Annotated in this window: 85 protein-coding genes and 6 pseudogenes (1 of these 91 running past the window's edge); 57 read left to right on the top strand and 34 right to left on the bottom strand. The window is 62.6% G+C overall.

The window, feature by feature from the left end; translation table 11 throughout:
* The 5 genes in view from WS87_RS00460 to WS87_RS00440 are tightly spaced (at most 55 nt apart) and all read left to right on the top strand, a layout consistent with a single transcriptional unit that may run on beyond the window.
* Positions 1-181 carry the end of an oligogalacturonate lyase family protein gene (locus WS87_RS00460; RefSeq protein WP_107938017.1) on the top strand. Its footprint begins 974 nt before the window's first position, so only the last 181 of its 1,155 coding nucleotides appear in the window; its start codon lies off the left edge, out of view; the stop codon is at positions 179-181.
* Between the two features lie 36 nt (positions 182-217).
* Positions 218-1,051 (top strand): NAD-dependent epimerase/dehydratase family protein, encoded by an 834-nt coding sequence (locus WS87_RS00455; RefSeq protein ID WP_107938016.1) that lies wholly within the window; start codon positions 218-220, stop codon positions 1,049-1,051.
* A complete protein-coding gene (locus WS87_RS00450; RefSeq protein ID WP_107938015.1) occupies positions 1,048-1,989 on the top strand; it encodes an SMP-30/gluconolactonase/LRE family protein in 942 nt (313 codons plus the stop codon). Before WS87_RS00455 ends, WS87_RS00450 begins: the two co-directional genes overlap by 4 nt.
* 40 nt (positions 1,990-2,029) lie before the next feature.
* Positions 2,030-2,923: a 2-hydroxy-3-oxopropionate reductase gene (locus WS87_RS00445; RefSeq protein WP_107938014.1), complete on the top strand. Its 894-nt coding sequence runs from the start codon at positions 2,030-2,032 to the stop codon at positions 2,921-2,923.
* Positions 2,924-2,978: 55 nt separating this feature from the next.
* Positions 2,979-3,779 carry an HpcH/HpaI aldolase family protein gene (locus WS87_RS00440; protein WP_107938013.1) on the top strand — a complete coding sequence of 267 codons (801 nt, stop codon included), beginning with the start codon at positions 2,979-2,981 and terminating at the stop codon, positions 3,777-3,779.
* Positions 3,780-3,903: 124 nt separating this feature from the next.
* Here the strand turns inward: WS87_RS00440 and WS87_RS00435 are convergent.
* From WS87_RS00435 to WS87_RS00415, 4 genes and pseudogenes are all read right to left on the bottom strand, one after another.
* A protein-coding gene (locus tag WS87_RS00435) for an IS3-like element ISBvi7 family transposase (protein WP_107938004.1) occupies positions 3,904-5,027 on the bottom strand; the annotation gives its coding sequence in 2 pieces (ribosomal slippage) (positions 3,904-4,766 and positions 4,766-5,027; 1,125 coding nt in all).
* Positions 5,028-5,209: 182 nt separating this feature from the next.
* Positions 5,210-5,696 (bottom strand): annotated as a pseudogene (locus WS87_RS34175) (transposase); the annotation flags it as partial.
* Positions 5,697-5,858: 162 nt separating this feature from the next.
* Complete coding sequence (locus WS87_RS00420; protein WP_107938010.1) at positions 5,859-7,214, bottom strand: MFS transporter; 1,356 nt, start codon at positions 7,212-7,214, stop codon at positions 5,859-5,861.
* Between the two features lie 82 nt (positions 7,215-7,296).
* On the bottom strand, positions 7,297-9,645 hold the full coding sequence (locus tag WS87_RS00415; RefSeq protein ID WP_107938009.1) for a cytochrome P450/oxidoreductase: 2,349 nt from the start codon (positions 9,643-9,645) through the stop codon (positions 7,297-7,299).
* 113 nt (positions 9,646-9,758) lie between these two features.
* On the opposite strand from WS87_RS00415, the gene WS87_RS00410 reads away from it, so the two are divergent.
* The 4 genes from WS87_RS00410 (at position 9,759) to tnpC (WS87_RS00395) (ending at position 13,163) form a co-directional block, all read left to right on the top strand.
* Positions 9,759-10,604 carry an IclR family transcriptional regulator gene (locus tag WS87_RS00410; RefSeq protein WP_107938008.1) on the top strand — a complete coding sequence of 282 codons (846 nt, stop codon included), beginning with the start codon at positions 9,759-9,761 and terminating at the stop codon, positions 10,602-10,604.
* Positions 10,605-10,697: 93 nt separating this feature from the next.
* Entirely contained in the window at positions 10,698-11,240 is a 543-nt protein-coding gene (locus WS87_RS00405) for a transposase (RefSeq protein ID WP_059531437.1), read from the top strand.
* Entirely contained in the window at positions 11,216-11,566 is a 351-nt protein-coding gene (gene tnpB, locus WS87_RS00400; RefSeq protein ID WP_059531434.1) for an IS66 family insertion sequence element accessory protein TnpB, read from the top strand. Before WS87_RS00405 ends, tnpB (WS87_RS00400) begins: the two co-directional genes overlap by 25 nt.
* Positions 11,567-11,597: 31 nt before the next feature.
* A complete protein-coding gene (gene tnpC / locus WS87_RS00395) occupies positions 11,598-13,163 on the top strand; it encodes an IS66 family transposase (RefSeq protein ID WP_059820731.1) in 1,566 nt (521 codons plus the stop codon).
* 118 nt (positions 13,164-13,281) lie between these two features.
* On the opposite strand, the pseudogene WS87_RS00390 reads toward tnpC (WS87_RS00395), so the two are convergent.
* Positions 13,282-14,212: pseudogene (locus WS87_RS00390) on the bottom strand (IS701 family transposase); the annotation flags it as partial.
* 264 nt (positions 14,213-14,476) lie between these two features.
* On the opposite strand from WS87_RS00390, the gene WS87_RS00385 reads away from it, so the two are divergent.
* From WS87_RS00385 to WS87_RS00360, 6 genes are all read left to right on the top strand, one after another.
* Positions 14,477-15,562 (top strand): porin, encoded by a 1,086-nt coding sequence (locus WS87_RS00385; RefSeq protein ID WP_107938007.1) that lies wholly within the window; start codon positions 14,477-14,479, stop codon positions 15,560-15,562.
* Between the two features lie 14 nt (positions 15,563-15,576).
* A complete protein-coding gene (locus WS87_RS00380) occupies positions 15,577-16,773 on the top strand; it encodes an amidohydrolase (RefSeq protein WP_107938006.1) in 1,197 nt (398 codons plus the stop codon).
* Positions 16,763-18,091, top strand: coding sequence for an MFS transporter (locus WS87_RS00375; RefSeq protein WP_236873165.1), 1,329 nt, complete (start codon positions 16,763-16,765; stop codon positions 18,089-18,091). The genes WS87_RS00380 and WS87_RS00375 overlap by 11 nt, the downstream gene beginning before the upstream one ends.
* 44 nt (positions 18,092-18,135) lie before the next feature.
* Positions 18,136-18,654, top strand: coding sequence for a MarR family winged helix-turn-helix transcriptional regulator (locus WS87_RS00370; RefSeq protein WP_107938005.1), 519 nt, complete (start codon positions 18,136-18,138; stop codon positions 18,652-18,654).
* A gap of 508 nt (positions 18,655-19,162) precedes the next feature.
* Positions 19,163-20,286, top strand: a protein-coding gene (locus WS87_RS00365) for an IS3-like element ISBvi7 family transposase (protein ID WP_107938004.1) whose coding sequence is annotated in 2 segments (ribosomal slippage) — positions 19,163-19,424 and positions 19,424-20,286 — 1,125 coding nt in all. Because the reading frame shifts where the segments join, the coding sequence is not laid out codon by codon here.
* 1 nt (position 20,287) lies between these two features.
* A complete protein-coding gene (locus WS87_RS00360) occupies positions 20,288-20,812 on the top strand; it encodes an IS110 family transposase (protein WP_107938003.1) in 525 nt (174 codons plus the stop codon).
* A gap of 334 nt (positions 20,813-21,146) precedes the next feature.
* Here WS87_RS00360 and WS87_RS00355 read toward each other — a convergent pair whose 3' ends face one another.
* On the bottom strand, positions 21,147-22,190 hold the full coding sequence (locus WS87_RS00355) for a PDDEXK nuclease domain-containing protein (RefSeq protein ID WP_107938002.1): 1,044 nt from the start codon (positions 22,188-22,190) through the stop codon (positions 21,147-21,149).
* Positions 22,191-22,319: 129 nt separating this feature from the next.
* On the opposite strand from WS87_RS00355, the pseudogene WS87_RS34550 reads away from it, so the two are divergent.
* A pseudogene (locus WS87_RS34550) lies at positions 22,320-22,436 on the top strand (helicase); the annotation flags it as partial.
* Positions 22,437-23,334: 898 nt separating this feature from the next.
* On the opposite strand, the gene WS87_RS00330 reads toward WS87_RS34550, so the two are convergent.
* A complete protein-coding gene (locus tag WS87_RS00330; protein ID WP_107937998.1) occupies positions 23,335-23,631 on the bottom strand; it encodes an H-NS histone family protein in 297 nt (98 codons plus the stop codon).
* A gap of 74 nt (positions 23,632-23,705) precedes the next feature.
* Here WS87_RS00330 and WS87_RS00325 point away from each other — a divergent pair.
* A protein-coding gene (locus WS87_RS00325; RefSeq protein WP_107937997.1) for an IS3 family transposase occupies positions 23,706-24,868 on the top strand; the annotation gives its coding sequence in 2 pieces (ribosomal slippage) (positions 23,706-23,961 and positions 23,961-24,868; 1,164 coding nt in all).
* 340 nt (positions 24,869-25,208) lie between these two features.
* Here WS87_RS00325 and WS87_RS00315 read toward each other — a convergent pair.
* Positions 25,209-25,382, bottom strand: coding sequence for a hypothetical protein (locus WS87_RS00315; protein ID WP_159085610.1), 174 nt, complete (start codon positions 25,380-25,382; stop codon positions 25,209-25,211).
* Positions 25,383-25,426: 44 nt separating this feature from the next.
* A complete protein-coding gene (locus WS87_RS00310) occupies positions 25,427-26,965 on the bottom strand; it encodes an IS3-like element ISBmu11 family transposase (RefSeq protein WP_107937958.1) in 1,539 nt (512 codons plus the stop codon).
* Positions 26,966-27,269: 304 nt separating this feature from the next.
* On the opposite strand from WS87_RS00310, the pseudogene WS87_RS34165 reads away from it, so the two are divergent.
* Positions 27,270-27,407: pseudogene (locus WS87_RS34165) on the top strand (NUDIX hydrolase); the annotation flags it as partial.
* Between the two features lie 75 nt (positions 27,408-27,482).
* Here WS87_RS34165 and WS87_RS00300 read toward each other — a convergent pair.
* On the bottom strand, positions 27,483-27,695 hold the full coding sequence (locus WS87_RS00300; protein ID WP_107938084.1) for a hypothetical protein: 213 nt from the start codon (positions 27,693-27,695) through the stop codon (positions 27,483-27,485).
* A 622-nt stretch (positions 27,696-28,317) separates the two neighbouring features.
* Here WS87_RS00300 and WS87_RS00295 point away from each other — a divergent pair.
* The 5 genes from WS87_RS00295 to WS87_RS00275 are packed head-to-tail and all read left to right on the top strand — an operon-like array spanning position 28,318 to position 37,844.
* The gene (locus WS87_RS00295; RefSeq protein ID WP_159085609.1) at positions 28,318-30,603 is read left to right on the top strand and encodes a hypothetical protein; all 2,286 of its coding nucleotides are present in this window, start codon (positions 28,318-28,320) and stop codon (positions 30,601-30,603) included.
* A 31-nt stretch (positions 30,604-30,634) separates the two neighbouring features.
* Positions 30,635-32,290 (top strand): hypothetical protein, encoded by a 1,656-nt coding sequence (locus tag WS87_RS00290; protein ID WP_107937994.1) that lies wholly within the window; start codon positions 30,635-30,637, stop codon positions 32,288-32,290.
* Positions 32,291-32,318: 28 nt separating this feature from the next.
* Positions 32,319-33,314, top strand: a complete 996-nt coding sequence (locus tag WS87_RS00285) for a hypothetical protein (protein WP_159085608.1) — start codon at positions 32,319-32,321, stop codon at positions 33,312-33,314.
* Positions 33,311-34,189: a hypothetical protein gene (locus WS87_RS00280; RefSeq protein WP_107937992.1), complete on the top strand. Its 879-nt coding sequence runs from the start codon at positions 33,311-33,313 to the stop codon at positions 34,187-34,189. Before WS87_RS00285 ends, WS87_RS00280 begins: the two co-directional genes overlap by 4 nt.
* A gap of 34 nt (positions 34,190-34,223) precedes the next feature.
* Positions 34,224-37,844 carry a hypothetical protein gene (locus WS87_RS00275; RefSeq protein ID WP_107937991.1) on the top strand — a complete coding sequence of 1,207 codons (3,621 nt, stop codon included), beginning with the start codon at positions 34,224-34,226 and terminating at the stop codon, positions 37,842-37,844.
* Positions 37,845-37,985: 141 nt separating this feature from the next.
* Here WS87_RS00275 and WS87_RS00270 read toward each other — a convergent pair whose 3' ends face one another.
* The 5 genes from WS87_RS00270 to WS87_RS00250 all read right to left on the bottom strand — a co-directional run bounded on the left by WS87_RS00270 (position 37,986) and on the right by WS87_RS00250 (position 46,110).
* Entirely contained in the window at positions 37,986-40,223 is a 2,238-nt protein-coding gene (locus WS87_RS00270; RefSeq protein ID WP_107937990.1) for a TOMM precursor leader peptide-binding protein, read from the bottom strand.
* A 79-nt stretch (positions 40,224-40,302) separates the two neighbouring features.
* Positions 40,303-40,665 carry a BMA_0021/BMA_0022 family TOMM bacteriocin gene (locus tag WS87_RS00265; RefSeq protein WP_107937989.1) on the bottom strand — a complete coding sequence of 121 codons (363 nt, stop codon included), beginning with the start codon at positions 40,663-40,665 and terminating at the stop codon, positions 40,303-40,305.
* A 16-nt stretch (positions 40,666-40,681) separates the two neighbouring features.
* The gene (locus tag WS87_RS00260) at positions 40,682-41,026 is read right to left on the bottom strand and encodes a BMA_0021/BMA_0022 family TOMM bacteriocin (protein WP_107937988.1); all 345 of its coding nucleotides are present in this window, start codon (positions 41,024-41,026) and stop codon (positions 40,682-40,684) included.
* A gap of 33 nt (positions 41,027-41,059) precedes the next feature.
* Positions 41,060-45,112 carry a TOMM system kinase/cyclase fusion protein gene (locus WS87_RS00255; RefSeq protein ID WP_442861395.1) on the bottom strand — a complete coding sequence of 1,351 codons (4,053 nt, stop codon included), beginning with the start codon at positions 45,110-45,112 and terminating at the stop codon, positions 41,060-41,062.
* Entirely contained in the window at positions 45,109-46,110 is a 1,002-nt protein-coding gene (locus WS87_RS00250) for an FHA domain-containing protein (RefSeq protein ID WP_107937986.1), read from the bottom strand. Before WS87_RS00250 ends, WS87_RS00255 begins: the two co-directional genes overlap by 4 nt.
* Before the next feature lie 212 nt (positions 46,111-46,322).
* On the opposite strand from WS87_RS00250, the gene WS87_RS33415 reads away from it, so the two are divergent.
* On the top strand, positions 46,323-46,526 hold the full coding sequence (locus WS87_RS33415; RefSeq protein ID WP_159085607.1) for a hypothetical protein: 204 nt from the start codon (positions 46,323-46,325) through the stop codon (positions 46,524-46,526).
* Positions 46,527-46,556: 30 nt separating this feature from the next.
* On the opposite strand, the gene WS87_RS00245 is transcribed toward WS87_RS33415, so the two are convergent.
* Complete coding sequence (locus WS87_RS00245) at positions 46,557-47,549, bottom strand: IS5 family transposase (RefSeq protein ID WP_059816369.1); 993 nt, start codon at positions 47,547-47,549, stop codon at positions 46,557-46,559.
* Positions 47,550-47,694: 145 nt separating this feature from the next.
* Between WS87_RS00245 and WS87_RS34160 the strand changes: the two are divergent.
* A pseudogene (locus tag WS87_RS34160) lies at positions 47,695-48,133 on the top strand (ISNCY family transposase); the annotation flags it as partial.
* A gap of 36 nt (positions 48,134-48,169) precedes the next feature.
* Here WS87_RS34160 and WS87_RS33410 read toward each other — a convergent pair.
* Genes WS87_RS33410 through WS87_RS00225 form a run of 4 tightly spaced genes read right to left on the bottom strand, consistent with a single transcriptional unit; the run spans position 48,170 to position 51,749 of the window.
* Positions 48,170-49,072: a DUF6817 domain-containing protein gene (locus WS87_RS33410; RefSeq protein WP_159085606.1), complete on the bottom strand. Its 903-nt coding sequence runs from the start codon at positions 49,070-49,072 to the stop codon at positions 48,170-48,172.
* 14 nt (positions 49,073-49,086) lie between these two features.
* A complete protein-coding gene (locus WS87_RS00235; RefSeq protein ID WP_159085605.1) occupies positions 49,087-49,974 on the bottom strand; it encodes a JmjC domain-containing protein in 888 nt (295 codons plus the stop codon).
* The gene (locus WS87_RS00230; protein ID WP_107937984.1) at positions 49,971-50,879 is read right to left on the bottom strand and encodes a transketolase; all 909 of its coding nucleotides are present in this window, start codon (positions 50,877-50,879) and stop codon (positions 49,971-49,973) included. The genes WS87_RS00235 and WS87_RS00230 overlap by 4 nt, the downstream gene beginning before the upstream one ends.
* A 12-nt stretch (positions 50,880-50,891) precedes the next feature.
* On the bottom strand, positions 50,892-51,749 hold the full coding sequence (locus WS87_RS00225) for a 1-deoxy-D-xylulose-5-phosphate synthase N-terminal domain-containing protein (RefSeq protein WP_107937983.1): 858 nt from the start codon (positions 51,747-51,749) through the stop codon (positions 50,892-50,894).
* Positions 51,750-51,821: 72 nt separating this feature from the next.
* On the opposite strand from WS87_RS00225, the gene WS87_RS00220 reads away from it, so the two are divergent.
* A complete protein-coding gene (locus WS87_RS00220; protein ID WP_107937982.1) occupies positions 51,822-52,664 on the top strand; it encodes a galactosyltransferase-related protein in 843 nt (280 codons plus the stop codon).
* Here the strand turns inward: WS87_RS00220 and WS87_RS00215 are convergent.
* Genes WS87_RS00215 through WS87_RS00205 form a run of 3 tightly spaced genes read right to left on the bottom strand, consistent with a single transcriptional unit; the run spans position 52,653 to position 55,747 of the window.
* Entirely contained in the window at positions 52,653-53,741 is a 1,089-nt protein-coding gene (locus tag WS87_RS00215) for a hypothetical protein (RefSeq protein WP_107937981.1), read from the bottom strand. The two genes, WS87_RS00220 and WS87_RS00215, sit on opposite strands and share 12 nt — an antisense overlap.
* 15 nt (positions 53,742-53,756) lie before the next feature.
* The gene (locus tag WS87_RS00210) at positions 53,757-55,412 is read right to left on the bottom strand and encodes a DUF7411 family protein (protein ID WP_107937980.1); all 1,656 of its coding nucleotides are present in this window, start codon (positions 55,410-55,412) and stop codon (positions 53,757-53,759) included.
* 29 nt (positions 55,413-55,441) lie between these two features.
* A complete protein-coding gene (locus WS87_RS00205) occupies positions 55,442-55,747 on the bottom strand; it encodes a hypothetical protein (protein ID WP_107937979.1) in 306 nt (101 codons plus the stop codon).
* A 146-nt stretch (positions 55,748-55,893) separates the two neighbouring features.
* On the opposite strand from WS87_RS00205, the gene WS87_RS00200 reads away from it, so the two are divergent.
* The 9 genes from WS87_RS00200 to tnpC (WS87_RS00165) all read left to right on the top strand — a co-directional run bounded on the left by WS87_RS00200 (position 55,894) and on the right by tnpC (WS87_RS00165) (position 80,459).
* The gene (locus tag WS87_RS00200) at positions 55,894-56,859 is read left to right on the top strand and encodes a glycosyltransferase (protein ID WP_159085604.1); all 966 of its coding nucleotides are present in this window, start codon (positions 55,894-55,896) and stop codon (positions 56,857-56,859) included.
* Between the two features lie 341 nt (positions 56,860-57,200).
* The gene (locus WS87_RS33405; RefSeq protein ID WP_159085603.1) at positions 57,201-57,419 is read left to right on the top strand and encodes a hypothetical protein; all 219 of its coding nucleotides are present in this window, start codon (positions 57,201-57,203) and stop codon (positions 57,417-57,419) included.
* A gap of 210 nt (positions 57,420-57,629) precedes the next feature.
* A complete protein-coding gene (locus WS87_RS00195; RefSeq protein ID WP_107937977.1) occupies positions 57,630-65,591 on the top strand; it encodes a SpvB/TcaC N-terminal domain-containing protein in 7,962 nt (2,653 codons plus the stop codon).
* A 108-nt stretch (positions 65,592-65,699) separates the two neighbouring features.
* On the top strand, positions 65,700-76,127 hold the full coding sequence (locus tag WS87_RS00190) for a neuraminidase-like domain-containing protein (RefSeq protein ID WP_107937976.1): 10,428 nt from the start codon (positions 65,700-65,702) through the stop codon (positions 76,125-76,127).
* On the top strand, positions 76,114-76,353 hold the full coding sequence (locus WS87_RS00185) for a hypothetical protein (protein ID WP_159085602.1): 240 nt from the start codon (positions 76,114-76,116) through the stop codon (positions 76,351-76,353). Before WS87_RS00190 ends, WS87_RS00185 begins: the two co-directional genes overlap by 14 nt.
* A 396-nt stretch (positions 76,354-76,749) precedes the next feature.
* Positions 76,750-77,960, top strand: a protein-coding gene (locus WS87_RS00180; RefSeq protein WP_179952332.1) for an IS3 family transposase whose coding sequence is annotated in 2 segments (ribosomal slippage) — positions 76,750-77,065 and positions 77,065-77,960 — 1,212 coding nt in all. Because the reading frame shifts where the segments join, the coding sequence is not laid out codon by codon here.
* A gap of 33 nt (positions 77,961-77,993) precedes the next feature.
* Positions 77,994-78,536, top strand: a complete 543-nt coding sequence (locus WS87_RS00175; RefSeq protein ID WP_059531437.1) for a transposase — start codon at positions 77,994-77,996, stop codon at positions 78,534-78,536.
* Complete coding sequence (tnpB, locus tag WS87_RS00170; RefSeq protein ID WP_059531434.1) at positions 78,512-78,862, top strand: IS66 family insertion sequence element accessory protein TnpB; 351 nt, start codon at positions 78,512-78,514, stop codon at positions 78,860-78,862. The genes WS87_RS00175 and tnpB (WS87_RS00170) overlap by 25 nt, the downstream gene beginning before the upstream one ends.
* 31 nt (positions 78,863-78,893) lie before the next feature.
* Positions 78,894-80,459, top strand: a complete 1,566-nt coding sequence (gene tnpC / locus WS87_RS00165) for an IS66 family transposase (RefSeq protein WP_059820731.1) — start codon at positions 78,894-78,896, stop codon at positions 80,457-80,459.
* A 540-nt stretch (positions 80,460-80,999) separates the two neighbouring features.
* Here the strand turns inward: tnpC (WS87_RS00165) and WS87_RS00155 are convergent.
* The 4 genes from WS87_RS00155 to WS87_RS00145 all read right to left on the bottom strand — a co-directional run bounded on the left by WS87_RS00155 (position 81,000) and on the right by WS87_RS00145 (position 84,050).
* Positions 81,000-81,314 (bottom strand): hypothetical protein, encoded by a 315-nt coding sequence (locus WS87_RS00155; RefSeq protein WP_107937972.1) that lies wholly within the window; start codon positions 81,312-81,314, stop codon positions 81,000-81,002.
* Positions 81,311-81,760: a helix-turn-helix domain-containing protein gene (locus WS87_RS00150; protein ID WP_236873164.1), complete on the bottom strand. Its 450-nt coding sequence runs from the start codon at positions 81,758-81,760 to the stop codon at positions 81,311-81,313. The genes WS87_RS00155 and WS87_RS00150 overlap by 4 nt, the downstream gene beginning before the upstream one ends.
* 14 nt (positions 81,761-81,774) lie before the next feature.
* The gene (locus tag WS87_RS33400; protein WP_159085601.1) at positions 81,775-82,098 is read right to left on the bottom strand and encodes a hypothetical protein; all 324 of its coding nucleotides are present in this window, start codon (positions 82,096-82,098) and stop codon (positions 81,775-81,777) included.
* Positions 82,099-82,814: 716 nt separating this feature from the next.
* A complete protein-coding gene (locus WS87_RS00145) occupies positions 82,815-84,050 on the bottom strand; it encodes a hypothetical protein (protein WP_107937971.1) in 1,236 nt (411 codons plus the stop codon).
* Between the two features lie 614 nt (positions 84,051-84,664).
* On the opposite strand from WS87_RS00145, the gene WS87_RS00140 reads away from it, so the two are divergent.
* The 3 genes from WS87_RS00140 (at position 84,665) to WS87_RS00130 (ending at position 89,676) form a co-directional block, all read left to right on the top strand.
* Positions 84,665-86,800 carry a phage integrase family protein gene (locus tag WS87_RS00140; RefSeq protein ID WP_107937970.1) on the top strand — a complete coding sequence of 712 codons (2,136 nt, stop codon included), beginning with the start codon at positions 84,665-84,667 and terminating at the stop codon, positions 86,798-86,800.
* A 1,188-nt stretch (positions 86,801-87,988) separates the two neighbouring features.
* Positions 87,989-88,648, top strand: coding sequence for an AAA family ATPase (locus WS87_RS00135; protein ID WP_107937969.1), 660 nt, complete (start codon positions 87,989-87,991; stop codon positions 88,646-88,648).
* Entirely contained in the window at positions 88,645-89,676 is a 1,032-nt protein-coding gene (locus tag WS87_RS00130) for a ParB/RepB/Spo0J family partition protein (RefSeq protein WP_060320187.1), read from the top strand. The genes WS87_RS00135 and WS87_RS00130 overlap by 4 nt, the downstream gene beginning before the upstream one ends.
* A gap of 116 nt (positions 89,677-89,792) precedes the next feature.
* Here WS87_RS00130 and WS87_RS00125 read toward each other — a convergent pair whose 3' ends face one another.
* A complete protein-coding gene (locus WS87_RS00125; protein WP_096506413.1) occupies positions 89,793-90,674 on the bottom strand; it encodes a replication initiation protein in 882 nt (293 codons plus the stop codon).
* 2,061 nt (positions 90,675-92,735) lie between these two features.
* On the opposite strand from WS87_RS00125, the gene WS87_RS00115 reads away from it, so the two are divergent.
* The 14 genes from WS87_RS00115 to WS87_RS00050 are packed head-to-tail and all read left to right on the top strand — an operon-like array spanning position 92,736 to position 106,809.
* Positions 92,736-93,452, top strand: a complete 717-nt coding sequence (locus WS87_RS00115; RefSeq protein WP_096506415.1) for a type IV secretion system protein — start codon at positions 92,736-92,738, stop codon at positions 93,450-93,452.
* Positions 93,449-94,324 (top strand): TrbG/VirB9 family P-type conjugative transfer protein, encoded by an 876-nt coding sequence (locus WS87_RS00110; RefSeq protein ID WP_107937967.1) that lies wholly within the window; start codon positions 93,449-93,451, stop codon positions 94,322-94,324. Before WS87_RS00115 ends, WS87_RS00110 begins: the two co-directional genes overlap by 4 nt.
* 7 nt (positions 94,325-94,331) lie before the next feature.
* Positions 94,332-95,609 (top strand): TrbI/VirB10 family protein, encoded by a 1,278-nt coding sequence (locus WS87_RS00105; RefSeq protein ID WP_107937966.1) that lies wholly within the window; start codon positions 94,332-94,334, stop codon positions 95,607-95,609.
* The gene (locus tag WS87_RS00100; protein WP_107937965.1) at positions 95,606-96,412 is read left to right on the top strand and encodes a transglycosylase SLT domain-containing protein; all 807 of its coding nucleotides are present in this window, start codon (positions 95,606-95,608) and stop codon (positions 96,410-96,412) included. The genes WS87_RS00105 and WS87_RS00100 overlap by 4 nt, the downstream gene beginning before the upstream one ends.
* Complete coding sequence (locus WS87_RS00095; protein WP_107937964.1) at positions 96,409-97,674, top strand: TrbG/VirB9 family P-type conjugative transfer protein; 1,266 nt, start codon at positions 96,409-96,411, stop codon at positions 97,672-97,674. Before WS87_RS00100 ends, WS87_RS00095 begins: the two co-directional genes overlap by 4 nt.
* 29 nt (positions 97,675-97,703) lie before the next feature.
* The gene (locus tag WS87_RS00090) at positions 97,704-98,096 is read left to right on the top strand and encodes a lytic transglycosylase domain-containing protein (protein ID WP_107938082.1); all 393 of its coding nucleotides are present in this window, start codon (positions 97,704-97,706) and stop codon (positions 98,094-98,096) included.
* Between the two features lie 2 nt (positions 98,097-98,098).
* Positions 98,099-98,641, top strand: a complete 543-nt coding sequence (locus tag WS87_RS00085; protein WP_107937963.1) for a toxin co-regulated pilus biosynthesis Q family protein — start codon at positions 98,099-98,101, stop codon at positions 98,639-98,641.
* A gap of 5 nt (positions 98,642-98,646) precedes the next feature.
* Positions 98,647-100,251 carry a type II secretory pathway protein gene (locus WS87_RS00080; RefSeq protein ID WP_107937962.1) on the top strand — a complete coding sequence of 535 codons (1,605 nt, stop codon included), beginning with the start codon at positions 98,647-98,649 and terminating at the stop codon, positions 100,249-100,251.
* 5 nt (positions 100,252-100,256) lie between these two features.
* Complete coding sequence (locus WS87_RS00075) at positions 100,257-101,579, top strand: type 4b pilus protein PilO2 (RefSeq protein WP_107938081.1); 1,323 nt, start codon at positions 100,257-100,259, stop codon at positions 101,577-101,579.
* Positions 101,566-102,150, top strand: coding sequence for a hypothetical protein (locus WS87_RS00070; protein WP_107937961.1), 585 nt, complete (start codon positions 101,566-101,568; stop codon positions 102,148-102,150). Before WS87_RS00075 ends, WS87_RS00070 begins: the two co-directional genes overlap by 14 nt.
* Entirely contained in the window at positions 102,147-104,438 is a 2,292-nt protein-coding gene (locus tag WS87_RS00065; RefSeq protein ID WP_107937960.1) for an ATPase, T2SS/T4P/T4SS family, read from the top strand. Before WS87_RS00070 ends, WS87_RS00065 begins: the two co-directional genes overlap by 4 nt.
* Before the next feature lie 26 nt (positions 104,439-104,464).
* Positions 104,465-105,568 carry a type II secretion system protein gene (locus tag WS87_RS00060; protein WP_442861396.1) on the top strand — a complete coding sequence of 368 codons (1,104 nt, stop codon included), beginning with the start codon at positions 104,465-104,467 and terminating at the stop codon, positions 105,566-105,568.
* A gap of 11 nt (positions 105,569-105,579) precedes the next feature.
* Entirely contained in the window at positions 105,580-106,173 is a 594-nt protein-coding gene (locus tag WS87_RS00055) for a type 4 pilus major pilin (RefSeq protein ID WP_096506425.1), read from the top strand.
* Between the two features lie 9 nt (positions 106,174-106,182).
* On the top strand, positions 106,183-106,809 hold the full coding sequence (locus tag WS87_RS00050; RefSeq protein ID WP_236873163.1) for a hypothetical protein: 627 nt from the start codon (positions 106,183-106,185) through the stop codon (positions 106,807-106,809).
* A gap of 51 nt (positions 106,810-106,860) precedes the next feature.
* Here the strand turns inward: WS87_RS00050 and WS87_RS00045 are convergent, their stop codons facing one another.
* Complete coding sequence (locus tag WS87_RS00045) at positions 106,861-108,399, bottom strand: IS3-like element ISBmu11 family transposase (RefSeq protein ID WP_107937958.1); 1,539 nt, start codon at positions 108,397-108,399, stop codon at positions 106,861-106,863.
* Positions 108,400-108,469: 70 nt separating this feature from the next.
* Between WS87_RS00045 and WS87_RS00040 the strand changes: the two are divergent.
* The 5 genes and pseudogenes from WS87_RS00040 to WS87_RS00025 form a co-directional block, all read left to right on the top strand.
* Positions 108,470-108,883 (top strand): annotated as a pseudogene (locus WS87_RS00040) (SMC family ATPase); the annotation flags it as partial.
* A 79-nt stretch (positions 108,884-108,962) separates the two neighbouring features.
* A complete protein-coding gene (locus tag WS87_RS33915; protein ID WP_179952331.1) occupies positions 108,963-109,139 on the top strand; it encodes a hypothetical protein in 177 nt (58 codons plus the stop codon).
* Between the two features lie 22 nt (positions 109,140-109,161).
* Positions 109,162-109,356, top strand: coding sequence for a hypothetical protein (locus tag WS87_RS00035; protein WP_107937957.1), 195 nt, complete (start codon positions 109,162-109,164; stop codon positions 109,354-109,356).
* Between the two features lie 57 nt (positions 109,357-109,413).
* A complete protein-coding gene (locus tag WS87_RS34155; RefSeq protein ID WP_236873162.1) occupies positions 109,414-110,469 on the top strand; it encodes a phospholipase D family nuclease in 1,056 nt (351 codons plus the stop codon).
* Positions 110,470-110,540: 71 nt separating this feature from the next.
* Positions 110,541-112,343 carry a phosphoadenosine phosphosulfate reductase family protein gene (locus tag WS87_RS00025; RefSeq protein ID WP_107938080.1) on the top strand — a complete coding sequence of 601 codons (1,803 nt, stop codon included), beginning with the start codon at positions 110,541-110,543 and terminating at the stop codon, positions 112,341-112,343.
* Positions 112,344-112,489: 146 nt separating this feature from the next.
* Here WS87_RS00025 and WS87_RS33395 read toward each other — a convergent pair whose 3' ends face one another.
* The 5 genes from WS87_RS33395 to WS87_RS00005 form a co-directional block, all read right to left on the bottom strand.
* A complete protein-coding gene (locus tag WS87_RS33395; protein WP_159085600.1) occupies positions 112,490-112,681 on the bottom strand; it encodes a hypothetical protein in 192 nt (63 codons plus the stop codon).
* Between the two features lie 251 nt (positions 112,682-112,932).
* Entirely contained in the window at positions 112,933-113,211 is a 279-nt protein-coding gene (locus tag WS87_RS00020; RefSeq protein WP_107937955.1) for a hypothetical protein, read from the bottom strand.
* Positions 113,195-113,653: a GNAT family N-acetyltransferase gene (locus tag WS87_RS00015; protein WP_159085599.1), complete on the bottom strand. Its 459-nt coding sequence runs from the start codon at positions 113,651-113,653 to the stop codon at positions 113,195-113,197. Before WS87_RS00015 ends, WS87_RS00020 begins: the two co-directional genes overlap by 17 nt.
* Before the next feature lie 210 nt (positions 113,654-113,863).
* Complete coding sequence (locus WS87_RS00010) at positions 113,864-114,343, bottom strand: hypothetical protein (RefSeq protein WP_107937953.1); 480 nt, start codon at positions 114,341-114,343, stop codon at positions 113,864-113,866.
* Positions 114,344-114,413: 70 nt separating this feature from the next.
* Positions 114,414-115,343: a tyrosine-type recombinase/integrase gene (locus WS87_RS00005; RefSeq protein ID WP_107937952.1), complete on the bottom strand. Its 930-nt coding sequence runs from the start codon at positions 115,341-115,343 to the stop codon at positions 114,414-114,416.

Genomic DNA, 115,343 nt, shown 5'->3' with positions numbered 1-115,343 from the left:
CGAGCCAACGACCGGAACGACGAAGCGCATTGCCGCGCACCACACGTCGTGGGCCGTGCTGGACGGCAACCGGCAGGTCACGCACCCACATCCGTCCTTTACCCCGGACAGCCGCCGCGTGCTGTTCACATCTGATCGCGACGGCAAGCCGGCGCTCTATCTCGCCGACGTTCCGCGCTGAGCGCGACGTTTCTTCCAATATCAATCAGGAAACCGAATGAACCAGTCGACCGACACTGCCTCCCCGCCCTTTCACCGAATCCTGTTGACCGGCGCGAGCGGCAACCTGGGCCGCCAGATCCGCACGCAATTGCGCCGATGGGCCCGGATCGTACGCGTGACCGACATCGTCGACCCCGGCGAGCCGGCTGCCAGCGAGGAAGTCGTCGTCGACGATCTCGCCGACCGCGCCGCCGTCGACGCGCTGCTCGACGACGTCGATGCGGTCGTCCATCTCGGCGGCATCTCGGTCGAAGCGCCGTTCGCTGACCTGCTCGAAGCGAACATCCGCGGCACTTATCACCTGTACGCCGCCGCGCAGAAGGCCGGCGTACGGCGCATCGTCTATGCAAGCTCGAACCACGTCACGGGCTACTACCCCGTCACGCAGGTCGTCGATACCGAGATGCCTGTACGCCCGGACTGCCTGTACGGCGTGACGAAGTGCTTCGGCGAAGCGCTATCGCGCTATTACTTCGACCGATTCGGGCTCGAAACCGTATGCCTGCGGATCGGCTCGAGCTTCGATGCGCCGCGCAACGCGCGCATGCTGAATACGTTCCTCAGCTACCGCGATTTCCTCGAGCTCGTGCGCTGCGCGCTCTTCACGCCGCGCGTCGGCCATTCGATCATCTACGGCGTGTCGGACAACCGCGTCACGTGGTGGGACAACCGCAAGGCTGCCCATCTCGGCTTCCGTCCGGCCGACAGCTCGATTCCGTTCGAACGCGATTTTCCGGCGAGTGCACCCGACATCGACCCGGCCGACCCCACGCGGGTGTGCCAAGGCGGCCCGTTCGTGCTGAGCGGTCCGATGGAGGATCCGCGATGACGCCACCGATCGAGCGACTGTCCGTCGAATTCGCCGACGGTGGCGACACCTGCGTCACCACCGTCGGCGAAAGCCCGGTATGGCACGCGGAGGAAGCCGCGCTCTATTGGGTCGACATTCCGGCGCGGACGATCCTGCGCATCGATCCGGTAACCGGCGTCCGACACCGGTGGACCGTTCCGGAGCAGATTGGCTGCATCGCCCCGGCCGGCCCGGGACGCCTGATCGCCGGCCTCGAAAGCGGGATCTTCGAAATCGAGTTCGATATCTCGGCCCCGGTTCCGGTCGTCGGCCGCACGATCGCCCGGCGTCTCGCAGCGCCTGACTTCGCACGCCCAGGCATGCGCTTCAACGATGGACGTTGCGACCGGCAAGGGCGCTTCTGGGCCGGCACGATGGTGCAGGACGTGACTGCCGCGAACCCGGCCGGTGGCCTGCATCGATACACCTCGGCGGACGGGTTGCGCGGCCCATTCGTCGCCGGCCTCATCGTACAAAACGGGCTCGCCTGGTCGCCGGACGGTCGGACGATGTACCTGTCCGATTCGCATGCGTCGCGCAGGGTGATCTGGGCATTTGACTACGACGTCGACGATGGTCAGCCAAGCTGCCAGCGTGTATTCGCCAACCTGCACGACCATGCGGGTCGACCTGACGGGGCGGCCGTCGACGAGTCGGGCTGCTACTGGACCTGCGCGAACGATGCGGGCTTGCTATTGAGATTCTCGCCCGATGGCCGGCTCGACCGGGCGATCGCGCTGCCGTTCGCGAAGCCCGCGATGTGCGCGTTCGGCGGTGTCGGCCTCGACACGCTTTTCGTCACGTCGATCCGACTTCCCGGCTGCGCGCCCGATGCACCGGACGGCCGCCTCGTCGCGTTGCGCCCCGGCGTGCGCGGCTGCCGAAGCCACGGTTCGACGACACGCGCGATGTGTTGAACGCTTTCCCCCTCCCCGCTTTCTCCAGATAGGAACAATCATGAGCAAAATCGGCTTCATCGGCCTCGGCATCATGGGCACCCCCATGGCCGCCAACCTCATCCGCGGCGGTCATACGCTGTTTCTGCACACACACGGGACGGTCCCTGTCGAGCTCGTCGAGACCGGCGGCATCGTGTGTGCGAATGGCAAGGACGTGGCGCGCCAGGCAGACGTCATCATCGTGATGGTGCCCGACACGCCGCACGTCGAAGCGGCGCTGTTCGGTAACGACGGCATTGCGCAGGGCCTCGAGGCAGGCAAGCTCGTAATCGACATGAGTTCGATCTCGCCGCTTGCAACGAAGGAGTTCGCCACACGCATCCGCGCGCTCGGCTGCGAGTACATCGATGCTCCGGTCTCCGGCGGCGAAGTCGGCGCACGCGACGCGACGCTGTCAATCATGGCCGGCGGCAACACAGACGCGTTCGCACGCGCGAAACCGCTGTTCGAACTGATGGGCAAGAACATTACGCTCGTCGGTGGCAACGGCGACGGCCAAACCGCGAAGGTCGCGAACCAGATCATCGTCGCACTGAACATCGAGGCAGTTGCCGAAGCATTGCTATTCGCCGCGAAGGCCGGCGCGGATCCGGCTAGAGTGCGCGATGCGCTGATGGGCGGTTTCGCGTCGTCGCGCGTGCTCGAGGTACACGGCGAACGCATGGTCAAGCGCACCTTCGCGCCCGGATTCAGGATCGCACTGCATCAAAAGGACCTCGGCCTCGCGCTGTCGAATGCGCGGCAGCTCGGCATGAGCTTGCCGAACACCGCGACGACGCAGGAGCTTTTCAATGTCTGCGTTGCGCAAGGCGGCGGCGCATGGGATCACTCGGCACTCGTCCGGGCACTCGAAGTGATGGCCGGCGGGAATCCGATCTCCGCAACCGACTGACTTGCATCAAACGCCGGCAAAGTGGTCGGCAGCACCTTTATCGGAGCAACGAACCATGCGTGAGAACCGAATTCGCCAGATCTGGCATCAAGGCGGTGCAGTCGTTAACGGCTGGCTAACCATTCCGAGCGCATTTTCTGCGGAGGCAATGGCGCATCAGGGCTGGGATGCACTGACCGTCGATCTGCAGCACGGCGTTATCGATTACCAGACCGCGATCGCCATGTTCGCGGCCATTTCCACAACGGATACCGTGCCGATGGCCCGCGTACCATGGAATGACCCCGGCATTCTAATGAAGGTGCTCGATGCCGGTGCGTACGGTGTCATCTGCCCGATGGTCAACACGGCCGACGAAGCACGGAGACTGGTCGCGGCAACGCGCTATCCGCCGCTCGGTCAGCGCAGCCTCGGACCGATCCGAGCCCAGCTCTATGCCGGCGCGGACTATCCAACGCATGCGAACGACACCGTCGTCGTGCTCGCGCAAATAGAAACTGCCGAAGCACTCGGCAATCTCGATGCGATCCTCGCTGTCGACGGACTCGACGGTGTGTACGTCGGCCCGGCCGACCTGTCACTGTCGCTCGGCTGCCGGCCGACATTCGATGATGTCGACCCGTCGGTTGTCGAGGCCATCGCACAGATTCGCACGGCCGCGCACGCTGCCGGCAAAGTCGTCTGCATCCATAACGGCAGCGCCGAGTTCGCGACGCAGCGGATCAGTCAGGGTTTCGACCTCGTTACGGTTAGCTCGGACGTTCGGCTGATCATAGCTGGCGCGAAAGCAATTATGCACGAGATTTTTCGTCGGGATCGCCTTATGGCAGATCACAGTACCGCGCAAACATACTAGTGTTATGAGTTACAAATTCATCGAATAATGTACTGCCTGTGACCTGCCCCCTGCAAACACGGCCAGCCGGAGTCTAGTAAAGTTCGTTTTTGAACGGTCCCGGTTTTCAGTGCCAAAGGCAATGTTAGTCTTCGGCGTTCTGTTGGTCCGTCAGTTGGGCCTGCAGGCCCAACTGACGGACGTATTCGGCAGGCGGCACTTCACCGAGAGCCCTGTGAGGCCGACTCTCGTTGTATTCGACCCGCCATCGCTCAATCTGCTCCCTGGCGTCGGCCAGCGATGTGAACCAGTGCACGTTCAGGCATTCATCGCGAAGCGTGCCGTTGAACGACTCCACGAATGCGTTATCCGTTGGCTTGCCGGGCCGGCTGAAGGCAATCTCGACCTTGTGATGGTAAGCCCACAGGTCCATCACCTGACTCGTAAATTCCGAGCCGTTGTCACAAAACAGCGTGCGGGGCGCTCCGCGTTTGCTCCTCAATTCATCCAGTGCACGCACGACATCTGAAGCGCTCAGTCGCTGGCCAACATCGATGGCTAGTGCTTCGCGCGTAAAGACGTCGATGATGGTTAGCGCGCGGAACCTCTGGCCGTTCGAAAGCTGGTCGGCGACGAAGTCCAAACTCCACGCCTGATTTGCCGCCGTCGACTTTGCACGTGCCGGGCGGCTCATCTGTGCACGTCGCTTGCGATTTGGTCTGTAGCGCAGCGACAGCCCTTCCTCACGATACAAACGGTACAGCCGATTCTTGCTGACCTGATAGCCCTCCCGTAGCAGCAGCACGCGTATCTTGCGGTAACCATAGCGCACCCGCGTCGCCGCGATTTCACACATGCGCTGCCGCAATGCAGTCTGCGGGTCGCGGTGGCTGCGATACTGGTACACCGAGCGCGATATGGCCACCAGGCGGCAGGCACGCCGCTCTGCTACTCCATAGGCGGACTTTAGATAATCCACGACATGGCGCCTCGGCGATGAATTCACCACTTTTTTTTCAATACGTCGGTCAGCATCGCCTTGTCCAACGTCAGCTCCGCGACCACCTTCTTCAGTTGGACGTTCTCGTCTTGAAGCTGCTTGAGCTGCCGCACCTGGTCCGTCTGCAAACCGGCATATACCTTCTTCCAGCGATAGAAGGTTTGCTCCGAAATGCCCACGTGACGAATCAGTTCCGCTACCGGCATGCCTGCTTCGGCCTGTTTCAACACCGCCACAATCTGCTCCACACTGAAGCGCTTGCGTTTCATCGTACGGCTCCTTTCATACTGAAAAAGTCCGCCGAAAACTCGCTTACATCATGGCACTGTTTGCTGGGGGCCGCTCATTATCGATGCCCACCGCTCAGGCTGAGCAAAACACTACGCTAGCAGTATTAGTGAACATTGCTAGCACTCCTTTGGGCACGGCTAGCATTGATTGCGAACTCCTACAGCAGGCGGGCCAGCATCCGCGCGCCGGCGAACGGAAACTCCATGTGCAATTCGTCGATCCGTCGCATCAGCAGTTGATCCGCTTCGCTCACCGGCTGCTGCCGGTAATACACGCTCGATCTCGCCACGCCGACGAGACGTGCCTGCTGCGCAATCGGCAAAGCATGCTTACGGTCGATCATTTCTTTGTGCTCCGCAATCCCGCTTTAGTGAGCGCGCTTTCTAAAAATTGTTATCCAGCGTCAACTGGCCGATCTTCGCGTGCAGCGTCTTCAGGTCCACCGGCGGTTCGCTCGGTGCCGCGCCCGCCGTGCCAAACACGTCGGCCGCACGCTCCTGCAACTGCCGCTTCCATTCCGTGATCTGGTTCGGATGCACATCGTATTGCTGTGCCAGTTCCGCCAGCGTGCGCTCGCCCTTGACTGCCGCCAGCGCCACTTTCGCTTTGAACGCCGCTGAGTGCATCCGTCTGGTTCTCTTCGTCATTTCCTCGGTTCCTATCCAGCATTATCGCTGGCTCAGGCCCCGGGCGCTCCACTTAGCCGACTGTCCGAATTCGCGCAGCCACCTCTAGACGGCGTGGCCGATATCACGCTCGCAAATGAATTATTCGCCCTGTTTCCAACTAGGTGGCCAGAGCCTGCCGATTTAATGTAACGCGCCTGCTGCCTCTCTCGTTCCCGCGCGGCCACGAATCGAAAGCTGGATCGCGAATACGCCCGCCAGCGAAACGCATGCGGGCACGGCCGCTGCCACAAAAAGCGATGCCGACGACCATTGCAGTTGCATCAGCGCGCCGCCGAGCACAGGACCGACAACCGATCCGATTCGCCCGATCCCTAGGCTCCAGCCGATGCCGGTCGATCGCAAAGCCGTTGGGTAGTAGGTGGCGGCAAGCGCATTGAGTGCGGGCTGCCCGCCGATGATAAAGAAGCCGGTGAGGAAAATCGACAGGAACAACGCACTGACCGAGGCAAGCACCGTCGCATTTCCAATAGCGGCGATCGTCACGATGGCAAGCATGAAGGTCGTGATAAGGACGCGCGTGAAGCCGACGCGATCGATGATGCGGCCCAGCGCGAGCGTGCCAACCACGCCGCCCCCCCAAAGCGCAGTACCCGCATAGACTGCAGTCGAAGTTGTATAGCCCGCTTCGCGCACCACGGTCGGCAGCCAGTTCGACAGAAAATACATGACAAGCAGATTGGCAAAATTAACGACCCACAAAAGTAACGTCACGCGCGCTCTTCCGTCCTTGAACAATTCTACGAACGGCATGCCGCGCGGTTTCTCTTCCGTGACTTCGAACACGTGACCTGCAGGAATGTCCATGCCCGGTGCGATCCGCGCAAGGCTCCGACGAATACGTTCAGCGTCGCTCTTGCGGAAAACCAGGAACTGAATCGATTCCGGCAGCGTCAGCCACATCAGCATGCCCAGCACAAACGGAATCGCACCGCCGACGAAAAACACCGCGCGCCAGCCGAAATGCGGGATCAACGACGCCGTGATGAGGCCGCCTATGACACCGCCGATCGTGAAGCCACATGACACGATCATCATAAGTGTCACGCGCATCCGCCGCGGACTGTATTCGCCAGCGAGTGCCATCGCGTTTGGCATGATGCAGCCAAGCCCCAGCCCAGCAATAAAGCGCCAGCCGATCAGTTCAGCAATCGAATGCGAAAAACCCGTCGCGAACATGCAGATAGAGAAGAAGAACGTGGCCGTAATCAGCACAGGGCGGCGTCCGACGCGATCCGCAAGCGTGCTGAAAGCGAGCGAACCGACCAGCATACCGAACAGCCCGGCGCCAAACACTGGCGACAATGTCTCCTTGGCAATGCCCCACTCGCGGATCACGACTGGCGCGACGTAGCCCATCGCCTGCACGTCGAAGCCGTCCATAACAAGGCATAACGCGCAGAGCGACACCATCATCAACTGGTAGATGCCGAATCGACCGTCGTTGATTAACTCGCTGACATTAAGTTTATTGCTCATGGATGTCTCCTGGTAATCCGGCCGCTCTTGTTCACGAACTGTTCGTTCTGGCGGCTCGGCGGTAGATGCAAAAGAAATATGTTCAAAGCTCCAGCACAAGCTTGCTCCCGGCTGCGCGGGAGCAGCAGGTCATCACGCGGGTATTGGATTGCCGTTCGCCTTTGGTCAGCACCACGTCCCGATGATCGACTTCGCCGGCGAGTACGCGAACTTCGCACGACCCGCACAATCCTTCTTCGCAATCGCTCTGCACATCGACGTTCGCCTTGCGCAGGGCCTGGAGCAGTGTCTGATCGGCCGCCACCATGACGACGAGTCCAGAATCCTTCAACTCGACTTCGAACGCGTGTTCATTAGCGGGATTGAGCGCGCCAAGTTTCGATTCAAAATGCTCGGCTTTTAGCGCGTCGTCGGGCCACGCGGCACTCGCTTCCTGCAGTGCGTCGAGCATGCGAACTGGTCCGCATGCATAGACCTGCGTGCCTTCTTCCACGTTCAGTGCAGTGAAATTGTTACGCGTTCCTTCGTCCGAAACGTACACGCGAACCCTTTCACCATGAAGCTCGGCAAGCTCTGGCAGCAAAGCCATCGAGGCTCGCGTGCGCCCGCTAAAATGAACTTCATAGTCGAGGCCAAGCGCTCTTGCGCGACGTGCCATCGCGCTGATCGGCGTGATGCCGATTCCGCCAGCGATCAAAATCAGTTTCTTCGCCGATTCGTCGAGACGGAAATGATTGCGTGGTCCGCGAATCCGCAACTGCGCGCCGACCTTAACGTTTTCGTGCATCCACGCCGAACCGCCGCGGCTTTGCGCCTCCCTGAGCACGGCGATTTCAAATGAGGTGGTGTCGTCGGGATCGCCGCACAGCGAGTACTGGCGAGAGATACCCGTCGTACCGCATTCAACGTCGACGTGCGAGCCCGCGGTCCAACGCGGTAGCGGCCGCCCATCGGGCGACGCCAACCTGACGCGAACGATATCGTGCGTATCGCGCAATACCGACGTGACCACAACCGGACGGCTGATCGCGTGCGCCGACGGTTCGCCGATCCGTACCGTGCCGCGCGATTCGAGCACGGCGGGATTGCTGCGCTCCGGATTTATCGCCGGATCCCATTCGACTAGCAGGTGCTCAGGGCCACGGAACGAAGTGTTCGGCACATAGGTAAAACGCTGGGCGGCAAGCCGCATGTGCGGCAGGCGCCGCGCAAACTCCTCGAGGAATATCTGCATCTCCATGCGCGCGAGGTTCTTTCCCATGCACTGATGCGAACCGTAGCCGAACGTCAGCTGGTCGCTGGCGTTCTCGCGGCGAATGTCGAACTGATCGGCATCGGCAAACTGGTGTTCGTCGTGATTCGCCGACGAGGTGACGATCAGCAGCTTGGAACCCGCCGCGATATCGACACCACCGACAACCGTGTCGCGCGTGGCAACGCGCCGCCACGCCGCGACAGAGCCGTTATGCCGCAGACATTCCTCCACGGCATTCGGAATGAGGCTTGGGTCTTCGCAGATGTCGCGCCATGCCCGTGGATGCTCGAGCAGCAGCTTCACCGCGTTCGCCGTGGCGTTCGCGGTGGTTTCGTGCGCGGCGACGATACCGGCCATCATCATCGAATGCAGGTACGAGTCGGTCACGACCTCCGGCACTTCCTTCTGCTTGCGAATGCCGTATTGCATCCAGCCCGCAGCGTCCGGGTTCTGTCGCATCTTGTCGAGCACCTTGCCCGCGAACTGCCAGAACTTGCCAACCGCATGCGCGACTTCGACCTGCTCTTCGGGTTTAGGCCGCCCCCAGATATTGACCGTGTGCGCGATCGAGTATTCGCGCAATGTGTCCATGTCTTCTTCCGGCACACCGAGAAAATGCAGCGCGACGGTCAACGGGACTTCCCAAAGCATCTGGTCGACGAGGTCCGCCTTGCCGTCATCGATGAAGCGGTCGACGTATTCCCGCGCCAGACGCCGCACCATCGGCTCGTGATGCTTAAGTGCCGCGGGCGTAAACGGATCCATCAGCGCGCGCCGGCGAGGCATGTGCGCCGGTTCGTCCTCATTCACCAGCGTGCGGTTCATCGCGTAGCCATACGAGGCCAGCACACCATTCGCTTCAGGGCCGGTCGGCGTGATCTTTTCGAGCGCGATCGAAGGACTAAACGTAATGTTGTCGCGGAAGATCGCCTTGATGTCGTCGTAACGGGTAACGACCCAATAGCCGAGTTTCGGGCTATAGAACACCGGTTCTTGCTCGCGTGCCCAGCGCACGTATTCCGGCGGATCCTGCTGGTAGCCGTCTTCGAATGGATCGAATTCTGTGGCCCGTTGGCTGACAGGGCAACCGGACCCCGCGCGTACCACGTTGGTTGATGCGCCACCGTTGCTAAAAGGACAGGCGGAGGCACGCTCCGTTGAAATCGTCTTGCTCATCCGGTTCTCCCGAGATAAACGTATTTTGCGTAACTATAATACGCTTTGCGTAAATTGATGTCGGGGTTTACGAGATAACTTGGTGAGAACACGCGCCCCGCTAAAATGCAGCCATGAAAAAGAACTCAGCTATCACTTCAGCCGTTGCGACCACTGCGGACGCGCCGAAACGCGAACGCCGTCAGCGCGTTCAATCCGCGGAGACCGCTGTGGTCTTGTTGAAAGGCTTGGCCACTCTAGGAGGCCGGGCGTCGCTGACAGCGCTTGCAGCCTCCGTGGAGGAAAGTCCGGCGAAGGTGCATCGCTATCTAGTCAGCCTGATGGAGGAATCTCTGGTCGCACAGGAGCCGCTCACGCAGCTGTACGTATTGGGAACGGAATGCCTCACGATCGGACTCGCCGCAATGCGGCTGGTCGACCCAATACGGGTGGCCGAGCCGTCCCTGGTGAGGCTTAGGGAAAGTCTTGAGGTCACCTCTTTCGTCGCGGTGATGGGCAACCGGGGGCCGACGATCGTGCGTTTCGAAGAGCCTGGTCTGCCGGTAACTGTCAACGTCCGAGTGGGGTCGGTCATGTCGATGCTGTGGTCCGCAACTGGTCGGGTCTTTCTGGGGCTGCTGGATGAGTCCCACGTCCGTGCAATAGCGGAAGCCGAACTGGCGCAGGCTCCAGACGACCTACGGGGCCAGCTCGACGCCAACGACCCTATCGGGCGACTCAGAGCGGAGGTTCAGGCCTCGCAGTGCGCAACGGTGAAAGACACCAACCTTAAAGGAATCAGCGCGGTCGCTGCGCCCCTGTTTGACTTCAATGGCCGGCTGTGCGGAACGCTGACGGCGCTGGGCGCAACAGGAGGATTCGATTCGGCGATCGACGGGCCGGTCGCCGCGGCCGTGTGCCGCGAGGCACAAGCCATCAGCACCAGACTGGGCTATGTCGCGGGAACACCGGCTGCGTAGAGGACATATATATCCCAACCATTAGTCTTACTGTGTCAATAAATCGTAAGCCGTCAATAAACGACGCCCTACCAATGGTAGGCAGAAGGTCAGATGCTAAGTGTCCGCGTGGACACATGCACTCAGACCGTGATGACAGAGAAACAGGACCTTCGAAGCAGACTGGTGGTTGGCCGCAGACGGGATGGCCGGCGGGAATTTGATGAAGATGCCGTGCGGGAGCTGGTCGAGTTTTGCCTGAGGCCGGGGGTATCGATCGCCCGGGCGGCCATGGACCATGACGTTAATCCGAACCAGTTGCGTCGCTGGATCTCGCGCCATCAGCAGCATACGCTGCAAACCCCGACGAGGCCGGACCCGCTGGTGATCGACGGCGTATCGATCGACATTCCGGGCACTGCACATCGGGTTCCAATGAGTGAAGCGCGAGCATTCGTTCCTGTCGTCACGACTGCGTCGACTGTGCCTGCCGCTTCCCCAGTATTGCCACCAGCCCCGTCGTTGATGGCGCTCTCGTTACATGTGCGCTTGTCCAATGGTGTCGAATTCGATCTCGGCGAGGCGAGTGTCGATGAGCTGGCCACGGTGATCCAGATGCTCGGGAGGCTGCCGTGTTCCGGTTCGACGAAGGGCTGAAGGTCTACCTGCATCGCGATCCCGTCGACTTCCGCATGGGCATCAACGGGCTGTCGATCCTGGTCGAACAGGCGATGCGCCTGAACTCAATGACCTCGGCGCTGTTCGTCTTCGGCAACCGCCGTCGTGATCGAGTCAAGATCCTCGGCTGGGGCGGCAACGGCTTCTGGTTGCTGCTCAAGCGACTCGAAGCCGACCGCTTCGTCTGGCCGAACGGCGGCGACACGATCACGCTCAGCACTGAGCAGTTGCACTGGCTGCTCGACGGCATCGACCTGGCCGTGATCCAGAAGCATCCCCAGCGATATTACGCGCGGATGAGCTGAACACTACGCAGATGGCATGGTCTAATCGGCCATGCCGAATAGCCCCGTCATGTTGAGCGCGGAGGAATACGAAGCGCTGATTGCCGCGAGCGCCGAACGCGACGCGCTGCGCGGTGAGCTTCGACTCGTGACGGCCCAGCGCGATCTGGCCGAAGAGAAGCTGCGGGCCTACAAGCACGAACTGTTCGGTGCCTCTAGCGAGGCGCGCCATGCCGACCAACTCGGCCTGTTCAACGAAGCTGAAGCATTGGCCACCACTACCGATGCGCCCGCGCGCGAGGACGCGCCCGGCACGTCTGTCGCCGCCCACACGCGAGGCAAGCGCGGACGCAAACCACTCGATCCGAACTTGCCGCGCGAGGTCGTGCGGCACGAACTACCCGAGTCTGAACGATTCTGCGCGCATGATGGCCAGGCTCTCGTCGAGATCGGCGTCGAGACGAGCGAACAGCTTGACGTGATTCCCGAGCAGGTCCGCGTCGTTCAGCACCAGCGCGTCAAGTACGCGTGCCCGTGCTGTGATCTCGGCATCAAGGTCACGCCGGCGCCAGCGCGTATCATCCCGCGCGGGTTGCTCACGGAATCCGCGCTGGCGTGGATCATCACTGGCAAGTACCAGTACGGTATGCCACTGTATCGCCAAGCCACGCTGCTGCGTCGCTTCGGCGGCGACATCTCGTCCAACACGCTGGCCGCCAGCGTGGTGCGGGTGGGACTGGCCACGCAGCCGGTGATCAACCTGATGCGCGACGCGCTGCTCGAGTCGGACCTGATCTACGGCGACGAGACAACGTTCCAGGTGCTGAAGGAACCGGGACGAAGGCCGCAGGCGAAGAGTTACCTGTGGGCGCAGGTCAACGGCTCGGGGCCACCAGTACGGATGTTCTCGTACTCGCCGGGGCGCGGCGCCCAGCATGCGCAGAAGCTCTATGCTGGCGTGCAGCCTGGCACCGTGCTGATGACTGACGGGTACGAGCTCTACAACGGAATCGCCCACGATCACCAGCTCGTGCATCTCGGATGCTGGGCACACGTGCGCCGCAGCTTCATCAAGGCCGAGGAGTCGGTGCCGAAGGCGGCACGCTCGCCGGATCTGCTGGCCACGCGCTTCGTCGTGCTGATCGGCAAGCTGTTCGCGGCCGAGGTGCGCAGCGCGAAGTGGAAGTCTGAACGTCGGCAACGACTGCGCGCTCGGTACAGCGCCCGCGTGCTCGCCATCATCGAGCGCATGCTGGTTGAGCATCTGCCGGGCGTCGTGCCGTCGAGTCTGCTCGGCAAGGCATTGCAGTACATGAGCGGACAGTGGCCCAAGCTGGTCCGATACGTCGGTAACGGCAACTGGCCGATCTCGAACAACCTGTGCGAGAACGCGATCCGGCCGTTCGTCGTCGGCCGCAAGGGCTGGCTGTTCTCCGATACTGTCGCTGGCGCGCAGGCCAGCGCCAACCTGTACTCCCTCGTCGAGACGTGCAAGGCGAACGGCGTCGAGCCGTATCGCTATCTGGTCTGGCTGTTCACCAGGTTGCCGCTCGCCGCAACCGCCGACGACTATGCCGCCCTCATGCCATGGAGCATGCCTGCCACTCCCAACCTCTGATGGGCGTCGTTAAAAGACCGCATACAATAAATCAGCATTGGAAGCTGAACAAAACGGACATCGCTGGAGCCGGCGCGCGATGTAGGCAGCGATACGTCAGCGCAGCGTGGTGATGGAATCAGCCACGTGGCGCTGCGCGTGCTGGGGACCCGCGTGGCACGTAATCCGAGGGTAAGGCAAATGGATTGCGGATCGCGGAGTTTTTTTCTGCCGCCTTGTATAAGGCGTTGAGCAACAAGAAACCCATAGGCAGCAATGCACAATGATGCATGGTGGTGGAATCCACGCCAGCCACGTCCTTCGAAGTGTCCCAGGCCGAATTCCTGCTTGAGATCCTGATAGTCCCGCTCGATACGCCAGCGCATCTTGGCGACGTGAACCAGACGTTCGAGTGTCGTGTCTAGGGGCAGTGTCGAAAGCCAATATTTGAGCGGCTCCGGATCACCTTCGGGCCATTCGATCAGCAGCCATTCCTCATCGCGCAGTGTGGAACGCCAGTAATCGCGGTGTGAAGCACGCACACGCACGGCGACAAAGCGCGAACTGAGTGCGGTACACGTACCTTCACGCCATATCACCGTGCGATAGTGCGAGGCATCGAGCATCAAGGCCAGATCTTTGACGCCGATCGGCTCATGCCCAGGCGCGCGCCATAATAAGCTGCGTGGCCGGCCCGACTTCCCCGCGGAGGGCATGGGCGGCAGAGGAGCCGTACCCGGCGCCCATACGCGTGTGTTCGAGCGAATGCCTACTGCATACTGCAATCCGAGCTCGCTGACGGCCTCGCGAAACGAGGTGTCGTCTCCATACCTAGCATCGGTCAGAACGACACCGTCGGGCGCGCCGCTTTGCCGAGCTTCGCGCAACTGTCCGGCCGCAATCTCCGGTTTGGTTGCAAACTCAATTTGCTCGGGCACGCCGGCTTTCTGTCGTCGCTCGGGATCGTCGCTCCATTCATGCGGCAGATACAGCCGATACGACACCGGCAAGCTTGCCTCTGCCGTCGCCACCGACAGGCTCACCGCCATCTGGCAGTTGTCCTGCTTGCCCTTAGTGAACATTGCTAGCGCTCCTTTGGGCACGGCTAGCATTGATTGTGAACTCCTACAGAATGGCTGGAAATCGATGGGTGGCGGTCATCCCGTGCTGGCATCGTTCATACGAGACATCGACCAACTACACATGATCGCCTCCTTAGGGTAAACATATGGCGATAATTAAATAGTTTACTTTACAGCCAATATGGCCGTCTCTAAGCTTCGTGACGAGTTTGCAAGAAGACTTCGTCATTCAAACCAGGAGACCCGCATCTCATGAAACGTCTTGTTGTTGCCGGCGCCGTTGCCGCTGCGCTGGCTGTCCCGTCCGCTCACGCGCAAAGCAGCGTCACCATCTACGGGTTGCTCGATGCGGGTGTCACGATGCTCAGCAACGTCGGTGGCTCGCGCGCATGGGTCTTCGACAGCGGCATCCAGCAGTCTAACCGGTTCGGTTTTCAAGGTTTGGAAGATCTGGGCGGTGGCACCAAGGCGATCTTCACGCTTGAGAATGGCTTTTCGTTGAACAACGGCGCGGCGGCGCAGGGCGGACTGCTGTTCGGTCGCCAGGCGTATGTCGGACTGACGAATGCCAGGTACGGCACGTTGACCTTCGGCCGCCAGTACGACTTCATGGCCGAAGAACTCGCCCTGTCGGCTGCTGCTGCCTATGTCGGCGGGTTGTACGCATGGCATCTCGGCGACCAGGACCGGATCGCGGGCGAGCGTTTCAATAACGCCGTCAAATACGCGTCGCCGAAGATCGGCGGCCTGAATTTCGGCGCGCTGTACTCGTTCGGCGGCGTCGCGGGCAATTTCAAGCAGAACAGTGCGTGGAGCGCCGGGCTCAGTTATGCTTTTGGGCCGTTCAACGTCGGCGCCGCGTACACCAACGCGCAAAACACGCAACTGCCGGTCTACAGCTATCTAGGCCTGAGCCGGTTCGCGGGTGTCGCAGTGCAGCCGAAGACCGTCCTCGCGCTCGACAGGACCACCAACTTCGGCGTCGGCGCCAGCTACACGATTGGCGCCGCGGCGCTGCACGCGCTCTATACATGGACCCAGTTCGCGAGCCCTGCGGCGTCGCCGGTACTGCGAGTCTATGAAGGTGGCGCGAACTACTGGATCACGCCCGCGCTGACCGTCGGCGCGGCCTACACGTATTCGTCGATGGCGCCAAATCACTGGGGCCAACTGATCACCGGCGTCGATTACTTCCTCTCCAAACGTACCGATGTCTACCTGACGCTCAACACGATTCGCGCGTCCGGCCCCGACGTCGCCGGCATTCTCGCTGCGCAGTCACCGTCGGGCAACAACTCGCAGACGGCCGTACGGATCGGTATGCGCACCAAGTTCTAACGGAGAGCGGAAGCATGAAACTGGTTAGGGAACTGGAGTCGACGCTCCCCGGCTTGCGGTCGCTGCGTCGGGATATTCACGCGAACCCGGAGGCGTCGTTCGAAGAGACTCGCACGTCGGCACTCGTCGCCCAGCGGCTGCGCGCGGCGGGCATCGATACCTTCGAAGGCATCGGCGGAACCGGCGTGGTCGGCGTCTTGCGCGGCGCGTTGCCCGATAACGGCAAATGCATCGGTCTGCGCGCCGACATGGACGCACTGCGCATGGTAGAAGCCACCGGACTCGCGTACGCATCGCGCCGGCCGGGCGTATTTCACGGCTGTGGCCACGACGGCCACACGACGATGCTGATCGGCGCCGCCGAACATCTGGCGCGTACGCGGCATTTTTCCGGTACCGTCGTGTTCGTGTTCCAGCCGGCGGAAGAAGCGATCGCGGGCGCCAAGGCGATGATCGACGACGGCCTGTTCGAGCGCTTTCCGTGCAGCGAGATCTACGCGGTGCATAACGCACCGCATCTGCAGGCTGGCCAAATCGCGGTCAAGCCGGGCGTGATGCTGTCGGCCGGCGACCTGTTCGAGATCACGGTGACCGGCGTCGGCGGACATGGCGCGCGGCCGCACGAGGCGCGCGACACGATCGCCGCGCTGGGTCAGTTGCTGGTGTCGGCGCAAACCATCATCAGCCGGGGCGTCGATCCGACGGATGTCGCGGTGCTGAGCTTCGGCACCGTGTGGGCTGGAGAAGCGCCGAACGTGTTGCCCGACACCGCGTCGGCGTCCGGCACGTTGCGCTCGCACAGCGAGAAGACGCGGGCCTTTCTGAAGACGCGTCTCGTCGAGTTGTGCGAGGGCATTGGCCGCGCAACGGGGACGCGCATTGAGGTGACGTTCCCGATCGGCTGCCCGCCGACGATCAACCATCCGGAGCAAGCCGAGTTCGCGGCGCGCGTCGCGCGCGAGATCGTCGCGCCGGCCAATGTGCTGAGCGAATTTCCGGCCATCATGGCCTCCGAGGATTTCGCGGTGATGCTGCAGCATCGGCCAGGCGCTTATCTGCTGCTGGGACAGGATGGTGTCATGTGTCATCACCCAGAGTTCGACTTCAATGACGAGATCCTGCCGATCGGCATTGCGCTATTCGTGCGAATGGTCGAGCAACGGCTGGCTGCGACAACCCACGATACGGAGACCGTCAACGATGGCGTCTGATTCCCTGCACCACCCGCGCCCGCTCAACCAGGTGGCGCGCAATATCGCGATCGCTTCGTTCGGCAATGCGCTCGAATGGTTCGACTTCATCGTCTACGGTTTTCTCGCCACCGTGATCGCGAAGGTGTTCTTCCCGGCCGCTGACGAGTTCTCGTCGATCCTGCTCGCGACCGCCAGCTTTGGCGTGCCGTTCCTCGTGCGGCCGGTCGGCGCGGTGCTGATCGGCCGCTACGGCGATCGCAATGGCCGCAAGCCCGCGCTGACACTGACCGTCGCGATGATGCTGGTCGGTACGCTGATCATCGCGCTGACACCTTCCTATCAAACCATCGGGGTCGCGGCGCCGGTGCTGATCGTTGCCGCACGGATCATTCAGGGTTTCGCTGCGGGCGGCGAATTTGGCAGCGCGACCGCGTTTCTCGCCGAACAGGATCCCGCGCGACGCGGCTTCTACGGCAGCTGGCAGTTCGCGAGCCAAGGTGTCGCGTCGATCCTAGCAGCCGGCGTCACGTGGCTGATGTTCGCGACGTTGCCGATCGACACGATCGTCGCGTGGGCGTGGCGCATCCCGTTCATTCTCGGCCTCGCGATCGGTCCGGTAGGTTTGCTGATGCGCCGCTCGATGCACGAGACCGACGAGTTCGCCGCGACGCAGAGCGCGCCGGGCGGCGCCAATGCTTCGAGACGGCCGCGACGGACCGGGCTGTGCGCGCGCAGCGCCGCGATCCTCGCCTGCGTCGGCCTCGTGATGAGCGGCACCGTGTCCTCGTATGTACTCGTACTGTATCTGCCGACATTCGCGATCCGGCAACTGCATTTGCCGCCGGCTACCGCGTTTGCGTCGGCGGCGGCAATGGGCCTCGTGTCGTTCGTCGCGAGTCCGTTCGCGGGCGCGCTCTCGGACCGGTTTGGGCGCGCGCGCATCATGGCGTTCGGACTGATTGCGGCGGCGCTCGCGATCATGCCGGCGTTCGGCGTCCTGCTCGCGCATCCGGCCTTGGCGACTCTGATAGCTTGCCAGCTCGCGGTGGGATTGCTGCTCTCGTTCTACACCGGACCGCTGGCCGCGCTGATGGCCGAAATCTTTCCGACCCATGAGCGCACTTTCGGAATATCGGTCGGTTACAATCTTTCGGTCACGCTGTTCGGTGGCTTCGCACCCGCGATTCTCACGCTGCTGATCCACACGACAAAGTCCGATATGGCGCCGGGCTGGTACGTGCTGCTGGCCATCCTAGGTTCCCTGGGCAGTCTCGCAGCGGTGGTCGGGCGCACCGGCCGGGCGCAGCGTGAGCAGTCAATAGCAGCAAACAGATAAACGGCGCGCCTGAGCGCGACTCTCTACAACCGGTCTGTCACGCGATGGCAAAACTCAAAAAAAGTGAAGCAGTATTTCTGGATCAGATACTCGACGGTCTGTCGGAGCCGTTTCATCTTTCTTACCGTTTCATCGCGCTCGGCGAACTGGTCACGAACGCGAACGACCCGGTATTCAAGGAACAACTCGGTCTCAGCATGAAAGAACTGCGGATCCTTCGCATTGCATTTCAGTTTCCTGGCCAACCGGTATCGGTGGTGGCGCGCTGGACCTTTTCCGAAAAGGCGATGATGTCGAAGCTCGTATCGCGCCTTTGCAGGCTCGGCTATCTGGAGCGCCGCATCGACGAAGCCGATGCACGCTCCACCCAGCTTTTTGTGACCAAAGCCGGCGCGGCGTTGGTCAAAAAAGCGGATGCACTCAGCAACATGCTGTTCTGTCAGCAACTACCAACCCTTTCCCCGAAGGGGGGGGCCGCATTAATGAAAATGCTCGACGAAATTTTGCGGACTTTCATCGCTACGCAATTGAAGCCGGACCGCGCAAAAGCAGATAAAGCCTAAAAACGGTGCCGCACATCACATGTGACATCGCCAGGCACATCACGGCGGCGCCGAAGCCAGTCCGATGAGGCGGAGCCATTTTCGCATTCCGACTATCGCGTTGACAGTGCGAATCTTGCTATGCGGGTACGTTCAAAGCGACGTCCGCGGGACGTCTGAAACCTTATCGCTTCGGCAGTTGCTCTCAATCGGCCCAAGGTCGGGTATCGGCATCTGATCGGTCATTGGCTAAATCTAGGACCGAGGTCTTAAGTGGGTCGCGAAGCGCCTTTCGCTCGACTCCACAACGGCCACTCGGTGTCGCGCGTGGCTGTTTGCAGACATCGCCAAGCGGCATGATCACGAGATAACTTTTTTGTCACGACGGCACGATTGCCCATTCTGATCTGCCCCCTTCAATAGGGCCGATGGGCTTCTAGCAAAGTCCCTTTTGAGCGGCCCCCAGCAAACAGTGCCATGATGTAAGCGAGTTTTCGGCGGACTTTTTCAGTATGAAAGGAGCCGTACGATGAAACGCAAGCGCTTCAGTGTGGAGCAGATTGTGGCGGTGTTGAAACAGGCCGAAGCAGGCATGCCGGTAGCGGAACTGATTCGTCACGTGGGCATTTCGGAGCAAACCTTCTATCGCTGGAAGAAGGTATATGCCGGTTTGCAGACGGACCAGGTGCGGCAGCTCAAGCAGCTTCAAGACGAGAACGTCCAACTGAAGAAGGTGGTCGCGGAGCTGACGTTGGACAAGGCGATGCTGACCGACGTATTGAAAAAAAAGTGGTGAATTCATCGCCGAGGCGCCATGTCGTGGATTATCTAAAGTCCGCCTATGGAGTAGCAGAGCGGCGTGCCTGCCGCCTGGTGGCCATATCGCGCTCGGTGTACCAGTATCGCAGCCACCGCGACCCGCAGACTGCATTGCGGCAGCGCATGTGTGAAATCGCGGCGACGCGGGTGCGCTATGGTTACCGCAAGATACGCGTGCTGCTGCTACGGGAGGGCTATCAGGTCAGCAAGAATCGGCTGTACCGTTTGTATCGTGAGGAAGGGCTGTCGCTGCGCTACAGACCAAATCGCAAGCGACGTGCACAGATGAGCCGCCCGGCACGTGCAAAGTCGACGGCGGCAAATCAGGCGTGGAGTTTGGACTTCGTCGCCGACCAGCTTTCGAACGGCCAGAGGTTCCGCGCGCTAACCATCATCGACGTCTTTACGCGCGAAGCACTAGCCATCGATGTTGGCCAGCGACTGAGCGCTTCAGATGTCGTGCGTGCACTGGATGAATTGAGGAGCAAACGCGGAGCGCCCCGCACGCTGTTTTGTGACAACGGCTCGGAATTTACGAGTCAGGTGATGGACCTGTGGGCTTACCATCACAAGGTCGAGATTGCCTTCAGCCGGCCCGGCAAGCCAACGGATAACGCATTCGTGGAGTCGTTCAACGGCACGCTTCGCGATGAATGCCTGAACGTGCACTGGTTCACATCGCTGGCCGACGCCAGGGAGCAGATTGAGCGATGGCGGGTCGAATACAACGAGAGTCGGCCTCACAGGGCTCTCGGTGAAGTGCCGCCTGCCGAATACGTCCGTCAGTTGGGCCTGCAGGCCCAACTGACGGACCAACAGAACGCCGAAGACTAACATTGCCTTTGGCACTGAAAACCGGGACCGTTCACTGCACCGATTGCACGAACACTACCGATATCTGGATCAGCAGGTCCATGACATCGACAAGGATCTGACGTTGCAGTTACGCGAGGACGAAAATGCGGCCCGGCTACTGTCGATTCCCGGGATCGGTGTCGTCACGGCAAGTCTTCTCGCGTCCGAAATCGGGAACGTTAGTCAGTATGAAGGCGAGCGCAACTTTGCTGCGTCGATCGGCCTAGTTCCCAAGCAACACAGCACCGGAGGCCGCAACGTTTTGTATGGAATCAGCAAGCGAGGTGACAAGCATCTGCGTCACCTGTTGGTCCAATGTGCGCGAGCCGTCATCCAGCGAGTGGCGCTGCGAACCGATGGGCTTGGCGAGTGGATTCGATCGATGCTCACACGACGCCATTCGAACGTGGTGGCGTGCGCGGTCGCCAACAAGCTCGCTCGAATCGCTTGGGCTGTACTGACCAAGCACGCCGCGTACGATCCATCGCTCGGGTGTCGTGCTTGAAATTTTGTCCCACCAGGTTTTGCGACTGCTGGAACTCTGATGATCCAACGGCACAGCGACCGGACGAAGAACCTGACAAGTTGTACAGCTCCCAGCAGCTGCCGACATTTTGAGGATCGACCGGTGCGGTTTTCATCGTGGAACGAGGCGTAACCTCAGATTCCGGATAGATTTGCGCAAGCCAAAAACGTCAGAACCAGGGGTTGCAAAATTCGGGCTGGCCATAGATTTCAACTTAGCCGAGAGGCGGAAATTTGAGAATGGCTTTGACATAGTGTCGGTACCCGACACCTCGAAGATTTTGAGAGCCGTCACTACAGTAGATCAACCCGCCTCAGTCTGAACCAGACAAATCGGAGCCCAATTCTGCTTCGATCTGGTCAATGGACGGCAGTCCTGCTTCAAGCGACGCGGGGACGTCCCGGAGGAGCTGGTATTCTGCGACGCCCATCGGATTTGCCATGCCACGCAGCGCATACTCGGCAACCAAACGGTTCTTTTCCCGGCACAGAAGCAGCCCAATGGTCGGATGATCATCAGGCGACTTCAGTTCCGAGTCGACTGCGGACAGATAAAAGTTCAGTTGCCCGGCATATTCGGGCCGGAACGGTGTCGCCTTCAGCTCCACCACCACATAACTGCGAAGTTTCAGGTGGTAAAACAGCAGATCGATAAAGAATTCATCGCCGCCGACCTCGAGTCGATACTGTCTGCCGACAAACGCAAAGCCGGCGCCAAGCTCAAGAAGAAAGCGGGTAATGTGCCGCGTCAGACCCTGCTCGATATCGCGTTCCTGAGCATCTTCGGATAATCCGAGGAAGTCGAAGATGTACGGATCTTTGAGCACTTCGCGCGCCAGATCGGATTGATGCGGCGGCAAGCGTGCGTCGAAATTGGTTACGGCCGCACCCGTCCGCGCATGTGCTTGCGTGTCAATTTGCATCGCGAGAACGTTGCGGGACCAGCCGTGCTCAAGCGCCTTGCCAGCGTACCAGTCGCGGACCGCCGGGTCCTTCGCTTTGTCGAGCAAGGTACAGAGATGAAACCACGGCAATTGTGCAGCAGGCTGCTGCACAAATTCCGATGATGGCCATGCTTGCGCCAGAGCCCGCATGTATTTCAGGTTGCGCGGCGAGAATCCCCGCATGTCGGGAAATGCAGCCTTCAGATCCTGCGCCAGCCGATCGATGACTTTTGCCCCCCACCCTTGTCGCTCCTGGCGTTCGAGAATGTCGCTACCGATCTGCCAGTACAGTGTCACCAACTCCCGATTCACACTTGCCGCGGCGCGTGCACGGGCAAGCTCGACCCGCTGCTTGAGCTCCGTGAGCCAGCGGCGATAGTCTTCGTCACCCTGTGGGGTAAGGAAATTTGTCATCCGGCCTTTCGTTCGCAATTCGTAGTCAAAAAGACAGTAGGCATTATCCCGGCAGCAACCAGAATGAGGCAATGCCTTGCCGAACAAGAGCGACTGTTGGTCAAGCCCTATAGGGTCGAATCCGCAGACTTTCCGATTCCTTACGCCGACTGGATGACCCTGATCGGGTCCATCTTCGTTCTGAAACGCGAATTCAGCGAACTGGTCGTGTCACTTGTGGAAATGCCCTGGTTGAACGACGCATAACAAGCGGTCAGATCGGGTGACCGGCGGGAGCATCGTGCCTATTCTGGAGTCGGGTCCGAATATCGAGCACCTGCATTTAGATACGCGTGCCTTAAGTTGGGCGTGCGCGCGCCGGACCGAGCTGCGCCACTATTAAAACAGGGGCAACTGCCGCGGATCTCGAGTGGATACTGCGACGCGGTCGACACCCTTCCCGACACGTTGCATCCAGGCGATCACGGGAACGTGCGTCCCATCAACGATTAAGTCAAGGGCAAACGCTTCGAACCCCTCCCGTACGAGATGCGTCAGCGGTTGCCACGCCGGCGCCCAACCTCTTGCGCGTGTCCGCGCCAGCAATTGACGTTTGGTCAGGCCCGGTACGCACTCACGTACGAAACGGGTGCAAGCGTCGGGAACCAACTCTGGAGGGAACGTCGGCGGTAACGCGAAGGCCGACAGTTGCAAGGCGTCTGTCATCCACGGTTCTCTACAGCAACGACAACTGAGCCGGTTCAATTGTGTGAGTTTCTTGATCGCTTTCCGTCACCGCTAGGCGTTTTCGATTCGCAGGCTGTGACTCCCCGTCGCCCGATCCATGCTTACGCGCCCATCCGGCGCCAAGCACATCGGATGAGAACACAACGCCAGGCGCAATTTGCACAAGCTCGCTCATCTACGGATTCCCTAGCCAGGCTTGACATCAAAGTGCGCGGCGGCGTACCGCGCGCTGCAGTTCCACACTTCGACGCCGTCACGGGTGAAGGTAGCCCATCCGTCCTTGACTAGCATCTCAGCTTGTGCAAATACCTCGCCGTGTCCCATCGCCTTGGTAGCCAAGGCCGTCCGTTCGCGGCATATCGCCCGGTAATGTCCGTCATGTAGCGTTGACGGCATCGAGCTCAACCATAAACGCCGCTCACTGTTCAATCAAAAACCGGTCGCGGTTCTTGGCGTTTGCTATCCAGTGAGGTGCCTTGCCACGCCCGCTCCAGGTTGAGCCCGTTTTCGGGTCGCGATATTTCGGGGCGACCGGGGCCCGCGTGCCCGACGCAGGAGCGCGACGACGTCCGAAAAGTTGCTCAGGCGTGATGTCATATTCGGCGATCTGGTCACGGATCGTCGCGATGATGCTTTCCAGCTCGGCAATCCGCGCTTCTTCCGCTTGCTGCGCCAGTGCTTCCGCCTGAGCTTTCAGTTCGAGATAGGTAGCCATGTATGTGAAGTGTAGTGGTCTAATGAATCCGGACACTGATTTAGGCGAGAATGTTCGCCATGAAGAGGTGTCTGATGAGCAAGCAACGACGTACGTTTTCCCCGGAGTTCAAACAGCAAGCCGCCTGTCTGGTGCTCGACCAGGGTTATAGTCATATGGAAGCAAGCCGCTCGGTCGGCGTCGGCGAGACGGTGCTGCGCCGCTGGGTGAAGCAACTTCAGATGGAACGCCAGGGCGTCACGCCGCAGGGCAAGGCAATCACGCCGGATCAACAGCGTATTCAGGAACTCGAGGCGCGTATCGAACGCCTCGAGCGTGAGAAGGCCATTTTAAAAAAGGCTACCGCGCTCTTGATGTCGGAAGGCATCGAACGTACGAAGTAATTGATCAGATTGGCGCAAGCGAATCGGTCGAGCTGATCTGCGCGGTATTCGACGTGTCGCGGTCTTGCCTGTATGCCCACCGAGGGCGAGCCCGACGCGTTGATGCCGAGCGCATGGCACTGCGTAGCCGGGTACACGAGCTGTTCATCGAGAGTCGAAGCTCTGCTGGCAGTCGCAGCATCATGGGCATGATGCGCGAGGAAGGTACGGCGATTGGCCGCTTCAAGGTCAGCCGCTTGATGGAAGAACTCGGGTTGATCTGCAAGCAGCCGGGCCGCCATGCCTACAAGCAGGCCACGGTCGAGCGGATCGATATCCCGAACCATCTCAATCGCGAATTCGAGGTTGGTAGGCCGAATCAGGTGTGGTGTGGTGACATCACGTATGTCTGGGCGCAGGGACGTTGGCATTATCTGGCCGTAGTACTCGACCTGTTCACGCGTCGGGTTGTTGGCTGGGCGTTCTCGACACGCCCTGATGCCGATCTGGTCGTGCAGGCGTTGGAGATGGCCTATGAGCAACGTGGCCGACCGCAAGGCTTGCTGTTTCACTCGGATCAAGGCGGCCAATATGCAAGCCGGAAATTCCGTCAGCGCCTCTGGCGCTATCGGATACAGCAGAGCATGAGCCGTCGAGGAAATTGTTGGGATAACTCCCCGATGGAGAGGCTGTTCCGCAGCTTCAAGACCGAATGGCTACCGTCAGTGGGCTACATGTCGGCGCAGGAGGCACACCGGGACATCAGCCACTACCTGATGCACCGGTACAACTGGATACGGCCGCATCAGTTCAATGACGGACTGGCTCCGGCGGTTGCGGAAGAAAAACTTAACGCAGTGTCCGGGATTAGTTGACCACTACAAAGGGACTCCGAGTTAGAAGGTTGGCCCGTGCTCGAGACGGTTTGAAGCGTAGGGGCAAACCGTCTGTGCACGACCGACACATTATATTCCTGTGGTCGGGAAAAAGGCCGCTTCGGCGGAGTGAATTGTGATCGTGGCGAGAGCCCCGTCACAGATGCTGATTCTAGTTGCACATCGCTGCCGAAGAATTTTTAAATTCTATTCCGAATTATTATTTACATAATGGACTTTTCCTATGCAAGTGCGGACAGATCATCTTAGTTCCTCCGGCGGACGTGGCACACGCCGTTGCAAACCGGGAGGGCACGAGTCTGGCTCGTTTTGCGTCGGCTCACTGAAACGATTCGTGGAGCGGCGCTCGAGCATCGATTTCGTCGGCGGTAAGCTGTCGCACGTTCTGGCCGTTGATCCGGCACTGGGTTCCATCGGAGAGGAGCGCGGTAAGCACGCCTTCCCGCCCCAGCACCGCGAAACCACGCGTTGCCTCTACGATGTTGATGTCCACGCAGAACTGACCCACCGGGGATGCGGCTATTTTCTTGGACTGATTTACGTTGCTAACCCGAGGCTTTCACGGTACTCGATGGGGCTGAGATAGCCAAGGGAGCCCTTGATCCGTTTCTCGTTGTACCAGCGAACGTAGGCGTCCAGTACCTCAACGAACTCCGCGATGGTCGTCGAACGCCAGTCTCCTGTATAGAACATCTCAGTCTTTAGCCTGCCGAAGAATCCCTCACAGGCCGCGTTGTCCGGTGAACAGGCTTTACGCGACATGGAGGGGATCAGCTTAGCCTTCGCAACCCGCGATAGCCAGCCAGGCCAACGGTAGTGGCCACCCCGATCGGAATGCACGATCGGCGTCTCGTCGTCCTCGGTCACGGTCTCAATAGCCGCATCTAGCATGGAATTCACGAGCTCTGCGTCGGGGCTTGTGCCAATCGACCAGCTGACTACCATCCCATCGAAGCAGTCGATCATGGGCGATAGATATACCTTCCCCGCAGGAATCTGGAACTCGGAAATATCCGTCACCCACTTTTCGTTGGGGGCGTTCGCGTGGAAATCGCGATTGATGATGTTATCTGGGGCAGGGCTGATTTCCCCGATATAAGAGCGATATCGGCGCCGCTTGGGCCTTGCTGCGTGGAGGCCGCCTTGTTTCATGAGGCGACGCACGACTTTCTCCGATAGAAACACTCGTTGCCTGCTAAGCGCTGCTTGCACCCGACGATAGCCGTAGGATCGGTGATTGTCCTCGAAGATCTCTGCAACGGTACGACGGACATCTGCATATTTGTCGGCAACCCGTATGGGCGACCGATGATAAAAATAGGAGCTGCGCGCCAGGTCCAACCGCTCAAGCAGCTCAGTCAAACCGTATTCTTCTCTCAGGGCGTCAACCAGCTTCGTCTTCTCCCGATTGCTCAGGAGTGGCAGGTCGACGCCCAGGTCTTTTTTTACGAGTTCATTCGCCTTCTTCAACAGGTCGTGTTCAAGCTTCAGATTGCGAATGTCGCGCCGGAGCTCTTCGACCTGCCGCTCCAGTTCGTCCCGATCCGTCTCTGATGGTGATCCCTTGTCGCGCTTCATGGATGCGGGGGTCCCTCGGCCGAGTAACTGGTTTTTCCAGTTGTACAGCGACACCCTGTCGACGTCCAGCTTTTGCGCCACCGCCTGTGCACTTCCTTCCCGTGTGCACAGTTCGTACACCGCGAGCTGCCTGGTCGCCAATGACACGGCCGGTCGGCCTGCCTTGCCAACCACGCGTTTCCTGGTTTCCGGATAGCGCTCGCGAACCCACGCCGTCAGTATCTGCCGACAGGGATAGCCTAATGCCCTGAGGGTGAAGCTGAAGCTGCGCCCGTGATTGACGTAATGCTCAAGTGCCAGGTTCTTCTGTTCTTCTGAGTACTTTGGCTTTACGCGAACATACTCTTTCTGCAGATCGCCACTCTTCTCGAATTCCTCGCACCACGCCTTGAGAGAATTCTTCGTCGGGTAACCCAACTGGCGGATTGTCGCCTTGACGCGCTTTCCGAGTTTCAGGTACAGCTCGACCGCCCGAACGCGGTCTTCGTATGAATACATGGACTACCTCCAAAGTAGTCCAAGATTTTGTCCGCATCCCCGGTGGGTCAGTTCTGCGTGGACATCAACATCCTGTCTGAACTCAGCGCATCGACAGGCCGCGCGGTGCGCCGGGAATCGGCCCGGAAATCAGGACGTTGCCGCCGGAACCCTTGCTCCACTACGCGAATTGACAAATTTAATGCGGACGTAGGCGAATTGACGACTTTATTGACGGTCCCATCAAAATGATGTCGTCAACTCGCGGGGCCGGAGGCCTTGATCCATGAGAATTCTGGAGTGACGGAATTATTTTGCTCTACGGGACCAGACGCCGCAAGCGAGCAACGAGATCGAGAAATGCAAGTGGTTTCCGATCGACAGTGTCGACGGGTTGCGCGCGAGTATTCCGACGAAGCGAATCGTCGAACTCGTCTACAACCACGAAATCCGCAAGGCGTAGCGCATCGACGGCGAGCGCACGCGCGAGCCGTCGGCCAGCTCAAGTCGGCCTTTCGTGGACCGGCGGCACGAACGCTCAATGCATGCGCTTTCGGCGCCGTTCGTGCGTGGAATAGACGACGAGAAAGATGCCCAGCATCGCCACGCCGGACGCCATGAAGTCGTTTGCGCTTCCCGAGCTGTGCAGGGACGCCGGGAAAATGCCGAGACTCAATCCTGCACCAGCAAGAAGCAATCCTGCTGCCACGCCCCAGATCGGCCCGGCGGTCTTTTCGATTTTATTTTTCATGCAGCACCCGTCTACAGTCATTACCTGAACGGTATCGGCGAAAGGCGCAGCGTCTACCTTCAGTCTTTTCACTATAGCCGGAAAATAATTCACTGCGTCCTCGGGCATTTACCGATCAAGTTTTACCGGTCACGACCGCCCGACCGGGAAAATCGTGCCCCGTTAAGCCCCGGATTCGACGAACGATCCGCACGCCGCCCGGCCTCCCTGCCTGGCGCCCTTCCGATCCGTATCCGGTCGCGTCACGACGACCGGAACATGCATCGCTCGCGGCGCCCGGTCGCCGGCGCAAGCCAGGCGACTGCCGCCTCCGGCCCGCGTCCCGCACCCGGGCGCCGATCGATTTCACGCCACCGCGCCCGGTGTAATCACGTGTAATTGCGCCGCCCCCCCAAACTGCCTAATTTCCACCTGTACATTCGGCGCGCCGATATGGGAAGGCCGAGCGCCCCGAAGGATCCGCGAGCGTTTCACCTCAAACCGGCGCATGTCCGGCGTAGCGCAGTTCGGAAAGCCGGCACTTTGACCGGGCTACCGGTCCAGGGCGAGATTCGGGCGACACCGCGCGGAATCCCCGTCGGACTCGACATGAAACACCACACGTTCTCAACTGGAGATGGAAATGATCAATATTCAGGACTCCCGAGTCATTAAGTACGACAACGACAAGAAGAGCGTCACCGTCTATCGCGATTACTCGAATTCGAATCTCTGGTACATCGTGCCGAAACCCCAGCTGGCCACCCAGACCGTCGACGGCATCACGCTCCCGGCGTTCTCGTTGACCGAGTTCAGGACGAACAGCGGCTCGGCCGGCACGGTGACGTTCACGGCCGAGCTCGTGATCGACCAGGAGGCCTACCAGGCCGTGAAGAACGTCCTGGGCCAGGGTACCGAGTTCGGTCAGTTCGTGTGGAACGACGCCCAGGCCTTCCTGACGCTGACACTCCCGTCCGGGACACCCGATACGCAGCTCAACGTCACGCCGTCCAATTTCGGCAGCAACGCGGCGACGTTCATCATCGACCTGAAGACCGCCGCCGACGTCAAGGCGATTCGCGACATCTTCGACTCGGGCGTCGGCCTGTCGACCTGGTCGATCCAGTACGTCGCCACGACGCTGAGCCAGTTGCCGGCCGTCAAGGCCACCGTGACCTACGATTGCTCGATCGCCGCCAGTTACCAGAAGACCGTCCACATCGACCGCAACGTCTGGGGCAGCGAGACCGGCCGGCGGACCACGATCCGCGAATACATGCAGAAGTCCGATTCCGGCAACGTCGACCTCGAGTGGAAGGTCCAGCCGTCCGACGAGTTCCGGCAACGCGTCCACGACTGGGCGTTCACGACGCTCGAGGGGCTGGTCCAGGCCGCCGCCGACGATGTCGCGCGCCGCCTCGGCGCAAGTGCCGCCGACGATTTCAGCATCAACTCCATCGGCTCGTTCCAGCGCATCTATCAGGAAAACGAGGTGATCGACTGGACGATCATGCCGCAGGGCTTCCTGCCGACCTTCGACAAGACCGTCTGGAGCCGGCTGGACAAGACGGTCGACAACCGCACGCTGGATGTAGGCGTGACGATGTCGGCCGACCTGAAGACCGCGGGCATCAGGAAGGTCACCGTGACCATCGACTATCCGGGCAAGGGTCAGCCGGAATCCAACGCCTTCACCACGGGCACGGCCAATATCTGGCATTACACATCCAATGGCTTCTTCGGCCCGGACAAGCAATTCGTCTCGGAATACACGTACTGGTACCAGGTCGAGCCCGAAAACGGCGATGCCTTCACGTCGCCGAAATTCAAGAGCAGCAGCGATCAGCTCCAGATCTCCAACACCAACCTCGGCTACCAGCAAGCCGAGTTCATCTGCTCGAACATTCCATTCGCATCGGAAAAGCCGGGCAACACCGTCGACTTCGTGCTGATCGACTTCACCTACCTGCCGACCGCCGACTCCAAGCTGTTCGTCGATCAACGCAAGATCACCAAGAACGTGCAGGCCGTGGAGTTCCGCAGCCACAGCTATCAGCCGAGCGGCGCGAACTACAGCTACGCGGTCACCTACGTGCTGACGAACGGCGACGTCATCGTCAACCAGCCGCAGTCGGTGTACCCGGTGGTGAACAGCCAGACCCTGACCGTCTACAGCATGATCGGCCCGGCCGACTTCACGGTCACCGTCATGAACGACACGATCCCGGGGGGCAGTATCGCGCTGCCGGCGATCACCGGCGTCATGCTGACGACCGACTACACCGACCAGCCGGACAGCCCGGATCACCAGACGCACAAGTTCCACGAACTGAGGATTGAGGACTACTACACCGACACGTGGGAATACCAGGCCGTCAAGCGCAGCACCTCGACCGTCCAGGTCGACGGCACGGTCTATTACCGCGACGAGAACAACACGCGCAAATCCGTGGCGGTCCGCAAGGTGCGCTACGGCAACACGCCGTCGTTCGCACTGGACGTGTTCCCGGTCCAGTTGCCCTTCACGGTGACCTTCGATCCGTCGCTGGTCGACTGGAAGGCGTACGTCCAGGTCGAAGTCCAGATGTATCGTGTGTCGAAGTCGGGCAAGACCGACATCGACTCGTGCATCTTCAAGCCCACGACCCTGTCGAACGGCACCACGATCTTGCCGTCGCCCTACTACTACACGTTCGCGCGTGAAGTCGATGCGTCGACGGAATTCCACTACGCGACAACCTACTTCGAAACCGGGACCAACCGCGGCGTCGAGGGCCCGCAGGGCAATTACGAGAACAACACGCTGGTGCTGCCCCACGACGCCAAGGGCGGGAAGCAGCCGGTCCATTCGGTCAGGCTGCCGGCAAGCGACGTCGCGACCCGCGACCTCGACGAAACCGACAAGGCCGACGAGACCGACCTGGTCTGATCGCCCCTCCGACCAATCCAGGCGCGCGACCATGACAACCCTCACCTACACCGTCAAGCTGGCGACCGAATCCGGCCCCGCATCGCCTCCCGCCCCCCGGCGGGCCACGCTGCTGCTCGAGTTCAAGGATCCGGTGCACGGCGCCTACCAGCAATCGACGCTCGTCCTCGACGCCGACACGCGACAGCGCACGTGGCAGATCGACGTCGCCGCGGCCGACACGGGGCAGGCGTTCTACGCCTCGGTGCTCGATTACGAGGCCAGCGAACAGGTCGCGCGCGCCCCGGTCGCCTTCGTCGGCACCGAGGCCACGATCGGCGGCGCCGCCGAGCCCGTCTCCGTCGTGGCGCTGCTCGACGCATTCGACTGGGCCGCCGTGTCGTCGGTACTGGTCACCGCCGGCGGGCAGTCCCACACCTTCTCCCGCGAGCGGCCGTATGCGTGGTACTTCGCGCTCCCCAGCCCGGGCATCGTCGAATGGACCGCCGACTACGCGATGATGGACGGCACCAAGCGATCCGGCGCGGGTGTGGCCACGCAGGGCGTCGCCGTCATTCCCGCGCCGCCGGCCGACGTCCGCTTCTCGATCGACGCCGGCGATGTCGACGCGTTCGCGGTGGCCGCCGTCACGTTGCGCGTGACCGGCTACGACGGTGTAGTCAGGACTGCAGAACTCGGCAAAACGCACCCGAGCGTGACGCTTTCGCTGCCGTACGCGCCGCCGGGACAGGCGTGGTTCGTCTACGACTGGACGGTCACCTATACCGACGGCACGCCTGCGTGGACCGCGCCGGCCCGCGCGAGCGACGGCGCGCGGGCGATCGTGCTCGGCGATTTCGGCCGGATCCTGCTCGCCAGCGACGAAATCGACTTCGACGTGGTCGAGACGGTGACGCTGACCTGGCGTTACGACAACCAGCCCAAGACCGCCCAGCTGTCCCGCGCGCAGCGGTCGGTCCTGCTGCGCCCCGGCCAGGACTACGATCGCGCGCGGCCGCTGGTGGCCGGCCTGACCTACGTGCTGTCCAGCGGATCGACGAACCTCGAGGGCGAAGCGGTGCCCCAGGGCCGCTTCGAGGTGCCCTATCCGCTCAGCACGCGGCTCGTGCGCATCTTTGCACCGGGCATGCTGACCACGCCGCCGCTCTACAGCGCGATGCGGCTCACGTCGGTCCAGACGCTCGAACTGGGATCCGGCTGGCAGCTCCAGACCGGCCTGCCGCAGATCAACCTCACCCCGAGCGCGCCGACCTGGGAAACGCGCGTCGCCGCGGTCGACCCCGAGCGGGTCGTGCTGAGTTTCGCGGGGACGGCAACGCCCGACGGCGGCGGCAGGCCGAAGCCGATCGCGCTGACCCGATCGCCATTCGAGATGACGCCCGCGGGGCCGGAGATCGCGCTCGCGACGGTCCAGGTATCGGCCCAGTCCGTCTCCTGGGAGCGCTACGCCCGTGTGGAAGCGACCTTGTGGACCGGCAGCGATGCGGAACGGGGAAACGAGCAGACCATCTCCTTCGACCGCAACAGCGCCGATGCGTGGTGGGCCTACCTGCCGCCGTCGGGCACCTACGGCCCGTCGTTCCGGTGGTCGGCGACCTACTATCCGGCCGACGGCGCGTCGCCGCAGCACAAGGCGCCGACGTCCAGCGACAACCCGCGTCTGTCGCTGCCGCCGACCGTCTCCTGACCGCGGCCTTCACGCACGGACGCCCACCATGCCCATGGCCGAACTCCACCCGGCAGTGCAGCGCGCGCTGGCGCTGGCGTCCTCGCACGGGACGCCCGCATGCCAGCCCGCGGCGCCCGCGCCGGACACCGCGCTGCGTCACCTGCTGCGCGACCGTTCGCCGGCGGAACCCACCGCCTGGAACGACAGCAAACTGGGGCGCAGCGGTTTTCCGGTGGAAATCTCCATCGCGTTCGGCCGCCCGGAACTGCGCTACACCGTCGAGCCCGCCGGCCCCGACATTCCGCCCGCGCGCCGCTTGAGCCGCGCGGGCGCCGCCATCGCCGCGCTGTCGGACGAGTCGATCGAACCCGCGGACCTCGCGGCGCTCGCGTCGTTCCAGGACAACGCGGCGCTCGCCTACGGCGCATGGATCGGCGGCCGGCACGGCGACGGCAAGCCCCGCTTCAAGCTTTATGCGGAGGTGCCCGAGCGCGGCGCCGAGCACGCGCTGGCCTGGGGCGCCCGCCATCTCGGCGACCTGTCGGGCATCGTCCGGCGCGGCGCGTGGCCCGTCATGGCCGGCTGGCAACCCGCGGGCCGGCGGGCCGAGCTCTACCTCCGCACGCGCCGCCTGTTCCGCGCGGACGTGCCGCTGCTGATGGCGGCGGCGCGACTCGAGCACCGCGCCGACGAAGTGCTCGGCCTGCTGCAGGATGCCTGCTGCAGCGCGATCGAGGCCGCGCTGCCGGCGGCCGACTTCGGCGTCAGCATCGGCACCGGCCCGGACGGCGCGTCGACGTTCACGCTGTATGCGGTCGCCAACGACCTGTTCGGCGGCGACGGACGCATCCGCGAAACGGTACTGCGCGTCGCCGCCGCCCGCGGATGGGACACGCACTTCTATCGCGCGCTCAGCGAACCGCTTGCGGGTGCGAGCGGCTTCGTGACCCGGCACGGGATGTTCGGCATCGTCGTGGCGTCGGACCAGCCGGCGACCGTGGCCATCGGACTGACGCCGGACCATCCCGAGACATCGTCATGAGCGCCGCGCTGCCCGCCCGCGCGACCGGCGCACCGGTCGATGCGCTCGACGCGTTCGATGCGCTCCTCGCCGCCCAGGCGGCAAGCGGGGCGTTCCCGTCGCGCGTGACCGTCGGCGACCGGCGCTACACGGACGAGAACGCCTTCGTCACGGCTTTGGTCCTCGACGCGCTGTCGCGCCTGCCGGCCGGGACGGCCGATCGCGCGATCGCCCGCGGCCTCGACTTCATCGAAAGCTGCGCATCGGCCACCTGCCCGGACGCGTTCCATTTCTACCCGCCCGGCCGGATGCCGTCCTGGCTCGGCGCCGACCTGCCCGCGGACGCCGACGACACCGCGCTCGCGCTGACGCTGCTCGTCCACTTCGGGCGACGCACCGCGGCCCAGGCCGTCGACGCGCTGGACCGTGCGCTGCATCCGTGGCGGCTGCACTACCGCCCGGAGTCCGTCGATCCGTGGGTGGCGCAGGGGGCGTGCCGGACCTGGCTCGACCGCCGTGCGGTCCCCAATCCGGTGGATGCATGCGTGAACGCGAACGTCGCGACGGCGCTGACCGCGCTCGGCGGCACCGGCCACGCCGCCTGCCGGGCGGCGCGCGACACTGTGCTGGACGCCATCGCGTTCGTCGCGGCGAACCCCGCGCATCGCGCACGGCTGACCGCCTTTTACCCCGACCTGTGGGAACTGGTGCATGCGCTGCGCCGCGGCGCTCGGCACGGGGTCGCCGGCTTTGCGCACGCGGCCGCGCAGCTGGCCGGGATGCTCGCCCCGCACGCCGGCGCGCAGGCCACGGTCTTCTCGTCCACCGACCTGCGCTGGCTCTGGACAGCGCCCCTGTTGCAAACGGCGCGCACGCTCACGCGCGGCACGCCCTAGCCGTCACCGCCCACCCTTTCACTGGAGAGATCCCATGCCTGGCGTCCATACCGTCCCGCCGTCGCTGTCCGCTTCGCTCTACGGCAACGCACCCGATCCGAAATCGGGCCTGCAGGTCAGCACCCGTCTGATGGAAAGCTACGAGATCATCCGCCCGGTCACCGGCGCGAGCGACATCTCGACGTTCCTCAATTCCGCCGGGCGCCTCGATATCTATTCGTCCGGCACCGCGCAGAAGGTCTACCGGATCCGCGCGGACAACCAGTCGGACACCGGCTGGACCGAAGCCGACCTGGGCGTCACCGCGAGCCAGATCAGCCCGTACCTCGCGCGCAGCAGCGATTACGACAACCCCAACCTCCTCGGCATCGCCGCCAACGGCAAGCTGACGCTGAGTCAATGGAAGGACGGCCGCTACGCGCAGGCCGACTGCCAGCCCGCCGGCGCGAAACGCCCGCTCAAGCAGATGCTGTCGACCCGGAATTTCGGCAACGTCTACGTCAACGTCGTGCTCGACAACGACGAAGTCGGCAGCAGCTACCTGAGGCCGGACGGGACCTGGGGATCGACCGAATGGGTACCGGTCCGCAAGAGCCAGGACAGCCCGGACAACGCCACGGTCAAGCGCATCGCGATGTGCGCGAACGATCCGGTGCAGCAGTCGCTGTTCGCCATCGGCCCGGACAACGCCGTGCTGTTCGCGCAGAGCGACTTCCGCTTCTCCTACTTCACGACGCTCGGCTACAAGAAGGCGATCGACCTCGCCGTCGTGAGCGACCAGGAGAAGCGCCTGAACATCTTCATCGTCGATACCGACTTCGGCATCTGGCAAAAGCGCGAGAAGAAGTACAGCACGTCGGGCATCCAGTTCGACGACTGGGTGCTGGTCAGCAACGCGGCCCCGGTCACGGGCCTGCGGGCCGTGATCAACGCGGGCGGCCTGCTCGAGGTCTTCGCGATCGGCAAGGATCAGCGGCTCTACCATACGCGGCAGATCAGCAGCGGGCTCAACAAGGTGAGCTGGTCGAGCCTGTTCGAACTCGGCAACCCGGTGCCCAACACGAAATTCACCGTCGGCCGCAACGCCGCAGGTTACTCGGAAGCGTATTCCGTGTCGTCGGACAGCAAGCTGTATCGCTTCTGGCAGGACCCGAAGACGACCCAGTGGACCAACGAGGAAATCCGCCTGCAGGGCACGGGCGAGATGACGTCGGTGCCGACCCATGCCACCGAGATCACGGTGCTGGACGACGCCGGGCAGCTCGCCGTCAACGCCCGGGTGCAGATCGATGCCGCGTCGATGGTGCCGCTGCGCATCAACGGCCTGTACTACCAGGCCAACCCGGACTACACGATCCCGGTGCTGTCGGGCGGCGGCGGCAAGGTGGTGATCGAGCGCTTCACCAACAGCCTCGCGAGCCCCAGCTACCACGTCCGCACGCAGTTCATGCAGCCGGGCGAAGGCGTCACCGTGGAGCCGAACGGCGCGCTGCAGGAGAAGATGCACGCGGTCGACACCGATGCCGTCTGGAACGCGAAGACCGCCTCCGGCGCCTACCTGCTGGCCGGCGATCTCCGGACCCGCGAAAACGCCGAGAACGTGGCGAAGATCATGCGCCAGTCGATGTCGTTCGGCATGCCGGCGAATGCGGCGGCCCGGAGCCTGCGCTACCTCGGCGCCAACCGCTCGCTCGTCGGGCTGCGGCATACGACGCGCGGCACGGCCGATCCGTTCGCGCTCGTGCCGGAAGACGTGCCGGCCCAGCACTGGCGGGTGTCGTTCACCGATACCGGCGTGCGCTACGACGACCTGAGCGCCGACCAGGCCGGCGCCTACCTGCTGCGTTCCCGCGCGCTCGCGTCGTCCGGAGATGAAACCCTGGCGAACGCCGGCTTCCTCGGCATCGACTGGGGCGACATCTGGAACGCGATCAAGAACGGCGTCGGCCGCATCGTCGATGGCCTGAAGGAATTCGTCGTGACGACCATCGTCGATCCCGTCACGCGCCTCGTCAACGAGATCAAGGTCGTCTTCAATTTCCTCATCGATGGCGTTACGTACCTGATCGACAAGACCATCAAACTGTTCCAGCAGGCGTTCGACATCGTCGAGGGCATCTGGAACAAGCTCAAGGTGTTCTTCAAGGAACTGTACGAGTGGCTGGCGTTCTTCTTCGCATGGGGCGACATCAAGCGCTCGGCGGAGGCGACCCGCCATACGTTCGACGCGACCTTCGACTATCTGCTGCTGGCGGTCGATGCCGTGAAAGGCCAGGTGGCGGCCGGCTTCGACCACCTGCAGACGGAGATCGACAAGGCCGTCAACACGTTCCTCGCGCAACTCGACCCGAAGCTCGGGATCGGCCAGTACGCGGACGACGTCGATCGTCCCGACCCGCGCATCGGCGAGTCGACCAGCCACAACGTGCTGCTCAACGCGTTTTCGGACAACTACAAATCGACGCGCGTGCTGGCCCGGGGCGACGCGCCGGCCCTCGCCGCCGACCCGCTCCAGGGCCTGTGCGAAAAATTGAAGGAAGTCGCCGACAACTTCGAGTTCGGCCAGGGCAAGAACGCGTTCCACGACGCCGCCACGTACTTCGAGCAGATCGGCCGCACGCCCGATCGCGTGCTCGACCTGCTGTTCGCCGGCACGGTCAAGGTGATGGAAGCCGTCACCCAGTTTGCGCTGAGCGCGGCCAAGGGCCTGGTCCTGACGATTCTCGACCTGGTCGCCGACGTGATCGGCGCGGTCAAGGACCTGTTCGACACGGAGTGGGAAATCCCGTTCGTGTCGCAGCTTTACAAGCTGATCACCGGCTCGTCGCTGAGCTTCAAGGTGCGCGACCTGTTCTCGTACGTCGTCGCCATCCCCGCCACGTTGCTGTACAAGCTGGTGAAGCATGAAGCGCCGTTCCCCGACGCCGCGAGCGTCACCCGCTTCAAGTCGTCGTTCACCGCGCAGTGGCTCGCCGAACAAAGCGGGATCGCGCCGAAGTCCGACGTTTCGCTGATGGTCAGCGCCGAGCAGAAATCGGCCATCGCGATCTTCTTCGGCGTATCGGCATCGGTCTGCATCTTTGCCGCGACGATTCTCGACACCATCGAGATCGCGCTGCAGACCGAGGAGGTCGAGGTCGAGGCGATCAGCACCGGCTCGCTGTTCATGGGCTTCGGCTCCGCCTTCTTCAGCGTGCCGTGGATGATCGCGAGCGATGCGGGCGGCTTCTCGTGCAATGACGGCAAGGGGCTCAACAACCTGCTGTGGCTGTTGAACACCGTCGTCGGATATGGCCGGGCCGCGGCGCTCAAGATCGCCGGCAAGAAATACAAGATCCCCGCGGAAGTGGATCAGGTCACGGTCAACCTGTGGGGCTGCGCGCGGCTGGCCCTGACGATCGTGTGGGCCGTGAAGAGCGGCGAGGAGCTGGACGGCGTCGAGGCGGCGGAGGCGTTCGTCGACACGATCACCGGCCAGGTGTTCCGCTTCCTCGGCGTCAAGGCGGTGGTCACCGCGACCGAGGGCATCTCGCTTCTCGCGCTGCTCGTGATCGTCGGCCTGGGCGGCATGACGACGACCGCGCTGCATCTGGCCGCGTCGCTGAAGTCCGACGAGGCCGTCGCGAAGCGCCTGCCCGCCCAGGCGCTTGCGTAACGCCGGTCGGTCGTCGCGGCACGCGCCGGTATGGCGACAGCAGCGCGCGGCAGCACTCGGCCAAGCCGGCCGAGGCTGCCACGCGGCTGCGGTCGATGCGGTGCCCGGCCTCCCGGCCGTCCTGCCGCGGCGATCGACGCGTCAGAGAAACAGCAGCGCCTCGTTCAACTCCGTCTCGCGGCGCGGCTGCTCACGCCACCCTAGTCGAACGGGAACCGAATAGAGCCGTTGTGCGCCGAAGCGCGGCCAGAAATGACACAGGCCCGGCGCGATCACCTGCACGACGGACAGGCCGAGGTCGGGCCGCGTCTTGTCGACGACGAGCACGTCCATGCCGGCCGCCGCAATGCGTCCGACACCCTGCGCGATCGCAGCCGGCAGCGACGCGGCACCGACCGGTTGCCACGTCGAGCGGGTCGTGCGGGGCAGATCGGCAGCCGGATACAGGAATCCGGTGTCCGCCAGCTTGTCGCGATCCCACGGGTGCGGGGCATCCGCGGCGACATCGAGCAACTGGTTGACTTCGGTCAGCGCCCGCTGCACGGCGATGGCACCGTCCGGATGGCAGCCGAAGCCGATCGAGAAGCGCCCGTCCTGCGGATTTTCCGCCAGCGCGGCCACGGTCGGCACGCCGAGGTCGGTAGTGATGTCGAGCGCCCACAAACGCCATCCGAACGTCGCGTATTCGCGTACGAGCGCATCGAAATACGGATCGTCGAAACTCGACAGTTCGATGCCGGGGCGCGCGATCCGGTTGTACCACCAGATCGCGACCGCATCGCGCTCGATCAATTCGAGCATGCCTTGCAGGATCGCCTCGTCGACGCTCGATCCCGCCGCGCAGCCGTTGGGGTTGTGCACGCAGGCGGCAGGCGCCCGCGCGCTGTCCGGCGTTTCCGCATAGCAGTAGCTCAGCGGCACGAGGTGGCGCCGGCCGGTCACGAGCGACCAGGCCGGTGTCCAGTCGATGACGTCGCGCGCCGTGAAGCGCGGCGGCACCTGTTTTCGAACATCGCCGGTCAACGTGTTGATCGCCTCGCGCGCGTCGAATTGCCGTTCACTGAACTGCTGGAGGTCGTTCACGTGGATCGGGGCGGCGTCGCATGCGGGATCGGCGAGCAGGCTGTCGATGCTTCCCGCAAACGTCGCCTCGTCCCCCTGATACACGCTGCTGAATCGCTCGAGCGCCTCGCACAGCGCGCTCGCGCGGGCCTGATCGTCGGTGCGGCCCTTGCCGGAGCAGATCCTGTCGAAGCGGTTGCTGCCCGGTACGGCCGCCGGGCACACGAGAAAGCCCGACGCATAGACCTTGCGCAGACCCGCATGCCGCTTCGGCATCGGGTGCAGGTAAGCGATCGCTCCGCTGACCGGCGAGACGAGATGGGCATGACGCGCGAACACCTGTTGCGCATCGGCGGTGCGGTAGCCGCCGTCGGCACGCGCCAGCGGTTCGTGAGCGGCGAGACGCGGCGCGCGCGCCGCCTGTTCGCGCATCCATTCGGGATTGCCGCAGCACGGGCATTGCGGACGCTTCAGCACGCGGTGTCGCTCGGCGGCCAGCGTGTCGATGCGCTGCGCAAGGATATGGGTCTGCGCCCGTTCCGATGCCGCGGGGTTGACCGCGACCTGCTCGACCGTCGCCGCCACGAGCGCCGCGGCGGCGGCGGCGGCGGCTCGCGACGCAGCCTGTGGCAGACGCACCGCGTCGCTGCCGTGATGGCGCGCAAGCAGCGCTTCGACCGGCCGGTTGATGCGAATCCAGTAGCGCACGCATTCGATGCACGGCGCGTCGGCGAGCGCGTCGCCGCCGGCCAGCAACGGCCCGATCAGCGTCTGTACGCCACCCGTCGTCACGACGAGCAACGCCCCGCCTCGCGCCGCGACGCGGGCGGCGCACGCGGCGAGATCGTCGCGATCGTGCGTATCGGCGATCGCGACGGTCAGCCCGGCCTCCGTCGCGACGTCGATGCCGGCCGCGTCGAGCGCGCGCCTGAGCGCCGTATCGTCCGCGCCGAACCGCTCGATCGCGACACGCAATTGCGCGACGTGCGCGCAGGCCGCGTCGCCATCGAGCCCGGCACGCTCGAAGAAGCCGCGCGCCGTATCGTCGTCGTGCGGCAGATCCGCGCGCACGTACCCGCGACGCACCAGTTGATCGAGACGCGCGAGCACGTCCCATTCGCCGAACGCACCGGCAAGCGACGTCACGATCTCCGCGATCGTCATCCGCGCCCGCAGGCACGCCGCGATCTGCACGAAGATCGCGCCGGACAGCATCACGCGCTTGAATTCATCGACGACGAACAGGGTCTCGGGCCCGGCATCGAGCACGAGCAAATGCGGTTTGAAGCGCAACACGCGCGAAAGGTCATCGAGCATCGTGGGGTTCCATACGGCGGGTAAACGAACGTCGCGCGGCCCCGGGGCCGCGCGACGGTGCAGGCGCGACCGCGCCGCGTCAGCAGCAGGTGAACAGGTAACTCGGCCCGGCGTCGCAGTAGGCCGCGAGCGCAACGGCCTCCTCGTCCAGGTTCAACGGTTGCTCCGGTATGCCGACCGTCATCACGTTGCGCGGCAGGTGCCAGCTCCCGCCACCGTTACCGTGGTTCTTCCAGCCGTGATCGCCGGATGTCTTGACGACCTCGATGTCGACGATCCACGGGCACTGGTAACCGAAGTATTTCGCGAGCGTCTCCAGCGGCCTCTCCAGCAGCTCGTCCTTGAATTCCGGGTTCCGCCACGAGAGCGCGATCGCGCGCAGATAGACCTTCTGGAACTCCAGCATCGATTCGAGCGTCGGATTCGCGTTGTTGTTTGCCATGTCGGTTTCCCCGCGGTCATTCCATGATGGTGATGTGGTTCGCGTTGTAGGCGGCCAGCGCCTGCGCGAATTGCGCCTTGTCCGCCGGCGCGGGCGGCAGGTACAGCGTGAGCTTGTTTCTCCGGCCGGCCGTCCAGTCGCCATTGACGGTCGGCGTCCACTCGGACGATTTCGGCTGCACCTTCAAGTCGAGCCGGAACGGAAAGTGATAGTCGAAATGCTCGCGCAGCGCCTCGACCGGGTCGGCCTCGAGCTCGTCGAGAAACGCCGGCGAATGCCACGCCAGCGCGATTGCCCGGATGACGGTTGCGCGGTATTCGAGAAACTGCTCGTACGTCGGTAATCGAAGATCCTTGCTCATCTCTCTGTTCTCCTGATTGACGAATGGAACCACCTACGGCAACGACTGCAACAGCGCTGCAGCGAGCCTGGCGATGCGGCCCATGCCTGCCGTTGTTGCAATTTCGACTGCACGCCGGCACGCGTCCAGCGCGGCCACGCCGCCGTATCGCGGATCGGCCTGGCGCAAGTACTCGCATTTCTTCATCAGCAGTTGCGCTTCGTAATAGCGCTCCCCGGTCGACTCGCACCACGCGAGACATTCCTCGATCCGGGCAAGCGCGGCGCCGGGCTCGCCTCGCGCGGCATCCAGCTCCGCCAGCAGTGACGCGTAGTAGGTCAGCCCGAGCAGTCCGCCCGACTGCCGCTGCGCATCGAGATGCTCGACGACACCGGCGCGATCCCCGTGCGCCCATGCGCGAATGATCGCCGCGTAGTGCCCGACCGCGCGCAGCCGGTGAATCTCCGACAGGCGCAGAATCGCTTCCGACAGCGCGAGCGCCGCGTCGCGATCGCCCGCGAGCTGGTACGTGCGCGCGAGGTACATCATCGTGACGCCGAGCGTCGGCAAATGATCGAGGCAGGTTGCGCAATACACCGCGTCATGCGCCATCGCGAGCGCGGCCCGCGGATCGTCGTCCATGCACCAGCGCACGCTCGCAAGCGACGCCATCGTCCACGCACGCGTATCGAGGCCGAGGATGCGCCGATGGTGCGAATCGCGCCGCACGTCGTAGCCCGCCAGCACCGCATCGAACGCGGCGCGGGCGCGCGCATAGTGGCCGTCGACCCACAGGCTCATGCCGCGCATCGCGTCCGCCGCGACCTGAACCCCGGCATCGCCGCGCTCGGTCGCGAGCGCGTCGAGCCGCAAGCCGATCCCGCGCACGGTGGGACGGTCTCCCGCGACGTGGTAGTAGGTCGACAAGGTCCATAGCGCGCTGGTCTCGAGCTCCGGGTCGTCGAGCGTCTGCACCTGTTTCAGCAACTGCTCCGCATGCTCGCGCACCTGTGGGTCCGCCCAGCCGAACCGTGCCATCGTCGCGTGCGTCAACGTCGTGCGGATGCGCGCGCTGTCGAGTTCGCGCTGTGCGTAGTCGGCGTTGCCGAGCCATTCGAATACGGCTTGCCCGTAGCGGATCGCGTCGTCGTACCGCGCACCCTCGAGAGCGCGGCGCGCCGCATCGATGCCGTGCGCGATCGCGTCGGCCAGGGCGCCCGCGCGCGCGAAGTGTCCGGCGACACCGAACGTGTGCGCACCGGCGCCCCGATCGGCTTCCGCGATCAGCGCGCGGCCGACACGCGCATGGTTGCCGCGCCGCACGGCGGGCGGCATCGATTCATAGGCCGCGTCGCGGATCAACGCGTGGCGGAACGCATAGAACACACGATCGCGCCGGTGCTGCGCGTACACGATCCGCTCTTCGAGCAGCAGCCGCAGATGTCCGTCGAGCGTGGCCCGATCGTGCGGCGACGCGTCGGCGAGCAGTTGCGCATCCACCTCGAGCCCGATGGTCGCGGCGAGCTGCGCGGTGTCGCGCGCGTCGTCGATCCGGTCGAACGCGAGACCGAGCATGCCGCCGAGACTCAGCGGAAGCGGAAAGGGATCCGTGGCCCGCTGCCCCGCGAGCGAATCGTCCGCGCCGCTCGTCGTCAGCTCGCGCGCGACGGCCTCGATGAACAACGGGATGCCCGCCGTGCGACGGGCAAGCTGGTCGAGCCAGGCAGGATCCGCCGCGCCCGGCCCCAGGTACGCCGACATCAGGCGCTGCGCGTCGTCGCGCGGCAGGCGGCGCAGCACCAGGCGCTCGGTCGCGCCGCGCCAGCGCCCAAGCTTGTCGGGGCGTGACGTGTATACGACGGCGAGCGCGGCCGCGCGCGGCGAGCGCTGCAGGTACGCGAGAAAATCCTCGGTTGAGCGGTCGATCCACTGGACGTCCTCGACGACGAGCAGCAACGGCGCGCCGTTGCCGAGCGACACGATCAATTGCTCGAGGACGTCGAACAGCGCGTGCCGTTCACGTGCGCTCGACCACAGGAACCCCTTCGCGTCGCAGGGCAGCCCCAGCCAGGTCGCGAGCGCGGCACGGGCCGCCGCATGATCGCACTCGAGCGGCGCGATCATCGTTTCGATCGCCTCGAGCGCACCGCCGGCCGGACTGTCGGCGTCGATTTGCCAGTGCGCGCCGATGAACCGCAGGATCGGAAACAGCGCATGATTCTCGCGTTCCGGCAGGCACCCGCAATGCGCGAACGCGTGGCCCTGGCTCCGCACGGCCTCGCACAGCTCGTGCACGAGCCGCGACTTGCCGATTCCCGCTTCGCCGACGACGAGCCGCGGCACGCCGTGCGGCGCAGGCTCGCCGCGCATCGCGCGACGATATCGTGCGAGCGTCTCCTGCCACGCGCGCAACAGCGCGTCGAGTTCGCGCGCGCGGCCGACCATCGGCGCCCGCACGCCGGTGTCGAGCGAATCGAACGGCGTATCGGCGCGCCGTTCGCCGAACAATTCATGAACCGGCTGCGGCAGGAGGCCCGCGCGCGCCAGCCGCAACGCGGTCGGCCGATGGTCGGCATGCCGTTCGAGCGCGAGCCGCGCATCGTCGCTGATCAGGATCTGGCCGGGTCCGGCCAGCCTCAGCAATCGTGACGCCGCGGCGGGCGTCGATACGCCCGACATGTGCGATGCGTGCGCGAGCACCTGCCCGACGTGAATCGCGGCGGCCACTTCGACGCGCCAGCCGTCGCCGGCACCGATGCCGCCGGCCGCCGCCGGCACCGGCAACCGCGCGCGCTCGGCCGCCCGCACCATGTCGAGCGCCGCGCGCGCCGCGCGGCGGGCGGGCCGGTCGATGTCGCCCTGCAGCCCGAAATGGAACAGCAGCGTGTCGCCGAGCCGCCCGCCCGCGTGCGCGCCATAACCGACGGCGATGTCGGCGCACTTTGTCAGCCATTGCTCCTGGTAGCCGTCGAGCAGGTCACCATGATCGGTTCCCGCGTGGCGTTGCCTGCCCTCCCCGGCAATCGCCACGCAACAGCACAGCGTGGTGACCTGCCGGTACTCGCCGGCCGCCGCGATCGTATCGCCGCGCGGCGCGAGCGGGTGCGGGTGCATCTGCCGGCTTGCACGGCTTGTACGGCTGGCGTCGAACTGGCCGACGAGCGCCGCGAAGTTCAGCGCGCGGAACTGCTCCGCCAGTTCGTCGGCCGACGCGGCGCGCTGCTCCGGATTCTTGTTCAACGCGCGCCGCAGCACCGAGCCGAGCGGATGCGACGCGATCGACGGCGGGAGCGCGACATCCACCGGGCTGAGCTGCTGATAGAGAATGTCGGCCACGCTTGTGCCGTGCATGACGACATCGCCCGTCAGGCATTCGATCACGACCAGGCCCCATGCATAGAGGTCGCTTCTCGGCGTCGGCGGCTCGTTGCGCAATTGCTCGGGTGCGCAATAGGACGGCGAGCCAAGCACTTCGGTCGCCAGCGTCGCGGTCTCGCGCGTAATGTCTTCCGCGCCGGGCAGCAGTGCGCCGATGCCGAAATCGAGGAGCTTCGCGTGCGGCCCGTCATCGGCCATCGCGATCACGATGTTCTGCGGTTTCAGGTCGCGATGCACGATGCCGCGCCGATGCGCGGCCGCGAGCGCATCGAGCACTTCCGTCATCAGGCGCCCGGTGTCGACGGCCGACAGCGGCCCCTCCGCCGCGAGCCGGTCGCGCACGGTCCGGCCCTGCACCAGTTCGAATACCGCGAACAGCCGACCGTCCGGCGCTTCCCCCTGGTCCAGCAGCGCCACGATGTTCGGGTGCCGCAGCGCTTCGCACAGGCTCGTCTCGCGCCGAAAGCGCGCACGCTGGTGCGCGCGCTGCGCCACGGTCCGCGCGGCATCGTCGCGCATCAGCTTGACCGCGACCGCTTGGCCCGTCTCTGCGCAGGTCGCGCGAAACACCACGCCGTTGCCGCCTTCGCCGAGCAGCGGGCCGAGCCGGTAGTGCCGCCTGCCGGCAAGCTCGGCGAAAGGTGCGACGGGCTGTCGCGATTCGGGCATTCCCGGCACGACGGGCGTGCGGGGCACGGTCGGCAACATGGCCTGTTCTCCCGCGTTCACGACAAATGAACGACCGGGCCCGACGCGGGACGATGCGCGCCGAGCCGCAGCACGACGCCCGGCACGGACTGGCATTCGAGATGCTCGCCGCGCATGATGCGGAACGGAATATCGCCGAAGCGGACGCTGCCGCGCCGCCGCTCGACGAGCTGGCTTGCGTCGAGCCCCGGCAACGCCGCGAACTGGCTCCGCGCGCGGTGAATCTGCACGTTGACATGGGACGTATCGATACCGAGCATGTGCGCCAGCCGGCCGAGGTCGATCCAGCCTTGCGAGGCGGCGTCGTAGCCGGCCTGCATGTCGGCCGAGCGGGCGCGCGCAAGCGTGACGAGGCTGTAGTGATGCGCCCGTTCGCCGAGATCGACCACGCCGCCGCGCACGTGCAGCAGCATGCGCACGTGCTCTTCGTTGCGGCTGACGAAGAATTCGAGCAGTTGCGCCGGTACGGCAGGATCGGCCGGTGCGGCGAGCATCATCGTCGAGCCGTGGCTCACGAGCGTCACGCGCCACGTGCAATCGCCGGTCGACACTTCATCGCCGTCATGGAGCGCGCGCGCCGGCAACGTGTCGTCGCACAGCCATTCGCCGGCCGCCGACCGGACGATCGTGACCGGCTGCGCGGCACGGGCAGGCAGGATCTGGCGCGGCGCAAGCACGATCGGCGGCGCGGCGCCGCGTATCGGCCACAGCGTATCTGCCGGATCGTCGAGCGCATCGACGCGCCACGGCGCGATCCCGGCCCGGCCGAACCGGATCACGTCGCCCGGTTGCAGCACCGCGTGTTCGCCGTCGCGCAACGGCACGCCCGATACCGACGTGCCGTTGCTGCTGTGATCGTGCAGTTCCCACAGCCCGCCGCTCCAGCGAATATGGGCGTGGACCCGCGACACCGATGCGTCCCGGATGACCGTGTCGCAGCGGGCGGCATCGCGGCCGAACACGTGATACGCGCGCAGCAGGCACGCTTCCCCGGAAGAATCGTTCTTGAGTATCGCCATGACCGCCCCGTGTCGGATTCACCCGGATCGATGGAGTGATGCATCGACGCTGCCGGGCAAGCGATTGATTCACCAATTGCGAACGATGTCGCCTGTTCGCCGCCTCACCACTTTTTTTGTCATCTTTCCGTCAAACCGCTGCTCATCCGGAACGTGTCATTTACGCTAGTTGAATTATCGACCGCTTTGTTTTTTTAAGGCCGGGCAACGTGATGAAAATCCTGCCAAATAAAACCCCGCACAGCAACTGGAATAATCAGTTCGCGATTTCGGATTGTGACGCCTTACATTTTCGACAGATTTCCGGAGAAATTAAGGAATCGCTGATCAATAGGCTATGCCGCGAGGTTGTCGGCGGCGCTGGCGATGAAATTTCGGACAATGAAGCAAAGCGCCCCCAATTCGGGGGAATTTGACGCGAGGATGCGCCTCATTTTCCGCATTTTTCACACACATGACGGTCTGCTCCCATGAACCGACCGCAGCCGGTTTCGCGCGATCACGAGGTTCGCCAGAGCGAACAGACTGAACAGCTGCGCCGTGTTCTTGGACAGTCCCTTGTAGCGCACCTTGCGATAACGGAACAGGTTCTTGACGATATGAAACGGATGCTCGACCCGCGCGCGGATTTGCGCCTTGGTTCGCTCGACCGCGGTCACGAGATCCTTCAGCGGACCGTCCTGCATCGCCTTGATCTTTCCGCGCTTGGCCGCCACACGCCATTTCACCGGCTTGCCCTTCATTTCGTCGCGTTTGTCCACACCGATGTAGCCCGCATCGCCGAACGCTTCATCTTCATGCCCGTGCAGCAGGGCGTGAGCCTGCGAAACGTCGGACACGTTGGCCGCCGTGCCCACCACGCTGTGAACCAGTCCCGAATCGGCGTCGACCCCGAGATGGGCCTTCATCCCAAAGTGCCAGGCGTTTCCTTTCTTCGTCTGATGCATCTCCGGGTCGCGGCTCTTCTCGGCGTTCTTGGTCGACGACGGCGCTTCGATGATCGTCGCGTCGACCAAGGTACCTTCCTTCATCATCAGCCCGCGTTCGCACAGCGAGATACCGATCTCATCGAACAGCTTGCGCGTCAGGTCATGCTCGAGCAGCAGGCGCCGGAACTTCAGCAGCGTGGTCGCATCCGGCACATTCTCGACAGCCAGATCGATTCCCGCGAAGGCACGCATCGCGATGCTGTCGTACAGCGTGTCTTCCAGACCTTCGTCCGACAGGCCGTACCACTGCTGCAGGAAATAGATTCGAAGCATCCGCTCCAGACCTATCGGCGGACGGCCGCGCTCACCCTTCGGGTAGTACGGCTCGATCGCCGTCAGCAACCGCGACCACGGCACGAGCTTCTCCATCTCGTCCAGGAAACGCTGACGCCGGGTCACGCGCTTCTTGCCCGCGCTTTCCGCTTCCGCAAAGCTCATCTGCCGCTTCATCATCGAGGGTCCGTTCCGTGAACTGCCTTCTACAACGTTCTCGGCTACGTCAGCGATGACCGCCGAGTTGGTTAAATCAGTGTTTCCTTAGCGGGGACAATTGGTGTGTAGCGGCTAGATTGAAATGTCCGCTTTCGTGCCGCGTAAGCCGTCCGGCCCGGTGGGATTGGTGTCGGGACACCGGGCGAAGCCCGGCAACCGCCGACTGGATCCAGGAACTGCGACCGGGCGCTGACGATCATCCGCGATCGCTACGCCGATTTTGGGCCGACGCTGGCCTGCGAGAAGCTTTGGGAGTGCCACGGCATTCGGCTGGCCAAGGAAACGGTCCGGAAGCTGATGACGGAGGCTGGACTCTGGATTCCGCGTCGGCGGCGTCCGCCGAAGGTCCACCAGCCGCGAGCGCGTCGGGCGTGCCTGGTCGAACCGATCCAGATCGACGGCAGCGATCATCGATGGTTCGAGAAACGGCACCGGCCTGCACGCTGCTGGTGTATGTGGACGACGCGACAGGCCGATTGATGATGCTGCACTTCACGCAGACGGAATCGACCTTCAGCTACTTCGAGGCAACGCGGGCGTACTATCACATAGGGGCGGTGTTAAAAACATATGCGGGCTCATTGACGGATACGATGCAGGATCTGCCGATAGATGTCGGGCACATTGCGGTTGGTTGCGCGAGCAGCCATCGTGAGCTGCTCGCCCAGAAACCGCCACCCTTGAACGGGAATCCGCGCATCCCATGGGGCGCCCCAGCCATCCAGATTTGCGATTCCGGTCGAAGCCTCCATATAGCCGGCATGAAAATCACCAGCCTGCAGTCGCAAGGCGGCCAGCAGGAACCTCGGCTCCGCACATTCTGGAACGAGCTGAATGCAGACCCTGAACGCTTGCGGAGCGTGGCTGCAGGGAGCGGCGAGCGCCTGCTTATACAGCGTGGTCAACCGGCGTTCCTGTACATGGCTGATGGCAGGCGCACGGATGAATGATCGCGGCACGAATCCGATGCTTTGAAATCCTTCACACACGTGGGAAAGCCACAGCCCGTCCATTACGAACAGGCTTCTGCGCTGCTCGGCTTCGTTGGCGAGATCGAGAAGCCGCAAAGCCCGGCACTGCGGGACCGACACACGCAGTTCACCGTCGCCCGTGTGAGTCCGTATCCGTAAAGGCTTACGGATCGGCTCGAAATCAAGGCGTGCGGACGTCCGACGAAGGCTATCACGATCGAGGACGCAAAATGCATGTGCGAGTGCCTCGACGCGTTGGCCGACCACCATCGCAACTCGAACGCGTTCGCCCGGCTCCACGACGCGATGGTGAAAGTACTGGGTCGAGTAGATGCTGTGAATCAGGCCGGCGAGACGGGTGTCAGGATCGGCGCCCCACCCCGACAGCACCTCGTAGGTCCCCAGCAGGTGATCCCAGAGCGTCGAGCCGGAATGGGCGATGCGCATCGCATCCGCGACGAGGACCAGCGTGGCGTTCAGACGATCTGGGGCGATTGGAGCGTCGCGCATCGAAGGCCACTCGGTCAAGTACGTCCGGCCTGCTCCACGACGCTTGCGAGGCGCGACACGATGCGCTTGTCGTCAAGCGAAGCCAGCGTGTCTCGCAGCGCGGCGAGACAGGTCGCGACATGCGTTTCGAGCTGGGCAGCGCCGGCACGGTTCGCCCCGGTCACGAACGGTCGCATGGCGTCAGGCATGCCGGCGAGCGACGCTTTCAGCGCATCGACCAGGACGTCGCCGACAGTCGCGCCGCTGTGATTGAACGCCATGTTCAGCGCGAGCGATCCGCCAGCGCCCGCCCGTGCCTTGTGCCACACGCCGGGTGGCAGGCAAAGCAGGTCGCCCGGATAAAGCGTGACCTTTCGGATTGTCTGCCGCGCAACGGCTCGGTGCACGGCGGCCATGTCGGAACGCGCTGAATTCTCGGTCGGAAACAACGTATGAGGCGAGGTAGCGTACCACCAGGTCTTCTCCCCATCGAGTTGCAACGTGGTGGCTATTCTCGCGTCGTAATGAAAATCGAAGCCCGAGAGTGGCGGCGAAAGATACGCGCGGAAATCGACCCGCCCGGCAAAGCCGATTTCCCGCCGGACGTTGCGGGCCGCCGTCCGCAGCGAACGGTGCGCGAGCTGCATGTCCGTCACGCAGATGGTGGCACCAGCCTCATACATCTCCCGGATATCGGCGGGGTCGATGGTCGCCTGCTTCAAGCCGCCGAACACGCAGCGAATCTCGGTGACCTTATCCAATCCGAAGATCATGCGTGACGGTTTCATCAGGAAATCGAATTTTCCCGGTTGCCCGCGAATCAGGAGTGGGCACTTGCCGAACGAGTCGTGCAGGAACGCATCGATCGATATCGGATCGAGAATTTTCGCGAGGGTCCCGCGTGGGTTCGCTTGTGCTTTCACGTCATGTATTCCTTGATTCGACGCACGAGAGCATCGGTGTCCAGGCCATGCGCGCGTCTCAGGTCGGCGATCGCGCCCGATTCGCCATACCATCCCGACGGCCAGGAAAGAGCGCGGACGGTCACGCCTGGCGGTGCGATCCTGCGAACGGTGTCGGCCAGGCCGCCGGCCGGTCCATGGTCTTCGAGGACAACAATACCCTGCAGGCGCGGCTGGCTCGTGATCCACTGAGCGAGCACGGTTTCGCAGACATGCGCGATGTGCCGCCACGGAATCGGCATACCGTCGACCGCCAGCGCTTGCTCGACCTCCTGCGCCCAGTGTGATGCGTATCCGCAGGACAGCAGCACGGTCTCGCCGTCCACGCCGTTACCTCGGACGACACCCGGCGGCAGCCACAGGTCACCGACCGGTTCGCGGCTCGTTCTCACGTAGGCCGGGCGCGGCGAAGCGCCCAGTGACCCGACGATCAGTTCAACGTCGGCGGCATCGGCGGGAGCCCAGAGATCCACGCCGCCGATCGATGCGAGGACACCGAGGTCCGACAGGCTGGCATGGCTCGCGCCATTGGTGCCGCTCGCCGCGCCCGCGTGCGAGCCGATCATCACGACGGGCAGCCTCTGCGATGCGACGCATGTGCGGATTTGATCCGCGCCCCGATGGCACAGGAATGCGCTGAACGAGAATACCCAGGGCCATTGCCCGCTCGCAGCTAGTCCGGCTGCGACACCGATGAGCGCCTGTTCCGCGATGCCGGCCTGAACGAAGCGGGAGAACACGGGCCGCCCCTGCGCATCGTACAAGCCGTAGGAGTCGCCCAAGTCACCGTCGAGCACCCAGAGACGGGCGTTCTGTTCCGCCCTCCTTCGCAGCTCGTCGACAATCGAAATCGCCAGTCGTTTCATGCGGCAAGCCTCTCATCGATCCACAGCGTGGCCGGAGCCCGCGATGCGCGCCCATTCGTCCCCCGACAATTGGGTGCAGTGACGACGAAACCGATCGAGCTGGAGCGCGAGGCCGTGGCCCTTGATGGTGCGCGCCAGCAGGACGGTCGGCCCATGCCCTGGCCCTTCGGCATGGGCATGCACGAAATCGACCAATGTGTCGATGTCGTGCCCGTCAACCTCGTCGGCGCGCCAGCCGAATGCGCGCCATTTGGCGATGGCGTCGGGCAAAGGCGTGGAATCGAGCCGCGTGTCGTGCGCCCAGCCGCATTCCTGTTCCCCGTTGAGATCCACGATCACGTGCAGATTCGGTACACCGTAGCGGGCCGCCAACAGCGCCGCTTCCCACACCATGCCCTCCTGGCATTCCCCGTCGCCCAACACCACCCACACATGGCGCGCGTCGCACGCGAGCGCCATGCCCAGCCCGACCGCGACGCCCTGCCCAAGCGCACCCGACGAGAAATCAACGCTGGCTAGCCGCGTACGATCGGGATGACCCTGCAAAGGTGAGCCGGCGGTACCGAACCTGCCGAGTGGCCCCAGGTCGACGCCGGCCTGCTGCAACACCGCGTAGAGCGCCATGCTCGCATGCCCTTTCGACAGCAACAGGGCATCGCCTGTCGAATCGAGCGCGGACATCGCACGCACGGCGAACAGCGCGAGCAGAATGTCGACGCAGCTCAAGGTGCCGCCCAGGTGGCCACCGCCGTTGGGGCGCAATCCCGTCAATATCGCATCCCGCACCCGCGGTGCTACACTGGGATCGGCCAGTTCTGGCCGCACCAGTTGCCTGTCGGACGTCTCGCGCTTGCCGGTAGTGTTATTCATCTCGGATGCGATGCCCTTTGCCGGATGGGGATCGATACTGCCCTGACATAAGGATTCTCAAGGAAAGCCAACATGTCAACTCTCGAGCCGCTCAGCCTGGATATCGTCGTGACCTGGAGAGGGAGGCACGAGCTGCGACAGGCGCTTCCCTCCTTGTGCCAACTCGCCGCCCGGCATGACGGCGGCGTCACCGTGGTCAATTACGGTGGAGACGCCGACCAACTGCGCGACCTGATGGCCGGACACACGGCGAACGTCCAGGTGGTGCACGTGGACGAATCCGGCTGGTTCAACAAGGCCCGTGCCCAGAATATCGGTGCCGCGCACACACGTCGTCCACTCCTGTTCTTTTGCGATTGCGACATCGTCATTCCGGACGGGCAACTCGACGCACTGATCCGGCAACTGCAAGCCGAACCGAGCGCCTTCGGAACTGTCGCGGGCGTGACGGAGACGGTGCGCAACGCGCGCAAGGCCGGTCAGGTTGCGATGTTCGGCTATCAGTTGAAGCTGCGTCTTGCCAACGGACGGGCGCTTGAGATCATCGACAACGAAGAGGATGCAGCGGACGGCACACGGCAGGCACCGGGCTTGCTGATGGTACGTCGCGTCGGCTTCGAGTGTATCGGCGGCTACAACGGATACCTGGTGGGCTGGGGCTGGGAGGACCAGGACATGATCGCGCGGCTGACGCTGAGCGCCGGGCTCACGCGGCGCCAGAGCGGTACCGTGCTGCATGTATCCCACGACGACGACGCGCGCACTCGTCACTATCCACCCGTTCGGGATCGCTGGGAAAGCCGCGACCGCATGTTCCGGCAAGCCCTGGCCAACTACGATCGCGGGGATTGGCTCGGGACCTATGAGGAAGACGCCTTGCGCGCGACGATGCGCAGCCCGGTGTCAGCCAGCTGAGGCTTCCGTCGCATCGAGGGTCGCGCGCAAGCGCACCAGCAATGCGACTTGTTCGTCGAGTGCGTCGGCCCGCCACGCAGCAAGCGCCGCCGGCAAGCGGATATCCAGCGCGCACTCCTCATCGTCGAGCGAGCAGGTCAATACATAGCGCCCGTCCTCAACGGTCACTCCGTCGTGCAACGCATACGATGCGTTCAATTGCTCGGCCTGCTCGGGTGTCATGCCGGGCGGGAGCGCGAGGTGGAGGCCTGCGGCGTCCGCACGCACCGGATAGCCGCCGGGCCGTCCGTGCAGACCGGGCGCGTGCCCCTGCCATGCGTTGGCACGACCTGACATGGCGCGCAGCATCGGCGAGGCGAGCGCACCCGTGAGGCTGTTCAGCGTAGCGTCGGAGGGCAAGCGCACGGGTGTGGCCAATGCAGCGGCTTCATGTTCCGGCAGATGGTGACCGTCCAGCCATACCGCGGGCGCGGGCAGTCTGCCCCATGCGCCGCGGATCATCGCGCCGACGTGCGCGTGATGCGCGAGCAACGAGAGAGGCGCGTGATCAGTGTGAATGCGCAACATCGACGCGACAATGGCGATATTGCCGATCCCTCCCGCGACCGGAATGCCGCGCGCGGTTAGCACGTGATTGGTCAGGTCCGGATAGCAGCCGTTCAATAGATGGGTGCCGGGATGTGCAGCCGTCGCTGCACGCAATACGCGGTCCGCGATCGCGGCCTGCAACGGCAGCGTGCAACCGTAGCCCAGCCGCGCGACGAGTTTTTGCCACCCTCGCGTCGTCGCCCACGGCGACTGCATCGACGCAAGGTTCAACACGACGCGCGGCCGATATGCGTCGAACAAGCGCGCCAATGATGCGGGCGAATAGTCGCATGCCACGGGGGTCACGGCAATGCGGCCCGCGCTTTCGCCGCCTAGCGCATTGGCGAGCGTCGCCAGGTGATGCACGGCCGTCTCGTTGCGCGCCGCGGCGATCACGTCCATCGGCGCATCGCCGTATCCGGCGAGACCCATCAGCACCGCGTGAGCCAGCGAGCCGGAGCCCACCACGATAAGATCGACGTCGCGCATGACGGATTCGCTCCCCTACCTCAATGCCGAGTGGCGATTGATCCAGCCGCACAGAACCAGGATCACCCATAGCTGTTCGTACCACCGGCCATCGTCTCCGACATGGTCATGGGCGCGCAGCCTCGACAGTAAGCTGGTCCGGCATCGCGTGGTCAGTGGCGCGATTCTCCACAGGTCGGAGTCGGCGATCTCATCGAGGACCCGCGTGCGAAACCGTGAGTCCAACAGCCAATGCGCGATCGGCGCGAGCAGGACTTGCCGCTTGCGCATCACGATCTCCGGCGGCAGGTAACGGCCGGCAACCTGACGCAGCAGGCGCTTGGCCCACCAGGCATCCGCCTCGTACCAATAGCTCAGGCCGGGATCGATCGCTGACGCCCAGCCGTAGACATCTTGGCGCAGGAATGGGAAATCGAGGCGTGCACCATGCATAAGCGCATTGTCGGCGAGCGCCGGCAGCAGCAGTTCGCCAATCCGAAACACGTACTCGTGCGCGGACATCGCCTCCGTCGGCAGCGCCTCGGGCTTGACCGCGAGCAACTGCCGATAGAACGCGATGTCGTCCGCGAGCAGCGCGTCGACGGCCTGCGGATCCCTGCTCAGGCGCCGCATCTCGTCGAGGGAAAAGAATTCAGCGATGCCGAGGAACAGCACGTCGTCGAGACCGAGCAGGCGCGCGGCCGGCAGGTTGTACAAGCCGGGAAGGTCGACGCCGAGCCGGCGCTGATGATGCATCTGGGCCGCGAGACACGTCAGGGGCTTGTGGTAGCCGCCGAAGCATTCGTCCGCGCCCAGGCCGGAGACCGCGACGGCGTGTCCGTCTGCGACGGTCGCTTCGATCAGAGCGGCATGGGTCACGACGGCGGGCGCCGTGAGCGGAAAAGAAGCGGCAAGGACGCGGTCCAGCAGTTGTCGGGCGTGATCGACGTCGAGGCGGACGATCCGGTGTCGGATGCCGGTGATGCGCGCCACGCTGGCTGCGTAGTCGGTTTCGTTGAGACCGTAGTCGTCATCGAAGGCGATCGTATAGCCGGTGACGGCGTGGCGCTCGCGCAGGAGCGCGGCCAGCAATCCCGAGTCGATGCCGCCAGAGAGGAACAGGGCGATGTCGTGCGCCGCGTCGGCGACGTGTCCGACGGACGCCCGGAGGCGCGACAGCACCTCGTCCTGAAGGCAAGACGCATCATGCGATACCGGAGCGGTGTGAAGGGGCCATGCGAAACGCCGGACGACGGGCGGTGTACCGGGCGCGCATATCAGCGCCTCGCCGACCTGAAGCGCCTGCATGCCGTGCAGGAGCGCATGCCCCGGCCGCTGCCGGCCTCGCCACAGTAGATGCAGCAGCGAGCCGACGTCGGGTTCGCACTTGATCGCGAGCGTCCGGGCGAGCCGCATCGGATCCTGATCCCACTCGATGCTGTCGCGCTCGACGCGAAAATAGAGCGGGCGACGCGCGTGCAATCCGCGCCGGATGATTAGCGCATCCTGCTCGTCACGCGAGACGTCGAGGTCTTCGTCGTCCGGCGATGTCGGACCCCAGGCGATACGTGCGTCACGCGGGTCGAGGCGCCAGTCAGTCTGCCCGCAGCCGATCGACGAAGTATCCCGCGCGCACGCACGCGCACGCAGCGCGGCGCAGCCGGCGTCGGTTAATGCCGCAGCGCCTCGCATCTATGCGATGTGCTTGCGTGCGCGATGGGTCACACCTTGGCTTTCGCGGAGCGCTTTTTCGCGGCTGGCTTTTTCGTCGCGGGCCTTTTCGCAGCAGTCTTGATGCGTTGCTCAGCAGGCCGGATGATGATGCCGCCCTTCGTGTCGCCGTCGGCGCGCCGGATCGATCCGCCTTTCGTGTCGCCGCCATCCAGCGTAATTTCATAGCGCCGCTTGTAGAGCTCTTCAAGCGCATCGAGATCGATGGAAATGGTCAGTGCCCTTTTGCCGCGCTTGGCGGCGGGCCTGGTGGACTTAACGGCGGAAACTTTGTTGGATTTCTTTGTAGTTGCCACGTCTGCTCCTTTCCATGACGATGTGAAGGGAACCCCCGTTAACACACGACGCGCCGCAACATGACCGCAATCGGCGCATGATGACTGCGTGCGACGATTATAGGAGATATAACTTTGAAATTCCGTTATTTCACGTAACTCACGCAATGCTGACCGCCTGCCTGATCGTCCATAACGAAGCGCGCGTATTGGCGAGGTGCCTGACGTCCCTGATGCCATGGGTCGATGCATGCTGCGTCGTAGATAGCGGTTCCACCGACGAGACAGTCGATCTCGCGCGGCAATTCGGCGCCAGGGTGCAGGTGATGCCGGCGCTCGCGGACGCGCACGGAAGATTGATCGACTTTTCCGCAGCGCGCAATGCAGCGCTGGCGATGGCGCGCGACGGCTGGGTCCTGTCGATCGACGCCGACGAGGTGCTGGCGATACACGATCGCGCCGAGTGGCGTCGCTTGCTCGGCAAGCGCGATTTGCAGGCGATCGAACTGGTGATCCTGTCGGGCGGAACGCGCTGGTATGTTCCGAGAGTGTTCCAGAAGCAACCGTGGTCGACGTGGCACGGGCGGGTGCACGAATGGATCGCCTTGCGGGAGCCGACGTGCCGGACGGACTGCGCCACGCTGACCAACCAACCGGACAAGACGGGCAAGGAATCGGCCGTCGAGCGTGATCTGCGTCTTTGCACCGCGGCACTGCGCGACGATCCCGACGATTTGCGGACAGTGTTCTATCACGCGCGCGCCCTCAAGCTCGCAAAGCGCCATGCCGAGGCCATTCCCCTCTATGTGCGTTATTGGCGGCAGGCCGAGTTCCGGGGGGGACGGTACGCTGCCGCGTTGGGTGCCGCCACATGCGCGCTGTTGATACTCGAACTAGATGCGTCCCGCCGCTATGCGATGGCCGCGTATCGCCTCGATCCTGAGCTTGCCGAGGCGTGTTGCGTGCTGGGCGATGTCGCACTCGGCATGGGGCGCGCCGACCTTGCCATCGGTTGGTTCGAAAAAGCGCTGAACAAGCGGCTCCCCGGAATTGCGCAGGCGCTGTTCGTAGACGAGAGCTGTTACGGCCCCTACCCGCGCGAGCGTTTGCGCTGGATCCGCGAGCGCCTTTGAGCGCGATAGGGTGCGTCTGGACGCCAAAGCGCAGCACCCGTTTAAGGAAACGATGTCACGCGCCACATCGATCCAACGGAGCACGTGGGGATGGTGAGCCGCGGTTGTCATCGAACTGAATTCTCTGGTAACTGCTGCGGCAATCGACTATCTATATAGCATCCTGCGCCGCAAACTACATCGCCCGTGGCCGACGACGTCGGGCAGTTGACCGTTGATCTTGCCGAACACAGACAGGCACAGCATCAACCTCGCAAACTGGCCGGCGGTCTGCGAAGACCAACGCAGTAAGCGTAAGCGCGCTGCCCGCTCAGGACCAAACGACAGCATTCTCGGATTCCATGACAATCTCCTTGCAAGCGAAGGGAGATTGCGTGTACGCCTTTTCCAGCGGGCGCTATCCGACCCACAACGGTCATTGGAGTAAGCGCGAGGTCAACGGCGGTATTCAGGGGCTAAACAGTCACTCACCGCAAAGTGGCCGCCAAGCGTTCTTGGCCATACTTGCCGATCGCGTCATGAAAGAACGAAAGAAGAGCGGTGTAACCGAACAATCCTGACAATCAGGTGTGCTTTTCGTGTCATGGTTTCATCACCCGGATTGCGAGTGCTAGCTCCTTGCTAGAAGCGGCATTCCTCAACTATAAATGGACAACATTCCTCGAACACTATCCGTTGCCCATTTGCCTTTGACAGGGATATAACCCAGTCGCACGTATCGTCGATGGCCTTAGCGCCACAAAAACATAGACGACTGTAAAGGTGGGATCGTGGCCAATCTTCAGGGGCGAAGTGAAGACGACGGGCATGCGACAGCCAACGCCCCCGGTGTCGGCACGCCTACACTAACGCTTCCCAAGGGCGGTGGCGCCATCCGCGGCATTGGCGAGAAGTTCGCCGCCAATCCGGTGACCGGGACGGGATCGATGACGGTGCCGATCGCTACCAGCCCGGGCCGTTCCGGTTTCGGGCCTCAACTATCACTCTCTTACGACTCCGGCGCCGGGAATGGCCCGTTCGGCTTCGGCTGGAGTCTTTCCCTGCCGTCAGTCACGCGCAAGACCGACAAGGGATTGCCGCAGTATTGCGACGCTGTCGATTCGGACGTTTTCATCGTTTCTGGCGCGGAAGATCTGGTGCCTGTCCTTGTTCAGGATGCCAACGGTAAATGGGTGCGAGAAGTGCTTCCACCCAGAACGGTAAATGGCCAGATCTTCCGCATCCGTCGCTACCGACCGCGCATCGAGGGCCTGTTTGCGCACATCGAGCGATGGACAAACACGACCGACGCGACCGATGTGTTCTGGCGGTCCATCACTCATGACAACATCACCGCTTGGTACGGGAAGACGGCCGATAGCCGTATTGCGGATCCTGCAGACCCAAGCCGCATCTTCAGTTGGCTGATCTGCCAAAGTCACGATGAAAAGGGCAACGTCGTCGTCTACGGCTACAAGGCGGAGGACTCGGCAAAAGTTTTCGAGGATCCGGCCGGGACCAACCCGCCCAAGGCCCACGAACGTAACCGCACCCATCGGTCCCGTTCAGCGCAGCGTTATCCGAAGCGCATTCGTTACGGCAATCGCTCTCCCTACTTTCCAGAATTGAAGGCCGACGCGGCCTGGCCGGAACCTCCGGACGCCGGCGCGCCTGACGCCAGCGATGCGTGGCACTTCGAGGTTGTCTTCGACTACGGCGAACACGACGCCAAAGCGCCGGCCCCCCACGACGCAGGGCATTGGCCCTCACGACCGGATCCGTTCTCGTCCTACCGCGCAGGGTTTGAGGTTCGTACCTATCGGCTCTGCCGGCGCGTCCTGATGTTCCACCATTTTCCAGGCGAAGTCGGCGTCGAGCGGAATTGCCTCGTGCGCTCGACCGACTTCACTTACCCGGACGAAGTCAACGCCACCGATGCCCTCAATCCCGTCTACACTTTTCTGGAAGCCGTCGCGCAGACCGGCTACCGCCGCGACAATGGCAGCTACGACAGTCGCAGCCTGCCGCCGGTACAGTTCGAATACAGCAAGCCCACCGTGCAGGAGACCGTCGAGGAAGTCGATCCGTCGAGTCTCGACAATCTCCCCGTTGGCTTAAACGGCAGCATCTACCGATGGACTGATCTGCACGGCGAAGGTATCCCCGGCATCCTCACCGAGCAGGCCGATGCCTGGTTTTACAAGCGCAACCTGAGCCCGCTGACCAGCACGGCGGCGTTCGCGCCGCTCGAAAACGTCGCGCTCAAGCCCAATGTGGCCCTGAGCAGCGGGGCGGACTTCATGGACCTCGCGGGCGACGGCCAGCCCGACGTCGTTGTCATGGACGGTCCCGTCCCCGGCTTGTACGAGCATGACGACGCAGAGGGCTGGCAGCCCTTCCGCCCGTTCACCTCGCGCCCGAACCTCGACCCGCGCGACCCGAACCTCAAGTTCGTCGATCTGGACGGCGATGGCCGCGCCGACGTGCTCATCACCGAAGACGACGCCTTCGTCTGGCATGCGTCGCTCGCCGACGAGGGCTTCGGCCCCGCCCGCCGCGTTGCACAGGAACTGGACGAGGAAAGAGGCCCGCGCATCGTCTTCTCCGACGGCACCGAGTCCATCTACCTGGCCGACCTCTCCGGCGACGGCCTCACCGACATCTGCCGCATTCGCAACGGCGAAGCCTGCTACTGGCCCAACCTGGGCTATGGCCGTTTCGGCGCCAAGGTCACGATGGACAACGCGCCCCGGTTCGACAACCCGGACCAGTTCGACCACGCGCGTATCCACCTGGCCGACATCGACGGCAGCGGCACCACCGACATCATCTATCTCCACCGCGACGGCGTGCGTCTGTACTTCAACCAGTCCGGCAACGGCTGGAGCCAGCCGCACACGCTGAAGGTGTTTCCACGCATCGATGACCTCGCAAGCATCGTCCCGACCGACCTGCTCGGCAACGGCACCGCCTGCCTGGTCTGGTCCTCCCCGTTGCCGGGCGATGCGCGACGGCAGATGCGCTACGTCAACCTGATGGGTGGCCTCAAGGCCCATCTGCTGGTCAAGACCGTCAACAATCTTGGCGCGGAAACGCGCGTCGCTTACGCCCCCTCGACCAGGTTCTACCTGCAGGACAAGCGCGACGGCAAACCGTGGATCACCCGGCTGCCCTTCCCGGTGCACGTGGTCGAGCGCGTGGAAACCTACGACCACATCAGCCGTAACCACTTCGCCACGCGCTACGCCTACCACCATGGCTATTTCGACGGTGTGGAGCGCGAGTTCCGCGGCTTCGGCATGGTGGAGCAATGGGACACGGAACAGTTCGCGGCCGTCGCCGACGGCAGCGTTCTGGCAGACAACGTCGCCGCTGCATCGCATGTGCCGCCAGTGCACACCAAGACCTGGTTCCATACTGGCGTCTACCTCGGTTGGGAACGCCTCTCGCGCCACTTCGAAAGCGAGTATTTCCGTGAGCCCGGACTGACCGTCGAAGCCGCGCGGCCGCTCTTGCTCGATGACTCCACTGCCCCGGCGGACCTGACGCCGGACGAAGAGCGCGAGGCTTGCCGTGCGCTCAAAGGCTCCATGCTGCGCCAGGAGGTCTATGCCGACGACGCGGATCACCCGGGCGCGACGCCGCAACAGATCCAGCGCGCCCGCACGCCCTATACCGTCACCGAGCAGAACTTCACCGTCCGCACCCTGCAGAAACGCGGCGCGAACCTCTACGCGGTCTTTTTCAGCCATGTGAACGAGGCGCTGAGTTATCACTACGAGCGCAATCCAGCAGATCCGCGCATCCAGCACGCACTGACCCTGGAAGTCGATGACTTCGGCAACGTACTCAAGCAGGCCGCGATCGGCTACGGGCGCCGGATCTCGCCGCTGTGGACGCAATGGGATCGCGACCGCCAGACAACGGCGCTGCTCACCTACACGGAGAGCCGCGTCACCAACGCCATCGGATCGTCCGACGCCCATCGCAATCCGCTGTCCTGCGAGGCGATTACTTTCGAGCTGACGGGCTACACGGCCACCGGCCCGGCCGGTCGCTACCGGGCCGCCGATTTCGTCGAGCCCGATCCCGCCGCTCCCGGCCGCCTGCGTCACACGTTCACCACCCCGGAAGTCGGTTACGAGGCCACTGCCGCCGGGAGTCGGCGCCGTCGCCCCATCGAAGGGCGACGCACGCTTTATCGGCGCGACGACCTCAGCGGCCTCCTGCCGCTTGGTGAGCTGCAATCGCGCGCCTTGCCCGGCGAAAGCTACAAGCTTGCCTTCACTGACGGCTTGCTCGACCAGATCTTCCAGCGTCCACGCCAGGGGCAGGCCGACGAGCCTCTGCTGCCGGATCCCGAGGCGGTGCTGGGTGGCCAGGCCGGCAACCGGGGCGGTTATCTGCGAAGCCGGATTCTCAAGGCGGATGGCCGCTTCCCGGCGAGCGATGCGGATGATCGCTGGTGGGTGCCCTCGGGGCAATCCTTCTACAGCGCGAATCCCGACGACAGTGCCGCTACCGAACTGGCGCAGGCCCGGCACCACTTCTTCTTGGCGCGCCGCCACCGCGACCCGTTCGGCCAGCACGCCTTCGTCGACTTCGACGCCCACGACCTGTTGATGACGGAGACTCGCGATGCCCTTGGCAACCGCGTGACCGTCTACGCCAACGACTATCGCGTCCTGCAGCCGCGTCTGGTCAGCGATCCGAACCGGAACCGCACCGAAGTCGCGTTCGATACGCTGGGCATGGTGGTGGGCACCGCGGTCATGGGCAAACCGGCGCCCGCGCAGGTGGAAGGCGACACGCTCGCCGGCTTCGTTGCACACCTCACGCAAGCGCAGCTCGACGGCTTCTTCGATGCGGACGATCCGCATGCCGCCGCCGTGGGGCTGCTGAACGATGCGACCTCGCGCATCGTCTACGACCTGGACCGCTTCCGCCGTACTCGCCAGGCCAACCCCGACAATCCGGATAAGTGGCAGCCGGCCTGCGCCGCCACGCTCGCCCGCGAAACGCATGTCAGCGCACCGCTGCCACCGCGGGGCCTGAAGATCCAGCTCAGCTTTTCGTACTCCGACGGTTTCGGCCGTGAGATCCAGAAGAAGATCCAGGCCGAACCCGGTCCGGTGCCCCAGCGTGACGCGACCGGCAGGATCGTCGTCGGCGCGGATGGTCAGCCCGTGACGACACCGGATGACGCGAGCCCGCGCTGGGTTGGCAGTGGCTGGACGGTTTTCAACAACAAGGGCAAGCCGGTTCGCCAGTTCGAGCCCTTCTTCACCGACACCCACCGCTTCGAGTTCGCGGTCAGCATCGGCGTCAGCCCGGTGCTGTTCTACGACCCGGCCGAGCGCGTCATCGCCACGCTGCACCCGAACCACACCTATGAGAAGGTGGTGTTCGACCCGTGGCAGCAGACCACCTACGACGTCAACGACACGTGCGCGCCGCGCAACGCGCAGACCGGCGACCCGCGCACCGACGCCGACATCAGCGGCTACGTCGCCGAATACTTCACGACCCAACCGGCCACTTGGCAGACCTGGCGCGCGCAGCGAATGGGCGGTGCCATGGGCGTGAACGAACGCAACGCCGCCTTGCGCGCCGAAGCGCATGCCGACACACCTCACACCGTTCATTTCGATGTCCTGGGCCGCGCCTTCCTGACCGTGGCGCGCAACCGCGTCGTTTGCCCCGGCCACGACCTCGACGGCAGCGAAGAAAGTTTCGCCACCCGCATCGAGCTCGACATCGAAGGCAACCAGCGCGCCGTACGCGATGCCATCCAGCAGGCCGGCGACGCGCTCGGCCGCATCGTCATGTGCTGCGCCTACGACATGCTGAGTCACCGCATCCACCAGCTCAGCATGGAGGCCGGTGCACGCTGGATACTCAACGACGTGGCCGGCAAGCCCCTCCGCGCCTGGGACAGCCGCGGCCATGGCTTCACCACCCGCTACGACGCGCTGCGCCGCCCGACCGAGCAAACCGTGCGCGGCACGACCGGCGAGTCCGACCCACGCACGCTCAACCGCGAGATCCTGGTCGACAGGATCGAGTACGGCGAGACACTGCCGAACGCCGAAGTGCTCAACCTGCGCACCCGCATCTATCGGCACTCCGATTCCGCGGGCGTGGCAATCAACGCGCGGCTCGATGTCAATGGCAATCCGACCCAGGCGTTCGACTTCAAGGGCAACCTGCTGCGCAGCACGCGGCAACTGGTCAGCGATTACATCGCCATCCCCGACTGGCTGCTGAATCCCAAGCTGGACGATGAATGCTTCGAGGGCAGCACCTGCTACGACGCACTCGACCGCCCGGTCCAGTCCATCCCGCCGCACAGCAGTCTGGGACGCGGCCAGTTCAACGTCATCCAGCCGGTGTTCAACGAGGCCAACCTGCTGGAACGGGTGGACGTGTGGCTGGAGCGCGCCGCAGAACCCGGCGAGCTACTGGACACCGCCAACGAAGCCCCATCGCCGGTCGGCGTCGCCAACATCGACTACGACGCCAAAGGCCAGCGCCAGCGCATCGACTACAAGAACGGCACCAGCACCTTCCATCGCTACGACCCGCTCACCTTCCGACTCGATCAACTGCTGACCAGCCGCCAAGCGGCGGACTTCCCCGGCGACGATCCGCGGCCGCCCGTTGCCGGCTGGCCGGGCAAGCAAGTGCAGAAGCTGCACTACACCTACGACCCGATCGGCAACATCACCCACATCCAGGACGACGCGCAGCAGACGATTTACTTCAGGAACAAGCGCGTCGAGCCGAGCAACGACTACGTCTATGACGCCCTGTACCGGCTGATCCAGGCCACTGGCCGCGAACACCTGGGCCGGGGCGGCACCCCCATCGCGCATTCGCACAATGACGCCGGCCGCGTGGGCCTGGTCAGTGCCGACGCGGCGGGGCGCTTCGCCCCCAACGACGGCAACGCCATGGGTACGTACATCGAGCGCTACGTGTACGACGCCGTCGGCAACTTCCTGCAGATGCAGCACCGCGGCAGCGGTGCGGCAAATGCGGGCTGGACGCGCGCCTACGACTACCTTGATCCAAGCCTGATCGAGGACGGTAGCGGCGGCGCGCTGCTCAAGGCCGGCAACCGCCTGACCCGCACGACGCTGAACCCGGCAGGCAACACGCCGCAGCCGGAAAGCTATATGCACGATGCCCACGGCAACATGCTGCGCATGCCGCACCTGGGCGGCGGCCTGCCTGGGCCGAATCTGCACTGGGACTACAGGGACCAGTTGCGGCAGGCCGATCTGGGAGGGGGCGGCACGGCCTGCTACGTGCATGACGCCTCTGGCCGGCGCGTGCGCAAGGTGTGGGAGAAGGCGCCGGGTCTCACCGAAGAGCGCATCTACCTCGGCGGCTTCGAGATCTTCCGCAGGCACGGCGGTTCCATCGGGATCCACACAGCCACGCTGGAGCGCACGACGCTGCACGTGATGGACGACAAGCAGCGCATTGCGTTGGTGGAGACGCGCACGCTCGAAACGGCGGGCGACGACCGGGCGCCACGACAACTCATTCGCTACCAGTTCGGCAATCACCTTGGATCGAGTTGCGTGGAACTGGACGAGCAGGCGCAGATCATCTCTTACGAGGAATACGCGCCCTACGGCAGTTCGACTTATCAGGCGGTGCGCAGCCAGACCGAGACGGCGAAGCGGTATCGGTATACGGGCAAGGAGCGGGATGAGGAGAGCGGGTTGTATTACCACGGGGCGAGGTATTACGCGCCGTGGCTCGGGCGATGGACGGCCTGCGATCCGGCAGGCGAGGAGGAAGGTCCCAACCTCTACCAATACTGCTTCGATAATCCGGAGGGCTTCGTCGATCCTGACGGCCAGAGCGGCAAAAAACTCGCCATCGTCATGCACAACGAATCCAGGCCGGCGGGAAAGGAACTCCCCAAACCCAAGGAGCCCGTCAAGCCTCAAAAGGCGAAGATCAAGGCTCCCGGAAAGAATGCTTCGGATAAAGAGAAGGCGAAATACGAAAAAGACAAGAGTAAAGCCGAGAAAGATTTCTCGGAAGGAATGAAGGCGTATGAAGCAGCGAAAAAGAAATACGCCACCGATTTGAAAGAATACAAAGCAAACCAGAAGGAGTGGAGTGCTTATCATAAGTCGCAAAATGAGTTTGAAGCGTCTGAGAAGGCGCTGAAAGCCGCAGGCTATGACGTCGTGAAAGTCGATTCCGGCAAAGCGTTGCTCGAGGCACTCCAGAACGCTGGGGCGATCAAGGAACTCGTGATTCTGCACCATGGCACCCCCTGGGGACCGGGCGGCGAAGGACCTGGCACCGGCCTATTCACCGACAAGCCGCCCCCCGGTGCCACGTTCGACGCCAAGCGTGGGGCCAAACTATCGGACCTGAAAAAAATGATCGACGACAAGAAGATCGTGTTCGATGAGGCCGCAACGATTGTCCTGGCAGGGTGCAGAACCGCTGGCGGTAAAGAAGGTACGCATGTCGGTCAGTCCACCTGGACCGGACCGATCGAGGATACCTTTGCTTATCGGCTCGCGAAAATTACCGGCCTCGAAGTATTCGGCAGCAAAGGTGTCACATCATACGGCAACGACCAGCGACACTCGACGCCGTTGCGCTATAGCGCCATTAGCTGGCATCGATTTACGCAACAGGGAAACTCAATCAAGACAGAAGATTTGAAAGGAAAATATTTGAATGTCGTGACGCGAAAAACGAGCAATTCCCCCCCCTGATGCGGCGCCGGGAAAGTTAACGCATGTGAGCCGCAACTGCTGAGCAATGTCGACTTCGACGAAACAAAACTCCGGGCGACAGCTCGAGTCGTGCCGAGGAGATAGACCATGCCGCAAATACTCGTGATCCGGCTCCACCCGGACACACCCATCGGTGGCGCGCGTTTCAGCGATTTTCTGACCGGCCTGAAAATCTCGGCCTTCGATCTGAGCGTTGGCGATCCCAAAGTGGGCCAGCATATCGGTGATGCCGCCTTCGTGGCGCCGGCCGCGCCACCGATCCCCGACCCGGGCACGACCATCGTCCAGCATTACACGCCGCCGATTCCACCGCTGCCTCTCACGATTTACGCCGAATCCGAAGCAACGGCGGTGATCCCGATCACGCTGCCCGCCGGATACAAGGAATACGTGACGCCCGACGTCCGGCTCGAAATCAGCCGCGGTGGCACGAAGATCGCGAGCAGGCTCGTCTACTATGACGTCAACGTCGTGACCGTCGGCGCGTTGCCAGCGCCGGCAACGTATCCTGCCATCCCGGCCAGCGAGGTCGGGATCTATCTGCCCCTCCCTCGCCCGCTGTCGCCCGGTCTCGCCCAGATCGATTTGAGCCAGGGGCAGGCACCCGATTTCGAATCGCTCAAGGCCGCCGTGCAAACGGTGTTGGCTGCGGATCAGGGGCCCGTGCCCGCCATCACCGACATCACGCCCGCCCAGGCGACGCATATCGCCAATGAAATCATCTGGGGCCCGCAAGATTCGCTACCGGCGGCACCTGCAAGTGGTACGACCGGATTCGACGATCTCGGCGCGTTATATACCAATCCCCCGAACGACGGCACGATCGGCAACCAGCTCGAACAGAACCGGCAGCAGTTCGAAGGCAACCTGAACAGCTATTACGCGACGCATAACGCCAACGTCGATCGGCTGGCTCGCTACACGTTCGCACTCGGTTGCGCGATGGCCTGTGAAAAGATGAGCATCGACGCCGAGATGGCGTTGATGGTCTTTCCGGTCAACCCCGGTGTACCGAGTCCAACCACATCGATCAGCAGAGCCGATGTCGTGCTGGTCCAAAGCGGCGGCGGTGCCCTTGCGCCCGCATTCAAAGTACCGGCCGAGTATTTCTATGCGCTCGGCGTCATGCTGCCCTTGCAGATGTCGGCGAAGCAGCGATATCAACTCGCATGCCGCGACAACGAGGAACGTACGCTGCCTGCGCTGACGTCGGCAGTCGATGCCGGCACGATCAGCGATTCGCTTGCCGTCAATCCGGCACAGGCGGCCCGGCGGATTGCGGCACTCGTGCCCGGCGTGCAATACGACGCGACCGCGCCGCACTGCGAAGTCGATGCCACGCTCGCGCCGCTCGTCAATGACTGGCTTGCGTATCCGTCTGCAGCCAACTGGCGCGACTATCACCCCGGCGACGATACCGTCGGGTTCTGGACACCGGAACTCGCCGCGCAGCCGAATGCCTATCTCTCGCTCGACCTCGCGGCGGTGACGAACGACCACCAGCCGTTGATCGCCGCGATTCGCGCCATTCCCGTGACGAGCGTGAGCCAACTGTCGCTGATGTCGGTCACGGACTGGAACAATCTGTTCGGCGTGCCGCCCAACATCGTGCTGCTGCCGCCCTTCACTGCGCCGGGAACGGCTAAAGCGCGCGTGGCGGCATTCATTCGCCACGTCCAGAAATTCTTCGCGGTCGGTTTCGGGATCGCGACAATACCGTCCGCCGCCGCGCCCGCCGCACCGCTGCTCGATTTGCCCACGGTCGACGTCATCGCCGACTGGGTCGGCGCTTATCAGGCGCTGGTGGGCGGCACCTTTTCCTTCGGCGCGGGCGCACTCGTGGATGCGAACGTGACCGCTGCCGCGCAAACGGCGTTGCCCGGCGACCCATCAGCGCAGGCGTGGCTCGTTCAGCGCGTCACGGCGTTGAACGCGTTGTGTCAACTGGCCGGCGTTGCATCGAATGTGATGCCGCCCGTGCCGAGCCTGGCGTTTTCCATCGCCGAAGCGTTGTATGCGCGCGGCTTCACCAGCGCGATGGACATCAACCGGCTGGACCAGACGGATTTTTCCGATGCGATGCGCGGGACCGTCGCGTTCGATCAGGCCAATGCAATCTGGAACGCGGCAGGCGGCGTCAATCCTCCCGCGTCGCCGCCACCCGGCCCATTCCAGCCGGTGAATCCCGGCGGATTGGAGAACTGCGTGCCGCCGTGCTACCTGTCGCCCACGGGCACAGTCGAGTATTTGCATGAACTGCTGCGGCTTTCGGAGAATTCGACTTGCGCGACGCCCGCTGCGCCGCCCGATCCAGGCAGGCTGACGCTCGAAGAGGCAATGGCCGCCCGCCGCAGTGACCCGGGCTTGCTGGACGTGAGCGCGGCAAACGCAATGACGCCGCTGCCGCTCGTCGACATCGTCATCGAGCAACTCGAAAACCTGGTTGCGCCACCGGCTTCCGGCAGCGTCTACAACACGACCGAACATCACCTGAACGATCATAAGCTGTGCTCCGCCGACGAGTGCGCCGACGTGGTCGAGAATACGGACAAATGCCACTCGCCGGCCAGTTTGTTTCGTGCGTTGTCCGAGTTCGATTCGCCGGCCACGCCGGTTGCAAACCGGGCGGCGTATGACGCGCTGAAAACCGATTTTTCGTCACCCGCGCTACCGTATGCGCAGCCTCTCGATGTCGACCGCGCGTACCTCGATGCGCTTTCATCGTGCCGTTTTGCGGCGATGCGCGGCTTCAGAAAGGAGATCACCGAATTCGCACTCGACCCGACCGTCGTTGCGCCGTCGTTTCAAAGCCATTTATGGCGATACCCGGTAAAGATCGATATCGGCATCGAGTATCTCGGCATCAATCCCGAAGAGTATGCGCTTCTGTTCACCCACGACATCGCGCTCGTACCGACGCCAGGCCAACTGGTGCTGTATGAGTTGTACGGCTTCCCCGTGGCGAACCCGGGGGGCTTCAATTGGGTCGACGTCGTACTGCGGTTGCCTGAATTTCTGAAGCGCACGGGCCTCACTTATTGCGAACTCGTCGAGCTGCAAAAGTCGAACTGCTTCCGGTTTGCCGTTGTGCAGCAGCAAAGGCAGCGTGATACCAACGCGCCTGCCGGAACGGATGCGACGGGCGCGGGCGATAACTCAGGAATGCTACACGTTTGCGAGCCTTGTTGCCCCGAGCATTACCGGATCGTTTTCCAGGACCTCAAGAATCCTCTCGATGCGTTGAGGTTTCTCGCGGTATATCTGCGATTGTGGCGCAAGCTTGGGGCCGTATGCGGAGCGCGCTACACGTTCACCCAGCTTTGCGATATCTGCGAGGTGCTTCAGCTTTTCATCGGCGGCAGCATCAACCCCGATTTCATCCGTCAACTGGTATCGTTCCAGATTCTGCGCGACCAGTTCAGCCTGCGTCTGACCGATGGCACGGTAACGAAAGGGACACATGGCGCGGACAGGACGCATCTGCTCGCGCTATGGGCGGCCCCCCCGGCGGCGAAGTGGAACTGGGCAGTGCGCCAGCTTGTCGATCGAGTCATGCGCTATGCCCAGACACGCATCGACCATTGCCCGAAACGGCCGCCCCATTTCATCAACCTGTTGGTCGAAAACCTCGATCCACTGTCGGAACTGGCCGGATTCTCGACGACCGTCGCGAAGGACAGTTGGCATGCCGTCCCGACCCATACGCTGCGGTTTGCCGAAGTCCTCGCGAAAATCACCGCCTCGCGGTTCGGCATCGGCGAACTGCTGTACTTGTTTTCGGTGGAGCCGCATCTTGACGGCGACGATCCGTTCCCGCTGCAGGATGCCAACGAATCGCTCGACCATCCCTTCGATCTGCCCGAGGAAGCGTCGCGACAGCACCACGCGCGTAACGAGGAAGGTGCGCAGGGCCACAGCCTGGATGCGCTGCGCAAGAAGCTGCTGGCAGTCGCCGTCGACGAAAGCGAGATTCACGACTGGACGTGGCACCGGATCGAAAGCGCCATGAAGATGGAGTTCGGTTATGCCGTGCCGCCCGGCGGCACCGATTACCTGACGTCGCTCGGCAAGCACTTCTTCCCCCGCACGCTGGAGCGCGCTGGTGTGGCCGTCGGGGCGACGGATCGGCAATACCGCGCGCCGTTGACGACGGCATCGCCCGACATGTGGAATACGCCGGCGGAAGGTCCATTCAGATTCGATGCGGCGACCAACGAGCTCTACACGCAGCTTCCACTGACCGATCACGCCGTGATCGAAAAACTCGTGCACGTCCGCGACCTCACGCTGGACGAGCAACACGCGGTGCAGAACCTGTTTGCGATGCCGCGCGTCGACCTCGCGCCGTTTGCGATGTTGTTCCCTGACTTCGCAGCGGCGGAAAAACATCTGATTGCCGAGCACGATGAAGAAAGGCGCTGGCACTGGTTTCGAGAGCGGTTTGCGCTGATGGTCAAGCGCTGCCATGTGATTGCCGCGCATCTGGTTGGCCATGTTGGTGCTGTCGCGAGCGCTTCGCTCTGTGGTTGCACCGACGCGCCGTTGCCGCACGAAACGCAAACGGCATGGCTGATTCTGCGGCACCTCTTCGGCGACGAGAACCGCGGTTTGACTTCGTGGGAAAACGATTCGGGTGCGATACCCGATGTCATGTGGAAGCCGTTGCCGTCTGGCGGGGCGTTTGCGGCGCTGCTGGGACTCGTCGGCACAGGATTGATGGGCGAGTTTCACACCAGAGGCGGTGAGCTCGTCTGGCGCGAGCTCCGCGCGAACATGCGGGCATTCGATACGGAGAAAAACGAGAAGAACGCGCCATTGCCTACGATTCTGCCGGCTCTCGAGTTGAGCCTTTCTCCCGAGCAACTGAAGCTCTTCGGCGTGCGAAACGGTTTCGCGATTCAGAACCGCCGCGGCACCGAGCTCGGCGGCGCTGCCGGCTTTCATGTCAAGTGGCATGGCGTTCTGATGGTCGACGAGGAAGGCCGCTACCACTTCGAAGCTGACGTACCGTGCGGGAACGCTGGCAAGGAGAAGGGCGAAGGCGGCGAAGACGAGCGCGAATGCATTCCGGAACGCCGCTGGCGAGTCACCTTGAGCCGCGGGCAGAAGACGTGGGCGGTCCTGTCACATCATTGGAAAGACGAATCCGGCGAAAGCGATTCGACACTGAATTTGAAGTCGGGTGCATACAACCTCGAAGTCGAATTTTTCCAAAACGAACCGCAGTTTGCGGGCGAAGACGATGTGCGTCCGTTGCATACTGGCTTCGAAGTCAAGTATTCGGGCGCCGATACGCATGGGCAGCTCGTGGTGCTGCCGCTCGACAAGCTCTTTTGCGCGAGCAAGGACGAACAGCTCATCGGCAAAATGAGCTTTCCGAAAGGCAGCAGCGTTGCCGAGTACCTGTACCTGAGATACACGAGTACGCTGCGCGACATACGGCGTACTTACCAACGCGCGTTCAAGGCGCTGCTTTTCGCGCATCGTTTCGCGCTCACGGGCCATCCAACGAAGCCGTTCGAGCAGTCCGAGCTAGGCTATATGTTCGCGCATGCGGACTTGTTCGCGGGCGTCAGCTATTACCGCAATCCGGGTTTTGTCAGGCACGCCGCCAATTTCGACATGAACCTGCTGCCGCTCCTCGACTACTATCAACCACCGGTAGCGAGCCAGGATCAACGCACCCTTCCGAGCAGCCAGCGCAAGCAGGCGCTGTTCGATTGGTGGGAGCGTATGTTCGATTATTCGCGAATGCGTGGGACCTCGGACGAAAGGGAAAACGAGAGCGGAAAGAAGACGTGGGCGCACGCAAGACCCGTCTGGCTGTTGTTCGAGGAAGCGGCTGAGAAGCAGCCCGACAACCCCGCTCAACTGCTGCGCCATCTCGACGTCGACCTGGAGCACGCACCCTGTGTGCTGTCGTATTTCTCGACGCAGGCGACACCCGTGTACAAGATCGTCAGCGACGACCTCAAGGACGATCGATGGGCCGTCAGAGTCTGGCATGCCAACCACTGGATCGATGAACTTATCGATCGTTGTCCGCCGAACGACATTCGTCTCGCGCGGCCGGACTTATGGGCATCGGACGACCCTGGCGCTCTGGTGCCCGGTGAAGCGCAAACCGGCAATGTCAATTTGGTGCGGCTTTTCGAAAACGCGATGATCGAGCCCGACGAACCCGATCTGCGCCGCTACGACGATCTGCGAAAGATCAACGATTGCCTGCGCGAGCATGCCCGAGCGCATTTGCTCGCGTATTTGTGCGGAATGAATCGGGTACCGCTGCCGTGGGGGGGCCACGCGAAGTCACCTGAAGCGTTGAGCGCCCTACTCCTCATTGACGTCGAAGCCGGCTTCTGCGAAAGGGCCAGCCGTATCGAAGAAGGAATCACGGCGGTGCAGACGTTCGTGCAGCGCGCGCGGCTGGGGTTGGAGGACTGGGCGATCGGACCGTCGTTCCTGAGTCTGTGGAAGAACGAGTTTGCCAGCTACAAGGTCTGGGAGCGGTGCCGCTGCAGAACGCTCTACCGAGAGAACTGGATCGCGTGGGACGAGCTGAGAAAGGCGCGCAGAATCGAAGCATTCCAGTTCCTCGAAGATCAATTGCGCCGCTCGACGCTGCCGTTGGCTGCACCCGGCGGCCTCGAATACTGGGCGGCGTCGCTGCCGCCATCGCATCCGGCGGTCGAGTTGCTGCAACGGTGCACGCCTTCCGCGCTGCGCTTGCTGACGCCGCCGAGGGAAGGGCTCGGCGTGCTGGGGACACCCGAGCGTGATGCCCGGCCCTCGTGGCTCGCGCCTGACTCCGGTACGCCTCAAGGGACACCCCAAGGCCCGAACAATCCACCATCGCCCACCATCGCTCGCGTCGCGGACACTAGTGCTGCGAGCGTGGTCGTCGCGACGTCGGCCTCGAGCGCATCACCTGCAGCCGCGTCCGACAAGCCGCCGTTCTGGATCGAGGCGGCCATCCGTCTCGGCGTGCGCTTCATCCGCGTGGCCGCCGGTGGCGTGCCGCCTGCGGCGGCGGCGTTCGTTCCGAGCGACTTTCATGCCGAACCGGGTTGCTGCACCGAATGCGGCTGCGTGCATCCGCCACTCGTCGACGAATACTATTTCTGGCTCGTGCCCGCGCAGACATTCGAGGAGCCGTTCCAGGACGAGTATTACGACCCATCGGAACAAATCTCCCACGACTGGCACGACCCGCAGAAGATCCCGACGCTGCTCGACTGGAAGCCGGAATCGGCCGTGCGGCTTGCGTGGTGCCGAGTGCATAACGGCGAATTCAAGCAGCCGCGCCATTCCAGTGGACTGGTCAAGCTGTCTACCGGCGCGACGCCTGACCTGACCTACGTCGGGAGGCTGGACGACTCGCTGACTTTCGCTGTAACCGGCGGCATTGCGCCCACGCCCCTCGGCTACAACGGCACGGACGCTCCGGGCTTCCGCTATGACATGGCGGTGGACACGTGCGTGACGCTGCCGCTCGTGGAGGATCCGACGCCCGTCGCGAGTCCCTACCCCGCGGGGTTGCCGGCCTATCCCTATTTTGTTTTCGTCGAGCCCGGCGAGCGGCTTTTCATCGAATCGATGTTCAGTCCGTCGATCGCAATTGCCGATGTGCTGCGCTGCCATTGTCATTTCGAACCGGCGCTGAAGTGGTACGAGCTCGTGCGCAATCCTCTGCAATCCGACAACATGTGGGTGCATTGCAGCGCGGGCAGCCAGCCGGGCGGCGGCACCGTCGGAACGGTCGAGGTGGCCGGGCCGCCGGCCGACGTTGCGGTGGCGGAGCAGCCGCCGGCGACGCATTTGCCCTCGCCCGACAGCGTGGATGTGCCTGGCCGTGGACGTGCGCCACTCGACATGTGCTGCGACAGCACGAACATCTCGGCACAGACTGCGCGCGATCGGGCGATCGTGCTCGCTTATGCCGAAACGCTCGTCGAATGGGCGCGCGCGCTGATGCGGAAGAACTCGCGCGAGTCGGCGCAAGAGGCCCGGCTGATCCTCGACACAGCTTCGGCCATTCTCGGTCCCTGCCCACCGACCGTGCACAATCCGTCAAGGCCGAACAAGCGGACCGTGGCGACGTTCGTGCCATTGAACCCGCCGCTCAATCCGCGGCTGATGCAGTTGTATGGCCATGTTCGGGACGGCCTTTCGCTCGTGCATCGGTGCCTGAGCGACAAGCGGCTGCGCAACCCGGATGTGGCGGGTACGTGCGGTTCGCCGTACTGGGGGCAGGACCCATGCTGCTGCGATCCGGCATCCCACCGGCCGTGCGACGAACCCGTTTGTTGCGAGGATGGCGCCTGGTGTCACCCGCTCACGCAGTATCGCTTCGTCGTGTTGATGCAGAAAGCACGGGAATGCGTGGGTCGCCTGCGCGAAATGGGCACGGCACTGCTGGGCGCATTCGAACGCGGCGACGGCGAGTATCTGGCGCAGATGCACTCGCGGCACGAGACAGAGCTGGCCGACATGACGGTCGATATCCGGCAGCAGCAATGGCGCGAGGCGGACTGGCAGGTGCAGGCGCTGCGCAAGGGCAAGGAAGTGCAGCAGACGAACCGCCGGTACACCAAGCGACTGATCGATGTCGGCTTGATCAATGGGGAGCTCGACTATCAGGACAATATGAACAACGAGATCGGGCTGCGCAGCACGGCAACCGAGATCGAGGCCGTGGCGGAGGCAATGGAGCTGATTCCGGACCTTTTCGTCGGCTTCCCATGCGAAGAAACCTGGCTTCCGCTCGGCACCAAGCTCGCCGGCATGTTCAAGACGATCGCTCGCATTACGAACGAGATCGGCGAGATCGCCGGCCTCAATGCGCAGCTCGATCTGACGCAGGCAGGCTGGCAGCGCAGGCTTGACGAGTGGGTGCATCAGGTGGAGGTCCTTGATCTGGAAATCGAACAGATGGAGATCCAGATCCTCGCCGCAGAGAGAAAGGCCCACGAGACCTTGCTCGAATTGAATCTGCACCAGCAGTCGCTCGAGCAATCGCGCGAAAGGCTGAACCTCTTGCGCGACAAGTTTACGAGTCACGAGCTATGGCTATACCTGCAGAAGGAAGGCATGGCCATGTACTGGCAAATGTACGAGCTGGCGCAGCATGCCGTGCAGCAGGCACAGCGGGCATTCAATTTCGAGCTCGGTTTTACCGGTCGCAATTACCTGCCCTGCGAAAGCTGGAACGGCCTGCAAGAGGGCTTGCTCGCGGGAGACAAACTGCAACTCGCGCTCGACCGGATGGAAAAGGAATATCTGCAATGCCATCAGCGCGAGTACGAACTCACGAAGCACGTGTCGCTCGCGCTGCATTTCCCATTGGAGTTCCTGCAACTCAGATTGACCGGCTACTGCGAAATCGAGATACCCGAGTGGATGTTCGACATGGACTATCCGGGGCAGTATATGCGACGCCTCAAAAGCGTCAGCGTGACGATACCGTGTGTCACCGGACCCTATACGGGCGTGCATTGCAAGCTGACGCTCCTGCATAGCTGGACGCGGATCGACCCGTGTCTACCCTGCCCCGTGACGCATTGCTGCAATGACCAGCCGAAGGGCGCCTGCGGCTGCCGTCATCCGTTGCACGAGCATTACGAGGCGGGATGCTGCGATCCACGCGGCGTGAAGCTGTATGGTGCGCGCGAAGCGATTGCGACGTCGAGCGGCCGCAACGATGCGGGGTTGTTCGAATTGAATTTCCACGACGATCGGCATTTGCCATTCGAATATGCCGGCGCCGTCAGCTGCTGGCGCATCGAACTGCCGCAGGAGGGCAACTACTTCGATCTCGATACGGTGGCCGACACGGTACTGCACCTGAACTATACGTCACGCGAAGGCGGCACGGCATTGCGCGATGCGGCTCGCACGGCCATTCGGGAAAGGCTGCCCGGCAATGGATGGATCTATCTCGACGTGCATCGCGACTTTCCCGATGTGTGGGAGCAGCTGCGTCGCTCGCGCAGTGCGATGCAGGACGGCGTGCGGAGGAGCAGCGTCGACGACGAGCATCCGGGAGGCCTCATGACGCTGCCTATCTCAAGGAGGCTGTTTCCGTACTTGCCAGGTGATCCGTCGATCAAAGTCACCAAGGTGGCCGTGCTCTTCGACAGCAGTCATTGCTGCGAGCAGGAGTGTCCGCACATCGACGAGTGCCCTTGCGCGCATGAATTGAAGCGCGGCAGCCACCTCGTCGAAGTGACCGTCGACCACCCGGACAGCGAATGTTCGCCGGACGAGCTCGAAATCGAATGCAAGAGCAGCGTCGATTGGCCGGGGCTGTATCACGGCAGCGGAGAGCTTCGCATCGCTCCGCTCGACAACTGCCATCCGGGCCATACGATGACGTTAAACTTTGCCGATCGCATTTGCGGGCTGGAGCGGGTTTTCGTGCTGTGCCGTTACGAAGTCATCGAACGTTGCTGCGAGACCGTGCGGCCGAGTTCGTCTTTCGACGTGCATGAGGGAGGCTGCCATGACTGCGCGTAAGCCGACTGCGCAAACCCAAGGGGGGAAGGTGGAGCCCCACACCCAAGACTCCACTGAATCGGACCGCAAGAAGAATGGGAAATATCAGTTTGTCACAGGCGCGACGTTGGTCGCGCTTGAGGATCGGGTCAATCAGCTGATCGACGAACATCCAAATTTGACGCTGAAGCAAGTATTGTTTGCGCAGGGAACCGGGTTCGTGGCCGTGCTCGAGCGGTCGGCGTAAGGCGCGCGTACCGTTCCTGTACTCCGTAATCGGTCGAAAAACCGCGCGTCCGATCGCCCTGCGAGCTGTTGCCTTGCCCATTCGTGAGGTCAGACGGAATTCGTGGAGGCCAACGGGTTAAGCTGCGATCTGTTTTCCTATCGAACTGCGCCGTTCTCGCAGTGACCACACCGCAACGACCACGGCCATCGCACAACACGGCCGATTTTCGGGGGGATCCTCGCGCAGCGTTAGAATAGCGCCGCTTCTCATGGGAGACGATAATGTCCTGGTTTGTTTATGAGGTACCCGAATAGGGGGCCTGGAGCGGCCCCACGTATCTGAGGACACGAGGACTCTCTTAAAATAAGGGATAGTCTTGTGCCTATCAGTAAGCCTAGTCATTACGTGGAAAGTATCGAAATTCTGACCGAGCCGGAGCGCCGTCGTCGGCGCACGGCGCAGGAAAAAATCGCCATCGTGCAGGAAACACTGGAGCCGGGGGCTTCGGTGTCGGCCGTAGCACGCCGGCACGGCGTCAACGCCAACCAGGTGTTCGGCTGGCGCAAGCAATACCAGGAAGGCAGTCTGGCGGCGGTGAAGGCAGGTGAATCTGTTGTGCCCGCATCTGAGCTGGCCGCCGCCATCAAGGAAATCAAGGAACTGCAACGACTACTCGGGAAGAAGACGTTGGAGGTCGAAATCCTGAAAGAAGCCGTGGATTGGGGCCGGTCAAAAAACCTGATTGCGCGCTCGCCCTTGCTGCCAGGGGACGACCGATGAAGACGGTCTGCGAAGTTCTCGGCGTGGCGCGCTCTGCCGTGGTGGTGAAGCGGACTCGTTCGTCTGACTGGTGCGATGGCCGCCGTGTCCGCCCGACTGACGATACCGGGTTGGTCGAGGAAATTCGGGGGCATGTAGCGCACCTGCCGACCTACGGTTATCGGCGTATCTGGGCGCTGCTGCGCCGTAGTCGAGAGCAGACTGGCGCACCGTGCGTCAACGCCAAGCGCGTGTATCGGGTTATGCGTGAGCACCAGTTGCTGCTGCGCCGCCCCGGCGTGCGGCGAGACAAGCGGCGCCATGACGGTCGCGTTGCTGTGGACCGAAGCAACACCCGCTGGTGCTCCGATGGCTTTGAGTTCCGGTGCGACGACGGCACGCCGCTGCGCGTAACGTTCGCGCTGGACTGCTGCGACCGGGAGGCGATTAGTTGGGCGGCGACGACCGGCGGACATAGCGGTGATGTAGTGCGCGACGTGATGCTGGCAGCCGTCGAGCAGCGCTTCGGCGCCACGCAGGCCGCGCAGCCCATTGAATGGCTCTCGGACAACGGCTCGGCCTACATCGACCACCGCACACGCAGCTTCGCTCGAGAACTGGGCCTTGAGCCGCTGACCACGCCGGTGCGTTCGCCCCAGAGCAATGGCATGGCCGAATCGTTCGTGAAGACCATGAAGCACAATTACGTCGCCTATATGGACAAGCCTGACGCACCAACGGCGCTCTCACGTCTGGCTATTGCGTTTGAACACTACAATGAGTGTCACCCGCATAAAGCCCTGAAATACCGCTCGCCTCGCGAGTTCAGGCGTGCTGCGGTGTCATCAACCGTAAGCCGTCAATAAACGACGCCCTACCAATGGTAGGCAGAAGGTCAGATGCTAAGTGTCCGCGTGGACACATGCACTCAGACCGTGATGACAGAGAAACAGGACCTTCGAAGCAGACTGGTGGTTGGCCGCAGACGGGATGGCCGGCGGGAATTTGATGAAGATGCCGTGCGGGAGCTGGTCGAGTTTTGCCTGAGGCCGGGGGTATCGATCGCCCGGGCGGCCATGGACCATGACGTTAATCCGAACCAGTTGCGTCGCTGGATCTCGCGCCATCAGCAGCATACGCTGCAAACCCCGACGAGGCCGGACCCGCTGGTGATCGACGGCGTATCGATCGACATTCCGGGCACTGCACATCGGGTTCCAATGAGTGAAGCGCGAGCATTCGTTCCTGTCGTCACGACTGCGTCGACTGTGCCTGCCGCTTCCCCAGTATTGCCACCAGCCCCGTCGTTGATGGCGCTCTCGTTACATGTGCGCTTGTCCAATGGTGTCGAATTCGATCTCGGCGAGGCGAGTGTCGATGAGCTGGCCACGGTGATCCAGATGCTCGGGAGGCTGCCGTGTTCCGGTTCGACGAAGGGCTGAAGGTCTACCTGCATCGCGATCCCGTCGACTTCCGCATGGGCATCAACGGGCTGTCGATCCTGGTCGAACAGGCGATGCGCCTGAACTCAATGACCTCGGCGCTGTTCGTCTTCGGCAACCGCCGTCGTGATCGAGTCAAGATCCTCGGCTGGGGCGGCAACGGCTTCTGGTTGCTGCTCAAGCGACTCGAAGCCGACCGCTTCGTCTGGCCGAACGGCGGCGACACGATCACGCTCAGCACTGAGCAGTTGCACTGGCTGCTCGACGGCATCGACCTGGCCGTGATCCAGAAGCATCCCCAGCGATATTACGCGCGGATGAGCTGAACACTACGCAGATGGCATGGTCTAATCGGCCATGCCGAATAGCCCCGTCATGTTGAGCGCGGAGGAATACGAAGCGCTGATTGCCGCGAGCGCCGAACGCGACGCGCTGCGCGGTGAGCTTCGACTCGTGACGGCCCAGCGCGATCTGGCCGAAGAGAAGCTGCGGGCCTACAAGCACGAACTGTTCGGTGCCTCTAGCGAGGCGCGCCATGCCGACCAACTCGGCCTGTTCAACGAAGCTGAAGCATTGGCCACCACTACCGATGCGCCCGCGCGCGAGGACGCGCCCGGCACGTCTGTCGCCGCCCACACGCGAGGCAAGCGCGGACGCAAACCACTCGATCCGAACTTGCCGCGCGAGGTCGTGCGGCACGAACTACCCGAGTCTGAACGATTCTGCGCGCATGATGGCCAGGCTCTCGTCGAGATCGGCGTCGAGACGAGCGAACAGCTTGACGTGATTCCCGAGCAGGTCCGCGTCGTTCAGCACCAGCGCGTCAAGTACGCGTGCCCGTGCTGTGATCTCGGCATCAAGGTCACGCCGGCGCCAGCGCGTATCATCCCGCGCGGGTTGCTCACGGAATCCGCGCTGGCGTGGATCATCACTGGCAAGTACCAGTACGGTATGCCACTGTATCGCCAAGCCACGCTGCTGCGTCGCTTCGGCGGCGACATCTCGTCCAACACGCTGGCCGCCAGCGTGGTGCGGGTGGGACTGGCCACGCAGCCGGTGATCAACCTGATGCGCGACGCGCTGCTCGAGTCGGACCTGATCTACGGCGACGAGACAACGTTCCAGGTGCTGAAGGAACCGGGACGAAGGCCGCAGGCGAAGAGTTACCTGTGGGCGCAGGTCAACGGCTCGGGGCCACCAGTACGGATGTTCTCGTACTCGCCGGGGCGCGGCGCCCAGCATGCGCAGAAGCTCTATGCTGGCGTGCAGCCTGGCACCGTGCTGATGACTGACGGGTACGAGCTCTACAACGGAATCGCCCACGATCACCAGCTCGTGCATCTCGGATGCTGGGCACACGTGCGCCGCAGCTTCATCAAGGCCGAGGAGTCGGTGCCGAAGGCGGCACGCTCGCCGGATCTGCTGGCCACGCGCTTCGTCGTGCTGATCGGCAAGCTGTTCGCGGCCGAGGTGCGCAGCGCGAAGTGGAAGTCTGAACGTCGGCAACGACTGCGCGCTCGGTACAGCGCCCGCGTGCTCGCCATCATCGAGCGCATGCTGGTTGAGCATCTGCCGGGCGTCGTGCCGTCGAGTCTGCTCGGCAAGGCATTGCAGTACATGAGCGGACAGTGGCCCAAGCTGGTCCGATACGTCGGTAACGGCAACTGGCCGATCTCGAACAACCTGTGCGAGAACGCGATCCGGCCGTTCGTCGTCGGCCGCAAGGGCTGGCTGTTCTCCGATACTGTCGCTGGCGCGCAGGCCAGCGCCAACCTGTACTCCCTCGTCGAGACGTGCAAGGCGAACGGCGTCGAGCCGTATCGCTATCTGGTCTGGCTGTTCACCAGGTTGCCGCTCGCCGCAACCGCCGACGACTATGCCGCCCTCATGCCATGGAGCATGCCTGCCACTCCCAACCTCTGATGGGCGTCGTTAAAAGACCGCATACGATTTCATAGGGGCCCGCAGCGAATCAGGCTGCAACAAGGCCGAATGTAGAGCTGCAGCCCATCCTGTTTTTCGGAGACTCGAAAGTCCGACGCAAAGGGGGGCGTTCATGTAGACAAATTTAATTCGGACATATGCGAATTGACGACTTTATTTTGGCGAGACCGTCAATAATGTCGTCAACTCACACGCCACATGCCTTGAACCGCAGGGATTCTGGAGTGACAGAATTAATTTGCTCTACGCCTCAAGCAAGTAACGATTCAGGTCGACCACGACCGGGGGAAAAGGTTGTGATCTCATCAAGTGAGCAAGAAATCGCGAGGCTCATTAAGCGGGTTGACATGCTGAACTGAGTTCAACAGCCTGAGCGGACACATCCGTGCGGCCGCCCAGTATCCGCCCGAAATTCCCGGCTAAACGCTATATTGCAGCCGTCGAATTCGACCCTACATGATTAGCGGCATTGAAGGCCGTGAAAGATAAACCCGGCCACGACTGGATTCGTCCGGATGACTATGAGTGCGAAGCCGGGATCAGGTAGAAGAGCTTGAGCAGTGAAGACAATGCGCCGCAGGCAAATCCGCCGATCAACATCCGGTAGTCGGTTGCGCTAAACTCGGCCGGTACGCTTCGGGCATTGGCCTCCAACTCGCCTGCGAGCCGCGCAATGGTGGGCGAGCCGGTACGGCGCGCCAAGGCTGCAAGGTCGCGTGCGGCCAGCAGCGCACGGCTAACTTTGAAAGCCGGCCACCAGATCAACAACACGCTAAGCAGCGTGAGCACTTCAGCACCGTACTCGACGACGTGTACCCATTGGGTGTGCGTCAAAATAAGCTCCACAGGGCCTCGCCCTCATCTTGGGCCACGACACTAGCTGTCGCACGTGCCGGACGCGCCCGCTTATATCGGGCAAATCGCGGCGCGCGCTTTGGGTGCAGCGTCGCTGACGCACTTTGCTCGACTCGGGTCGAGGCCGACACGGCCGGCGGAACTTCATCCGAAAATCCCACCACCAGTTGCAGCCCAAGCGCATGCGCGACCGCGACGATCCGATCGAATGTCGGCCCTTTGACCCCTTCGCCCTTTTCCAGCCGGCTGATCTCGGACTGAGCGATTTCCAGCCGTTCGGCCAGCTGCGCCTGGGTCAAGCCTTGACTTTCCCGAGCGTCACGCATCATTCGTCCGATGCGGACCAACTGCGCCTGTTGCTCATATCCCGCCTTGAACGCGGGGATTCCCATCAATTCCTGACGGAGTTCCGTGAGTTTGCCCATGTCTTGCCTCTCCTTCATACGCGCGCTGCAGCGGCTGCCCGCGCCGCAGCTGCCGATGTGTCCACAGCCAGCAGCCGCAGCACTGGCAACTGGCCCGGTGCCGGTGCACGAACAATGGAAAACACACCAAACATCCGCGGCGCGCAACGCTCGTATAGACCGTAACCGTCGGGCACAGCAATCGGATCCGCCGGGGTCTCGCCCGATGACAATCCGTGTTCAATCACTTCGTCGATCAATGCCAGCAATTGACCCAACGCGTGGAAATGCCCCGCTTGCTGCCGCCGCGCGAAATCCTGCAGTGCGCCGGCGTGGTAGTCGTCCTGGTAGCACGGCACGGCCCCTTGCTCCTAATTATGAGTTTTTCCCGATAAACTTCAAGGCATTCTCGCGCCGTTTTCGGGGTAGTGCAACCCGTGCAGCACGGCTTCGTCGTCACTCCGGGATGGGCGCGCAGTCGGACGAAATGCCGTCCGCCAAAGTGGGCACGTAGACCAGCAACCGCTGGCGCTGATCCAGTCCAGTATCCTGCACGCGAGCAGTAGGTACCTGGTCTGGCCCTACCCTAAGTCGCGCACGATCGCCGACCAAGTGGCGCTCCTGTTTGTGCTACCCCCGTCGCTGAAGCGCTCTTGTTCCGTCACTTTCTACGGTCGGAGTTGCCGTTTCGCACAAATCGAGTCGTAACGACGATCTTTGCATGTCCACGGCTACCAACACTGGACAACCAACGCAGCAAGGTTCCGCGTCGATGTGGTTCCAGCGATCGCGCGGATTCGCTAAAACGGGATGCTGCTGCCCGCCGCGCTCCTACTTGACCGGGCGAGCGACACCTAGGTAGGCAATCGTGTGGCTCCGCGCGATCACGTACCGCGCCGGACCACGCCTGCCTTGCCGGGCCTCGCCACCGCCGGCGCTCGCCCCGCAACCTCCGCCCGGGCCCCACTCTCCGACGTACAGTAGGTCTTGCTCGGCGGTCAGCGGGCGCTTCCAGCAGATCGTCGACGCGCCGGTCAAATGCGTCGTCAGCGCGTTGCAATGACGGCGTGCCGAGCTAGCGCCTGGGAATAGAAACTGACGGAACGGGCACTCGCGTACCCATAAACTGCACGCCTTCGAAGTTGGCCCGAACCTTCAATGCATTCTTATATCCATAAAACTCGCCGTCACCATCTCCCGTCGGCACCTCCGACAAGCCGTTGACGACCATCGCGTGGTTACCAAAGCTCAAGCAGGCTGGCGCGTATGGTACGGCACGATCCGATACGTAGAGGATGGACGGACGACGGTCACGCAGTTCACGCTTGGCGTAGCGTTCGGAGAACAACGAGTGCAACGCGCCGGCGAGCACGACACTGGCTGGATCGTCGCGAGAAAACAGCGCCACGTATGGCCGGCGAAGGCTCTCGTGCTCGACACTCACACCCGCGCTGAATTCTCGAGCGTCAAGCTGCTCGACGAGTCTCGCCACTTGCTCCAGCGCTTCGTTGTTGCCTCCCGCGTCCGATGCATCGCAGTCGCCCCTGTTCCAGCTCCGCCGACGCGACATACTGTTGACCACCGCCACGCCCGTCCTGACGGAGAAAAACGGGATAGTGCGAAAGTCGTCAGTGCCAAAAAGCTGATGGCGGGACTCCGCATCGTCCCGGGCGCGGTGCTCCACGCGCTGATCCCAGCCGGAAGTCAGATGTGTTTGAACACTCTTCGAAAGTGCCGAGACAATCGAGCCTACCCAGTATCGCTCGTTCGTGTGAAGCGACACGGGCAGCGCAGTCTCACGCAAATCCAGTGATCGAAACCCCTCGAACATCTCTTCCAGACCCAGCTCGGCGATCGCTGCCGCGATGACCGTATCTTGGACGCATTGCGCCTCGGTCTCGACCAAGAGCAAGCTCGGTACTTTCTTGTGACTCATCTCTTCAAAGAAAAGCACGAGCGCCGGAAGAATCGCATGGTCCTGCTCGCCCAAGAAAACAACTGGCCCCATCTCGGAGACTTCGAGCTCAAGCCGGTAAAGAGCTTCCAGTACCTGCTGATGCGAATCATTGCGACTATGGATCGTCCAAAATGGATCGTTACGCGCCAACCCGAGCCTAGCCCCAAGCCGTTCGATATCGGCAAATGACTTAAAGCCGCGAGACACGGCGATCGCGTGCTGGCAGGTCGACAGCGGGTACGCAGACCCAAAGACCTGCTGGGAGTGCTTTTGGAGGCGCTTGGCATCACGCTTGAGCGAAGCGAGGTTGCGGTAAACCGACGCGGTAAGACCGCGAATCAGAGAGAGTGCCATTTTTTGTCCTTGGCAGGCCACATAGGCATGCCTTCCGGTACGTTGAGAGTTGGTCTGACGTGGGGTGGACCCAAACGACAAACCGGTCACCAATCCGTGCATCCCGCGAGGGTTCGTCTGTATGGACAGACACGCGCAGCACTAGCGCAACTAGGACGATACCGCGGTTTTTGGGGCCGGTGCAACAGCACGCGAGCTTCGGCCCTGCGACGTCGACGCAATGCGATGCCGGATCCGCGTCCAGAAACCCGAGATGCGACTGCCGCAATGTCGCGATGTCGCCCGCGCCGATCGGCACGGGCGTGGCGCTACCAGAGCAGCCGAAGCCGGCAAATCGGCGATTCGTTCCCTTGATCGACCATAGTCCCGAAGTGAAGGGTAACATAGCTGCTACTATGTTACCCTTCACTTTATTGGCCGATTCGCCCCTTTTCTGAGCGAACTCGGCGCTCGCGCTTGGCCGGCAAGGCCCGCCGGCCGGTCGACGACCGCCCGGGATGCGGTGCTGCCCTCGCCGTCCGTCCGCCTCCGACGAAATCAAAGGCGAGCAGACGCCGCTGCGCCGCAGGACACGTATCAAACAACACAGTTTCCGTATTCCCTCGCAGCCATCCATGACGACCGCCGACGATCCAAATGTGCTTGATGTCGAGTTCCGCGAGCTACCGGCCACGCCGCGCCGCGCGACCACGCCGGCCGCGCGCCGCAAGTCGCGCTCGCGCGCGGCCCGCCGCGATGCCGCCGCCGAGCGCCGGATCGGCCTGCAGCACCTCGCCTTCTTCCGTGGCTATCTGGAAGGACTGGATCTCGCCGAGCTGGCCGATCAGTATCTCGAATTCGGCCGCGACGCGCGCAAGGCGGCCGCTACGCGCACCTGGCTGGTGACCGCCTTCGTCGCCGCGGCCCGCAAGCGGCAGGATTTTGCGACCGCGCGCCTGCTCGCGATTCGACCGGCCGTGCTCGCCGCGTTGCCTGCGGCCGACGCCCCAGCGCAGGCCGTGCCGTCGCTGGAGGACTTCGCCGCCGAGCACGATCCGGACGGCTTCTATACCGAGAAAGAGCTGCTCGACCTGTTCGCCGTCCGGCATGCCGGCACGGGCACTGACGCCGGCGCGACCCTGCGTCGGCAGCAGCGCAACGCCCGCCTGCGCGCGCGGCAGATGACGGCGCTCGAGGCGCTCACACGGCTGGTGGTGGAGGATCCGCGTCCCGAGCACCACGTGCTCGGCTGGTTCGACACCGCCGTCGCGCTCCGTCTGGCCGACGTCGGGCTCACCACGATCGGCAAGCTGGTTGAGACGATCAACGCGCTCGGCTACCGCTGGTACCGACGCGTGCCGCGCTTGGGCGAAGTCGGCGCGCGCCGCATCACCACGTGGCTCGCCCACTACGGCGACGTCGCCGGCCTGCAGCTCGGCCCGGGCGTGCACACCCACCCGTCAGAATCCACCCTGCCGGCCCCACGGCTCACCGCGGCCGGTCCCGTCACCGCGATCGTGCCGCTCGAGCGCTTCTTGCTGCCGCCCGAGCTGGACGGCTCGCACGGCGCACACCGCAATCTGGTCAAAAACAACAGCCGCGCCAACAACGACCGCGAGGCGATCGATTTCTGGCTTGCCGACTACGAGAATCCGCATACGCGCCAGCGCTACCGCACCGAAGCCGAGCGGCTGCTGCTCTGGGCGATCTTCGTGAAACGCAAGGCGCTGTCGAGCCTCGACACCGACGATGCGCGCGACTACATCAACGGCTTCCTGACCGATCCGCAGCCGGCGAACCAATGGGTCATGACCGGCACCGCGCATCGCGGTGATCTGGGCTGGCGGCCGTTCCGCGGGCCGTTATCGGTCAAGAGCCGGCAGGACGCGCTGTCCGCGCTCAAGAAATTCTTCGGTGAGCTGGTCGACGCGCAGTACCTGGATCACAACGCGTTCGCGAAGGTTCGCGTGTTCACCGGGTCGACGCACGACGCCGCCGGCAACGAACGACGCGTTGCCGCGAAATCGCGCCTGCAGATCGAGCGCGGCTTGACATCCGACGCTTGGCGCTTCGCCATGCGCGTGCTCGACGCGATGCCGGACACGGCCGCGGCAACGCGCATGCGCTTCGTGCTGAGCTTCGCGTACAGCACGGGGCTGCGGCGCGCCGAGTTATGCGGCGCCTTCACGGACGATGTGCAGGAGCGCTACGCCGGGCCGGAATTGGGGACGATCCGGTTGCTGCGCGTGGTCGGCAAGCGCGCAAAGGAACGCTTCGTGCCGCTGGTGCCGGCGGTGTTGGACTTGATGGGCGACTATCTGGAATCCCGCGACCTGCCGCGCGACCCCCTCGCCTGCCCTGCCGCCACTCCGTTGATCCCGGCGCTGCTGTCGAATGCCGAGATCGGCCGGATCCGGCGCGCGGCGAAGGCCAGCAAGACCGATCCGGCGCCTGAGCTTGCCGCGCGCGCGCGGCAAACCGGCCCGATCCATCCGATTCAACTTTATAAGGCGGTTAGGCAGTTTTTTGCGATGGCAACGGCCGCGGCACTACGTGAGGACTCGCCACACGCACGCGCTTTCAGCGCAGCCAGTCCGCACTGGCTGCGACACACGTTCGTGTCGCATGCGCTGGCCAATGGCATGAGCCTCGAGAGCGCGCGAAATTTTGCCGGTCACGATTCGCTCGACACCACATCGATCTACGCGACTGCGGAGCTTGGCCGCCAATACCGAGAGGCCGAGACCTTCCTTAGATTAGCTACAGCTTAGCGCGGCCCGGGTCATCAAAATCGAGATGGCGAATCGCCCTAGAATCGGAAGTATCTGCGACGCCAACATTGCTGTTTTGACCGCTAGTCTGAACGTGTCCGACGAAACATCATCAACGGTGACGATGACGACCCACCTTCGACTTCTCCTAGATTAAGTCGGCGTTAACTCCGTGGGAGTTATCGAACTACCAGATGATCTACGACTTCCGTCCTTACAGGCCAATGATCCCGCAGATAATCCTGGACATTGCGACGGAGCGTACGCTGCGGCCATCCGCGGGCGCGTAGCGTAAAGTCAGTATATAAGGAAAAAATCGAAGCTTTGGATCCCACAATCCGAAAACGACGAGATATCAGTCGGCGTTCCATCCTCTCCGCCGGTGAAACGGTTCGTGATTGCTTCCGTCGTGCAAGCTGGTCGCAGTTTCAACGTAGAAACTGGATCTGCCAGCATTCGCTATCACGCTCAGCATACGAGCTTTGTCGATTGACCAATGTCTGTAGCTGCTTGGCCCGTTCAATTTCCATGTAGAAACTGAACGCCCCCCGCGAGCATCAGATTAGACGTCTCCGAGGGGCATCACCGACAGCATCGACCGCAGTTTCAACGTAGAAACTAGATCTGCGAACATCCGGCGTCACGCTCAGTACGCGCGCGTTGAAGATTGATCTCGACGTCTGCAATTACTTGGTCGACTCAGTTTCAATATAGAAACTGAACGTCTTCTGAGCATCCAAAAAGAACGCTCCGATGCGCCGCTCCGAGGGTACCGACCGCAAAAAGTTGCCTTCGAGCCCGCCGTACGCGACCGCAGTTTCTACGTAGAAACTGCCCACTGCGGCGCTAGGACGTAAGGTCAAAAACTGCGCACGATTCAAAGAGGTCGCACAAGAGAATGGCAATTGCCCCGTTTGCGTTCGATTCGCGACCCGTCCGCCGCACTGTTAAGCCGCCAAGGTGCTGCTGGCGATACCCCAAGTTTCTACGTAGAAACTACTTCTGGGAAGCACGCCACTCTACAAGTTTCGGTTGATCTGTCGCACCGGAACCTAGAATTTCTCATAATCGTGTCGTTTTTCTTGATGTTTTTCGGGTGGCATCCTAATATCCCTGACAGCCCGCTTGGCGAGCAGTTTCTACGTAGAAACTGCTCCTGTCCGAGCACCGAGTGCATAAGGAGAACGCATGGCCGCGAAAATTATTGCCGTCTTCAACCAGAAAGGAGGGTCGGGGAAAACAACGACCTCGACCAATATCGCGGGTGCCTTCGGCCTGCGAGGCTACCGAACCATGCTCGTCGACTTGGACGAGCAGGGCACCGCGACACTCTCAGTCGGCGCGGCCCCAGATGATCGACCGTACCCGGCAGCTATTTCGAACTTGGCGCTAAGTCCCAGGCCGGATCGGGAGATTGCAAAGTACGTGAATGACTATGATTTTATTGTCATCGACTGTCCGCCCGCCATTAAATCGGCTGCGCCCTCTGTTGCCCTTCTTATTTCCGATCTGGGACTGATTCCCATCGCAGCGTCGGGCGGTAACCTCTGGGCGGTTCAAGAGGCAAAAAAATTAGGTGTGGAGGCGCAGATCCGCAACCCGGATCTCAAGCTTCGTTCATTCGCAAACATGAACCAGAACGTCACGATCGTGAAGCAGATCTTTGAAGCTGCAGCTGGTGACGATGAGCTTCCCATGCTGAAAACGAAGCTCGGCTTCCGCACCGCGTACAAAGAAGCAGAGGTATCTGGCGCTACTGTCCTTCAACTCCGCTCGGCCAAGGCCGCCCACAAAGAGCTGAATGATCTTGTCGACGAAATTCTTGAAGTTCTGGAGGTGCGTGCATGAGCAAGAAAGACTTCTCTGCGGCGCTTAATGCCGGTGTAAAGCGCGACCAGACAATGCGAGAGACGGCGACACCTTCGAGGTTCGACCGCGTTGATGAAGCATTGAGCGGCCGAAGCAGCCTATTGGATCAGCCCAACGAGAATGTCGCTGCCCCGACAAGATCGGCTGCAGAAGCGTATTTGGCAAGTCTGGAGCAAGCAGGGAAGGTGCAGGCGCGGTATATAACAATGCCAATAAGCCATATCGACGATAACCCGCTCAACAGTCGCACTATCTACAAAGAAGAGCTCATCGCCGCGCGCGCAGCCTCAATGGCCCGAGATGGCCAACTCGTCCCTGTGCTTGCCGGACGCCACCCCGACTTTCCGGATCGCGCAATCTTGATCGACGGCCAGTTCCGAAAGCTTGGTGCGCTCCGGAATCGCTCCGAGACGTTGGATGTGAAGCTTCTCGAAGGCCTGGACCCGATAGATTTCTACCGCCTTGCTCGAGCCGCAAACAACGAGCGCGAGCAGGAAACAATTTTGGACGTCGCACTCGGGTACAAGAAACTTCTCGATCAGGGTCATGCAAAATCGAATGACGAGCTGGCGGTCTTGGTGGAGGAGGGCAAATCCAAGGTCAGCAAAATTCTCGCGCTTCTGGATCTGCCGCAGTCAGTCCTGGACGTGATCGGTTCGCATCCCAAACAATTCGGCCTATCAACTAGCTACGAGCTCACCCTCTTCCTCAAGGCATCGGACGAGAAGCGCACCTTGGCATTTGCCGAGCGCATTCGTGACGAGGAATTGCCGTTTCAGAAGGTGAAGGCTATACGCGAAAGTCTCGAGAATGGCCGGGCCCCACGGAAGTCCCTTTCGCGACAGTACAAGGTGTCAACCGTTGAAGGGGCCGAGATCGGTGCGATCAAGGAATGGGGCGACGGGAAGGTCCGTCTGGACCTCGCTCTAGGTTCGGCCGAAAAAGCCGAGGCATACGTTGCGGCCTTCAAAAAGCTCCTTGCCGAAGACGGCCACCAACTGAAGTAGGGATGTGCGACACCCAGGTATGTCCGCCGGGTAGGCAACACAGCTAGAGTGGCATTCATCCCGTGCCGTACTACAAGCAATGTAGCGCGACGGAACTACTGCGAGACCGTCGCGCTTCAGCTTCCGGCAGTTGCCGCTACACTTGATTCTTCAAAGGGCAACTCGCCGTCCAGCGCTAGGCGGCTTTGCGGGTTCTGGATAAACTTGAAATCGAGCGAATTCACCGCGCGGCCGAGCTTCACCGGTGTCCAGGAAATTACAAGATCCGCCTTTGCGTTCAGCTCGTTCACAGCGGTTTCAATCACCCGACGCTTGATGTCGGCAAAGCGGTACGTCGCCGGGATTTCAAGCACGTGCCGGAAATCTTCCAACGTGATCAGGAGCCTGCCCCGATCCCGCTCTCGCATCAACAGTTCGAGGAGCCGCCACGAGTAAAGTGACTGTAGCCCTCGGGCAAACTCAAGCTGATACGAGACGAAACGCCGCTGCAACATGAAGATATGGGGCGTTAAATCCGGAGAGAAGGAAACTTCTGCCCATCCTTCTCGTTCGTGATAAACCGCCTTCCACACCCAATTCAGTACCACCTTCCTCGGGCCATCCATATACGTCAATTGACGCTTTTGAAGACTCGCACAGCCTTCCTTCAGTCCCTCATACGCAGCGGTTGCCTGTTTCTCGCCGGACCGCGGAGCAAGTGCTGCAAGGGCCGCGAACTCGTCGGCTCGAACACGAACACTCACATAGCCGTTACCCTTACCATGCAGGTACGGCGACTTCTTGCTGTCTATGCATCGCAGCGCCGCCATCATGACTCGCTTCTCGTTGAGGGTCAGGCCTTGCTGGGCATTGACCAGCGCTCGGCTCATGGCAACAGTCCCCCGCACTCGGCCATCACCGTCCAGAGGAGGTTCGTCCAACGGCTCGATCCGGAGAGGTTCGAGTTCAACGATCTCGACCTGAGCGGGCTCGGACTGGTTTTTTGCCTTTTTGTTCACAAAGGTGACCTTCAGCGGAGAGTGTCACAATTATAAGGTGACATGCTCAGGGTGCAAGTCACCGTTGTGGATAACGGTCGAAATTTGTCACCGCCGGCCCGCTTTGTGTCTACTTAGGGTCGGATTGCGTCACCGCCAGGTCGGTAAACGTCACAGTTTCTCGACTGTGAGGCCCCGCAGAGCCTTGGCTGACAAGCCTCTGCGAGACGGAGCACAGCGTTTACAAAAGGTTTTACAAACGGTTCTACAAACTGTCTTACAAAAAGCACCGTTTGAAAGTTGCTTCTATACAACAAAACCCACCCCCATACCGACCTCCAGCGCACGCCGGACCACTGAAAAGTGACATTTCCCGACCTCAATGCGCCTGCAGGACCTCCAATCCGCATCCGATTGCCCGCAGAGACGGGTTTGCCAGCGCAAAAGGTGACGCTTTCCGACCTCACCAGCCCAGAGGTACTAAGTACTCACTCACCTTTGACCGAATAGGCCCCGTGTCAGTGACGCGTCGGACTGCCGGGTCGGAAAACGTCACCGTTACTGCAAACTATGAGGGCCAGTCCGCTGACCCTGGGTGGTTCACCGTCGGAGAAACCATCGCGGCGGGTCGGAAAAAGTCATAGAAAGGACCCGGCCTTAGGTCGGAAAATGTCACTGTTGGCGCGAAATGCGAGCGTGCGAAAGAGAGAAGAGCTTCGGCCTCAGGTCGAAATATGTCACTTCTCAAAACACCAAACGGGTCGGAATTTGTCACCATCAGTTCTGCGTGCAGGTCGGATGATGTCACCTTTTGGGGCGGCGTGTCGGGTCGGAAAACGTCACTTTTGAGGCCTAGAGTCAGAAGGTCGGAATATGTCACCATTCGCGGTAAGCCGGCAGGTCGGAATCCGTCACCTTTAGGAACTGTAGCCACGGGTCGGAAAATGTCACCTCTCGACAGGCCTTAGGTCGGAAACAGTCACTATTGCGCTGCGGCGACTTATTTCGTTCTGGCAGTCTGCCGAAAGCACCAGGTCGGATAATGTCACCGATCGTCTGGCAACTCCTTCGAGGTCGGAATCTGTCACCCGATCGGCAAATACCGTCAGCGTCTGCGCGGAAGGACCGACGGAAGGAGAGCGTTCAGCAGATCTTGCAGTAGGGGAAGATGGGGAACCACGAGGTTGATATAAGGCGCATCGATTCTGAGATGCCTGCCGTTTGCACCTAGCGACAATCGAAGTTCGACACTGTCCCCGGCTTGGACTACGCCCGTAGACAGTATCGATATCACTTTCGATGGAGCAATGTTGGCCGGCACCGTTAGAGCTCTTCGCGTGACAAGGTCCTTACCAACTTCCCGAATCAACTTCGTAGCGATTTCTGCTGTCCGGTATGAGACTTGACATGGTCCGCCGAAACAGGCGATCACTTCGGGCGGAAGCAAAGAGGCGTGGATAGACCGTGTGACAATGGCCTTCGACACGTTGAAGTTCGCGGCCATCGTTGCTTGACTCGGCCAAAGCTGCCGATCCAACTGCTCCCGATAGAACGTGCCCAGCACAACGGGTGGAGAGCCAGCCCCGCGAAGATCCTCATGTCGCGCGATCGCGGCCAAGCGATCTCGCGGGATGCCTGTTTTCTCAGCGGCCGAACTATTACACGAATTGGAACAGGTCATAGGAGTCGACGATCGTTGATCGTCAATTGTTGTTGTTTCTGAAAAATGCCCCTCAACCGGTTGAGGGGGGCATCAGGATTCCTCGAACGCGGACTGGGTCGAGAATCGTGCGAAAACAATGATTTGCGAATGACAGCCGTCTCGTCACCACCAGAGTGCTGCGTGCAACGCGTGCAACGATGGCGCACTAATTCTATCGATGTAGTCGTAAACGCAAGACCCAAAAGCTCACGATTTTCGTAGGGCTTTTGGCCGTACGTCCCTCAACCGGTTGCGCGCAGTCGCACCAATGGCCAGCGATTCTCGGCGTCTCGAAAAGGTCCCCGAAATGACGGCTCTTTTCCCAAGTGCCGTTGTCGCCTCGGCTGTTCCAATTGATCCGTCCCAATTGGAACTCCGTGATGCGACTCCCCCGACTCTTTCCCCGTAGCAAGAAGCAGGTCGCCCTGTCGCCGGCGCCCGGCCACTACTCGAACGACGATCCCGAAAAGATCATCTTCGACCAGGGGACGCGTCTGCGGATCGAAGCCAATCACTGGAAGACCTTCTGCTTCGTCCTCGCGATCATCGCAGGTGGCGCGGTGTACACGCGGCAACCGCCGCCGTCGGTTGTGCGGGCCTATGGTGTCTCGTCGGATGCCGGCGGTAATCCGCTGGTCAAGCAACTGGCCGCGTACAACCCGGATGACCAGGCGAAACGTACGGCGATCAAACAGGATGTCGAGCACTGGTTCACGATCGAGCCGGTCCTTACCGACGACATTCGAACTTCACGCCTCGCCAAGAACATCAACGCCGTCAAAGCCAAGATGGTCGGCAACGCGAAGAACCAGTTCGCGTCGTGGATCAGCGAGGACAAGCCGTTCGACCAGATCACGACCAATCCGAAGCTGGTCCGCGAGCCGAAGGTCACCAACGTCTCGCTGCTGGAGGATTCAACCGTCGTCGTCGAATTTACGACCTCGACCCGGCAATCGCCCACCGACAAGCCCGTCGATGTCCGCTTCGCGCTGACGATGCGCTACCAGATCATTCCTCCGACCGCAGAGGACGTACTCGGCACGAATCCGTACGGTCTCTATTACCCGTTCTTCACTCTCCAAAAAACCGGCGCATGAAACGACCACGTTCCCTCCTGACTTGGGGCGCGCTCGCGTTGATCGCGGCGTCGGCCAATGCGTTCGCCGCAAAGACTGCCGCGAGTCCTGTCTCGCCGATCCCGGGGTTTGATGTCGGCAGCATCATCGGCGACGCGATGAGCCCGGTGAACCCGTACAACTCTGGCGCCGATCCCATCACGATGCCCGGCGACGCACGCATGGCGGTGTTCCCGTATAGCCGCGACCAAATCTACCGCGTGATGACGGCACCGCTGAAACTCACGACGATTGAACTGGAGCGCGGCGAGAGCCTGATCAGCGAGCCGGCAATGGGTGACTCGGTGCAATGGGTCATCGACACGGACGGTGCAAACCACGTGTACGTCAAGCCGACGAAGCCCGGCCTCGTCAACACGCTGCACCTGAGCACGAACAAGCGCGAGTACGAGCTGACGCTCGTCTCGTCGCCGCTTGGCGGGCTGTTCTACCAGAACGTGCGCTTCAACTACCCGAATTCGCTGATGGCGAAGGTGCGCACGCGCGGAAACGCTCCCGACGACGATCGCGATGCGGACCACGCTGGTCAATCCGATTCCGGGCCGATTGGCGTTCCGCCCGACAAGCTGAACTTCGAATACACCGTGTCCGGCACGAGCTCGCTCAAACCGGAGACGGTTTTCGACGATGGTACGTTCATCTGGATCAGGATGCCGCCGCGCACGCCGTTCGCCGTGCCGACCATCAAGGACGGCGGCGACATCGTCAGCCCGAACTTTATCCGCCGCGGCCCGTACATCGTCATCCAGCGATTGGCAGATGAAGTGAAGCTCACGCGACCGGGCGAGGAAGTCACGATCACTCGCGGCCGCCGCGGTTTGTTCGGGTTCTGAGGTCGGCATGGCAAAACAGATCGACCCGAGCAGCCCCGAAGAGAAAGCCTTGTTCAAGGGCAAGGTGCCGCGCAACGTCATGATTGCCATCGGCGCGATTGCCGCCGTTGCAATCGGCTCGCTGGGCTTCTACACGCAGACGCTCGAAGCCAACAAGGCAGAGGCAGAAGCGCTGAAGGCAAAGCGTGAACGAGCGGCCGAAGCGGTCGACAAAAGCAACGCTGACAGAGCTGACGTCGACAAGATCATCGAGCAACAACAGGCCGAAGCCCGTCGGCGCGCTGCGGAAGCAGCAGCGGCCGCAAGCGCCGCTGCTGCCACGAATGCGAAGAAGCCGACCTTGTCGGCGGACGCGGTCCTGCCGAGCGCAAGCACCGGCGAGCTCAAAGCGGCGAATGACCAGGACACGATCTATGTCTCGCCGATCTTCCGCCCGGGTGTCAAGGTGAAGGACGCCCAGCCGCAGCAGCCGCAATTGCCGAACGGCATCATCTCGCCGCAACAGATGCTGCTCCAGCAGGCGGCCGCTCAAGACGCAGCAACGAAAGAAGCGATGGCGCAGGCTGCTGCACTTGCTTCGCGCGGCGGCCAGGCTGCCGGACCGATGACGACTCAACAGCGCGACAACGCGTTCATGCGCGACGTCGCGCAGCTGAGCGAGGGCGACAAAGACTTTGCGCGAACCGGCTTTGTTGGCCAGTCGCACGGCTGCACGCTGTCGCCGCCGGCGAAGATCCCGGTTCTCTCGAACGAGGCGTTCAACTCGGATCGTCCCGGCACCGCATCGCTGATCGTCGAAAGCGACGTGTACGCGAACAATGGCGATGGGCGTTGCCTGGTGATTCCGTGGGGCACCACGATCGTTGCGCCCTACAGCTCGGACATTCAGCCGGGGCAGGAGTCGATTCTCGTCGCCGGCGCGGAGATGCGTCTGCCGAACGGCAAACACGTCCCGCTGTACGGCGCGCAAGGTGCTAACGGTGATGGCACGGCCGGCTTCAGTGGTGACGTGAACAACCACTTCCTGAAGATCTACTCGACCTCGTTCTTGACGGCGATTCTGGTTCGCACGTTCAGCAATAGCGATCAGAGCACGACGACGGGCCCGCTTGGTGTCACTCAAGTAGGCGGCACGGCTGGTCAGATCGCGGCGCAAACGGCGCAGTCGGTGCTCGACCGCTACAAAAACATCCCACCGACCATCACCTCGAAGCCGGGTGAACGGCACTTCATGATGAAGATCAATCGCGACATGGTGCTCGAGCCGTACCGGGGGTCGCGATGATCAAGCGCATGGCTCTCTTTGCGGCGATCGCGTTGGCGAGCACCTATGCTCAGTCGGCCGTGATCGCGCGGGTGATCAGCCCGGTGAGCATCGTGATTCAAGACGGCGCGACGCGCCAGGTCGCGATGCTGCCGGGCAAGCCGGTCTATTACTGCGGCCTCGACGCTTTCATCGAGTGGGCGTCGCCGCTGATTGGCCAGACCGTGCGCAGCTCACGTGAAGCCGGTATCACTGTCTCGATCGACGGGCGTGACGTCGCCCTCGACGACCTGTTCATCGACCGGGGCTGGCTGCAGCCACTCGTGCTGGATGACGGCGCGCAGGCGGCCCTCGCCGAGCGGCGAGGTGGATGGGCGTGCTCCCGGGCGGTCGTCCCGTTCGAGCTGCTGCACACCAACGTCGATCCGAAGATCCTCGCCGGTATCGCCCTGAACGAATCGAACTACCGTGGCCGCGCGTGGCCGTGGACGTTGAACGTCGCGGGTCAGGGCTTCTTCTTCGCGTCACGCGAGGAAGCCTACAAGGCGGTCGAGGCGCTGCTCGCTCGCGGGCGGTCGGATTTCGATGTCGGCCTCATGCAGGTGAACTGGCGGTATCACGGCAAGCGCTTCGCGTCGGCGTGGGACGCCCTCGCACCCGCGTCCAACGTTGCGGTAGCCGAAGCGATCCTCACCGACAACTTTGCGCGAACCGACTCGGTCGCGAAGGCGATCGCCTACTACCACAGCGCGAATCCCAATCCCGGTCGTTCGTACCTCACGCGGTTCGTTCGACACCTTTCCCTGATCGAGGCAGGCCTGTGATGCACACGACCAAGATTCTCGCGTGCGCCGCGTCGGCGATCGTGTGCGCGGCCGCATCGGCGGCGAACACGGACCCGTTCGATTTCGACTACGACATCCTCGGCAGCATCTCCGAGCGGCCAGCGCTGATCTTCAACGATGGCGCGAAGACCTACATCCAGCCTCGCGCGGGACAAGTCATTGTCGCCGAAGGCGGCCATACCGAAGGTCCGTATGTCGTCGTCGAAGGCACACCGGCGTCGATCACGTACAAAGTCGGTGCCCATTCGGCCACGGCTCGATGGAAGAAGGCGAACACGTTCATCGGCGGCACCGGCGCACTCGCTGCAATGAAGGACGATCAACCGGCTGGATTCGATGGCTTCACGAACCGACTGGTGCTGATCGGCACGCGCTCCGCGCTCGCGCCGGTTCGCGCGCTTCATGCATCGATGCCGGTCGGCAACGTCGTCAAATCGCTCGTTCCGCAGGGGTGGACGGGGTCGGCGCAGAAGGACGTCGACCTGACGACTTCGGAGTTATTCGCCACGCGTGATGGCGAAAACTGGATGCAGGCGCTCGATCGCTTGATGACGCAAACCGGGCTGTATGCGGACGTCGATTTCGGCGGGCGGCATGTGCGGTTGCATCGCGATCCGCCGAAGTCCGCCGCACTGAACTATGCGTCGTCCGGCCGCGATGCCGACGAGGCCGGTTTGAACAGCGTCGTCGCGCGTGTCACCGCGGAGCCTGCACCGGTGTCCCGGCTGGCCGAGCGCTTTGGCGCGCAGGCGATACGTGATGGCGACGACACGCATATGCAGATCCGCTTTACGGCGAAACCGGCAAAGACCGTCACGTTCACGACGCCGGATGGGAAGGCGTTGCGCACCAGCTGGGATGAGATCAAGAGCGTGATGACGATCGACCGCGCGGAACGTTTCACCGTGGCCGACGCGACAAGCCGCGTCGAGGTGACGCGCGACGCGAAGACGGTCTACGACTTCGATCAGCCGAACCCGACAAAGCTCGAAGCCGTGTTCGATCGCGAGGGCCGCACGTACTTCAAGTTCGCGGAAACGGTCGTGCGGGTCGGCGTGACGGATGTGCGGAACCTGGGCATCGGCGAGCAGAAGGGGCGCTACTTCATGTTCGAGGGCACGTCCGATCAGTTCACCGTGACGGCCGACGGCAACACGATCCACGTCAAGCGCCGCAAGGAAGTCATCTATCGCGAAACGCCGGACGCAACGCTGCAGGCGAGCGGAGGGCCAACTTCGTGAAGCACATCGTCTCGATCGCCGCCGCCGTGATGGTGGTCGCCGCGGTGCCGGCGCGCGCAGATTGCCTGGATGACGCGGCCGCATTTCATCGCGTCAATCCACGGCTACTGCGCGTCATCGCGCAACACGAGTCGGGCATGCGGCCCAATGCCGTGAATCGGAACACGAACGGCAGCGAAGACATCGGGCTCATGCAGATCAACACGTCGTGGCTGCCGACGCTGTCCCGCTATGGCATCCGTCGCGAACACCTCTTCAATGGCTGCGTGAGCGCGTATGTCGGTGCGTGGATCCTCGCGTCGAACGTGCGCCGCTTCGGGCCGAACTGGAAGGCGGTCGGCGCCTATAACGCGGTGACGCCGTCCAAGCAGCTCGTCTACGCCAGCGCGATCTATCGCCGCTTTATGCAACAGGGTCGGTAACCATGCAGAAGACACATTCGAATCAGGCGCGAGCACGCGCGATCGTAGCTGTAGCACTGGTCGCGCTCAGCGCCGCGGTGACTGCGGCACCTCAAGCAGCGACGAGCTCGATTGATGCGGACGGCTGGCAGGTACTGGCATCGGCGCCGAAAGCACCATCGGCGGCCGCCGAAAGCCCGAAACCGGCGCAGGCGATGCCGGCGAGCACGAGTGCGCCAGCGTCGTCGACCGACGTTGCTGCAGTCGAGTTGCCGGGTGCCAGTGCACCCGCCGCGAGCGGCACGCTCACGTTCTCCGTGACGCCGGCTGACATCAATCTTCGCGACGCGCTTGATCGCTGGCTGCAGCAGCACGGGTGGCAACTGGCATGGAAGATCGACGACGACTTGCCCCTTGAATTCAACGCGTCATTCACGGGCGACTTTACCTCCGTACTACAGCAGGTGATGAAGGCGACGAATCATATGCGTACGCCGACGCGCGCTTGCCGCCATTCGAACAACGTCATCCGCGTGATCGCACGCGCGGGCAACTGCCAGGACTGAGAACCATGCGCGTTCACCTTTTGAAATCCACGATCGCGATCGCAGCCGCCCTGATGGCCGCCGGCTGCGCGGTGACGCAGCAGGACGTCAACGACAGCTACGACGCCGCACATCGCACGATCTCAGATGCGCTCGGGAAAGGTCCGACGCCGATGGCGCTCGTCGAGGACGTGCCGACCGCTTTCCTCGGTGACCGGCTGGTGCCGCTCGCCTATGAGGCGACGCTGCCTGCGGTGTTCCGCGACAAGACGGTCACCCTTCCGGCGAACCTCGGTATCAAGCAGACCGCCACGCTAATTTCCACCGCGACCGGCTATCCCGTGCACCTGAGCCCGGACGTGTTCGTGCCGCGCGATTCGCTGGTGCCGGGGCAAACCGAGTCGAAAGGCCAGAACAGCGCCGCGCGGTCCGAGGAGCCGATCTACCGGCAGGCGTTTACCGGTCGAGCCGGGATGTACATGAAGAACATGACGACCGATCTCGGCCTCGATTGGTCCTTCGACGGCAGCACGATCAACGTGAATCGGTTCGTCACGCGCATGTACCAGATCGCGGCGATTCCGGGCAAGGTGTCGATCAAATCGACGATGAGCAAGGGCATGGACACGTCGACCGGCAATCAGTCGGGCAGCGGCGGCGGTGGCAGCTCGGGCGGCAATACGGGATCGTTCTCGGCGCAGACGTCGACCGGCCGCGAAGGCGACTTCGATCAGATCGCGGCGATCACGGCGGAAATCGACAAGTTGAAGTCGCCCATGGGTCGCGTGAGCGTGAACCCGCAGAGCCGACTAGTGATGGTGTACGACACGAAGGAAGCAGCGGACAACATCGGCAAGCTGCTCAAGCACGAGAACGCGATTTCGACGCGTCAGGTGGCCATCACGGTCCGCACGATCCAGATTGCGCTGAACAGGGGCAGCCAGGCGGGCATGAACGCGGACGTTGTGTTCAACGCGATGCACGCCGGCCTCGCGCGCTATGCAATCAGCTTCACGTCGCCGACCTCGCTTGCCACGGGTGGCGGCTCAGTCGGAGTGTCGGTGTTGCGTCCCGATGCGCCGTTCTCCGGCACCAATGCGGTCGTCAATGCGCTGAACCAGTACGGTCGCACGGTCCAGGACAACACGATGACCAAAATGACGCTCAACGGCCTGCCGGTGTCGGTGGCGTCGTTCAAGAGCGACGACTACCTGCGCTCGACCACGCCGTCGTCCGGCTCACTGACGGCGACGTCCGGCGGTGTGCCGGGCCTGACGCCGGGCACGATCACGACGGGCGATTTCGTGAACGTCCTGCCTGCGGTCAACGATCACAACCAGATCGTCCTCGCGTACTGGGCGGATAGCTCGAAACTCAACGGTCCGTTCACGAGCGCGGGCGCCGGGTCTGGTCAGACCCAGCAGCAGATCCAGCTGGCACACACGATCGGCACGAAGGACGACCAGACGATCGCACTGTCGGACGGGCAGACCATCGTGCTCTATGGCGCGATCACCGACCAGGCCGACAGTACGACGAACACTGGCATCGCCGGCATCACGGGTAGCTGGAACAAGGCGAAGACGTTCCAGATCATCATGCTGAAGGCGACGGTCGTTCCGTCGATGTGATGACGATGATGCACATCACGGAACCCCTGCCGACCGACAAGCGCGCACGCCTTGTATTCGGCATCGACTGGCGGGCCTACCCGGTGAAGGGCGGCAAGGCCGAGCGTCGACGCTATGCCGATGCGTTCGGTGCGACGCACTATGTGGAATTCAAGGTCGGCACCGAGCAAATTGGCGGCTTCGCGATGCCGGACATGTCGGAGTTGAAGGGCGCTCATTTGTACTCGGGTGCTGCGCGCGTCGCGCTGCACGATCGCATCAAGAACCGAGCCGCGGCGTTGGTCCTGCTGCAGGATGGCCAGCGCGTCTACACGGTGTTTGTGGTGCGTGGTGCGGTGCGCAGCGATGAGGTACTGACACCAGAGGCGGCGCAGTCGCGCCGTCTCGAGATCGAGCAGGAATGCCTGAAGGGCAACCTGTCGCTTGTGTCGCTCGGCATCGGCGACAGGATCGGCGACGTTGATGAACCGTTTCAGGCAAGCGAGCTGCTCGCAAACCGGAAGGTCGGTCGCATCTCGAAGCTGCCCGTGTCGGTCCCGACCATACTCCCGGTCGCGGCGATCGTAGTGGGTGCATTCCTCGGTGTCCCGAAGCTGATGGACGTGCTTTCGCCGCCGCCGCCGCCACCTCGCGCACCAACGTTCGCTGAACAGTACGCAGCGGCCGTGCAGGAGACGTTCGCTAAGCCGCAACCACGTGCGTCGGCGCTTGCGCCGGCGTTACTGGCAGCCGTGGGCGGATCGGAGACCGTCATCAAGGGATGGCTGTTTCAGGAAGCAAATTGTCAGACGGCGGGCTATTGCACGGTCACGTTCCGCCGTCATGGCGGCACTTTCTCCGGCTTCGATCAGGCCGCAACCGCAGGCATGCGTCCGGTGGCATTTGCGCGTGATGGCCTGACGCTCACTTCGCGCGGCGCGGCGGTGCCTGCTGTCGCGTCGTTGACAGAAAGCGAATCCACTAAATGGCCCTCCGCACAAGCATTCATCGACCAGTTGCAGACGCCACCGCAACGGATGTCGGCGCAGCCGTATGAGCTGCGTTCGTACGGATACACCGTTTCGCTTGGCGAGGCTCGTCCGCTGATTGCGATGTCCGGCGCCGGCGCCCATATCGGCCGTCTGATCAAACAGGGCGACTGGACGATCGAAGGCTTCCGCTGGCAGTCGCCGCTCCTGGAAAAGCTGCCCGCCAACATGGCGCTCGAGTCGCTGAAGGTGGAGTTGCGTCTCAAAGAAGGCGTTGGGCCGACGACCAGCAGCGATACCGGCGATTCGCCGTACGGCGTCCACTTCACCGCGAAGGGAAAATACTATGTCTTTGATTAAGCACGTCCTCATCGCGGCGGCGGCCGCCGGTTTCGCCGTGTCCGCACATGCCGACCCCGTCGGCGCCAAGCTCTCGATCGACGACATCGACCAACTGGCTCGAGCCAACGTTGTTCGTAGTCTGGGTGGGACCGCGCCGGGTGCCGGGATGTTACCGCCGGGTGCGATGTCTCAACCGCAACCGGGCATCGCCGCTAGCGGCGTTGCCGCTAACGAATCACCGAAACCCGTCGAAAAACCGATGCGGCCGACTCGAGCCCATGCTGAGCCGGTTTCGTTTCTCGGCGCATTCAACGATGAAGCGGGCCCACATGTCCTGTACTCGTATCGCGATGCGATCTATCCCGCACGCGTCGGTGCGACGCTGCTCAACGGCTGGAGCGTCAAGGCTGTTGACGGCTACGCAGTCACCGTGGCGGAAGGCAAGCGGACGTGGAAAGAGCCGATTCGTGGCGAAGCGCCAGTCCAGATGTCGCCGGCGACGGCCGCAGTTCGCTCGCTGGTGGACTTGAGCTCGCCATTGCCCCCAGGCGCACCGTTGCCGGGTATCCCCCTTGGAGGCACCCGATGAGCTTCTTCTCGGAAATGGAAACGCCGGAGCCGACCAAGCGCGGTTTCTTCGGCCGCCTCAAGGCGCTGAAGCCGGGTTTCGTGGACAGCTCGGCGGCGGCGATGCCCATCGTCGGACGGGAGCCGACCGACGATGGTGAGTCGACACCCGTGCAGGATCCGCGTGAGCCGCGTTTCAAGACCGCGAGCAAGCCTGTCAATCCTCGACAGGCAAATCATGGCCAGCCGATGACGATGGGCATGATGTTGCGCCGGGCACAACAGGAAATCGAAGACGTCGAGGTTTTGGGTGAGAACGTTGGTACGTCGCCCTCGGAAGGGGCGGCGGCCGCGATGCAGAGTGGCGCAATGGCTCGGGAAGCGGCAGCACAGGCTTCGGAAGCGAATGGCGACTTTGCAGCCTCGTCGTCCAATGTCCAAACCGGTCAAGAACCGGCTCCCGACGAAGCGATTGAACCAGGCGCTGAAACTGCCAAGGGCGCGTCCGCCGCGCCGGAGGAATCGACGCGCATTCCGGTAGAGGAGGTATCCGCAGACGAAGCCACCATGCAGCAGGGCAGCGGCTACGACGAACCGCCGACCGTTCGGCGCATCGGAATGGATCTCGCCGAGGGGCCGGAAATGGCGATCGAGACGGGGCGCCCACGGCTTGTGTCTGCCGAATCCCTGACGTTCAAACGCGTGTTGTGCCAACGCGACCCGAATGCTGCGCTCGCCGTGAGCGATGCGGCTCGGCACGAGTTCATCGCAGTCGAGCTGCAGGCCGGTATCTCGATCGTGGTCGCGACGCAGCGATTCCACGACGGCCAGCTCTATGCGACCTATCTGAAGGACCTCGCGCGCGCGGATATCTCGATTCACGAAGAAATGGTTGCGGACGAGGACGTGATTGCGGCCCTCTATAGCAAGGAGAAGCAGCGCGCGTCTGCGTTCGTGCCGGAGGCGTCCCGCGCGATTGGGGTTTTCCGAGATGTGATTGAGGCTGCCAAGGCATACGGTGCCGGCGATGTGCATTGGGAATACCGAGACTTTGCCGAGGACGTTGAGCTCCGGCTGCGTGTCGACGGCGACCTGTACTCGTATCGGCAGATGCCGAAGGCACTTGTGCGTCGTTCGTTGTCGGCCGCCTATCAGGACCTCGTCCAGCGAAATACCAACTCGGGCGAGACGTTCCAACCGACTGCACCGCAGTCCGCGATGATCCCGCTCGTCGCACACATGGATATCGTCAATATCCGCTGGCAGAGCGCGCCGCTCGTCGGTGGATTCGACGTCGCGCTGCGGTTGCTTGACGGCAACTTCAAGCATGTGAACGTGTTGCTGCCGCACGAGATGGGGCTTGAGCCAAGCCAGCTGGCGATCATCGAAAGCCTGGGCAAAGTCACGGGCGGCGCCACTTTCCTGACCGGGGAGACCGGCTCGGCGAAGACCACGCTTCTGCGCGCGATGTCCTACCTCGTCCCGAATCGCGATCGCATCAAGCAGTTCGCTGTCAATGAGCCGTCCGAGGTGCCCGCTCCGTGGCTGTCCGACATTTCGATTCAGCGCCGACCGGGCGAGACCGAAGAGGACGCGAACCGGAAGATTGTCGAAGTGATCCGCACGCTGATGCGCATGGACCCCGACGACCTGACGATCGGGGAGGTACGGGATGCCGTGCTCGCGGGCCTGGTTGCGGAACTGGCGCTGACCGGACACCCGGTTCGCGCGACGCTTCACGGCAACAGCATTCTCGGTGCGGTGATGCGGCTGGTCGGTGGCCGCCTGAAGCTGCCGATGGACGAAGTGGCGTCGGGAAGTTTCCTGAACGCTGTCGGCAACCAGAAGCTGATTCCGAAGCTGTGCCCGCATTGCAAGCGCTCGGCACGTGACGTTTTGACGCCGCAGCAGATTGCAACGCTCGAGCAGAAGTTCGGACTCGACCCGTCGACCATGGCATGTCGAGATGAGTACGGGTGCGAGCATTGCCGACGCCCGGGATTGTTCACGCGGTCCGGCAAAGTAGCCGCCGGCGTCAAGGGACAGACGCTCGCGATGGAACTGTATCGCCCGACTCCGGAGTTCCTCGAGCGCGTCGCAGAGCGCGACTGGCGAGGTGCGGAGCAGGTCTGGCGCACGGGCCGGAAGACGGATTTCTCGGACGCTGACATGACGGGCAAGACGGTCTATGAGCACGCGCTATACAAGGCGTCGCAAGGTCTGATCGATCCTCGCTTCATCGATGAGTCGATGTGCGCGTTCGACGCTTACCGCGTCTTTCCCGATTCGGATGGGGTAATTCCATCGTGATCAAAGCCCTTGTCTATTGGATCGTCATGGCGCTTCCGGCGACGGAACGCATGCGTGTTGCGACCTGGAGGTTCCGCGCGTTGCGCGAAATGTTCTATCGCGAAACGCGACTCGACGTGGCGAAAAAAGGGCTGCGGAACAGCGAAACGCTGCTCGAACGATTGACGACACTCGAGCAGCGCCATCGCTCTCGCAAGAACCTGTCGTGGCCGGCGTTCCAGAAGATCGCGCAGCGCATGCGCGCTGGCGATGATTTCGCAACGGCGATGAAGCCGTTCGTCCCCACCGACGAGTTCGTGCTGCTTGAACTGGCAGGCCAATCGCCGCGCGCCGACGCCGCGATCCGCGGCCTGGAGCTTGCCGAGATGGCGGCGCATGCGAAAGGTGTGCTGTCGGCGACAACGTCGATGCAGATCGCCTATCCCGCGTTTCTGATCGTCTACCTGTACGCGTTTTGCGTGCTGTTCGGGTCCGAGATCCTGCCGGCGACGCTGGACGTGCAACCTCTCGAGAAGTGGTCCGCGTTCGGGCAATTCGTCTACGCCTTCGACACCTTCTGTGCGAACTACTGGTGGCTGACGAGCTCCGTCGTCGCGGGACCGGTGGCGGGCTATTTCTATACGCTCAAGCGCTGGACGGGTGAGCGGCGAAACAAGGTCGATGCGATGCCACTGATGTGGCGCAATCGGCGCGACCTTCGAGCGGCGCTGCTGATCGTATCGCTGGCTGGATTGTTTGACTCGGGGCTGACGCTGCGCGCGGCACTGGACCGGCTGACGAAGGCGGCTGACCCCTGGATGAGTTGGCACCTACGGCGGATGAGCACCAGATTGACCGCGAATCCAGACAAGCCAATGCAGGCACTCGATACCGGGATCTTCTCGGAGACCACCATCGACATCATGACCGACGCGGCCGGCCGTGATCAGTTCGTTGAGTCAATCAAGGAACTCGGCCAGCACTCTCTGTCTCGCGTGGTCGAGGCAGTAAAACGGAACGCAAAAATCACGCACTACGTACTGTTGGGTGGAGCGGTGCTGCTGTTCCTTGTGTTCGGCCTCGGGTCGTACTTCGCAACCGGCGCAGTCGCATTCGATGGTGCGTCCACTTCCCTCAATCAAAAATTCTAGGAGCAAGCGACATGAACAAGACCAACAAAATGAACACGGGCAAACGACTGTACATCGGCAAAGGGCGCCGCAAGCAAAAGGGCGAGCTTTCCCTGGTCGAAGCGGCGGGCGTGATGGCCGCGGCCGCGCTGATTGCGCTCGTTGTGTACATGGGGCGGGGTTACGTGATGGACCGGATCCATGCGATGCAATTCAAGAGCGAAGCGCAGTACTTCGTGAGCGGCATTCAAGATGCGACGGCGGGTGAGATCGACTTCTCAGGCGTCACCATGCTGTCGCTTACGCAAAACCGTGCGTTCGACACGGCCGGACGTCGCCTGAACAAAACCTCCGGTGCGCTGACGGGCATCTTCGGGGGCGCGGTGACGGCAGCACCGGCCACCGTGACGGCGACGAACGACGCGATCGCGGTGACGTACCCGATCCCGGCCACCGTGTGCGCACTGTCGGCCGATTCGATTTCGGAGGCCTATACGCAGGTGAAGGTGAACAACACCACGATCTCCGGGCCGTCGACGACGTTCAGCTCGGGCACGGCTGCCACGGCGTGTGCGTCTGCAGGCGCGACTGCGAGCGTGATCATGTACGCGACCAAGGGCAACTAAGGAACGACGATGCTCAGCATCATTGAAGCCGTGATCGTGCTGGTCGCAACTGCGCTCATGACGTTGCAGGGTATCCAGCACGACGTCGAAAAACGCCGGCAAGACGTGCTGAGCGTCGAGGGGAAGAATCAGGCGGTAATCAATGCCGCACTGTCGAAATGGGTGACCGACAAGTACGCGTCATTGGTGGGGCAGATGGTCGGCTCGAAAGCGACGGCTGTCACTCCGCCGACGTTCGCGGATTTGCGCGCAGGCGGATATCTGAAGGCGGACTATGCCACCGGACCGATCTGGGGCGGTAGCTACATGATTCAGATGAGCGTCGGCCCGGATAACTGTTCGACCGGATCCGGCTCGTGCCAGGTGTCCTACGTCTTCTATTCGTCGCAACCCGTGACTCGACTCGGGCAGCCGGACGTGTCTGGCGCTGGCGTCGTGGCACAAGCAGCCGGCAACGACTTCGGGTTCTCGACCAGCCAGAATCCCGCGACGATCAAGGGGCTGAACGGAGCATGGCAGGCGGTCAACCCGGTGCCTGGTGCGCCCGCAGCGATTGTGATGGCAACGAACGGTCCGTCGTCGGACGGAAACTCGGTGTTTATCCGGCGTGATGGCTCATTGAAGTGGACGTGTTGATAGACGACCAAAACTGACCCGTTGGGGATGCGGCTATTTTCTTGGACTGATTTACGTTGCTAACCCGAGGCTTTCACGGTACTCGATGGGGCTGAGATAGCCAAGGGAGCCCTTGATCCGTTTCTCGTTGTACCAGCGAACGTAGGCGTCCAGTACCTCAACGAACTCCGCGATGGTCGTCGAACGCCAGTCTCCTGTATAGAACATCTCAGTCTTTAGCCTGCCGAAGAATCCCTCACAGGCCGCGTTGTCCGGTGAACAGGCTTTACGCGACATGGAGGGGATCAGCTTAGCCTTCGCAACCCGCGATAGCCAGCCAGGCCAACGGTAGTGGCCACCCCGATCGGAATGCACGATCGGCGTCTCGTCGTCCTCGGTCACGGTCTCAATAGCCGCATCTAGCATGGAATTCACGAGCTCTGCGTCGGGGCTTGTGCCAATCGACCAGCTGACTACCATCCCATCGAAGCAGTCGATCATGGGCGATAGATATACCTTCCCCGCAGGAATCTGGAACTCGGAAATATCCGTCACCCACTTTTCGTTGGGGGCGTTCGCGTGGAAATCGCGATTGATGATGTTATCTGGGGCAGGGCTGATTTCCCCGATATAAGAGCGATATCGGCGCCGCTTGGGCCTTGCTGCGTGGAGGCCGCCTTGTTTCATGAGGCGACGCACGACTTTCTCCGATAGAAACACTCGTTGCCTGCTAAGCGCTGCTTGCACCCGACGATAGCCGTAGGATCGGTGATTGTCCTCGAAGATCTCTGCAACGGTACGACGGACATCTGCATATTTGTCGGCAACCCGTATGGGCGACCGATGATAAAAATAGGAGCTGCGCGCCAGGTCCAACCGCTCAAGCAGCTCAGTCAAACCGTATTCTTCTCTCAGGGCGTCAACCAGCTTCGTCTTCTCCCGATTGCTCAGGAGTGGCAGGTCGACGCCCAGGTCTTTTTTTACGAGTTCATTCGCCTTCTTCAACAGGTCGTGTTCAAGCTTCAGATTGCGAATGTCGCGCCGGAGCTCTTCGACCTGCCGCTCCAGTTCGTCCCGATCCGTCTCTGATGGTGATCCCTTGTCGCGCTTCATGGATGCGGGGGTCCCTCGGCCGAGTAACTGGTTTTTCCAGTTGTACAGCGACACCCTGTCGACGTCCAGCTTTTGCGCCACCGCCTGTGCACTTCCTTCCCGTGTGCACAGTTCGTACACCGCGAGCTGCCTGGTCGCCAATGACACGGCCGGTCGGCCTGCCTTGCCAACCACGCGTTTCCTGGTTTCCGGATAGCGCTCGCGAACCCACGCCGTCAGTATCTGCCGACAGGGATAGCCTAATGCCCTGAGGGTGAAGCTGAAGCTGCGCCCGTGATTGACGTAATGCTCAAGTGCCAGGTTCTTCTGTTCTTCTGAGTACTTTGGCTTTACGCGAACATACTCTTTCTGCAGATCGCCACTCTTCTCGAATTCCTCGCACCACGCCTTGAGAGAATTCTTCGTCGGGTAACCCAACTGGCGGATTGTCGCCTTGACGCGCTTTCCGAGTTTCAGGTACAGCTCGACCGCCCGAACGCGGTCTTCGTATGAATACATGGACTACCTCCAAAGTAGTCCAAGATTTTGTCCGCATCCCCAGTGGGTCAGTTTCTGGTGAACATCAACAAACGACCTGCTGCTTGCGTGCTACGGCACGCGGTTCACGGTCGAGATCCAGACGCAGCGCACGTTGGCCAATGGTGCCACGCGCGAGGGATTTGAAATCCTCGTGCACGACGCCGAAAGCGACAGCAGCAAAGCGGTTGGCGTGATGTCTGGTGGTCAGAAGGTGTGGATCAACGAATGCCTGACACGGGGCGTCGCCCTGTACATCGCTGGTAACGCGGGACAACCGTACGAGACGCTGTTTAGCGACGAGTCGGATGGTCCGCTTGATCCTGATCGCAAGGTGCAGTTCATGCGTATGAAGCGCGAGGTGCTGCGTCAAGGCGGGTATGCGCGAGAGTTTTTCATCTCGCAAACGCCCGACCTGATTGCGGAGGCCGATGCGGTCATCGACGTGGCCGCACTCGCGAGGTAGTGCAGCACACATTTTTAACCCTGGTGGGGACCGTTCCCCACAGGGGCGTTCCTCGCCTTTTTTCTTTTCGAGGAACGCAATGAAACTGAAGTCCAACTCTGTTGCTCTGCATCGAAGCCTGACGGTTTCGGTTCGCCCGAAACCCATCCGCATGGGTACGGAGCACGTCTACGAGCTGAACGGCTCGCGGCTGCGCGACGTGCTGATTGATGGGCGCTGGGTGACGGTGGCCGCTACGGCTGTCGTCGTGTCCTGAATCGCCGACGGAGGAGTGTTCGATGGACGGGATGACGAACCTGGTGATGCTGTTGATCGCGATGCACGGCGGCTCGCAGCCGCCGGCACCGGCCCTGCGCTACGTGGTGGCTTCGCAGGCCGTGAATAGGCGGCCGCCGATGAATACGGACGCGGTCATCTGCAAAGATGGCCAAGTTCACACTTTTCCCGCAGGGCACCCCAAGCCCTGCATCTAATCCGTTGACCAGCGGCCCCGCTCTCGCAAGAGAGTGGGGCCTTTTTTAAGGCGTTATATGCCACTCCTGAATGTTGATCTTGTTCAGCTCGCGTCGAGTGTCGTGCCGGAAGGCGCGCGAGATTCGTTCGGCTCGATGTCGGTTCGGGCGCGTCTGGCGACGCTATCGATCATCGCCGATCAAGCAGAGAACTCGTCGGTGCGTGATGTTGCACTGCATGCGCTGACGGTGATCGACGCCCCGGCATACGTCGGGCTTTCGGCGGTTCGGATCGCGCTCCAAACCAGCTGCGCGCTACTGCGCGTTCCCGCCGATCGCTTCGACTTTCTCGTTGCGGTTGGCAGTTCAGCTGTTCCGCAGAAAGAGGGGTACGCGGAGTTCGTCAAGTGGCCGCGGAAAGACAGCGATCGGTGGCTTTTGACCGTCGCGCGTGATGTGGCGAAAGCATTGGCGAACCGCAAATTCGTTCGTCACAACGTTTCGATGCCGTATCTCAACGCCCGGCACGGGAATGGGGCGGCGCTTTTCTTTTCCGTTGGAGATACCTCTATGAAGAAGCAAATCGGTTGGGTCGTGCTGGTGGCATGGCTGTGCTGTTGCGTTGCGATCGCGCTGGGCGGCCGCGCGCAGGCGCAGCCCCTGCCGCGGGTCGAAATTGGGTTCTCGCCGGATGGCGGCGCTGAAGCGCTGGTGCTGCGGACGATCGGTGAAGCGCGCCAGTCGATTCGCGTGCTGGCCTACTCGTTCACCGCACCGGCGGTAACTCGAGCGTTGATCTCGGCGAAGCGGCGAGGCGTCGACGTCGCGGTGACGGTCGATGCGCGCAGCAACCTTGACGAGGATCGCAGCGGCCGAGCACGTGCCGCGCTCGGATCGCTCACGTACGCCGGGATTCCGGTTCGTGTCGTGAGCAGCTACGCGGCGCAGCACTCGAAGATCCTGATCGTGGACAACGTGACGGTACAGACGGGCAGTTACAACTATTCGCAACAGGCGGCCCGGTACAACTCGGAGAACGTCGTGGTGCTGCGCGGCGACGCGCGGATCGCCGACGTCTATCTGAAGAACTGGGAATCGGTCTCCGCGCGCGGCGAACTCTACCGCGCGCCCTGATCGGCATGTATCCTCAACCCATGCGGGAATGGCTCCCGCATGGGGCTGTTCCCGTGCAAATGGAGCAGCATATGTTTTCTGAAATCTTGGCGAAGATGGAATCGGCGATCGACGCACTTGTCGCGCTGATTCGACAGGGTTACACGCTGTCGAATGCTCTGAGCGGCGGAAAGGATTCAACGTGTACGGCGATCCTGATGCTGGAAGCCGTGCGGCGTGCCGGCACCGACGTGTCGCGCGAGCACTTCATGACGAGCGCAGACACGACAATCGAAAATCCGAGTATGCACTGGCACCTCCAGGCCATGCTGGACGAGATCCGCGACGCGAATCACGATGCGGATGTCCCAGTTTCCGTGCACGTTGCGAAGCCGTCCCTAGCGTCGCAGTTCGTCGTTGCGACGATCGGGCGCGGGACGCTTCCCCGCACCCCGGAAAACGGGGTGAAGAATGGAAAGCGCATACGTGCCTGTGCCGCGGACTGGAAGGTCGATCCGCAAAATCGCCTGCGCGTCACGCTCGAGCGTTTGGCGGCCGCCGGCGGAAGTAGCGAAGTCGTCACCATCCTCGGCAACCGATTCGGAGAAAGCGGCAGTCGCGCGGCGGCCATGGCCGCTCGCAACGAGAATGCGCTGAGACCCGTCCGGAATGCGGACGGATTTCTCACGTTTTCGCCGGTCGCCGAGTGGTCCACCGACTGCGTTTGGACGATGCTTTCGCTCTTCGCGGAGGATGCAGGTCGCCCCTTTCCGTCGCCCGTGTCCAGCGAGTCGATCCGGCGGCTCTCGGATCTATACCGCGCTGGCAACGAGGGGACATGCGGTGTGATTCTGGGAGAGGGCGGCGCGCGTGCCGCGTGCGGTTCTCGATTCGGATGCGCGTTCTGTTGCGTGACCGGCGAGCGTGATCGTTCGATGGAGTCGATGGTGAAGGAAGCTGGCCACCGTCATCTGGAGGGCCTGAATCGCTTCCGCAACTACCTGATGGCCGTGCAATGGGATCTCGGCCGTCGCGAGCTCGTCGGCCGGAAGCTGAGCGACGCCGGGTATCTCGCGGTCAAGCCGGACGTTCTGTCGTACCTGGAGCGTGTTCGATTGCTGCAGTACCTGCTGACGCTTGACGCGCTTGAGGTCGAGCGCGCTGAGCGGCATGAGGCCGCGCTGGCCACGGGCGAGATACCTAACACGCCGGAGAACCGGGCGCTCTGCGACGTGCAGTTCGAGATGATCACGCCGGCGCAGCTGGTGGCGATCGATTTTTATCTCTCGATGCACCACTACGCGCCGCACGCGTTTCCAGCTCTGTCGGTCTGGTTCGACGTGCATAGGCTCGGACGGCGCTACCATGTGCCGGTTGTGGACCCGCTGCCGAAGATCGACATCCCGCATCATGGATGGTTCTTTGTCGGCGCGTACGATGCCGAGGTGCCCACGGATGGACTTCGCGATTACGCTGCGGAACAGTGGAATCGCTACCTCCATCCGGGGCGACCGGGCCGATTTGCACGCACGAGGTCCGGTGAGCAGATTGTCTATTTCGAAGAGAGCGACCAGTTCGACGTGGACGTCGAGGCTGCGTGCGCGTTCGTGAGCTGCAGCTTCGATGCTGGCTGGTCCGTGAAGGCGCGGCAGCACTCGGGGATGGAGTCGGCACGGTTCTGGCTGAACGAGGGCATTCTTCGGCTTCCGGAAGGTATGGCGGGCCGGTATCAGGAGATGGCCAAGCGTGGGCAGTACTTCGCACATCTGGCCGAGCGACACAACCTGACGCCGGCCGAGCTTGATCGATTTCTCGTCGACCGCGCGATATCGAACACCGAGCACCTCACGATGCTGAATCTGGCGCCTGTCGATCTGTTTTCGCACGCAGCTTAACCGATGGCACTCATGGACAAAGCCCGACACTCACACACATGTGTCGGGCTTTTTTTCTCTGGCGGCCCGCAGACGCGTATTAGAGGGTAGGGTCTTCTACTTTTTTCCGAGCGACTGGTGATGGAATGCAGTATCGGCTACGGGCCTCAAGGAACCAGCTCTCCACCCGATAGCAAGTGGGCGCTAAAGCCGAAAACGACAAGGATTAGCCCGGCCACAGCCTGCATGTCGTGCGAGAGACCGATCCTCCCGATAAAATCCAAGTGCGCCTGCATTCCGGACACGACAAGTACGCCACCAATGAAGGTAAATGCTAAGGTGAGGACCTTAATTCTCATTCCGTGTTCCTGTCATTCTTCACGTTGTGGCCAACGGCCCTGGCTTACCACTGCATAGCCAACCGGAATGAGTGCGCGATGGGTGGGCCACGCCATGAGGAAACTTGCAGAGCAACCCAACGCAGCCAGCCACCAGGAGTTCGGCACGCCGGCACCGATGAGCAGACTGGCCGTGGCAAGGACATGTGCGACAACCCACGACGTGCGATCGCCGGGCGATACGTAGTCGAAAATGGATCTCATGCCGGATATTAGCGTTGGCGTTTGAACAGAAGGACGAGGAGCAAGATGCCCGATACTACGGGAAACGCCTTGACCATTGAGACGGTGAAGCCCACGAGCATGGCGATGCCGGCAACGACGACCATCACGACGAGACCGGCTCCCAAAGCGTACAGCGGCGCAAATACCAGCCACCAATTGAATTCAACTTGCTGCTGGGCAGCCGTCTGTCCGTCAACCGGAACGTCAATGCGTCGGAGCCAGAAAGGCAGCTTGCGTGTTGTGTCCCACTCAGTCTTTGGGGTCATTAGCTTTCCAATGGTTGGATGGCCGCATTGCCGATCGAATCGCCATCACTTCATACTGCGTCAAGCCCAACCTGATTTTCAGTTGACGCTTACGAGTCAAGTGCGTCCAGAATTCTATCGCGTCTTCTTCGATGTCGATTGGTACCTGCGTTGAGCAACTCGAGTGTCGCAAGGCAAGCTTCAGAAGCATTGCCGCAATTCCCCGGTTGCGAAATTCAGGGGAGACGAGGATATCCACGACGTAGCAACTGTCCGTTTGCGTGAATGGCTCGGCCACTACCCGTCCGATTTCTCCGCCGTACTGACCACCCCTGGCCAAAATGATGAAGTGATCACCTAGCTCGATCGGGGCGCTGTAGCAGAATCGGTCTTTCGGACCGGGGCGATTGCTTTCGTAGTTCCGGCGGAGCAAGCCTAGTCGGCGTCTGATTTCTGCATACACGGTGTTTCCTGTCTCTCGTAGCCCTTGGCATTTAGCCTCGAAATGTCCCACTGGGCAGTGTAAATAACGGCATTTCGCAGTCTCTCTTTAGTCCGATTTGTGTCGGACGGGCGGCTCGATGAGATGGACGTAAGGAGGTGGCCGAGCGCGGGCAAACGGAAGGTCCGGCACGCCCGCGATTCGGCGCTGTGGCCCCGTGGCGGCAGTATGCTATGCCGCCTCAGGGCGGTTCAGCACTGCCGCGAGGTGGGTATCCGGCGGCGTCGGCGTGGCGTGCGCCGTCTGAATTCGCGCGCGGCCGATCACGAGGTTCCGTGAATCGATCGAGATGCGCTCGATATGGCGGCCGCGTGCAGCGCGCTCGGGGGTCTGCTGGTACGGGTGGCCACGTTGAATGTAGTCTTCGAGATCCGGCTCGGGGAAGACGATGTGGTGCGTGTCGCCCTCCGTCAATGCGACGCAGAGCATCGAGAATGGGATCCCGGCCAGCTCGCGATCGGCGATTCGATTCAGGATCGCGTCACGCGTCTGATGATCCGCAGTCAGGTTGGCAGTCTGGTCGTTGCGGTGGGTGATCTGAACGATGACCTGCTTCTGGTTGTCCCGCGATTTGATGAACCTGTATCGACAGGAGGCAATTTCGCCACTCGCGAAGTAGATGAGGTCGGTGTAACGCGTTACGTAGTCCATACGAATACTCCGATAGGAAAGACGCCAGCGGAAGTGCTGGCTTCTTCAGGCTATCGAGGCGGTTCGGAAGTCAAGCTGCGGTGTGAGCTTGCGGCGAAGGCGAGAGGGTTGCGCGAATCCGGACCACCGTTCGCTGGCTCGTGAGGCCCAGCGCGCGCATGACGTCGTCGTTGCTCTTGCCGGCGAGCAGCAGGCGCCTTGCAAACGTGTTCCGCAGGGTGCGCGGGCTCATATCGGGGAGCCGAATGTCGATCGCGAGGAGTTCGTCTCGAACGATGCGCCCGAGCATCTCGTCGGTCATCGGCCCGCCTGCGCGAGGGGACGGGAACAGCAGTAGGTTGTCGGCGGCCGCAGACAGGTTCCGCCATTGCGTGAGCGCCGGTACCGCGAATTCGGCTATGTTGACCCGGCGTGCTTCGCGCGGGCCGCGCTTCGGGATTTGGAGGTGCGGCCGCGCCGGCGACAGGTCGAGGTCGACGGCGGTCGCCTGCCGGATTTCCTGCGCGGTGATGCCGGTCGAGAGCAATAAGCCAACGATGGCGCGGTTCCGCAACGCGCGATCGTCGAGCCCATCAATGGCTCGGATCGACGCCTGCAGTCGATGATCATCGGCTTCGAGCAGGTACACCGGGACGGGTTCGTCCTCCGGCCACGTCTGCGTCAACGCATAGGCGGCCGCTGGATTGGTCTTGCGCACGCCGACGTCGACCAGGTGTCGGCCAAGCCTGTCGAGAAGCTTCTCATAGCGCAGGCGCGTCGTGGTGCCGGGTTTGCACCGGCGATCGAGATCAGCGAAAAACGATTCGAGGTGGTCGGGCCCGAAGGTGGCCAGCGACCGTTGAGCGGCGGCGAGGTGGCGCATGAAGCGTTCGAACATCGCTTCGTGCTGGACGATTGACCGCGGCGAGAATGCGCGCCGATCGGCGCCGGCGGCTTCCGTGCGTTGCCACTGCTGATAGGCCTCGGTCGGTGCCGACAGCCAGAGAGTCGGTTCGTCCAT

It is taken from the genome of Burkholderia sp. MSMB0856 (genome assembly GCF_001524645.2).
Classification (GTDB): Bacteria; Pseudomonadota; Gammaproteobacteria; order Burkholderiales; family Burkholderiaceae; genus Burkholderia; species Burkholderia diffusa.
Note: the sequence above shows the minus strand (reverse complement) of the source record. Positions and strands in the feature narration are given on the sequence as shown.

Coding starts and splice junctions, on each gene's coding strand:
- WS87_RS00090 (WP_107938082.1), top strand. CDS start 97,704: ATGGTGGTCGCCGCGGTGCCGGCGCGCGCAGATTGCCTGGATGACGCG.
- WS87_RS00410 (WP_107938008.1), top strand. CDS start 9,759: ATGAAAAAGAACTCAGCTATCACTTCAGCCGTTGCGACCACTGCGGAC.
- WS87_RS00220 (WP_107937982.1), top strand. CDS start 51,822: ATGTCAACTCTCGAGCCGCTCAGCCTGGATATCGTCGTGACCTGGAGA.
- WS87_RS00010 (WP_107937953.1), bottom strand. CDS start 114,343: ATGGACTACGTAACGCGTTACACCGACCTCATCTACTTCGCGAGTGGC.
- WS87_RS00455 (WP_107938016.1), top strand. CDS start 218: ATGAACCAGTCGACCGACACTGCCTCCCCGCCCTTTCACCGAATCCTG.
- WS87_RS00440 (WP_107938013.1), top strand. CDS start 2,979: ATGCGTGAGAACCGAATTCGCCAGATCTGGCATCAAGGCGGTGCAGTC.
- WS87_RS00355 (WP_107938002.1), bottom strand. CDS start 22,190: ATGACAAATTTCCTTACCCCACAGGGTGACGAAGACTATCGCCGCTGG.
- WS87_RS00105 (WP_107937966.1), top strand. CDS start 94,332: ATGGCAAAACAGATCGACCCGAGCAGCCCCGAAGAGAAAGCCTTGTTC.
- WS87_RS33405 (WP_159085603.1), top strand. CDS start 57,201: ATGACAATCTCCTTGCAAGCGAAGGGAGATTGCGTGTACGCCTTTTCC.
- WS87_RS00075 (WP_107938081.1), top strand. CDS start 100,257: ATGATGCACATCACGGAACCCCTGCCGACCGACAAGCGCGCACGCCTT.
- WS87_RS00450 (WP_107938015.1), top strand. CDS start 1,048: ATGACGCCACCGATCGAGCGACTGTCCGTCGAATTCGCCGACGGTGGC.
- WS87_RS00280 (WP_107937992.1), top strand. CDS start 33,311: ATGAGCGCCGCGCTGCCCGCCCGCGCGACCGGCGCACCGGTCGATGCG.
- WS87_RS00215 (WP_107937981.1), bottom strand. CDS start 53,741: ATGCGCGACGTCGATCTTATCGTGGTGGGCTCCGGCTCGCTGGCTCAC.
- WS87_RS00185 (WP_159085602.1), top strand. CDS start 76,114: ATGACTGCGCGTAAGCCGACTGCGCAAACCCAAGGGGGGAAGGTGGAG.
- WS87_RS00035 (WP_107937957.1), top strand. CDS start 109,162: ATGGACGGGATGACGAACCTGGTGATGCTGTTGATCGCGATGCACGGC.
- WS87_RS00110 (WP_107937967.1), top strand. CDS start 93,449: ATGAAACGACCACGTTCCCTCCTGACTTGGGGCGCGCTCGCGTTGATC.
- WS87_RS00135 (WP_107937969.1), top strand. CDS start 87,989: ATGGCCGCGAAAATTATTGCCGTCTTCAACCAGAAAGGAGGGTCGGGG.
- WS87_RS00140 (WP_107937970.1), top strand. CDS start 84,665: ATGACGACCGCCGACGATCCAAATGTGCTTGATGTCGAGTTCCGCGAG.
- WS87_RS00080 (WP_107937962.1), top strand. CDS start 98,647: ATGCGCGTTCACCTTTTGAAATCCACGATCGCGATCGCAGCCGCCCTG.
- WS87_RS00150 (WP_236873164.1), bottom strand. CDS start 81,760: ATGGGCAAACTCACGGAACTCCGTCAGGAATTGATGGGAATCCCCGCG.
- WS87_RS34155 (WP_236873162.1), top strand. CDS start 109,414: ATGCCACTCCTGAATGTTGATCTTGTTCAGCTCGCGTCGAGTGTCGTG.
- WS87_RS00115 (WP_096506415.1), top strand. CDS start 92,736: ATGCGACTCCCCCGACTCTTTCCCCGTAGCAAGAAGCAGGTCGCCCTG.
- WS87_RS00085 (WP_107937963.1), top strand. CDS start 98,099: ATGCAGAAGACACATTCGAATCAGGCGCGAGCACGCGCGATCGTAGCT.
- WS87_RS00285 (WP_159085608.1), top strand. CDS start 32,319: ATGCCCATGGCCGAACTCCACCCGGCAGTGCAGCGCGCGCTGGCGCTG.
- WS87_RS00275 (WP_107937991.1), top strand. CDS start 34,224: ATGCCTGGCGTCCATACCGTCCCGCCGTCGCTGTCCGCTTCGCTCTAC.
- WS87_RS00175 (WP_059531437.1), top strand. CDS start 77,994: ATGCTAAGTGTCCGCGTGGACACATGCACTCAGACCGTGATGACAGAG.
- WS87_RS00245 (WP_059816369.1), bottom strand. CDS start 47,549: ATGAAGCGGCAGATGAGCTTTGCGGAAGCGGAAAGCGCGGGCAAGAAG.
- WS87_RS00200 (WP_159085604.1), top strand. CDS start 55,894: ATGCTGACCGCCTGCCTGATCGTCCATAACGAAGCGCGCGTATTGGCG.
- WS87_RS00445 (WP_107938014.1), top strand. CDS start 2,030: ATGAGCAAAATCGGCTTCATCGGCCTCGGCATCATGGGCACCCCCATG.
- WS87_RS33410 (WP_159085606.1), bottom strand. CDS start 49,072: ATGCGCGACGCTCCAATCGCCCCAGATCGTCTGAACGCCACGCTGGTC.
- WS87_RS33915 (WP_179952331.1), top strand. CDS start 108,963: ATGAAACTGAAGTCCAACTCTGTTGCTCTGCATCGAAGCCTGACGGTT.
- WS87_RS00100 (WP_107937965.1), top strand. CDS start 95,606: ATGATCAAGCGCATGGCTCTCTTTGCGGCGATCGCGTTGGCGAGCACC.
- WS87_RS00405 (WP_059531437.1), top strand. CDS start 10,698: ATGCTAAGTGTCCGCGTGGACACATGCACTCAGACCGTGATGACAGAG.
- WS87_RS00420 (WP_107938010.1), bottom strand. CDS start 7,214: ATGAGCAATAAACTTAATGTCAGCGAGTTAATCAACGACGGTCGATTC.
- WS87_RS00295 (WP_159085609.1), top strand. CDS start 28,318: ATGATCAATATTCAGGACTCCCGAGTCATTAAGTACGACAACGACAAG.
- WS87_RS00020 (WP_107937955.1), bottom strand. CDS start 113,211: ATGACCCCAAAGACTGAGTGGGACACAACACGCAAGCTGCCTTTCTGG.
- WS87_RS00130 (WP_060320187.1), top strand. CDS start 88,645: ATGAGCAAGAAAGACTTCTCTGCGGCGCTTAATGCCGGTGTAAAGCGC.
- WS87_RS00025 (WP_107938080.1), top strand. CDS start 110,541: ATGTTTTCTGAAATCTTGGCGAAGATGGAATCGGCGATCGACGCACTT.
- WS87_RS00300 (WP_107938084.1), bottom strand. CDS start 27,695: ATGAAAAATAAAATCGAAAAGACCGCCGGGCCGATCTGGGGCGTGGCA.
- WS87_RS00045 (WP_107937958.1), bottom strand. CDS start 108,399: ATGTATTCATACGAAGACCGCGTTCGGGCGGTCGAGCTGTACCTGAAA.
- WS87_RS00415 (WP_107938009.1), bottom strand. CDS start 9,645: ATGAGCAAGACGATTTCAACGGAGCGTGCCTCCGCCTGTCCTTTTAGC.
- WS87_RS00230 (WP_107937984.1), bottom strand. CDS start 50,879: ATGAAACGACTGGCGATTTCGATTGTCGACGAGCTGCGAAGGAGGGCG.
- WS87_RS00310 (WP_107937958.1), bottom strand. CDS start 26,965: ATGTATTCATACGAAGACCGCGTTCGGGCGGTCGAGCTGTACCTGAAA.
- WS87_RS00290 (WP_107937994.1), top strand. CDS start 30,635: ATGACAACCCTCACCTACACCGTCAAGCTGGCGACCGAATCCGGCCCC.
- WS87_RS00005 (WP_107937952.1), bottom strand. CDS start 115,343: ATGGACGAACCGACTCTCTGGCTGTCGGCACCGACCGAGGCCTATCAG.
- WS87_RS00145 (WP_107937971.1), bottom strand. CDS start 84,050: ATGGCACTCTCTCTGATTCGCGGTCTTACCGCGTCGGTTTACCGCAAC.
- WS87_RS33395 (WP_159085600.1), bottom strand. CDS start 112,681: ATGAGAATTAAGGTCCTCACCTTAGCATTTACCTTCATTGGTGGCGTA.
- WS87_RS00375 (WP_236873165.1), top strand. CDS start 16,763: ATGGCGTCTGATTCCCTGCACCACCCGCGCCCGCTCAACCAGGTGGCG.
- WS87_RS00055 (WP_096506425.1), top strand. CDS start 105,580: ATGAACAAGACCAACAAAATGAACACGGGCAAACGACTGTACATCGGC.
- WS87_RS00370 (WP_107938005.1), top strand. CDS start 18,136: ATGGCAAAACTCAAAAAAAGTGAAGCAGTATTTCTGGATCAGATACTC.
- tnpC (WP_059820731.1), top strand. CDS start 78,894: ATGCCGAATAGCCCCGTCATGTTGAGCGCGGAGGAATACGAAGCGCTG.
- WS87_RS00210 (WP_107937980.1), bottom strand. CDS start 55,412: ATGCGAGGCGCTGCGGCATTAACCGACGCCGGCTGCGCCGCGCTGCGT.
- WS87_RS00330 (WP_107937998.1), bottom strand. CDS start 23,631: ATGGCTACCTATCTCGAACTGAAAGCTCAGGCGGAAGCACTGGCGCAG.
- WS87_RS00270 (WP_107937990.1), bottom strand. CDS start 40,223: ATGCTCGATGACCTTTCGCGCGTGTTGCGCTTCAAACCGCATTTGCTC.
- WS87_RS00070 (WP_107937961.1), top strand. CDS start 101,566: ATGTCTTTGATTAAGCACGTCCTCATCGCGGCGGCGGCCGCCGGTTTC.
- WS87_RS00225 (WP_107937983.1), bottom strand. CDS start 51,749: ATGAATAACACTACCGGCAAGCGCGAGACGTCCGACAGGCAACTGGTG.
- tnpC (WP_059820731.1), top strand. CDS start 11,598: ATGCCGAATAGCCCCGTCATGTTGAGCGCGGAGGAATACGAAGCGCTG.
- WS87_RS00380 (WP_107938006.1), top strand. CDS start 15,577: ATGAAACTGGTTAGGGAACTGGAGTCGACGCTCCCCGGCTTGCGGTCG.
- WS87_RS00065 (WP_107937960.1), top strand. CDS start 102,147: ATGAGCTTCTTCTCGGAAATGGAAACGCCGGAGCCGACCAAGCGCGGT.
- WS87_RS00265 (WP_107937989.1), bottom strand. CDS start 40,665: ATGGCAAACAACAACGCGAATCCGACGCTCGAATCGATGCTGGAGTTC.
- WS87_RS00050 (WP_236873163.1), top strand. CDS start 106,183: ATGCTCAGCATCATTGAAGCCGTGATCGTGCTGGTCGCAACTGCGCTC.
- WS87_RS00385 (WP_107938007.1), top strand. CDS start 14,477: ATGAAACGTCTTGTTGTTGCCGGCGCCGTTGCCGCTGCGCTGGCTGTC.
- WS87_RS00250 (WP_107937986.1), bottom strand. CDS start 46,110: ATGGCGATACTCAAGAACGATTCTTCCGGGGAAGCGTGCCTGCTGCGC.
- WS87_RS00260 (WP_107937988.1), bottom strand. CDS start 41,026: ATGAGCAAGGATCTTCGATTACCGACGTACGAGCAGTTTCTCGAATAC.
- WS87_RS00060 (WP_442861396.1), top strand. CDS start 104,465: ATGGCGCTTCCGGCGACGGAACGCATGCGTGTTGCGACCTGGAGGTTC.
- WS87_RS00190 (WP_107937976.1), top strand. CDS start 65,700: ATGCCGCAAATACTCGTGATCCGGCTCCACCCGGACACACCCATCGGT.
- WS87_RS33415 (WP_159085607.1), top strand. CDS start 46,323: ATGAAAATCCTGCCAAATAAAACCCCGCACAGCAACTGGAATAATCAG.